Origin of the sequence: Micromonospora sp. NPDC049559, from assembly GCF_040676675.1 — a bacterium.
GTDB lineage: Bacteria > Actinomycetota > Actinomycetes > Mycobacteriales > Micromonosporaceae > JBFAPK01.
The window spans coordinates 1-113,581 of the sequence record NZ_JBFAPK010000003.1 but is presented as its reverse complement, the minus strand read 5'-3'; the positions used below and the strand labels follow the sequence as shown (position 1 = coordinate 113,581).

At 73.4% G+C, this 113,581-nt stretch carries 103 protein-coding genes, 1 tRNA gene and 1 pseudogene (1 of these 105 cut by a window edge); 55 read left to right on the top strand and 50 right to left on the bottom strand.

Going from position 1 to position 113,581, the window contains the following annotated elements; genetic code table 11:
- The 3 genes from AB0J86_RS06195 to AB0J86_RS06185 form a co-directional block, all read left to right on the top strand.
- A protein-coding gene (locus tag AB0J86_RS06195; protein WP_363853325.1) for a WXG100 family type VII secretion target crosses the window boundary here: on the top strand, positions 1-442 show its end. It extends 854 nt beyond the left edge of the window; the window shows 442 of its 1,296 coding nt (coding positions 855-1,296); the start codon falls outside the window, past its left edge; the stop codon is at positions 440-442.
- Between the two features lie 5 nt (positions 443-447).
- Positions 448-678, top strand: coding sequence for a hypothetical protein (locus AB0J86_RS06190; RefSeq protein WP_363853322.1), 231 nt, complete (start codon positions 448-450; stop codon positions 676-678).
- Between the two features lie 271 nt (positions 679-949).
- Positions 950-2,287, top strand: coding sequence for an AAA domain-containing protein (locus AB0J86_RS06185; RefSeq protein WP_363853319.1), 1,338 nt, complete (start codon positions 950-952; stop codon positions 2,285-2,287).
- Between the two features lie 601 nt (positions 2,288-2,888).
- Here the strand turns inward: AB0J86_RS06185 and AB0J86_RS06180 are convergent.
- A complete protein-coding gene (locus AB0J86_RS06180) occupies positions 2,889-3,134 on the bottom strand; it encodes a winged helix-turn-helix domain-containing protein (protein ID WP_363853316.1) in 246 nt (81 codons plus the stop codon).
- Between the two features lie 400 nt (positions 3,135-3,534).
- Between AB0J86_RS06180 and AB0J86_RS06175 the strand changes: the two genes are divergently transcribed.
- The 3 genes from AB0J86_RS06175 to AB0J86_RS06165 are packed head-to-tail and all read left to right on the top strand — an operon-like array spanning position 3,535 to position 4,485.
- Complete coding sequence (locus AB0J86_RS06175) at positions 3,535-3,804, top strand: DivIVA domain-containing protein (protein WP_363853314.1); 270 nt, start codon at positions 3,535-3,537, stop codon at positions 3,802-3,804.
- The gene (locus AB0J86_RS06170) at positions 3,801-4,064 is read left to right on the top strand and encodes a hypothetical protein (RefSeq protein WP_363853311.1); all 264 of its coding nucleotides are present in this window, start codon (positions 3,801-3,803) and stop codon (positions 4,062-4,064) included. The genes AB0J86_RS06175 and AB0J86_RS06170 overlap by 4 nt, the downstream gene beginning before the upstream one ends.
- A 43-nt stretch (positions 4,065-4,107) precedes the next feature.
- The gene (locus AB0J86_RS06165; protein WP_363853308.1) at positions 4,108-4,485 is read left to right on the top strand and encodes a nuclear transport factor 2 family protein; all 378 of its coding nucleotides are present in this window, start codon (positions 4,108-4,110) and stop codon (positions 4,483-4,485) included.
- A gap of 18 nt (positions 4,486-4,503) precedes the next feature.
- On the opposite strand, the gene AB0J86_RS06160 is transcribed toward AB0J86_RS06165, so the two are convergent.
- The 4 genes from AB0J86_RS06160 to AB0J86_RS06145 form a co-directional block, all read right to left on the bottom strand.
- A complete protein-coding gene (locus AB0J86_RS06160) occupies positions 4,504-5,496 on the bottom strand; it encodes a LacI family DNA-binding transcriptional regulator (RefSeq protein ID WP_363853305.1) in 993 nt (330 codons plus the stop codon).
- A gap of 99 nt (positions 5,497-5,595) precedes the next feature.
- Entirely contained in the window at positions 5,596-7,062 is a 1,467-nt protein-coding gene (locus tag AB0J86_RS06155; RefSeq protein ID WP_363853302.1) for a sialidase family protein, read from the bottom strand.
- 44 nt (positions 7,063-7,106) lie between these two features.
- Entirely contained in the window at positions 7,107-7,796 is a 690-nt protein-coding gene (locus AB0J86_RS06150) for a GNAT family N-acetyltransferase (protein ID WP_363853299.1), read from the bottom strand.
- A gap of 59 nt (positions 7,797-7,855) precedes the next feature.
- The gene (locus AB0J86_RS06145) at positions 7,856-9,388 is read right to left on the bottom strand and encodes a methionine--tRNA ligase (protein ID WP_363853297.1); all 1,533 of its coding nucleotides are present in this window, start codon (positions 9,386-9,388) and stop codon (positions 7,856-7,858) included.
- 323 nt (positions 9,389-9,711) lie between these two features.
- Here AB0J86_RS06145 and AB0J86_RS06140 point away from each other — a divergent pair, with 323 nt between their 5' ends.
- Both AB0J86_RS06140 and AB0J86_RS06135 read left to right on the top strand, forming a co-directional pair.
- On the top strand, positions 9,712-10,116 hold the full coding sequence (locus AB0J86_RS06140) for a hypothetical protein (protein ID WP_363853294.1): 405 nt from the start codon (positions 9,712-9,714) through the stop codon (positions 10,114-10,116).
- 362 nt (positions 10,117-10,478) lie between these two features.
- A complete protein-coding gene (locus tag AB0J86_RS06135; RefSeq protein WP_363853291.1) occupies positions 10,479-11,747 on the top strand; it encodes a hypothetical protein in 1,269 nt (422 codons plus the stop codon).
- Positions 11,748-11,786: 39 nt separating this feature from the next.
- On the opposite strand, the gene AB0J86_RS06130 is transcribed toward AB0J86_RS06135, so the two are convergent.
- Entirely contained in the window at positions 11,787-13,259 is a 1,473-nt protein-coding gene (locus AB0J86_RS06130; protein ID WP_363853288.1) for a glycerophosphodiester phosphodiesterase family protein, read from the bottom strand.
- A 311-nt stretch (positions 13,260-13,570) separates the two neighbouring features.
- On the opposite strand from AB0J86_RS06130, the gene AB0J86_RS06125 reads away from it, so the two are divergent.
- From AB0J86_RS06125 to AB0J86_RS06110, 4 genes are all read left to right on the top strand, one after another.
- On the top strand, positions 13,571-14,800 hold the full coding sequence (locus AB0J86_RS06125; protein WP_363853285.1) for a hypothetical protein: 1,230 nt from the start codon (positions 13,571-13,573) through the stop codon (positions 14,798-14,800).
- Between the two features lie 165 nt (positions 14,801-14,965).
- The gene (locus AB0J86_RS06120) at positions 14,966-15,760 is read left to right on the top strand and encodes a maleylpyruvate isomerase family mycothiol-dependent enzyme (RefSeq protein ID WP_363853283.1); all 795 of its coding nucleotides are present in this window, start codon (positions 14,966-14,968) and stop codon (positions 15,758-15,760) included.
- Positions 15,761-16,665: 905 nt separating this feature from the next.
- The gene (locus AB0J86_RS06115) at positions 16,666-17,925 is read left to right on the top strand and encodes a phospholipase D-like domain-containing protein (protein WP_363853280.1); all 1,260 of its coding nucleotides are present in this window, start codon (positions 16,666-16,668) and stop codon (positions 17,923-17,925) included.
- A 135-nt stretch (positions 17,926-18,060) separates the two neighbouring features.
- Positions 18,061-18,525, top strand: coding sequence for a PPOX class F420-dependent oxidoreductase (locus AB0J86_RS06110; protein ID WP_363853277.1), 465 nt, complete (start codon positions 18,061-18,063; stop codon positions 18,523-18,525).
- Between the two features lie 25 nt (positions 18,526-18,550).
- Here AB0J86_RS06110 and AB0J86_RS06105 read toward each other — a convergent pair whose 3' ends face one another.
- The 6 genes from AB0J86_RS06105 to AB0J86_RS06080 all read right to left on the bottom strand — a co-directional run bounded on the left by AB0J86_RS06105 (position 18,551) and on the right by AB0J86_RS06080 (position 26,177).
- A complete protein-coding gene (locus AB0J86_RS06105) occupies positions 18,551-19,783 on the bottom strand; it encodes a serine hydrolase domain-containing protein (protein ID WP_363853274.1) in 1,233 nt (410 codons plus the stop codon).
- A 74-nt stretch (positions 19,784-19,857) separates the two neighbouring features.
- Positions 19,858-20,754: a GNAT family N-acetyltransferase gene (locus AB0J86_RS06100; RefSeq protein WP_363853271.1), complete on the bottom strand. Its 897-nt coding sequence runs from the start codon at positions 20,752-20,754 to the stop codon at positions 19,858-19,860.
- A 72-nt stretch (positions 20,755-20,826) separates the two neighbouring features.
- Positions 20,827-21,381 carry a Uma2 family endonuclease gene (locus tag AB0J86_RS06095; RefSeq protein ID WP_363853268.1) on the bottom strand — a complete coding sequence of 185 codons (555 nt, stop codon included), beginning with the start codon at positions 21,379-21,381 and terminating at the stop codon, positions 20,827-20,829.
- 104 nt (positions 21,382-21,485) lie between these two features.
- Positions 21,486-24,200 (bottom strand): hypothetical protein, encoded by a 2,715-nt coding sequence (locus tag AB0J86_RS06090; RefSeq protein ID WP_363853265.1) that lies wholly within the window; start codon positions 24,198-24,200, stop codon positions 21,486-21,488.
- A 271-nt stretch (positions 24,201-24,471) separates the two neighbouring features.
- Positions 24,472-25,281 carry an ABC transporter permease gene (locus tag AB0J86_RS06085; RefSeq protein ID WP_363853262.1) on the bottom strand — a complete coding sequence of 270 codons (810 nt, stop codon included), beginning with the start codon at positions 25,279-25,281 and terminating at the stop codon, positions 24,472-24,474.
- Positions 25,278-26,177 (bottom strand): ATP-binding cassette domain-containing protein, encoded by a 900-nt coding sequence (locus AB0J86_RS06080; RefSeq protein ID WP_363853259.1) that lies wholly within the window; start codon positions 26,175-26,177, stop codon positions 25,278-25,280. Before AB0J86_RS06080 ends, AB0J86_RS06085 begins: the two co-directional genes overlap by 4 nt.
- Positions 26,178-26,309: 132 nt before the next feature.
- Here AB0J86_RS06080 and AB0J86_RS06075 point away from each other — a divergent pair, with 132 nt between their 5' ends.
- Positions 26,310-27,551: a histidine kinase gene (locus AB0J86_RS06075; protein ID WP_363853256.1), complete on the top strand. Its 1,242-nt coding sequence runs from the start codon at positions 26,310-26,312 to the stop codon at positions 27,549-27,551.
- Positions 27,548-28,231 (top strand): response regulator transcription factor, encoded by a 684-nt coding sequence (locus AB0J86_RS06070; protein ID WP_363853253.1) that lies wholly within the window; start codon positions 27,548-27,550, stop codon positions 28,229-28,231. The genes AB0J86_RS06075 and AB0J86_RS06070 overlap by 4 nt, the downstream gene beginning before the upstream one ends.
- Positions 28,232-28,308: 77 nt before the next feature.
- On the opposite strand, the gene AB0J86_RS06065 is transcribed toward AB0J86_RS06070, so the two are convergent.
- The 7 genes from AB0J86_RS06065 to AB0J86_RS06035 all read right to left on the bottom strand — a co-directional run bounded on the left by AB0J86_RS06065 (position 28,309) and on the right by AB0J86_RS06035 (position 39,997).
- Positions 28,309-30,879, bottom strand: coding sequence for a hypothetical protein (locus AB0J86_RS06065; RefSeq protein ID WP_363853250.1), 2,571 nt, complete (start codon positions 30,877-30,879; stop codon positions 28,309-28,311).
- 306 nt (positions 30,880-31,185) lie between these two features.
- Positions 31,186-33,084 (bottom strand): L-lactate permease, encoded by a 1,899-nt coding sequence (locus AB0J86_RS06060; RefSeq protein ID WP_363853248.1) that lies wholly within the window; start codon positions 33,082-33,084, stop codon positions 31,186-31,188.
- A 43-nt stretch (positions 33,085-33,127) separates the two neighbouring features.
- Positions 33,128-34,465 (bottom strand): heterodisulfide reductase-related iron-sulfur binding cluster, encoded by a 1,338-nt coding sequence (locus AB0J86_RS06055; RefSeq protein WP_363853245.1) that lies wholly within the window; start codon positions 34,463-34,465, stop codon positions 33,128-33,130.
- 5 nt (positions 34,466-34,470) lie between these two features.
- A complete protein-coding gene (locus AB0J86_RS06050; RefSeq protein ID WP_363853242.1) occupies positions 34,471-35,742 on the bottom strand; it encodes an FAD-binding oxidoreductase in 1,272 nt (423 codons plus the stop codon).
- 2 nt (positions 35,743-35,744) lie between these two features.
- Positions 35,745-37,217, bottom strand: a complete 1,473-nt coding sequence (locus AB0J86_RS06045) for an FAD-linked oxidase C-terminal domain-containing protein (RefSeq protein WP_363853240.1) — start codon at positions 37,215-37,217, stop codon at positions 35,745-35,747.
- 111 nt (positions 37,218-37,328) lie between these two features.
- Entirely contained in the window at positions 37,329-38,912 is a 1,584-nt protein-coding gene (aceB, locus tag AB0J86_RS06040; protein WP_363853237.1) for a malate synthase A, read from the bottom strand.
- Between the two features lie 293 nt (positions 38,913-39,205).
- On the bottom strand, positions 39,206-39,997 hold the full coding sequence (locus tag AB0J86_RS06035) for an aquaporin (protein WP_363853235.1): 792 nt from the start codon (positions 39,995-39,997) through the stop codon (positions 39,206-39,208).
- 194 nt (positions 39,998-40,191) lie between these two features.
- Here AB0J86_RS06035 and AB0J86_RS06030 point away from each other — a divergent pair, with 194 nt between their 5' ends.
- From AB0J86_RS06030 to AB0J86_RS06020, 3 genes are all read left to right on the top strand, one after another.
- Entirely contained in the window at positions 40,192-41,001 is an 810-nt protein-coding gene (locus AB0J86_RS06030; protein WP_363853232.1) for a D-Ala-D-Ala carboxypeptidase family metallohydrolase, read from the top strand.
- Positions 41,002-41,129: 128 nt separating this feature from the next.
- Positions 41,130-42,203 carry an NAD(P)-binding domain-containing protein gene (locus tag AB0J86_RS06025; protein ID WP_363853229.1) on the top strand — a complete coding sequence of 358 codons (1,074 nt, stop codon included), beginning with the start codon at positions 41,130-41,132 and terminating at the stop codon, positions 42,201-42,203.
- 203 nt (positions 42,204-42,406) lie between these two features.
- Positions 42,407-42,697 carry an adhesin gene (locus AB0J86_RS06020; RefSeq protein WP_363853227.1) on the top strand — a complete coding sequence of 97 codons (291 nt, stop codon included), beginning with the start codon at positions 42,407-42,409 and terminating at the stop codon, positions 42,695-42,697.
- Between the two features lie 148 nt (positions 42,698-42,845).
- Here the strand turns inward: AB0J86_RS06020 and AB0J86_RS06015 are convergent, their stop codons facing one another.
- The 3 genes from AB0J86_RS06015 to AB0J86_RS06005 form a co-directional block, all read right to left on the bottom strand.
- Entirely contained in the window at positions 42,846-44,300 is a 1,455-nt protein-coding gene (locus tag AB0J86_RS06015; protein ID WP_363853224.1) for an aminotransferase class V-fold PLP-dependent enzyme, read from the bottom strand.
- A complete protein-coding gene (locus AB0J86_RS06010) occupies positions 44,290-46,140 on the bottom strand; it encodes an ATP-binding cassette domain-containing protein (protein ID WP_363853221.1) in 1,851 nt (616 codons plus the stop codon). The genes AB0J86_RS06015 and AB0J86_RS06010 overlap by 11 nt, the downstream gene beginning before the upstream one ends.
- Before the next feature lie 229 nt (positions 46,141-46,369).
- Entirely contained in the window at positions 46,370-47,263 is an 894-nt protein-coding gene (locus tag AB0J86_RS06005; RefSeq protein WP_363853219.1) for a hypothetical protein, read from the bottom strand.
- A gap of 313 nt (positions 47,264-47,576) precedes the next feature.
- Here AB0J86_RS06005 and AB0J86_RS06000 point away from each other — a divergent pair, with 313 nt between their 5' ends.
- The 7 genes from AB0J86_RS06000 (at position 47,577) to AB0J86_RS05970 (ending at position 52,595) form a co-directional block, all read left to right on the top strand.
- Entirely contained in the window at positions 47,577-47,996 is a 420-nt protein-coding gene (locus AB0J86_RS06000; protein ID WP_363853217.1) for a hypothetical protein, read from the top strand.
- Between the two features lie 114 nt (positions 47,997-48,110).
- Positions 48,111-49,019 (top strand): hypothetical protein, encoded by a 909-nt coding sequence (locus tag AB0J86_RS05995; RefSeq protein ID WP_363853214.1) that lies wholly within the window; start codon positions 48,111-48,113, stop codon positions 49,017-49,019.
- Positions 49,020-49,282: 263 nt separating this feature from the next.
- Positions 49,283-49,675 (top strand): cupin domain-containing protein, encoded by a 393-nt coding sequence (locus AB0J86_RS05990; protein WP_363853211.1) that lies wholly within the window; start codon positions 49,283-49,285, stop codon positions 49,673-49,675.
- Between the two features lie 164 nt (positions 49,676-49,839).
- The gene (locus AB0J86_RS05985; RefSeq protein WP_363853210.1) at positions 49,840-50,259 is read left to right on the top strand and encodes a YbaB/EbfC family nucleoid-associated protein; all 420 of its coding nucleotides are present in this window, start codon (positions 49,840-49,842) and stop codon (positions 50,257-50,259) included.
- Positions 50,249-50,578 (top strand): type VII secretion target, encoded by a 330-nt coding sequence (locus AB0J86_RS05980; RefSeq protein ID WP_363853207.1) that lies wholly within the window; start codon positions 50,249-50,251, stop codon positions 50,576-50,578. Before AB0J86_RS05985 ends, AB0J86_RS05980 begins: the two co-directional genes overlap by 11 nt.
- Positions 50,575-51,987, top strand: coding sequence for a WXG100 family type VII secretion target (locus AB0J86_RS05975; protein WP_363853204.1), 1,413 nt, complete (start codon positions 50,575-50,577; stop codon positions 51,985-51,987). Before AB0J86_RS05980 ends, AB0J86_RS05975 begins: the two co-directional genes overlap by 4 nt.
- Complete coding sequence (locus tag AB0J86_RS05970; RefSeq protein WP_363853202.1) at positions 51,987-52,595, top strand: hypothetical protein; 609 nt, start codon at positions 51,987-51,989, stop codon at positions 52,593-52,595. Before AB0J86_RS05975 ends, AB0J86_RS05970 begins: the two co-directional genes overlap by 1 nt.
- A 21-nt stretch (positions 52,596-52,616) precedes the next feature.
- Here the strand turns inward: AB0J86_RS05970 and AB0J86_RS05965 are convergent, their stop codons facing one another.
- The 5 genes from AB0J86_RS05965 to AB0J86_RS05945 form a co-directional block, all read right to left on the bottom strand.
- A complete protein-coding gene (locus AB0J86_RS05965; protein WP_363853199.1) occupies positions 52,617-53,255 on the bottom strand; it encodes a DJ-1/PfpI family protein in 639 nt (212 codons plus the stop codon).
- Positions 53,256-53,257: 2 nt separating this feature from the next.
- Positions 53,258-54,223 carry a GlxA family transcriptional regulator gene (locus tag AB0J86_RS05960; RefSeq protein ID WP_363853196.1) on the bottom strand — a complete coding sequence of 322 codons (966 nt, stop codon included), beginning with the start codon at positions 54,221-54,223 and terminating at the stop codon, positions 53,258-53,260.
- Between the two features lie 127 nt (positions 54,224-54,350).
- Positions 54,351-55,901 carry a hypothetical protein gene (locus tag AB0J86_RS05955; RefSeq protein WP_363853193.1) on the bottom strand — a complete coding sequence of 517 codons (1,551 nt, stop codon included), beginning with the start codon at positions 55,899-55,901 and terminating at the stop codon, positions 54,351-54,353.
- Between the two features lie 76 nt (positions 55,902-55,977).
- Positions 55,978-57,168, bottom strand: coding sequence for a threonine synthase (locus AB0J86_RS05950; protein ID WP_363853191.1), 1,191 nt, complete (start codon positions 57,166-57,168; stop codon positions 55,978-55,980).
- A 107-nt stretch (positions 57,169-57,275) separates the two neighbouring features.
- A complete protein-coding gene (locus tag AB0J86_RS05945) occupies positions 57,276-58,292 on the bottom strand; it encodes a DNA polymerase ligase N-terminal domain-containing protein (RefSeq protein ID WP_363853188.1) in 1,017 nt (338 codons plus the stop codon).
- 78 nt (positions 58,293-58,370) lie between these two features.
- On the opposite strand from AB0J86_RS05945, the gene AB0J86_RS05940 reads away from it, so the two are divergent.
- Positions 58,371-59,153, top strand: coding sequence for an aldo/keto reductase (locus AB0J86_RS05940; protein ID WP_363853185.1), 783 nt, complete (start codon positions 58,371-58,373; stop codon positions 59,151-59,153).
- A 188-nt stretch (positions 59,154-59,341) separates the two neighbouring features.
- On the top strand, positions 59,342-60,313 hold the full coding sequence (locus AB0J86_RS05935) for a hypothetical protein (protein ID WP_363853182.1): 972 nt from the start codon (positions 59,342-59,344) through the stop codon (positions 60,311-60,313).
- A gap of 249 nt (positions 60,314-60,562) precedes the next feature.
- On the opposite strand, the gene AB0J86_RS05930 is transcribed toward AB0J86_RS05935, so the two are convergent.
- Entirely contained in the window at positions 60,563-61,690 is a 1,128-nt protein-coding gene (locus AB0J86_RS05930) for a cellulose binding domain-containing protein (RefSeq protein WP_363853179.1), read from the bottom strand.
- A 207-nt stretch (positions 61,691-61,897) separates the two neighbouring features.
- On the bottom strand, positions 61,898-62,671 hold the full coding sequence (locus AB0J86_RS05925; protein WP_363853177.1) for an IclR family transcriptional regulator: 774 nt from the start codon (positions 62,669-62,671) through the stop codon (positions 61,898-61,900).
- 53 nt (positions 62,672-62,724) lie between these two features.
- On the opposite strand from AB0J86_RS05925, the gene eda reads away from it, so the two are divergent.
- The 4 genes from eda to ctaD all read left to right on the top strand — a co-directional run bounded on the left by eda (position 62,725) and on the right by ctaD (position 67,833).
- On the top strand, positions 62,725-63,402 hold the full coding sequence (gene eda / locus AB0J86_RS05920; RefSeq protein WP_363853175.1) for a bifunctional 4-hydroxy-2-oxoglutarate aldolase/2-dehydro-3-deoxy-phosphogluconate aldolase: 678 nt from the start codon (positions 62,725-62,727) through the stop codon (positions 63,400-63,402).
- 47 nt (positions 63,403-63,449) lie between these two features.
- Complete coding sequence (locus AB0J86_RS05915) at positions 63,450-64,544, top strand: sugar kinase (RefSeq protein WP_363853172.1); 1,095 nt, start codon at positions 63,450-63,452, stop codon at positions 64,542-64,544.
- 187 nt (positions 64,545-64,731) lie between these two features.
- Positions 64,732-65,838: an FAD-dependent monooxygenase gene (locus AB0J86_RS05910; RefSeq protein ID WP_363853170.1), complete on the top strand. Its 1,107-nt coding sequence runs from the start codon at positions 64,732-64,734 to the stop codon at positions 65,836-65,838.
- Positions 65,839-66,072: 234 nt separating this feature from the next.
- A complete protein-coding gene (ctaD, locus tag AB0J86_RS05905; protein WP_363853167.1) occupies positions 66,073-67,833 on the top strand; it encodes a cytochrome c oxidase subunit I in 1,761 nt (586 codons plus the stop codon).
- A gap of 174 nt (positions 67,834-68,007) precedes the next feature.
- Here ctaD and AB0J86_RS05900 read toward each other — a convergent pair whose 3' ends face one another.
- The 4 genes from AB0J86_RS05900 to AB0J86_RS05885 all read right to left on the bottom strand — a co-directional run bounded on the left by AB0J86_RS05900 (position 68,008) and on the right by AB0J86_RS05885 (position 74,234).
- Positions 68,008-69,261, bottom strand: a complete 1,254-nt coding sequence (locus tag AB0J86_RS05900; protein WP_363853887.1) for an MFS transporter — start codon at positions 69,259-69,261, stop codon at positions 68,008-68,010.
- 33 nt (positions 69,262-69,294) lie between these two features.
- Positions 69,295-69,885 carry an isochorismatase family protein gene (locus tag AB0J86_RS05895; RefSeq protein ID WP_363853164.1) on the bottom strand — a complete coding sequence of 197 codons (591 nt, stop codon included), beginning with the start codon at positions 69,883-69,885 and terminating at the stop codon, positions 69,295-69,297.
- A 10-nt stretch (positions 69,886-69,895) separates the two neighbouring features.
- Complete coding sequence (locus tag AB0J86_RS05890; RefSeq protein ID WP_363853162.1) at positions 69,896-71,182, bottom strand: nicotinate phosphoribosyltransferase; 1,287 nt, start codon at positions 71,180-71,182, stop codon at positions 69,896-69,898.
- Between the two features lie 376 nt (positions 71,183-71,558).
- Positions 71,559-74,234, bottom strand: a complete 2,676-nt coding sequence (locus tag AB0J86_RS05885; protein ID WP_363853159.1) for a LuxR C-terminal-related transcriptional regulator — start codon at positions 74,232-74,234, stop codon at positions 71,559-71,561.
- Between the two features lie 200 nt (positions 74,235-74,434).
- Here AB0J86_RS05885 and AB0J86_RS05880 point away from each other — a divergent pair, with 200 nt between their 5' ends.
- From AB0J86_RS05880 to AB0J86_RS05870, 3 genes are all read left to right on the top strand, one after another.
- Positions 74,435-76,099: a hypothetical protein gene (locus AB0J86_RS05880; protein WP_363853156.1), complete on the top strand. Its 1,665-nt coding sequence runs from the start codon at positions 74,435-74,437 to the stop codon at positions 76,097-76,099.
- A 99-nt stretch (positions 76,100-76,198) separates the two neighbouring features.
- Positions 76,199-76,489: an ATP-dependent Clp protease adapter ClpS gene (gene clpS, locus AB0J86_RS05875; protein ID WP_363853153.1), complete on the top strand. Its 291-nt coding sequence runs from the start codon at positions 76,199-76,201 to the stop codon at positions 76,487-76,489.
- Positions 76,486-76,986 (top strand): DUF2017 domain-containing protein, encoded by a 501-nt coding sequence (locus AB0J86_RS05870; protein WP_363853150.1) that lies wholly within the window; start codon positions 76,486-76,488, stop codon positions 76,984-76,986. The genes clpS and AB0J86_RS05870 overlap by 4 nt, the downstream gene beginning before the upstream one ends.
- Positions 76,987-77,187: 201 nt before the next feature.
- Here AB0J86_RS05870 and AB0J86_RS05865 read toward each other — a convergent pair whose 3' ends face one another.
- Positions 77,188-78,048: an aldo/keto reductase gene (locus tag AB0J86_RS05865; RefSeq protein ID WP_363853148.1), complete on the bottom strand. Its 861-nt coding sequence runs from the start codon at positions 78,046-78,048 to the stop codon at positions 77,188-77,190.
- Between the two features lie 90 nt (positions 78,049-78,138).
- Between AB0J86_RS05865 and AB0J86_RS05860 the strand changes: the two genes are divergently transcribed.
- From AB0J86_RS05860 to AB0J86_RS05815, 10 genes are all read left to right on the top strand, one after another.
- A complete protein-coding gene (locus tag AB0J86_RS05860; protein ID WP_363853146.1) occupies positions 78,139-79,059 on the top strand; it encodes a LysR family transcriptional regulator in 921 nt (306 codons plus the stop codon).
- A 10-nt stretch (positions 79,060-79,069) separates the two neighbouring features.
- Complete coding sequence (locus AB0J86_RS05855) at positions 79,070-79,558, top strand: M67 family metallopeptidase (RefSeq protein WP_363853144.1); 489 nt, start codon at positions 79,070-79,072, stop codon at positions 79,556-79,558.
- Between the two features lie 83 nt (positions 79,559-79,641).
- Positions 79,642-79,977, top strand: coding sequence for a MoaD family protein (locus tag AB0J86_RS05850; protein ID WP_363853142.1), 336 nt, complete (start codon positions 79,642-79,644; stop codon positions 79,975-79,977).
- 12 nt (positions 79,978-79,989) lie between these two features.
- Positions 79,990-80,955 (top strand): pyridoxal-phosphate dependent enzyme, encoded by a 966-nt coding sequence (locus AB0J86_RS05845; RefSeq protein WP_363853139.1) that lies wholly within the window; start codon positions 79,990-79,992, stop codon positions 80,953-80,955.
- 320 nt (positions 80,956-81,275) lie between these two features.
- Entirely contained in the window at positions 81,276-82,022 is a 747-nt protein-coding gene (locus tag AB0J86_RS05840; RefSeq protein ID WP_363853136.1) for an MBL fold metallo-hydrolase, read from the top strand.
- 138 nt (positions 82,023-82,160) lie between these two features.
- A complete protein-coding gene (locus AB0J86_RS05835; RefSeq protein ID WP_363853135.1) occupies positions 82,161-83,309 on the top strand; it encodes a glycosyltransferase family 1 protein in 1,149 nt (382 codons plus the stop codon).
- Positions 83,310-83,510: 201 nt separating this feature from the next.
- Entirely contained in the window at positions 83,511-84,674 is a 1,164-nt protein-coding gene (locus AB0J86_RS05830) for a glycosyltransferase (RefSeq protein WP_363853132.1), read from the top strand.
- Between the two features lie 57 nt (positions 84,675-84,731).
- Positions 84,732-85,460 (top strand): ribonuclease PH, encoded by a 729-nt coding sequence (gene rph, locus AB0J86_RS05825; protein WP_363853130.1) that lies wholly within the window; start codon positions 84,732-84,734, stop codon positions 85,458-85,460.
- Between the two features lie 61 nt (positions 85,461-85,521).
- Positions 85,522-86,130, top strand: a complete 609-nt coding sequence (rdgB, locus tag AB0J86_RS05820) for an RdgB/HAM1 family non-canonical purine NTP pyrophosphatase (RefSeq protein ID WP_363853127.1) — start codon at positions 85,522-85,524, stop codon at positions 86,128-86,130.
- A 396-nt stretch (positions 86,131-86,526) separates the two neighbouring features.
- Positions 86,527-86,913, top strand: coding sequence for a hypothetical protein (locus AB0J86_RS05815; RefSeq protein ID WP_363853124.1), 387 nt, complete (start codon positions 86,527-86,529; stop codon positions 86,911-86,913).
- 51 nt (positions 86,914-86,964) lie between these two features.
- Here AB0J86_RS05815 and AB0J86_RS05810 read toward each other — a convergent pair whose 3' ends face one another.
- Complete coding sequence (locus AB0J86_RS05810; RefSeq protein WP_363853122.1) at positions 86,965-87,165, bottom strand: DUF6186 family protein; 201 nt, start codon at positions 87,163-87,165, stop codon at positions 86,965-86,967.
- Positions 87,162-87,590 carry a hypothetical protein gene (locus AB0J86_RS05805; protein ID WP_363853119.1) on the bottom strand — a complete coding sequence of 143 codons (429 nt, stop codon included), beginning with the start codon at positions 87,588-87,590 and terminating at the stop codon, positions 87,162-87,164. The genes AB0J86_RS05810 and AB0J86_RS05805 overlap by 4 nt, the downstream gene beginning before the upstream one ends.
- 174 nt (positions 87,591-87,764) lie before the next feature.
- Between AB0J86_RS05805 and AB0J86_RS05800 the strand changes: the two genes are divergently transcribed.
- A complete protein-coding gene (locus AB0J86_RS05800) occupies positions 87,765-88,247 on the top strand; it encodes a hypothetical protein (protein ID WP_363853116.1) in 483 nt (160 codons plus the stop codon).
- Between the two features lie 2 nt (positions 88,248-88,249).
- Complete coding sequence (locus AB0J86_RS05795) at positions 88,250-91,090, top strand: M56 family metallopeptidase (protein WP_363853113.1); 2,841 nt, start codon at positions 88,250-88,252, stop codon at positions 91,088-91,090.
- Positions 91,091-91,114: 24 nt separating this feature from the next.
- Here AB0J86_RS05795 and hutH read toward each other — a convergent pair whose 3' ends face one another.
- From hutH to AB0J86_RS05765, 6 genes are all read right to left on the bottom strand, one after another.
- Entirely contained in the window at positions 91,115-92,653 is a 1,539-nt protein-coding gene (gene hutH, locus AB0J86_RS05790; RefSeq protein WP_363853110.1) for a histidine ammonia-lyase, read from the bottom strand.
- A complete protein-coding gene (gene hutI / locus AB0J86_RS05785; protein ID WP_363853108.1) occupies positions 92,644-93,816 on the bottom strand; it encodes an imidazolonepropionase in 1,173 nt (390 codons plus the stop codon). Before hutI ends, hutH begins: the two co-directional genes overlap by 10 nt.
- Before the next feature lie 19 nt (positions 93,817-93,835).
- Positions 93,836-95,242, bottom strand: coding sequence for a formimidoylglutamate deiminase (locus AB0J86_RS05780; RefSeq protein ID WP_363853106.1), 1,407 nt, complete (start codon positions 95,240-95,242; stop codon positions 93,836-93,838).
- Entirely contained in the window at positions 95,230-96,447 is a 1,218-nt protein-coding gene (locus AB0J86_RS05775; protein WP_363853884.1) for an allantoate amidohydrolase, read from the bottom strand. Before AB0J86_RS05775 ends, AB0J86_RS05780 begins: the two co-directional genes overlap by 13 nt.
- Before the next feature lie 41 nt (positions 96,448-96,488).
- Positions 96,489-98,165 (bottom strand): urocanate hydratase, encoded by a 1,677-nt coding sequence (hutU, locus tag AB0J86_RS05770; RefSeq protein WP_363853103.1) that lies wholly within the window; start codon positions 98,163-98,165, stop codon positions 96,489-96,491.
- Positions 98,166-98,238: 73 nt separating this feature from the next.
- Positions 98,239-99,108 carry a MurR/RpiR family transcriptional regulator gene (locus tag AB0J86_RS05765; RefSeq protein ID WP_363853100.1) on the bottom strand — a complete coding sequence of 290 codons (870 nt, stop codon included), beginning with the start codon at positions 99,106-99,108 and terminating at the stop codon, positions 98,239-98,241.
- A 69-nt stretch (positions 99,109-99,177) separates the two neighbouring features.
- Between AB0J86_RS05765 and AB0J86_RS05760 the strand changes: the two genes are divergently transcribed.
- Both AB0J86_RS05760 and AB0J86_RS05755 read left to right on the top strand, forming a co-directional pair.
- Entirely contained in the window at positions 99,178-100,011 is an 834-nt protein-coding gene (locus AB0J86_RS05760; protein WP_363853097.1) for a class I SAM-dependent methyltransferase, read from the top strand.
- 429 nt (positions 100,012-100,440) lie between these two features.
- Positions 100,441-101,319 (top strand): expansin EXLX1 family cellulose-binding protein, encoded by an 879-nt coding sequence (locus AB0J86_RS05755; protein WP_363853095.1) that lies wholly within the window; start codon positions 100,441-100,443, stop codon positions 101,317-101,319.
- 81 nt (positions 101,320-101,400) lie between these two features.
- Here AB0J86_RS05755 and AB0J86_RS05750 read toward each other — a convergent pair whose 3' ends face one another.
- On the bottom strand, positions 101,401-101,991 hold the full coding sequence (locus AB0J86_RS05750; protein ID WP_363853092.1) for a CGNR zinc finger domain-containing protein: 591 nt from the start codon (positions 101,989-101,991) through the stop codon (positions 101,401-101,403).
- 73 nt (positions 101,992-102,064) lie between these two features.
- Here AB0J86_RS05750 and AB0J86_RS05745 point away from each other — a divergent pair, with 73 nt between their 5' ends.
- Positions 102,065-102,475 carry a hypothetical protein gene (locus tag AB0J86_RS05745; protein WP_363853089.1) on the top strand — a complete coding sequence of 137 codons (411 nt, stop codon included), beginning with the start codon at positions 102,065-102,067 and terminating at the stop codon, positions 102,473-102,475.
- Positions 102,476-102,830: 355 nt separating this feature from the next.
- On the opposite strand, the gene AB0J86_RS05740 is transcribed toward AB0J86_RS05745, so the two are convergent.
- Complete coding sequence (locus AB0J86_RS05740; protein ID WP_363853087.1) at positions 102,831-103,556, bottom strand: TetR/AcrR family transcriptional regulator C-terminal domain-containing protein; 726 nt, start codon at positions 103,554-103,556, stop codon at positions 102,831-102,833.
- Positions 103,557-103,580: 24 nt separating this feature from the next.
- Between AB0J86_RS05740 and AB0J86_RS05735 the strand changes: the two genes are divergently transcribed.
- On the top strand, positions 103,581-104,711 hold the full coding sequence (locus AB0J86_RS05735) for an FAD-dependent monooxygenase (protein ID WP_363853084.1): 1,131 nt from the start codon (positions 103,581-103,583) through the stop codon (positions 104,709-104,711).
- A gap of 63 nt (positions 104,712-104,774) precedes the next feature.
- Here the strand turns inward: AB0J86_RS05735 and AB0J86_RS05730 are convergent, their stop codons facing one another.
- Positions 104,775-105,416 (bottom strand): GNAT family N-acetyltransferase, encoded by a 642-nt coding sequence (locus AB0J86_RS05730; protein WP_363853081.1) that lies wholly within the window; start codon positions 105,414-105,416, stop codon positions 104,775-104,777.
- Between the two features lie 153 nt (positions 105,417-105,569).
- Between AB0J86_RS05730 and AB0J86_RS05725 the strand changes: the two genes are divergently transcribed.
- Both AB0J86_RS05725 and AB0J86_RS05720 read left to right on the top strand, forming a co-directional pair.
- Complete coding sequence (locus AB0J86_RS05725; protein WP_363853078.1) at positions 105,570-106,565, top strand: aldo/keto reductase; 996 nt, start codon at positions 105,570-105,572, stop codon at positions 106,563-106,565.
- Positions 106,566-106,616: 51 nt separating this feature from the next.
- Positions 106,617-107,165 (top strand): annotated as a pseudogene (locus AB0J86_RS05720) (TetR family transcriptional regulator); the annotation flags it as partial.
- 47 nt (positions 107,166-107,212) lie between these two features.
- Here the strand turns inward: AB0J86_RS05720 and AB0J86_RS05715 are convergent.
- Positions 107,213-107,296 (bottom strand) — tRNA-Leu (locus AB0J86_RS05715).
- Between the two features lie 77 nt (positions 107,297-107,373).
- Positions 107,374-107,850: a thioredoxin-dependent thiol peroxidase gene (gene bcp, locus AB0J86_RS05710; protein ID WP_363853075.1), complete on the bottom strand. Its 477-nt coding sequence runs from the start codon at positions 107,848-107,850 to the stop codon at positions 107,374-107,376.
- Between the two features lie 206 nt (positions 107,851-108,056).
- Here bcp and AB0J86_RS05705 point away from each other — a divergent pair, with 206 nt between their 5' ends.
- Genes AB0J86_RS05705 through AB0J86_RS05690 form a run of 4 tightly spaced genes read left to right on the top strand, consistent with a single transcriptional unit; the run spans position 108,057 to position 110,760 of the window.
- The gene (locus tag AB0J86_RS05705; protein ID WP_363853072.1) at positions 108,057-108,776 is read left to right on the top strand and encodes an energy-coupling factor ABC transporter permease; all 720 of its coding nucleotides are present in this window, start codon (positions 108,057-108,059) and stop codon (positions 108,774-108,776) included.
- Positions 108,773-109,195 (top strand): PDGLE domain-containing protein, encoded by a 423-nt coding sequence (locus AB0J86_RS05700; protein ID WP_363853881.1) that lies wholly within the window; start codon positions 108,773-108,775, stop codon positions 109,193-109,195. Before AB0J86_RS05705 ends, AB0J86_RS05700 begins: the two co-directional genes overlap by 4 nt.
- A 9-nt stretch (positions 109,196-109,204) precedes the next feature.
- Positions 109,205-109,975, top strand: coding sequence for a cobalt ECF transporter T component CbiQ (gene cbiQ / locus AB0J86_RS05695; RefSeq protein WP_363853070.1), 771 nt, complete (start codon positions 109,205-109,207; stop codon positions 109,973-109,975).
- On the top strand, positions 109,972-110,760 hold the full coding sequence (locus AB0J86_RS05690) for an ATP-binding cassette domain-containing protein (protein ID WP_363853067.1): 789 nt from the start codon (positions 109,972-109,974) through the stop codon (positions 110,758-110,760). Before cbiQ ends, AB0J86_RS05690 begins: the two co-directional genes overlap by 4 nt.
- Here AB0J86_RS05690 and AB0J86_RS05685 read toward each other — a convergent pair.
- The 3 genes from AB0J86_RS05685 to AB0J86_RS05675 all read right to left on the bottom strand — a co-directional run bounded on the left by AB0J86_RS05685 (position 110,709) and on the right by AB0J86_RS05675 (position 113,357).
- On the bottom strand, positions 110,709-111,884 hold the full coding sequence (locus AB0J86_RS05685; RefSeq protein ID WP_363853064.1) for a hypothetical protein: 1,176 nt from the start codon (positions 111,882-111,884) through the stop codon (positions 110,709-110,711). The two genes, AB0J86_RS05690 and AB0J86_RS05685, sit on opposite strands and share 52 nt — an antisense overlap.
- Positions 111,885-112,006: 122 nt before the next feature.
- Positions 112,007-112,687: a thioredoxin domain-containing protein gene (locus tag AB0J86_RS05680; RefSeq protein ID WP_363853878.1), complete on the bottom strand. Its 681-nt coding sequence runs from the start codon at positions 112,685-112,687 to the stop codon at positions 112,007-112,009.
- Positions 112,688-112,829: 142 nt separating this feature from the next.
- Positions 112,830-113,357 (bottom strand): MauE/DoxX family redox-associated membrane protein, encoded by a 528-nt coding sequence (locus AB0J86_RS05675; RefSeq protein WP_363853875.1) that lies wholly within the window; start codon positions 113,355-113,357, stop codon positions 112,830-112,832.
- Between the last annotated feature and the right edge of the window lie 224 nt (positions 113,358-113,581).

Below are 113,581 nucleotides of genomic sequence, written 5' to 3'. Positions count from 1 at the left end.
CGACTACGAGCGGGAGGAGCGCTGGGCCGAGGCGGCGTACGACGCCATCCGACAGCACGCGGACGCCGACACCATCGCGGCCAACCTGCGGGACGCGGAGCGCCTCGACGGCTCGCGCGGGTTCTCCCGCGAGGAGATCGAGCAGATCCGTCAGCACGTCTTCTTCGAGGAGCATCCGCTCGCCGACTACGACGGCGGTGTGGTGCACCAGCGGTACGACGCGAGCCCCGACATGGCCGAGGCGTGGCTGCGGCTGCGGCGCGGCCGCCCGTTGCCGGAGGACGTCGCACTGCTGGAGCACGAGCTGGCCGAATCACGCTACTATCGCGACAATCCGGGCGCGACCTATCAGGAGGCCCACCGGGCGGCCAACGGCGTCTCCAACTGGGAGAGGCAGATTCCCGACCCGACGTTCGAGGACTACGCGGAGCCCTGGGGGTAGCGGCGATGGCGATGATGGTGACGGCCCGGAAGGTCGACGAGGGGCCCGGCGAGATCCGCTACGCGTTCGGCCTGGAGACGGCCTTCGACCGCGTCCTCGTCATCGACAAGCGGTCCTGGGAGGCCCGGGTCGAGGACGGCCGCTTCGACGCCGCCGCCAGCGCGATCACGGCGAAGATCAAGAAGCTCTGGCGGGCCGGCGGCGAGTTCCCGCCCGGCGCAACCTTCGCCAGCTGAACCGCCGGTCCCGCCAGCCGTAAGGCTAGCCGGACTGCCCACGCCGGACAGCCGTCGTGGCGGTCATCGGGCGTCAGATCCGCAACAGACGGCGGCGCGGGCGCGGCCGGCCGCCGGGTGATCGACCCAACCGCGCCGGACCGGGCGTAGCGCCCGATCGCCGGAGCGGGCAGGCTGTTGACCCGATCAGACGAAGCAGCGGGGGTCACCGTGACGGTTGGCGAAGAGTAGCGTCTCCGAAACCGTCGGTGGGAGGAGGTAGGACGGTCACGTGGTTACGGACTTGGCACTGCCGCCGGGCGTCGAGGCGGAGAGGGTGGTCTCGGCGGTCCTGGCCGACCTGCGATCGGGCCGGCATCGCGGCGTCGTGGTCGACTCGCCGCCGGGCGCGGGGAAGTCCACCCTCGTGGTACGCGCCGCGATCGAGCTGGCCGCCGCCGGCGAGCCGCTCATCATCATCGCCCAGACCAACGAGCAGGTCGACGACCTGATCGACCGGCTGGCGCAGAAGGCCCCCGAGCTGCGGATCGGCCGGCTCTCGGCGGGCGACTACGTCCCCACCGAGCGGGTCAGACAGCACGACTCAGTCCGGGTCGGCGCGAAGGTCGCGGATCTCGGCGGGCCGGCCGTCATCATCGGTACGGCCGCCAAGTGGGCAATGATCCCCGAGGGCTCGTGGCCGTGGGCGATCGTGGACGAGGCGTACCAGATGCGCTCGGACGCCCTGCTGCGCGTGGCCGGACGGTTCGAGCGGGCCCTGTTCGTGGGCGATCCCGGCCAGCTCGACCCGTTCTCCACCGTCGAGTCGTTCCGCTGGACCGGCCTGACCTGGGACCCGATGCAGTCGGCCGTGGCGGTGCTGCTGCGGCACAACCCCGACCTGCCGGTACACCGGCTGCCGGTGTCGTGGCGGCTGCCCGCCTCGGCGGCGCCCGTGGTGGCGCGGGCCTTCTATCCGTTCACGGGGTTCCGCGCCGGCACCACCGAGGCGGACCGGGCGTTGGCGTTCACGCGGCCCGGACCGGGGGACCGGTTCGACGCGACGGTGGAGCTGGCGGCGCACACGGGCTGGGCGCTCTACCAGCTGCCGGCCCGGCACACCCTGCGTACCGACGGCGAGGCCGCCGCGGCCTGCGCGGAGCTGGCCCGGCGCATCCTGGCGCGCGGCACGGTCGCGGTCTCGGAGCGGTCGCCCGGCGGCGAGCCGGTCGACGCGACCCGGATCGCCATCGGGGCGGCGCACCGCGACCAGGTCGCGGTCATCCGCTCCCTGCTAGGCGAGGCGGCGGCCGGCATCACGGTCGACACCGCCAACCGCCTCCAGGGCCGGGAGTACGACGTCACCATCGTGCTGCACCCGCTCTCCGGCCGGCGCGACGCGACCGCGTTCCACCTGGAGTCCGGGCGGCTCTGCGTGCTCACCTCCCGGCACCGGCACGCCTGCGTCGTGGTGGCCCGCGACGGCATCGCCGAACTGCTCGACGCCCACCCGTCGACCGAGCCGGTCCACCTCAACGTCCCCGTCAAGTTCCCGGACGGCTGGGAGGCCAACCAGTCGATGATTTCCTTCCTGGCCGAGCCGATAGTCCAGGCCATGCCAATTACCTGACTTGGCGCAGGTCAAGCTTTGGGCTGCAACTTAAGAGGTCTCGAAACCTCTACCCTCGGGCCTTTCTGAGGAGTCGTGAAGTTCCTGCTCAGAGTCACGGCTATCTTGCGAATATGTGTTTTATTAGCTCGATTGATAGCAAGGTGCTCGGTGGTAGGGCTCCAAGTGATTATCGCTCCGACGTTGCGGCTGACCCTGATGTCCTGGCTCGTGCTCTCTGTCCTGCGCGTGAGTTGTATGATGACCATTACGCGCGGTTTATTGAGGCCCGAGCGATCCTCCTGGCCGAAGAGGCGCGGAAGCGTATGACTCAGTGAAGAACCTGGTTGTGGCGTTATTTCGATTGTATTTGGTTAAAATTCGTGCTGCTTGGCTCATTCTGTCTGTTGCATGTTTAGTCCGTGCGCTTTCCTGAAGCCGTCCCGCTGAGAGGGCTATCGAACAAGCTGCCGTGAAGGTGAAATTGAGTGTAAAATTTGCGAGTTGGGTGTGTGGCAATAGCTTCATGGTCGGTGCGTGCGCGCCCGGCTCGATTTGACTGACTCGCACTCTCGCAGCGGTCGATCCGGCCGACGGGATCGCAGACGGCGTCGCGCGGAGGCTACTGCTTGTCCACGTCGTCGGCTACGAAGACGCCCAAGCCCTGGTGGCCGTACAGCTCGCCGGTCTCGATCAGGATGGTGATGGCCTGCCGTACCGTCGACTGACTGCCGACCTCGTACATGTCTGCCAGCGCCTTCGTTGACGGCAGCTTGTGGCCCGGCGGCCACTCGCCTGAGGCGATGCGCTGCCTGATGTCGGCGATGATCCGCCGATAGTGCGGCTCGAAGCGGCGTGGTGCGGGCATGTGGATGACTCCCAGCTAGGCCCACACATCTGATCACGAAACGCCTCCCTACTTCAAGAGCAACGTTGACTTTACCGGTATTGTCGGTAAGGTAGCTCGCGCAAGGGATCCCAGCTAGGCACTGGACGGTTCCTGCGGCCGGGACAGCGGCCCTATGACCTGCGGTTGAGGCGGCCGACAGGTTGGTGGTCCTGTCCCGGTACCCAATGACCTGCATGAGAGAGGAGCCGCCTCCGGTGGCTGGCTGAGAGTTGCCAGAGCCGGATTCGCCGGACACCCCAGGCTCCGTGCACTGGCCCCGGGCGGTTGCGGGAGCACGGCCACCGCGTTTCCCCGGTGGTGCCGCCGACCCCGCCCGCCCCGGTGCCGCGCTACCCGTCACTCACGAGGAGAGGCAGCGGTGAACCATCCCAGCGTCGAGAGCTTCACCCCGGGCGGCATCCGCGCCATCACCTTCGGCGTACGCCGGCGCGGCCTCGACCCGGACGAGGTGTACGCGTACCTCGGCGCGCTAGCGGACGAGTTGGAACGCCTGCACCGGGAGCTGATCACCGCTCGGACGCAGAGCGAGCGGATGCGTCAGGGGCTGCGCCAGTGGCAGGCCCGGCACGTCGGCTGCCGCTTCGACGACCCGTACTGGCCGAAGCACGAGGATCGGAGAGCGCGATGAGAGACGATCGCTGGATCATTCATCTGCCCACCATCATCACCTCGAAGGCGCAGGTTTTCGAGTTGGCCGCCGCGTTGGAGCGGTCGCTGGCCCACGTGACCGACATCGACTTCGGTGAGACGACCCTCTCCGAGGAACACCGGCAAAACCTGCGGCACCGGCTCCACTGCGGTCTGTGGGTCGACGGCGACCGGAGCCGCCGCTGTCGGTTGCCCGAGGGACACCCGGGCGGCTGCGACGAGCAATCGCCGAGCGCATAGGCGGCCGGCGAGTTCGTCGGTGGGCGCCGTCAGGATGTGCGGCATGGAAGAGGTCGAGATCATTCACGCGCTGTGGGATCGGATGCAGGCTCGCGACTGGGACGGGCTCGGCCGGCTGCTCGCCGCCGATCTCGTGGTGGAGTGGCCGGTCAGCGCCGAGCGGATCGTCGGTCGGGACAACTACGTGGCTGTCAACGCGGAGTACCCCGAGGGGTGGTCGATCAAGGTGCTGCGGATCGTCGCCGACGGCGAGACCGTCGTCTCCGAGGTGGAGGTGCCGCACGAGACGATGGGCATCCACCGCGCGGTCTCGTTCTGGACGGTCCGGGACGGGCAGGTCGCGGACGGTCGGGAGTACTGGACCCGGCCCGGGGCGGATCCGTCGCCGCGGTGGCGGGCCGCGTACGTGCGACCGCTGTAACCGGCGGGGGCGGCCCGGTCAGCCGACCGAACTCTTCCGGACGACCAGCGGCGTGGGGAAGGCGGCGTGCCACGACAGGTCCTGCCGGCGCTGGAGCAGCTGCCGGGTGGCCGTCGCCGCGACCTCCTCGACCGGGTGGTGCACCGAGGTCAGCGGCGGGTTCGCGGAGACCGCGAGGATGCCGTTGTCGAAGCCGACGAGGGCCACGTCGTCCGGTACCCGGCGGCCCGCCTCCGTCAGGGCCTGCAAGGCGCCGAGGGCGCTCTGGTCGCAGGCGGCGACGATCGCGTCGATCTCCGGTTCGGCTCCGATCAGCCGCCGGGTCGACGCCAGCGCGGTCTCCCGGGTGAAGTCGCCGGCCGCCGAGTACGTCGGCAGTCCGAGCTCCGCCATCGCGTCGAGGTAGCCCAACCGCCGCTCGACCCCGCACGTACCGTTCTGCGGGCCGTGGATGGCGGCGATCCGGCGCCGCCCGAGCGCATAGAGGTGCTGGATCGCCGCGCGTACGCCGTTGGCGTTCTCCGGCTCCGCGTACGGGACGCGGGGTGCGGAGCGCCCCATCGACACGATCCGGTCGCGGTGGCGGGCCAGCTCGGCGGCCAGGTCCGGGGCCACGTTCACCAGCACCGATCCCACCGCCCGGGTACGCGGGGTTTCGGTCACCGCCGCGACGACCCGCGCCTCGTCGGCGACGACCACCCGCATCTGGACGTCGGTCCCGGCGAGCGCGTCGAGCACCCCCGTCATGATCCGCCCGTAGTGCGGGTTGGCGCCGAACGTCCGGTGGTCGCGTTCGATGACGACCAGCTCGACCAGGTCGGCGGCGTGGCCCCTGGCCAGCGCCCGAGCCATCGCGTTGGGCCGGTAGCCCAGCTCCGCGATGAGCCGCCGGACCCGGTCCCGTACCTCGGGGGCGACCCCCGGTTCGTCGTTGAGCACCCGTGACACGGCCGACCGGGAGACCCCGGCTGCCCTGGCCACGTCCATCAGGGTGGGAGCCTCGGTCGTCATGTCCGCGACTCTAACGCCGCCCCCTGACGAGCGACAGCAGGATTCGACCTGCCCAGGCGGGGTTCGGTCGGTCCGAACCCCGCCCGGGACGCGGAACGGTCAGCCGGAGAACGTCGCGCTGTGGATGTCCACCGGGTTGGCCGCGTCCGTGGTGGCCGCGCCGTACACGGCCACGAAGTTCCCACCGGTCGAAACCAGGCCGCTGTAGTCCCCGACCAGGCGGCCGGCGCTCGTCGCGGGAACCCTCCGCGCGTCGAACGGGCCCTCGATGTGCTGCTCGCGCCAGGCTCCGGGCTGCGTGCAGTCCTTCGCGCAGGTGACGGCCCACAGGTCGGTGGGCAGGGTGACCGGGTCGGGCGTGTTGTTGCGGAAGTCGTAGTAGGTGACCGCCACCGTGCCCGTCTGCGACACGGCGACCACCGGCACGGCGGCCGAGCCGCTGGGCGTACGGTCCACGCGCGCCGGACCGGACCAGTTCCGGCCGCCGTCCGTCGAGCGCGAGTAGGCCACGTGGAAGGTGCCGTCGGCGGCCTGGCTCTGCCAGACGGCGTGCACCACCTGGGTGCCCGGCTGGGCGGCCAGCAGCGGCAGGGAGGCGTTGCGCACCGGATCACCCGAGTTGTCGGGGTCCGGGATGGTGACGCCCACCGCGAACGGGGCCGGCACGTTCAACGTCGGCGCCGACCAGGTGCGACCGCCGTCGGTCGAGCGGATGACCTGGGTGGCCGCCTCGGTGTCCGTCTCGTGGTGCATGCCGATCAGCAGCGTCCCGTCCGCGAGCGGCACCAGCTGCGTACCGATGACGCCGCTGTTCCTCGGTACGTCGTACACCTTGCTCGTGGTCCAGGTGCGGCCGTCGTCGGTCGACTTCGCCAGGTAGATCGGCTGTACCCAGTTCTCCTCCGTGTCGGTCGACTGGTTGTCGACGCGGTCCCAGACCGCGTAGACCACGCCGGGACGGTACGGGTCCGCGGTCACCGTCGGGCGGTCGTTGAAGAACCGCGGGTTGTCGTCCCGTTGCAGGGTCACCGGGGCGTCCCAGTGCCGGCCGCCGTCGGCGGAGCGCGCCACCAGGATGGCGGTCACCTCGCCGGTGCGGGAGAGCGAGAACGACGCGGCCACCGCCGCGCCCGACGGGGTGACCGTGACCCAGTGGTCGGTCGTGACGTCGTAGTCTCCGCCGTTGGCGGCCGTGCCACCGTTGCACCGGGAGAAGGCGGGTAGGTTCGCGGACCGCTGCCAGGTCCGTCCGTAGTCGTCCGAGACCGCGGTGACGGCGCCGTTGCTGCCGTACCGGTTCCAGCGGTCCTGCTGGAACACCGTGACGAGGTGCCACGGACGGTTCGGGTCCCGAGCCAGCACGGGTAGGACCTCGGCGTTGGGGTTGAGCGTGTAGCCGTCGCCCGGCGGTAGACCGCAGCCCGCGGGCAGCGGGCTGAGGCCCGAGACGGTCCGTACGGTGGCGGACCCGGCGGGTGCGGCGCCCGCCGCGGCGGCGGGCTGCGCGGCGGCGCAGGCCAACAGGATGGCCGCCGCGGGCAGCGACAATCTGGAGTGTCGGATCACAGAGCATTCCCCCGTCTATGTCGACAATACGTCCACAAGGGACATTAGCGGGTCGTCGGGCGGCGGAGTGCGCTCGGGGTGGCGGGGAGGCGTACGTGCAGGTGGCCGTCGCGGGGGAAGGGCGGCCGGGCGGGCAGGGTGCGCTCGTAGTCGTACCCGGCCTTCTCGGCGACCCGGCAGGAGGCGAGATTGTCGACCTGGTGCAGCAGTTCGAGTCGCGCCAGCCCGAGGGTCTCGAACGCCCAGCGGGTGAGCGCGTCGAGGGCGCGCGGGGCGACGCCGCGCCCTCGGGCCGCCGCGGCCGTCCAGTAGCCGACCTCGGCGGAGTCGCCGTGCGGCGCGGGGCGCTTGAGCACCACGTTGCCGACCAACTCGGCACCGCCGTCGACAACCGGGCGGCCGTCGACAGCCGGGCGGCCGTCGACAGCCGGGCGGCCGTCGACAGCCGGGCGGCCGTCGACAGCCGGGCGGCCGTCGGCAGCCGGGCCGCCGTCGGGTGCCGGCCCGTCCGTCAGTACGGCGAAGCTGAGGCCGGTACCGGTCTCCCAGCCCTGGTGCCGCACCTCCAGCCAGCGGGCCGCGTCCTCCGGCCCGGTCACCGGCATCCGGGTCCACCGCCGCAGCACCGGATCGTGGTACGCCTCGATCAGCGCCCCGGCGTCCCCGTCGCGCCACGGACGCAGCAGCAGCGCGGGGGTGGGCGGCGCGGCGGGCACCCGCAGCAGCACGGTCATCGGCATCCCCTCGGAGATCGTCCGGCGCCTCGGTCGCCGTCATTCGATCATGGCGCTGGTCACCCCCGGCCGTCCGTCCCCGTCACGATCTTCGGGAAGAGCGGTCGCGGCGCGGGCAGCCGCCCGGCCGAGGGCGCGCACTGGGCGGCGATCCGGTCCCCTGCGTCGGGCAGGAAGGGGCCGATCTGCTCGGCGAGCGTCCGGCAGGCGCGGACGAGAACGTCGAGCGTGCCGTCGAGCCGCACCGTGGCGTGGGGATCGCCGTCGCGTTCGGCCCTGAAGAGCTGCCAGGGTCGGACCAGCTCCACGTACCGGTTCGCCTCCTCCACGATGCTCCAGACGGCGGCGGTGGCGGCCCGGAAGTCGAAGTTGTCCAGCGCCGCCGCGACCAGCCCCGGGGCCCGCTCGCAGGCGGTCGCCAGCCGGTACGCGTCGGCGTCCGGCCGCCCGGTGCCGGTCGGCGGTCGGCCGTCGCGGTAGCGGTGCACCAGGTTGACGACCCGATTGACGAGGTTGCCCAGGCGGTCGGCGAGATCGCCGTTCGTGCGGGCGACGAGCCTGTCGACGGTGAAGTCCGCGTCGCCGACGCGGGGCACCTCCCGCAGCAGCCACCAGCGCACCGGATCGGTGCCGAACCGGGCGACGAGTTCGACGGGGTCGACGGCGGTACCGGCGGATTTGCTGATCTTCTTGCCGTCGACCGTGAGGTAGTCGTGCACGAGCAGGTCGGTGGGGAGCGGCTCGCCGGCCGACAGCAGTATCGCCGGCCAGTACACGGCGTGGAAGCGCAGCACGCCCTTGCCGAGCAGGTGGATCCGCCGCGGGCTGTCGACCCACCAGTGCCGGTAGTCGGGGCCCCGGTCGGCGTAGTCGAGGGCGGTGAGGTAGTTGCCCAGGGCGTCCCACCAGACGTAGATGACCTGGTCGGGGTCCTCCGGTACGGGGATGCCCCAGCCCCGCGCGCGGGTGTGCGAGCGGGAGACGCTGAAGTCGCTCAGCCCGGCCGCGATGAAGCCGAGCACCTCGTTGCGGCGTGCCTCCGGTTCGATCCGCAGCCGCCCGCTGCCGACGAGGTCGAGCAGCTGGTCCTGGTACCGGGACAGGCGGAAGAACCAGTTCTCCTCGACGACGAGCTGCGGTGGGGTGCCGTGTTCGGGGCAGCGACCGGCGGGCAGTTCGGCCTCGGCGTAGAACTGCTCGCACCCGACGCAGTACAGCCCCTGGTAGTGCCTGCGGTAGAGGTCACCGGCGGCCGCGCAGGCGCGCCAGAGCCGTTCCACCCCCGGGCGGTGGCGGGGATCCCGGCTGGTGCGGATGAAGTCGTCGAAGGAGAGCGCCAGCGGTTGGCGCAGCGCCTCGAACGCGGCGGCGTTGCGGTCGACGAGTTCCCGCGTCGGCAGGCCCTCGGCCTCGGCGGCCAGCACGTTCTTCAGCGAGTTGTCGTCCGTACCGCTGAGGAGACGTACCTCGTCGCCGCGCTGGCGCCGGTGTCTGGCGAGCGCGTCGGCCTGCACGAGTTCCAGGGCGAACCCGAGGTGGGGGCGGGCGTTGACGTACGGGATGGTCGTGGTCAGGTAGCACCGGCGGGTCATCGGAACCGTCCTCGAAGAATCGGGGCTCCGACCCGTACCCGAATCGAGGCCCGTGTCCAGGGCCTCGGAACGTTCATGCGTCCAGCGTCAGTGGCCCCGGTGGCGGGGCATCATCGGCTGGGACGCGAACGGAAGCACGCGGACACGGTAGCAGCGGCGTGCGGCCGGGCCCACCGAGTTTCCCCCGGCGTCGGCAGCGCACGTCCGGCGTCGGCGGCGCGCGTCCGGGCGAGACCCGGTCTCGGAATTTTGTCATTGACAAGATGGCTGCCGGGCGGCATCTTTACGGTGACAAGTTCGCAGCGACCGAACGGACCACCCCGATGACCACGGAAACCCGGATCACCGCCGCCATCCTTCTGATCACCGTCTCGACCATCGCGTTCGGCGGACTGTCGCTGCTGATGCAGCTCGTCCGCCGCATCCCGGGCTATTTGGACAACCCCGTACGCCGCGGCCTCTGGACCGCCGGTCACGCGCACGCCGGCGTACTGGTGCTCTTCGCGCTCGTCGCGCTGCTCTACCTGGACCGGACCGACTACCCCGGCCCGGTGCTGATGCTGATCCGCGTGCTGATGGCCACCGCGCCGATCCTGATGCCGCTCGGCTTCTTCCTCTCGGTGGTGCGTCCCTCGGACACCCGGCCGAACAGGCTGATCCTGCTGGTACCGGCCGGCGGCGTCGCGCTCACCGCCGGCACGCTGCTCCTCGGCGTCGGCCTGCTCTGACCGCCGGCCAGACGGCGAGCGTCGACCCGGCGGGCGGGCGGCGAGCGTGGACCCGCCGGCCGGACGGCGAGCGTCGACCCGGCTGGTGGGCGTCGACCCGGCGGCCGGACGGCCGACGCCGACCCGCCGGACGGTCGACATCCGATGGGCGGAACTGTCAGTTTTCGGTCACTATCCGAAGTAATCGGCGAGGTCGCGGGTGCGTGCCAGGGTTTTCCCCGGCGCTCGTGACGATTACCGTCACCCGGTGGGCAACGGGCGTCACGACGAGGTTGACGCCCGTCACTGCTGGTCAGGTGTGGCTGACCGGCTCCACGACGTCGAGACCGAGCACGCCGTGCGTTCGGGTGGGGGATCAACACATGGTGACTGGTAGGCCGGCCGCGTCCGGTTCCGGCTGGCGGCAGCGCTGGGCGGTCCGGGAGAACGAGATCCGCAGGCAGGCCAACGAGGCCGCCCTGGAGGCGTGGCGGCGCCAGGACGCCGAGCTGCGGCGGCTGCGCTCCACCGCGACCAGCTTCCAGGGCACCATCGACCCGGGCCTGGCGCCGTGGCTGGACCTGCGCCGCGACGAGGTCGTCTTCTGGGCCGCCCCGGAGGTGCGCGTCGTCGGCGTCCGCAACGCGGGCGAGCTGCCCGCTCCCGACCTGACCCGGTTCCCGTACCTGTTCGAGTCCGCCGCGCCCGGCCAACTGCCGCCGGGCGCCAGCCAGGTAGACACCGGCACGATCGCCGTCACCAGCGAGCGCATCGCGTTCCGCGGCGAGCGGGGTCGGCGCGACTGGACGTACGACGACCTGACCGGCCTGCTGCACGAGACGAGCGCCCCGCTGACCCTGCTGCGGCTCGGCAACCGCGCGGCCGTCTCCGGGGTGCTGCTGCCCGAGGACCGGGCGGCGGAGTTCCGCTTCCAGCTGACCCTGGCGCTCGCCAACGCCACCGGCGCGCGCCCCGCCTTCGTCGCCCTCCTCGACGGGCTGATCGCCGCGCACCAGGGGCTGGCCCCGGCCGCGCCGGTGCTCGTCTCGGGCCAGCAGGCGCCGCTGAGCGCCGCGCTCAACAACCGTACGTTCGCCTGGGCGGCGGGGCTGGTGGCCGTGGTGGTGCTCGGTGGGGGGTTCGCCTTCGCGAGCACCGGCTCGGCCGAGGAGCACCCGATCTTCGCGGGGGGTGGCCGTACCGAGGTGGTGCTGCCGGCCCCGGTCGGAAGCGAGCTGACCAGTCCGTCCGGTGGACCGACGCCCGAGCCGAGCGGTACGCCGTCGGCCGCCACGCCCACGCCGTCGTCGACGCGTACCGTCGCCCCGACGACCGGCGCCCCGCGCACGCCCACGGGACGCCCGGTCCCGCCGCCGGCCGCGCCGACGCGGACGACCGCGGCGCCGACCACCCCGAGCCGCCCCGACCTCTGCGGCGCACCGGAGAACCCGTACGGCTACCACTACTGCGCCACCGGCTCGCGGATCACCGACCCGGCCCGGGACACGTGCCGCTACTTCCCCTGCGTGGACAACTTCAACCGAGGCAACGGCTATCTGGTCCAGTGCAAGGACGGCAAGGTCAGCCGGAGCGGCGGTAGCCCCTACTCCTGCTACTACCACGGCGGGGAGCGGCGCACGGTACGCAAATGACCGCGCGCCGCCCCGACGGTCAGCCCTGCGACCGGGCGGTCAGCCCTGGAGCAGGGCGGCGTTCCAGCCGGCCAGCTCGGCCGGACGGTTGGTGATGATCGCGTCAGCGCCGGCCCGCTCCAACTGCTGCCACTGGCCGGCCGAGTCCATCGTCCACGCCATCACCGCGACGCCCGCCCGGTGCAGGTCGGCGATGACGGACGGGCGGGCGAGCAGCGCGTTGCCGTCCGGGTTGTACGCGGTCAGGCCGAGCTGCCGGGAGATCGCCAACGGGTCGGCGTCGAGGGTGCTGCGTAGCAGCCCCAGCGGCAGCTCCGGCGCCAGCTCGCGGGTGAACTGCAACGCGTCGACCTCGAAGCTCTGTACGAAGACCCGGTCGGTCATCTGCTGCTCCCGGATCACCTGAATGATCTTGGCGACCTCGTCCCGGGTGTGCTTGCCCTTGATCTCCAGCAGCAGGTTGCCGCCCCGCGTCCGCAGGTCGGCCAGCTGCTCGGCGAGGGTGGGGATCCGCGCGCCGGCGTACTGCGGGGCGAACCAGGAGCCGGCGTCCAGCGCCTTGAGCTGGGTCGAGGTGAGGCTCCGGATGGCGCCCGTACCGTTGGTGGTCCGGTCCACGGTGGCGTCGTGCAGGATGAACGGGACGCCGTCCTTGCTGGGCTGCACGTCGTTCTCGATGAAGTCCGCGCCGCCCCGGCGGGCGATCTCCTCCGACACGAGGGTGTTCTCGGGCGCGGCCGACGAGGCGCCCCGGTGCGCCATGACCAGGAACGGGCTGCCGGGCGTGCGGATGTAGGCGTTGCCGGCCAGCTCGGTCACCCGTACGTCGTCGAACGAGACGGTCGCGCCGTTGACCAGCAGGGCCAGCCCGCCGGTGGCGGAGCGCTGGAGGCTGCTGGTGCGCAGCAGCTCCTGCCCGTCGAAGATCCACCGGGCCTGGGCGCCGTGCACCTCGATCGCGACCCGGATGTCCCGGCCGGTGTTGGCCGCGTACGGGGCGGAGCCGGTGTTGGTCACGTTCCAGGCGTTGGCGGTGGTGCGCTGGGCGAACTCCAGCCCGTTGCTGGCGGTGGTGCCGCTGCGCATGGTGGCGATCCACCACGGCACCGAGCCGTCGGCCCCGATGTCCAGGCCGAGCGCGGTCCAGCGGGTCGCCGCCTGGGCCGACTCGAACCGTACGGTCGCCTCGAAGCGGAAGTCGGTCAGGTGCGGGCCGAAGGTGATCTTGTTGTTCGCGCTCGAACTGGTCGAGGTGCCGATCAACCGCCCGTTCTGGACCCTCCACTCGCCATCGACAGCCCGCCATCCGGCGGGTAGCGTCCCGGCGGAGAAGTCCTCCGACACGACGACGTCGTCCGGTTCGGCGGCGGCCGGGGCCGGGACCGAGGCGGTGACGGCCAGGGCGGTGGCGCCGCTGACAACAGATGCGGCGAGCGCGACGGCGATCCGGCCGCGGAGGCCCGGCGTGCCGGCGGCGCGCGCGGATCCTGATCGTGCAGACGAGACAGTCATGAGTAGACACTAGGTGACGAATCGAAAGTGATGATCGACCAGACGCGGCGGGCGGTCGAACGTCAGGCGTCGGAACGGCCGGCGCGGCCCGGGCCGGTGCCGGTGCCACTGGCCGGTTTCCGCGGGCGGGAAGCCGATCGGGGGAGCGCGCGCCGGGTTCGGTAGGGCAGGGTGTCCGGGGTGAGCCGTCGGTGGTCTCCGGTCCCCCGGTCCGGCCCGGGCGAACCGGCCAAGGATGATCATCGCAACACGACCGACCGGGCGGCGTACCGAAGCGGTCCCGGGGCGTGCCGCTTCGCGTGGGAGAGGGTATGGCAGGGGAAGGTCCGGCCGGTTCCGGCTGGCGTGAGCGGTGGGCCGAGCAGGAGAACGCGGCCCGCCGGCGTCCGTACGCCGAGCGCCTGGAGATCTGGCGGCGGCGCGACGCCGACCTGCGGCGGATGTGGGCCGCCGCGGCGGCGTTCGACGGGACCACCGATCCGGCCGTCGCGCCGTGGCTCAACCTCCGGCCCGGTGAGGTCATCACCGCCGAGCTTCCCGGGGTACGCCTGGTCGAGGCCCCCCGCAGCCCCGGCGAGCTGCCCCCACCCGACCTGACCCGGTTCCCGTTCCTGCTCGAAACCACGAACCCGGTCATCCTGCCGCCCGGCGTCGAGCCGGTCGCGAACGGTACCGCCGTCGTCACCAGCCAGCGCGTGGTCTTCCGCGGCGGCGACCGGGACGAGCGCGAGTGGGCCTACGAGCGGCTGGTCGGCGTGCACCACGACCCCTCCGCGCCGTTCAGCCTGCTCGGGGTCGCCGACCGCGGGTCGGTCTCCGGGCTGCTGCTCACCGAGGAGCAGGCCGGCGTCTTCCGCTTCGAGCTGACCCTGGCCGTGGCGAACGCGAGCGGGCAGCGCGCGGCGTTCGTGGCGCTGCTGGAGGGGCTGGTCGCCGCGCACCAGGGGCTCGAACCGGTCGCGCCGGAGTTCGTCTCGGCGCAGGACGCGCCGCTCACCGCCCTGCTGCCCCGGGGCCGGGTCGCGCTGGTGCTCGGCGCGGTCGTGGTGCTGCTCGTCGGGGCGGGCGCGGTGGCCGTGGCCGGGGTGACGGGGGGCGCGCCGGAGGCCGGTAGCGACGCCGCCTCGCCCGGACTGTCGCGGATCGACGTCGTACCGCTGCCCGAGCCGTCCGGATCGTCCGCGCCGCCGGTCACGCCGAGCCGGTCGGCGAGCCCGACGACGCTCGCGCCGAGCAGCCCCACGCCCAGGCCGAGCGGCTCCAGGTCCGCGAGCCCCACGCCGCGCCGGAGCGCCTCCGCCTCCGCCAAACCCGCCGACCTCTGCGGGGCGCCGCCGAACCCGTACGGCTACAACCACTGCCACGGCTCGATGGTCCAGAACCCGCCGGCGGACGTCTGCACCTACTTCGGCTGCGTGAGCAACTTCTTCGAGGGGCGGGGCTACATGGTCCGCTGCGGGGACGGCCAGTACAGCCTGACCGGCGGCCGGGCCGGTTCGTGCGCCGGGCACGGCAATCCCGACCGCCCGGTCTACCGTTGACCGGTAACGGGTGCCGGCGGGCCCGAACGCGGCCGTGACGGGCGCGTTCCGCCACCTCCGGCACCTCCGCCGGCACCGGTCCGGCACCGTCCCGGCACCGGGCACCCGACAACCCGACAGCCGGCACAGCCACGAAGCGGCGACAGCCACGAACACAGGAGAGTCATGACCACTCCCGCCGATGAGATCATCGCCGCGCTCCGCTCGGGGCACGAGGAACTCGCCGCGCTCGTCCGGGACCTCGGCCCCGACGACCTGGTACGCCCCTCGGGCGCGAGCGAGTGGCAGGTCTCCCAGGTGCTGAGCCACCTCGGCAGCGGTGCCGAGATCAACCTGGCCACGCTCACGGCCGCCCGCAGCGGTGCCCCGGCGCCCGAGGGCGACTTCAACCGCGGCGTCTGGGCCCGCTGGGACGCGATGCCGCCGGCCGAGCACGCCAGCGGCTTCCTCGCCGCCAACCAGCGGCTCGTCGAGGCGTACGAGGCGCTCGACGCGACCGCCCGGGAGGAGTTGCGGATCAACCTCGGCTTCCTGCCCGCGCCCGTCGACGTCGCCGCCGCCGCGCGGATGCGGCTCAGCGAGTTCGCCCTGCACCAGTGGGACGTCGAGGTCGCCTTCAATCCGTTCGCGACGGTGACGCCCGTGGCGGTACCGCTGTTGCTCGTACAGATCGCCCACATGTTCGCCTGGGTCGCCAAGCCGGCGGCGCTCGGCGGGCGCGAGGCCACCCTGACCCTGCGGCTGACCGATCCCGAGGGGACGTACGCGCTGCGGCTGGGCGACAAGATCGAGCTGACCGAGGGGGCGCCCGAGCGGGCCGACGGCGAGCTGATCCTGCCCGGCGAGGCGTGGCTGCGGCTGGCCACCGGCCGCCTCGGGCCGGAGCACACCCCCGGGACGGTCCGGGTGACCGGACCGATCACTCTGGACGACCTGCGCCGCCTCTTCCCCGGCTTCTGACGGCCCGCCGACGTGTCCGTTGGGGGCCTGTTGTCGCGCTGCGTCAGGGGACGGGGATCTTCCTAACTTCCTAGGCTGACCGCGCCAGTGTGACCAGCGCTACCCGTCGCGGCGCCCCCGGACGAGAACCCGTCCGGCCGAACGAACGTGGTTCTGGGTAGGGACGGGGCGCGTGGCGCGGCCGTTGGGGGACCGGCCGCCGGGGGGAACGCACCCCGTCCCTGAGGGGGTGGTCCGCCCGCGGTCCATCCGGACCCGTCCGCTCCCGGCCGGTCGCGGCACCGCCCGGTCGGGAGCGGCGAGTCGGGGATGACGGGCGGGCCCGGAACGGACGTCGAACGCGAATAGCGACCGGCCGGTCGGGACGCGCGGGCGCGATTTCGACGAGCGCGTCGATCGACCCATCGCGACTATTCCGGAACGGTACGTTACGTCGCCCGCACCATTTCGCACGCCGTGCCAAATACCGGTTTGCAATCACAAGATCGACCGAGGTTGCATCACGCCGCCGGTGCTATACCGTGACCCGGTGAGAGTCGAACGACACTGGTGGAACGGCGATCGGGGAGTGCGAGCCCGTCGGGACGTGTACGTCCGAACCGACGGCGAACTCTGGGAAGTAGAAGCGCGTGTGGGCGGCGACGGTGGCCGGTCGAAGGTGCAGCAGTGCCCCGGCGAGGCCTCGGCCCTCATCCTCGCCGACGCGTGGCTCGGTGGCCGTCCCGAATGGCGAGAGGTCGTACGTTAACCCCCCTGCCATCGCCGTGCCGGCAATGGGCCGGCGGTGGTACGTACCCTAGGTGATCGCCCCGCCTCGGCGCGGACCTGGACCCGGTGTCCGTACCGGTGTGGGGCGATCCGGGCGACGGGCAGCGAAAGATCGACATCCCTGCTACCTTCCGCCGATGCGGAAAGTGATCTCAACTGTGGCGCTGAGTGCCTGCCTGGCGGCGGCCACCGCCACGCTCGGCGGCTCCCCGGCGCTCGCGGCCCCGACCACCGGAGCGGTCTTCAACAATCCCCTCGGTACGACGGAGCAGAAGCAGGCGACCCAGAATCGGATCGTCCAGCTGATCGGCGATGCGCCGGCCGGGTCGCGGATCCGGATGGCGATGTACTACGCGGACGACCCCACGATCCCGAACGCGCTGCTGGCGGCGAAGAACCGGGGCGTCGACGTGCAGGTCGTCTTCAACAACGGCGATCCGAAGACCGCGACGTACGCGCCGCTGGTCAGCGGGCTCGGTACGAACCTGAGCGCCGGATCGTGGATCCTCTTCTGCCCGGCCAACCGTGGGTGTATCGGCAATCGGACGATCAACGACGTCACGTCGATCAACCACAACAAGTTCTTCCTCTTCTCCAGCACCGGAGGCGCGGCCAACGTGGTGGTCCAGTCGACCGCCAACCTGCACGACGGCCGGGACGGGCTGCGCGGCTGGAACGCCGCCCTGGTGCTGGTCGGCAACACGGCCATCTACAACGCCTACAGCGGCTACTTCGACGATCTGAAGGCGCAGAAGGTCAACAACAACTACTACGACACCGGCCGGCCGGCGGTGACCTCGGGCAACGCGAAGATCCACTTTTACCCGCGCCAGGAGAGCAACGGGCAGCCGTACGGCGATCCGGCCGAGGACACCATCGAGACCGTGCTCGACAACGTGAAGTGCTTCGGCAACTCGCGCGTCGGCACCCAGGACGGCACGTACCGCACCATCATCCGGGTCAACACCACCAGCTTCAGCCGTGGCTACCTCGCCGCGAAGCTGTGGGAGCTGGACAACGCGGGCTGCTACGTCCAGGTGGTCGAGAACTACAACCCGGGCTCCGGTGCCGAGACGACCGCCATCAAGAACCTGCTCCGCGCCACCAGCAGCCCGTACGGTGGCCCGATCGTCAGGTACTACTGCGGCGATGACAGCACGTGGACCCACCAGAAGGTCCTCCAGGTGGAGGGGAACTACTACGGCGGCGCGGACCGGACCATCACCTGGGTCGGCAGCCACAACCTGAGCTACAACTCGCTGCGCCAATCCGACGAGACGCTTCTGCAGCTGGAGGACACCGCGGTGTTCAACGCCTTCCGGAGCAACTTCAGCACCGTGCGGGACGCGCCCGGCATCCGTTCCGCCGCGAACGGCGGTACCCCGAGCTGCGGGTAGCCGCGCCCGTCGAGGCCCCTCGGGCTCGGGACGCGGCGCGCGCCGGGCCGGGGCGTAGGGTCGTGCTGAGGAGATCCACACAGACCGAACGCCCCGGCCCGCCCGTACCGGTGGGGCGGAACCAGGAGACAAGACATGCCGCGCACCATCGCGACCAACACCCGCGTCGACCGCGCCGGGCTGCTCGACTTCCTCGCCCAGCGCCACCGGGCCGTCCTGTTGACCACCCGCCCCGACGGGCGGCCGCAGTCGTCCCCGGTGACCTGCGGCGTCGACCCGGCCGGCCGGATCGTGGTCTCGACGTACCCGGAACGGGCCAAGGTCACCAACATCCGGCGCGACCCCAGGGTCTCGGCCTGCGTCCTGTCGGACGAGTGGAACGGGCCGTGGGTGCAGGTCGACGGTACGGCCGAGGTGCTCGACCTGCCGGAGGCGCTGGAGCCGCTCGTCGAGTACTTCCGCGGCATCTCCGGGGAGCACCCGGACTGGGACGAGTACCGGCAGGCCATGGTCCGCCAGGGCAAGTGCCTGATCCGGCTCAGCATCGAGAGCTGGGGCCCGATCGCCACGGGCGGGTTCCCGGCGCGGCTCGCCGACTGATCCCCGCCCCGGCCAAGTCCACGGCCTAGTCCACGATCGCGGAGTAGACGAGCTGGCGCAGCTGGGAGCGGAGCGGGTACGTGCTCGACGGCGCGAGCTGGGTGAAGAAGAGCGCGGTGATCTCCTCGACCGGGTCGACCCAGAAGCTGGTGCTGGCCAGCCCGCCCCAGTAGTACTCGCCGACGCTGCTCGGCACCCGGCCCGGTACCGGGTCCAGCACCACCGCGAACCCGAGTCCGAAGCCGATCCCGTCGAAGATGCTCTCCGCGAACCCGCCCACCGAGAGCTGCCCGAGGTCCCTGCCCCCGGGCAGGTGGTTACGGGTCATGAAGCGCACCGTGCGGGGGCCGAGCAGGCGTACCCCGTCCAGCTCGCCGCCGCGCAGCAGCATCTGCGTGAAGCGGTGGTAGTCGGCGGCCGTGGAGATCAGGCCGCCCCCGCCGGCGTGCAGGTCCGGCTTCTGCCGGGCCGGCGCGCCGAGCGCGTCGAGCCGTACGGCCTGCCCGGTCTTCGGGTGCGGCGCGTAGAGGGCGGCCAGTCGCGGCGCGTCCGCGTCCTCCACCCACCAGCGGGTGTCGGTCATGCCGAGCGGGTCGAGGATGCGCTCGCTGAAGAACGTGTCCAGCGGCTGCCCGGAGATCACTTCGATCAGGCGGCCGAGCACGTCGGTGGCGACGCTGTAGCCCCAGGCGGTCCCGGGCTGGAAGAGCAGCGGCAGCCGGGCGATCCGGGCGCTGGCGCCCGCGAGGTCCAGCCCCGCGGCCGGGTACACGTCGAAGCCGGCGGACCGGTAGATGGCGTCGACCACGTGCGTCTGCATGAACCCGTACGTCAGACCGGCGGTGTGGGTGAGCAGGTGCCAGACCCGGATCGGCTCGACCGCCGGCACCGTGTACGGCTTCAGCGCCGACCCCCGGTCGTAGACGCGTACGTCGGCGAACTCGGGCAGCCAGCGGCTGATCTCGTCGGTCAGCTCGAACCGGCCCTCCTCCCAGAGCATCATGGCGGCGACCGAGGTGAGCGGCTTAGTCATCGAGTAGATCCGCCACAGGGTGTCCGACCCCACCGGCGTACCCGCCTCGCGGTCCCGCAGCCCGTACGTCGAGGCGTGCGCCACCTCGCCCCGGCGGGTGACCACGACCTGCCAGCCGGCGAGCTGGCCGTCGTCGACGTAGCGGGCGAAGTGCGAGTCGATCCGGGCGAGGCGGGTCGGGTCGAAACCGACCTGGTCTGGGTCAACACTGCGTTGCAAGGTCACCCGTCGAAACCTACCCCCAGGTCACGACCCGGGCGAGGGCCGGTCCGCGCCGACGGGCGGCGCGGTTGCCCGGCTCACCCGACGCTGGCCAGGCAGGACCACTGCGCGGCGATCGGGCGGTAGCCGAGCCGGGCGTTGACCGCCAGCATGGGCGCGTTCGCCTCGTCGTTGGAGGTGTACGCGACCGTGACCCCGCGTTCGGCGGCCCGGTGCAGGGCGCCCCGCTTCGCCAACCGGGCCAGCCCCCGGCCGCGGTACTCGGGCCGGGTCGCGGTCATGTCCGACCACATCCGCTCGCCGTCCCGCTTCACCAGGGAGAAGGCGACCACCTCGCCGTCAACGAGCACGGCGACGCTGGCGTCCCGGTCCAGCCCGATGTTGTCCCAGACGTCGTACCGCCAGCTCTCGAAGGGGATGGCGTCCTGCGGCGCGTCCTCGGGCTCGTCGGAGGCGGCGGCGACCTCGGCGGCGTACATCAGCTCCGGGGTGAGGTCGGTGAGCGGGGCCAGTTCGACGCCGGCCGGGACCGTCGGCGCGGGCGGCGCCGGCCGCAGCGCGAGCGACGAGTAGCGCAGCTCGCGGCCCGGCTCGAAGCCGTGCCGGCGGGCGAAGCCGAGGGATTCCGCCTGGGCCCAGGCCCGGATCCGGCGCGCGTCGAGCCGCAGCACGTGCTCCCTCGCCAGGGTCAGCAGCGCCGTGCCGGTGCCCCGGCCCCGATGCTCCGGGTGCACGTGCAACAGGGAGATCTCGCCGAAACCGGGCTCGGCGGTCCTGGCGTTGACGTAGGCCGACACCCAGCCGACCACCCGCCCAGCGTGCTCGGCGACGAACGCCACCCACTCCTCGCCCGGCGGCGGATTGGCGATCATCTGTCGGGTCGACTCGACCCCCCGCACCAGGTACGGGTAGACCAGTGCGCGCAACGCCACCACGGCCGGGGCGTCGTCGGGTACCGCTGGGCGGATCTGCACGAAACGTTCCTCACCTCGACCGCCCTATGAAACGCGGCCTAGCGCTCGATGCCGTCCGCCGGATGCTACGGGTCAGCCGGGCCCGGGGGCGATCAGATTATCGACCGCCAGCTCGGTGTTGGCGTACGGGACAGGAATGCGCTCTCCCAGCCGATATTCGACCCGCTTGCGGTAGCCGGTCGAGCTGGGCTCGGTGTGCTCGTAGATCGCTTCCTGGGTCACCACCCAGTAGACCGGGTAACCGGCCTGCCCGTAGAGCTTGGCTTTGACGTTGAGGTCCTGGATCGTGGTCTCGTCCGCGACCTCGACCACGAGCAGCACGTCGCGCGCGTCCCAGATGGACAGCCTCGATCCGATGGTGCCCCGGGGATCCGCGTCGGCTTGGCGTACCCAACAGTCGGGGTCCGGAAGCGACTGCCCGGTCGGCAGCGTCGCGGTCGTCACCCGTACTCCGGACCGCGGCAGCCGCGCCAGGATCTCGCCGACCGTGTCACCGTGCCACGATCCGATCACCACGGGCCAGATCTCCCCTTCGACAAGCTCCACCGGGTGGTCGAAGGCTCCCGCCTCCCAGGCGCGCACGAACTCGCTCTGGCTCCATCGGTACGCGAGCACGGGCCGGTCCACGGTCCGAGCCTACCAAGCGGGCCGGTCCGCCAGCTCGATCATGACCGGTCAGCGGGCCGGCGCCGAGGCGTCGTCGGTGGTGGGCCGGGAGGGCTCGGCACCGTTCAGGGGCGCCGTCCCGCGTCCGGCGTGTCGTCGGTGGTGTAGACGGCGATGCCGGCCTCGTCCATGTGCCCGGCGACCCGCTGCCAGGCGGCCGCGTGCCGGCGGCAGACCTCGCGCGCCTGCTCCCGGTCCAGGCGCTCGCCCCGCAGGTCCATCCCGACCAGCATGGCCCGGTCCAGCAGGCTCTCGTCGCCCCCTCGCTTGGCCAGCGTCCCCGCGAGCGCGCTGATCTTCTTGTCGACCAGGTCGATGCGCTGCTGGGCCAGCCGCTCCACCGGCTCCGGGGAGCGCAGGTCGTCCCAGTCGAACTCCTCCGAGCCGGCCATCACCACGTCGTCGAAGCCGGGTACGGCCGGCGGGAAGGACGCCTCGGCGACCAGTACCGGATCGGCCGCCTCCTTGACCAGGTGGATGAACTCGGCCCGGTCGCGCCAGTACCGGGCCCGGTCGCGCGAGATGCGGGTCAGGGCCTCCCAGATCCGGGCGTCCAGTTCCAGCCAGTTCATCAGCCGGTGCAGGTCCGCCGCGGGCGCCGGCAGGGCGCGTCGGTGCCAGGTCTGCTCCAGCAGGCCGGCGCCCTCGCAGAGCAGTTCCTTCGCGTACGCCGACATCCGGACGTTGATGACCTTGTCGGGTCGGGGGAAGAAGAGCTTCAGGCTGGGGTACTCGTCGCGTTCGAAGTGCCGGAACTCGGGCTGGTGCCGTAGCGGGGCCAGGTCCGGGTCGCTGCTGACGATCCAGACCCGCAGCCGGGCCGCCACGCCGCTGTCGGTACAGGCCAGTGAGGCGCGCAGCTGCTCCACCGCCTGGTAGGCGAGCCGCTTGACCTGCTGCTCGTCCTGTTCCGTGGCGCGGGTGCCCGCCTCGCCGCCGGCGGCGCGCGGGTAGCCGTACAGGGCGAACCCGTAGGTGCAGGCCGCGTTGTAGTAGTCGTACGAGCTCAGGTGCGGCCAGCGCAGCCAGCGGCGCTGCGCCCGGGAGATGGCCCGGTCCAGCAGGTCCACCGGCGGCGGCCAGCTCTCCATCACCGCCCGCGCCCGCCGCCGCGGTACCCGGCGCCACCAGGGCCGCAGGCAGCCGCCCCGGGCGAACGGCGGGGTCGGTACGCCGTCGGAGTTCAACCGGGCCGGGTACCAGCCCTCCCCCTGCCACTCGTGCAGCGCCTTGGCCAGCCGCAGCGGCGCCCAGACGTCCCGGGCCAGCCGCAGCACCGGGCGGGTCGCCACCGAGCGGGCGCCGGGCACCAGCCGGGCCAGCAGCAGGTCCTCGCGGAGCCGGTACAGCTCCTGGGCGGCGGCGAGCTGGAAGACCACCTTCGTGGCGGTGGGATGCTCGCCGAGCACCCGGCGCAGCCACTGCTTGGCGGTCGCCTCGTCCGGCCGTTCGGCGAAGGCCACCACCACCGGCCAGTACCGGTCGACGAAGGCCGCCTGGAGGCTCTCCTTGATCTGCCGGATCACCTTCCCGCGCTCGCCCACCGCGTCGTCGACGAACCACTGCTCGACGGTGCGTTCGGAGTAGGCGAGCGTGCAGGCGTACTGGTAGCGCAGTTTGATCGACTCGCGGCGGCGGAGCACGTAGCGCAACGGTTCCCAGAGGTGGCGTACCGGGTGCCGGACCCGCCGCCACCGGGTGGTCCAGACGTGGTCGGCGTACCAGCCGCTCTGCTCGCCGAGCGCGAGCGCGCCCTGGTACGTGTCGAGCGCGTCCAGGAAGAGCCCCAGGTCCTCCTGGACGCTGGCCACCATGAGGCGCAGCTCGGCGTTGAACGGGTCGTGCCGCAGCGCCTTGCCGTACCACCAGAGCGCCTCGTCGAGCTTGCGGCTGTCCTGGCGCTTCTTGCCCTCGTTGTACGCCTCGAACAGGTCGGGCGGCAGCTCGCGCCCCTGCCACTTGCGCCACGGCGCCGTCCTCGCGAGCCGGGTCACCGGCAGGATCGTGGCCAGCACCCAGTACGCGGTCTTGCAGGTCGCGTCGTCCCAGCTGCGTCCCCACTGGGTGGTCATGGCGCTGCGCCCGCCGCCCAGGAAGGAGGTGACCGTGGCGGAGATGCCGTACCGAGGTTCCTGCGGGCGCATCTGCAACGCCCCCGTGACCAGGTAGCCGGTCTTCGGCCAAAGGCTCGGCAGCGCCTGGATGATCATCCCGATCGGACTGGAGGTCTTCGGGTCGATCTCGCCGGCCACGTCGAGGAAGCTCTCCGGCGGCGGATCGGCCGGGCCGGCGTACGGGGGGTAGATCTGGGTCTCCGAGAGGTGCCGGCAGAACTGGCTCTTCACGTCGTCCACCGGCGCCTGCCGGTCGGAGGTGGCGTTGGTGAACTCGTGCACGTCGACGGGGCCGGGCAGGTAGGCGAGCTTGGCCATTCGCCAGTGCCGCCAGGAGACGAAACAGGCGATGGCGAGCGCCAGGAAGCCGAGGCGTTTCCAGGCGGGGAGACCGCCGACGAGGGCGGCGCTCAGACCGTCGAAGATCGGTACCACCCAGGAGCCGGGCCACCAGCGCCACTCGGCGGGGTTGCCGCCCTGCCCGTGCAGCGCGAGCAGCAGGGCGGCGACCGTGATCGTGGTGAGCAGCCGCCAGGACCGGATCCGTGGGACGGGCAGGGGAGAGGGGGAGGTGCGGGACTCCTTCCTGATCCGGTGCGGAGTGCGTTCCTCCCACTGCTTCGAGCGTTCGATCCGGCGGGTGGTGCTTCTGGCCTCGTTCGACATCCCGGGCCACCGATCGTTCCGATGTGCTTGCCCAAAGGGGCTTTGACCTGCACTTTTAACGGTAGGCAGTGGCTCGGTCGGCTGCTGGCGGACGGGATTCCCCAATGGTCACTCTGGTTTACTTCCGTCGCTTCCGTCCCTTCCGTACCGGGAAAACGCGAAACATCGGCGGATCTAGATCATCTGCTGGCCGGACCGGCGGTCCGGGCCGTGCGCGCCCGGTGTTGTCGCGGACGCGCACGGCGGTGCCGAACCCCGGTTTCCGCCCCGGTCAGGAGACCTCCTGCCGGACGATCCGTACCGTGCCGGCGACGAGCGGGGCGAGCACCCAGACCGCGGCCGAGACGGCGATCCGGGCCCACTGTCCGGCGGTGACGTCCGGGGTGGTCAACTGCCCCATGGTGACGCTGAGGTCGAGCCAGGCGGCGACGTCGTGCAGCGACCGGATCATCTCGCCGAGGATCGACCAGACCGTCGGTAGCACCAGGTACACCACGATCGCCAGCGGGGTGTTGAGCAGCAGCATGCCGAAGCCGATCCCCATCAGCACGTTGATCACCTGGAACAGGGCGGCGTAGCCGACCAATCGGGCCTCCAACGACCAGTCGCCGCTTCCGCCGGTGGCGCGGGCGAGCAGCGTACCGATCGTGGCCACCGCGAGGCTGGCCAGCACCGAGACCAGCGAGGCGACCACGCCGGCGGCCAGCTTCGCGACGACCACCCGGTGCCGGACCGGTACCAGCACGAACGTGGTCAGCGCGGTGCGCTGCGACCACTCGCTGGTGACCAGCAGGATGCCGAGCACCGGCAGCAGGACGCCGACCGGGAGCAGCGACGGTACGAAGAAGTTGACGAAGGTCTGCTCGGCGTCCTCGGTGACGAAGAGCTGTACCGCGACGATCGCGGCGGCGGCCAGGGCGATCACGATCAGCAGCCAGTAGCCGGACCGGGTGTCGGTGAGCTTGCGCAGCTCCACCGCGGTCAGCCGGGCCAGCGACGGCCGGACCGAGGCGGCGGCCGGGTCGGGCCGCCCGGCGGGGACGCCGGCGGTGGTACGGGAGGTGGTCGTACCGGCGCTCATTTGACGGCCTCCTTGACCGATTCGCCGGCGGTGAGGGCGAGGAACATCTGCTCGAGCCCGCCGCTGCCGGCGGGGCGCAGCTCGACCAGTACGACTCCGGCGGTCGCGGCGGCCTGCCCGACCGCCTCCGCCTCGGCCTGGACCAGCAGCCCGCCGTCCGTGCTGGCGGTCGCGGCGAGGCCGGCGGCGTCCAGTGCCGCCCGCAGCGCCCGTGGGTCGCGGGCGCGGACCAGCGTGCCGGCGGCGGAGAGCAGCTCGTCCCGGCCGCCCTGGGCGACGATCCGGCCACCCCCGATGACCACCAGCCGGTCCGCCACCGCCTCCACCTCCCGCAGCAGGTGTGAGGAGAGCAGGACCGTGCCGCCCCGATCGGCGAAGTCGCGCAGCAGGCCGCGCATCCAGTAGATGCCCTCCGGGTCCAGCCCGTTGGCCGGCTCGTCCAGGATCAGCACCCGTGGGTCGCCCAGCAGCGCCTGCGCGATGCCGAGCCGCTGCCGCATGCCGAGCGAGTACGCCCGGACGCGGCGCCGGGCCGCCACCGCGTTGAGCCCCACCAGGTCGAGCTTCTCGGCGACCCGGCCCTGGTCGACGCCGATCGTCCGGGCGACGAGCGTCAACGCCTCCCGCCCGGTACGCCCGGCGTGCTGCGCCGAGGCGTCCAGCAGGATCCCGATCTGCCGGCCGGGATTCGGCAACCGGTGGTACGGCACGCCGTTGACGGTGGCGGTGCCGGCGGTCGGCGGGGTGAGCCCGCAGATCATCCGCATGGTGGTGGACTTGCCCGCCCCGTTCGGCCCGAGGAAGCCGGTGACGGTGCCGGGCTCGCAGGCGAACGAGATGTCGTCGACGGCCGCGTGCCGGCCGTACCGTTTGCTGAGGTTCCTGACGGCGATCATGCGGTTCAGCGTGCCGTCGCCGGCCGGTCACGCGCTGCGGCCGGCGGTCGCGACCCCCGCGACCTTCGGCTATCGCCCATCGTCGACTTTCGTCGCTGGTCGGGGGATCGTCACCCTTCGTAGCATGACGGGATGACCGCGAGGGTGGCTCCGGAGTACCCCTGGTTGTTGCCGTCCGCCCTGACGGCGGACCCGGCGGCCGGCCATCCGCGCCGGACGACCCGGGACTGGGTCGTGGACACGATCGTGTTCCTGCTCGCGCTCGGCTACGTCTGGGTCGCGCGTTGGGACGCGCGCCAGCCGGAGCCGTACCTGGTGGGGGAGTTGCTCGGACCGCGCTGGCTGCTCCCGCTGGATGTCGTGCTCAGCCTGGTCTTCTGCGGCGCGCTCTGGGTGCGTCGCCGCTGGCCGGTCGCGCTGGCGGTCGCCTCCCTGCCGCTGAGCCTCTTCTCCGTCGTCGGGGTGGTCGTATTGGTGATCGTCGTCTTCACCGTCACGGTGCACCGCCGGTTCCTGGTGGCGGCGGCGGTGGTCGTGGGCCACTCGCTCACCAATTTGGTCTACGTGCTGCTGCGCCCCGACTCGTCCATGAGCTACTGGGAGACCGTGCTCTTCGGCGAGTGCTTCATCGCCGCGGTCTTCGCCTGGGGGATGTTCGTACGCGCCCGGCGGCAGCTCGTGGTCTCCTTCCGGGACCGGGCGCACCGGGCCGAGACGGAGCAGCGGCTGCGGGTGGCCCAGGCCCGGCAGCTGGAACGCACCCGGATCGCCCGGGAGATGCACGACGTGCTGGCGCACCGGATCTCGCTGCTGAGCCTGCACGCCGGGGCGCTGGAGTTCCGCCCGGACGCCCCGCCGGAGGAGGTCGCCCGCGCCGCCGGCGTGATCCGGGCCAGCGCGCACCAGGCCCTGGAGGACCTGCGCGAGGTGATCGGCGTGCTGCGCGAGGAGGCCCCCGACGCCCCGCCGGAACGCCCACAGCCGACACTGCGGGACCTGTCCGCGCTGGTGGCCGAGTCCCGCGACGCCGGGATGCGGGTCACGCTCTGCTCGGGGGTGGTCGAACCGGAGTCGGCGCCGCCGGGAATCGCCCGCAGCACGTACCGGATCGTGCAGGAGGGGCTGACCAACGCGCGCAAGCACGCGCCGGGGGCCGCCGTGACGGTGACGGTGACCGGCGGTCCGGGCGCCGGCGTCCGTACGGAGATCGTCAACCGGGAGTCGGTGAGCGCCCCGGCCACCCCGATCCCCGGTACCGGCACCGGGCTCGTCGGCCTGGCCGAGCGGGCCAGCCTCGCGGGCGGCCGGCTGGCGCACGGGCGGACCGACTCCGGCGACTACCGGCTGGAGGCGTGGCTACCGTGGTCGGCGTGAGCAGCGACCCGAAGGTCGTCCGGATTCTCATCGCCGACGACGACGCGCTGGTGCGGGCCGGCCTGTCGATGATCCTCGGCGGGGTCGCCGACCTGCGGGTGGTGGCCGAGGTGGCGGACGGCAGCGAGGTGGCGGCGGCGGTCGCCGTCCACGTCCCCGACCTGGTGCTGATGGACATCCGGATGCCCCGGATGGACGGGCTCGCCGCGACCGAGGCGCTGCGGCGTGCCCCGGACCCGCCCGAGGTGCTGGTGCTGACCACCTTCGACGCCGACGAGTACGTGCTGCGGGCGCTGCGCGCGGGCGCCGGCGGGTTCCTGCTCAAGGACACCCCGCCGGCCGAGATCGTGCAGGCGGTGCGCCGCGTCGCCGCGGGCGAGGCGACCCTCTCCCCGGCCGTGACCCGCCGGTTGATCGCCCAGGTCACCGGCCAGGCCGCCGGCTCGCGCGGCGGCGACGGGCGCCGGGAGCAGGCCCGGCGGCTGTTGGCCGGGCTCAGCGAGCGGGAACGCGAGGTGGCCGTCGCGCTCGGCCGGGGCCGCTCCAACGCGGAGATCTCCGCCGAGCTGTTCATGAGCGTCGCCACGGTGAAGGCGTACGTCTCGCGGCTGCTGGCCAAGCTGGACCTGAACAACCGGGTCCAGGTCGCGCTGCTGGTGCACGACGCCGAACTGGTCTGACCCGGGCGGCGCGGGACGGCGCGGCGCGGGACGGCGCGGCGCGGAATGGTGCGGCGCGGCGCGGCGCGGGGCCGGGCTCAGCCGGTGAGCTGGGCGGGGCCGGTGCGGGGCGGCGGCGGGACGGTGGCCACCTCGGCGGCCAGCCGCTCCACCTCCCGCCAGACCGCCGGGTCGGACCAGTAGCCCGAGTGCCGTGCCGCGGCCGGCTGCGGCTGGCCGTAGATGTACCAACTGGTGGCCGGGTCGGGCAGCTCCACGTCCACCCCGGTCGGCTCGGCGCCGGGCAGCCCACTCCCGGTCGGCCCGGTGCCGGGCTGTGGTGGTGCGGCCACGGCCCGGCCCGACCCGGGCGGCGGCGCGGCGGGCAGCACCGGCCCGCCGATGTAGTCGGTCCGGTAGTGGAAGTTCCGCCAGGCGTGCAGGCCGGCGGCGAGCTCGCGGAGCTGGGCCTCGCCGAAGTAGGCCGGGAACGCCCAACCGTAGAGGGTGCGCAGCGGCGAGCCGAAGGTGACCAGCGCGACGACGTCGTCGTCCGGCCGGCTGTCGCGCTGCAGCAGCGCCGCCGCGGCCAGCACCGTGCCCTGGCTGTGCGCGGCGAGCACCACCCGGCCGCCGCTGTCGTGGACCCGCCACAGCCGCCGCTGGAGCTCGGGAACGGCCCGCTCGGCGTACGAGGGCGGCGCCAGCGGATGGTACGCGCGCGGCCAGAACGTGGTCACGTCCCAGAGCACCCCGATCCGCCGCCGGCTGCTCAGGTTGCTCCAGCCCCGGCGCAGTACCACGATCACGGCGAGCGGCACGCCGGCGGCGAGGTAGCTGCCGAGGGTGAGCGTCCACTGGGTGCCCCAGGGCAGCTTGTGGAAGACCCAGTAGCGGACCTGGATGGCCACCAGCAGCACCGTCCCGGCGGCGGCGAGCGCGGTGAGCAGCTTGTCCACGTCGTGCGGCATCCGCGCGAAGCGCCGGGCCCGCGCCACCCGGGCGACCCAGCCGGTACCGGAGGTCGGGCCGCCGAGCCAGGCGGCGGCGGGCGGCGGGGCCGGGTCGCCGGCGAGCGCGCTCTGCTGCCAGGCCGGCTCGGTCTCCGGGCGCGGCGAGTGTCGCCGGTACCAGTCCCGGATCTCCGCGAGCGTCTCCGGCCGGGTGCCGGCCCGCGCGTAGCTGACCAGTTCGTAGAGGCAGAAGAGCAGGATCATCGCGAGTGGGAGCACCGTGAGGTACTGGAGGATCTTGCCGCTCATCGGGGCGAGGTACAGCTCGTGCCGGCTCGGCGGGGTCCGCGGCAGGGTCGCCCGGGCCGACACCCGCCCGAGCAGGTCACCGACGCGGGTCATCGCCCCGAGCAGGACCACGTTGAGCGAGAGCACGCTGAGCGTGAGCGCCACGAACGGGCCGAAGGCCACGAACTGCCCCCGGCTCCAGCCGCCGAGCAGGGCGGCGGGCAGCACCAGCAGCAGGGCGGCGATCACCACGGCGAGGGTGAGCGCGGCGGCGGTACGCATCCCCGGCAGGTAACCGAAGGGCTGCCCGTACGCGGGCTGCGCGGCGGCGAAGCAGGCGGCGCCGACGGTCGCGGTCGCACCGGCGACCAGCACCGCTCCCGGCAGCCGGTCCGGGCAGCCGTCGGCGGCCAGGAGCAGCAGCGCGCCGAGCAGGGCGGCCCCGCCGAGGGCCAGCGTGGCGGCCCAGAGCGGCTCCAGCGCGACCGGGGCGCCCGCGGCGCGGGTGGCGGCCCGCACGGTGTACCCGAGGACCAGCGCGACGAAGGCGAGACCCGCGCCGATGTGCAGGCGGCCGAGGTCCAGGGCGCCGCGTTGGCCGTCCCAGAAGGACTGGTCGGCGAGCCCCACACCGGGCTGCGCCGCGCTGGCCGCCCGGCGCCGCCGACCCGCCGCCGGTCCGCCGTTGGCCGCCGGTCCGCCGTTGGCCGTCGGTCCGCCGTTGGCTCCGGGTCCGCCGTCGGACGACGCGAGCCCGTCGGCTCCGGGGCGGGGGGTGGGCGCGGCGGTGACGCGGACCGGCGGGCGCGCCGACTCGTACCGGTTGATGGTGCGCAGGGCGAGCAGCGCCAGCAGCCCCAGCACGGCGACCGGGAGCAGCGCCCCGGCCAGGACCCGCCGGCCGGGATGGTCGGCGAGCAGCGGGTGCCGCAGCGGTTGCAGCAGCCACGAGCCGTCCGCGCAGGCCGGGTGCCCGCCGCACTGGTACCCCATCAGGTCCAACCCGGTGGTACAGAGGACGAGCAGCAGGTTCACGGTGATCCCGAGCGCCGCCCAGCGGACCGTCGTACGGTGCGACCGGAACCCACGGGCCGAGCCGTGGATGCGCGGCGTGCACATCCAGCCGGCGACGTTGGCCAGCGCGAACGGGAAGAGCAGCAACCACAGCACCCGCGAGCCGCTGCGCGAGGTCAGCCCGCCCCACGAGTACGCCTCGACGTGCCGGCCCGCGACGTCGGCGGTGCGGTAGAACCCGGCGATCCGGTCGCCGGAGACCTGTTGGGGTGCCTCGTCGCCGAGCAGGTCCTGCGGCGTGGTGCCGCCCACCCCGTGCAGGCGCAGTTCCGTGACGCCGCTGAGGTCGGCGACCGGTGGTACGAGTCCCGGCGGGCGCGGAACCGGTCGGGTGTCGAACCGTGGCAGGGGCATGCGGACCACCTGGGACGAGCCGGGTCGGCCGCCGGAATCACCGCAAGCGGCCCTATCCGGACAGTCTGCTCCTACCGTCGGCCGTGACCTGGGCAAACGCAATCGGATCTCGGACAGTGGCCGGCGCGCGGCCGATGGTCCCGGTCGCCTCCGGGACCTTGGTCCCGTGGGGAGGGGCGCTCGGACCCGGGCGCGGAGGCGCCCCTGCACCGGTGCTGTTGCCCGGGGCCGCATCGCCTCCCACGGAAACGTCCCGGAACAGTTCGGCGGACCGTCCCCCACGGTCCGCCGAACCGCGTCGTCCGGTCAGGGGACCATCCAGCCGAGCACCGGGGTGCCCTGGAGCGTGACGAGTACGCACATGAAGAACAGCAGCAGGAGGCTCCAGACCAGGACCTTGCGGAAGATCTCCCCCTCCCGGCCGGCCATGCCGACCGCACCGGCGGCGATCGCCAGGTTCTGCGGGCTGATCATCTTGCCCATCACGCCGCCGGAGGAGTTCGCGGCGGCGAGCAGCACCGGGTCGAGCCCGGCGCGGGCCGCCGTCTGCACCTGCAGCGCGCCGAAGAGGGCGTTCGCGGAGGTGTCCGAGCCGGTCACCGCCACCCCGATCCAGCCGAGGATCGACGAGAGGAAGACGAAGGCGCCACCGGCGGCGGCGAGGAACGCGCCGAGGGTGCCGGTCTGACCGGACTGGTTCAGCACGTACGCCAGCGCCAGCACCGCCATCACGGTGACGATCGCGTAGCGCAGCTCGACGTAGGTGCGCCCGTACGCCCGTACCGCCCGGGCCGGCGGGATGCGCAGCACCAGCGCGGTGAGGATGCCGGCGAGGATCATGAGCGTACCGGCGGCGGGGAGCCAGTTGAGGGTGAAGGTCGTCGACGAGACGGCCGAGCCGTCCGGGTTGACGATGTCCAGTCCGGGCCAGCCGAACTTGACCGTCCACGGCTCGCCCGCGAGTGCGTCCTTGACCGGGCCGAGGTTCGCCAGCGAGAAGATCGCGATGATGATCAGGTACGGCGCGTACGCCTTCGCGATCTCGCCCGCGCCGTCCGGTGCCCGGACCGCGCCCCCGCCCCCGGGCGTCGTCGCGCCGCCCTCCGGTGTCCGGCCCGTCCGCCCGCCGGGACCGGTCGCGTCGCCGGCACCGGCACCGGCACCGGCGACGCGACCGGCACCGCCGTCGACCGGGCCGGCCGCGACCCGCTCGGTGCCGGCCCGCTCGGCGGCGGCCGGGACGCGGGCGGCGGGTACCGCGGACGCGCCGGCCTCGACGGCCCCGGCCGGGCCGCCGGCCGCGCCGGGCCCGGACCCGGACGCCGCCCCGACCGGCGCGCCGTCCGGCCCGACCGGAGCCGTGGCCGGGCGCCAGACCCGCACCAGCAGCACCACCGCGGCGGCCGAGACCAGCGCCGCGATGATGTCGGTCAGCGGTACCGAGACGTAGTTGGCCGCCACGAACTGCGCGGCGCCGAAGGTGAAACCGGCGACCAGCGCCGCCGGCCAGGTCTGCCGTACGCCCCGCCGCCCGTCGACCACGGCCACCAGCACCAGCGGTACGAGCACCGCCAGGATCGGGGTCTGCCGGCCCACCATCGCGCCGAGCGTGTCGACGTTCAGGCGCGGGTCGTCGCTGGCGCCGCTGGTGACCGTGCCGAGGGTGACGATCGGGGTGGCCAGGGCGCCGAACGCCACCGGCGCGGTGTTGGCGATCAGGGCGACCGCCGCGGCGTTGATCGGGCGGAAGCCGAGCGCCATCAGCATCACCACCGTGATCGCGACCGGCGTGCCGAAGCCGGCCAGCGCCTCGAGCAGCGCGCCGAAGCAGAAGGCGATGATGATCGCCTGGATCCGCATGTCCGGGCTGACCCGCTCGAACGACCGGCGCAGCACGTCGAAGTGCCCGCTCGCGACGGTGAGGTTGTAGACCCAGATGGCGTTGACGACGATCCAGAGGATCGGGAAGAAGCCGAACGCCGCCCCCTCGGTCGCCGAGAGCAGCGCCTGCCCGACCGGCATCGAGTAGATCGCGATCGCCACCAGCAGCGAGACCGTCAGTGAGATCACCCCGGCCAGCCACGCCTTCATGCGCAGCACGCCGAGCAGGACGAAGAGGGTGAGCAGCGGAAGCACGGCGAAGATCGCGGAGAGCGCGACCGAGTCGCCGACCGGGTCGGTGATGATCGTGAACTGGTCGAACATGCAATCACCTCGACACCTCGCGGGACCGACGGCGGCCCCTCGGCTACGGAACGTGGCGAGAAACGGTCCTTCCTCCCAGCAGCCGCTCGGCGGGCAGGCCGCGCAGGGACGCGTCGAGCAGTTGGGCGGTGTGGGCCAGGGCGACGCCGCCGCCGACGCGCGGCAGCGCCGCGGCCACCTGCATGAGGCAGCCCGGATTCGCGGTGACCAGCAGTTGCGCCCCGGTGGCGAGGACGTCGCGCGCCTTGCGCTCGCCGAGCTGCGCGGCCGGACCGGGGTTGAGCACGTTCCAGATGCCGGCCGAGCCGCAGCAGAGCTCCGGATCGGCGATCTCGCGCAGTTCCAGGCCCGGGATGCCGCGCAGCAGTGCCCGGGGCTGGGCCCGGACCCCCTGCGCGTGGGCGAGGTGGCACGCGTCGTGGTACGCGACCGTCAGCGGCAACGGGTGCCGGGGCGCCACCGGTCCGATCTCGACCAGCAGCTCCGCGAGGTCGCGGACCTTCGCCGCGAAGGCGGTCGCGCGGTCCGCGTACTCGGGGTCGTCGCGCAGCAGCTCGCCGTACTCCTTCAGGGCCGAACCGCAGCCGGCGGCGTTGACCACGAAGTAGTCGATGCCGGCGTCCGGTCCGCCGAACGCGTCGATCAGGTCGCGGGCGAAGCGGCGCGCCTCCTCCTCGCGCCCGCTGTGGCCGCTGAGCGCGCCGCAGCAGCCCTGCCGCTCCGGTACGACCACCACCTCGCAGCCCTCGGCCGCCAGCACCCGGGCGGTGGCGGCGTTGACCTCGGGGAAGAAGGCCCGCTGCACGCAGCCGGCGAGCATGCCGACGGTGGCCCGCCGCCGCCCGAGCGGGGCGATCCGGTCCGGCAGCGGTACGTCGCGGCCCAGCCGGGGCGCCAGCGACTCCAGCGTGGCCAGCGTCGGGGCCAGCCGGGCGAGCAGCCCGGTGCGGGCGACGAGCCGCCGCAGCCCGCTGGCCTGGTACGCGCGCAGCGGTCCGCGCAGCAGCCGCAGCCGCCTCGGGTACGGGAAGAGCGCGAAGATCGCCGAGCGCAGCGCCCGCTCCCGCCGGGTACGGGGGTGCCGGCGCTCGACCTGCGCCCGGGTGTCGGCGATCAGCCGGTCGTACCGGACCCCGGAGGGGCAGGCGGTGACGCAGGCCATGCAGCCCAGGCAGGCGTCGAAGTGGCCGGCCATGGCGGGAGAGAGCGGCTCGCCGTCCAGCCCCTGCTTCATCAGGTGGATCCGCCCACGCGGGGAGTCCATCTCCTCGCCCCACAGCGTGTACGTGGGGCAGGTCGGCAGGCAGAAGCCGCAGTGCACGCAGTCGGAGATGAGGTCGGCCCGGGGCGGGTGGTGCTCGTCGAAGGCGGGCTGGGTCATCGCGTTCAGATCCCTCCCACGAAACGGCCGGGCGCGAGCCGCGCGTCCGGGTCGAACTGCGCCTTGATCCGGCGCATCAGCGCGAGTCCGGGCACCGGGCCCCAGAGGTCGACCAGCTCGCGGACCGGCGGTGGCGCGGTCAGCACCACCGCGTGCCCGCCGGCCCGGGCCGTCGCCTCCCGCAGCTCGTCCAGCAGCGCCGCGACGACCGGCGGTTCGGTCGCCGCGGGCAGGCCGGCGTGCAGGACGCCGGTGCCGGCCGAGCCGCGTACCGCCAGGGGCGCGCGGTACCGCCCGGCCGCCGCGCGGGCCGTGGCGAGCAGCCCCGGTACGCCCGAGAGCGCGGCGGTCAGCTTCAGCCCCACCCCGCCGGGCTCCCACGGGTACGCGCCCCAGCCGGGCGGCGCCTCCGCCGAGACGTCGGCGCCCGCGCCGAGCAGGGCGGCGGTGCTCGCCGCCCGGGCCGCCACCCCGGCCGGGGTCCCCTCCAGCAGCACCGTCACCTCGACGCCGTCGCCGGGCGGGGCGTCCACCTCGACCGCGCTCGGCACCACCTGCGCGCCGAGCACGGCCGCGACGAGCGGGCCGGCCGCCTCCGGCCCGTCCACCCACCGGCGCACGTACGCGGTCGCGGCGGGGAGCGGGTGCAGCCGGAACACGGCCTCGGTGACCAGCCCGAGCGTGCCGTACGCCCCGGTGACCAGCTTGCCGAGGTCGTAGCCGGCGACGTTCTTGACCACCCGGCCGCCGGCGCGCGCGACCACGCCGTCGGCGCGTACCACGGTGACGCCGATGAGCAGGTCGCGGACGGTTCCGTAGCGCATCCGGCGGGGACCGCTCGGGTTGGCCGAGATGGCGCCGCCGACGGTGCCGCCGGCCAGCGGCACGTCCAGGGCGAGCTGCTGCCCGGCCGGGGCGAGCCGGTCGGCCAGCTCGTCGAGGCGGGTGCCGGCGCGGACGGCCACGATCAGGTCCCCGGCGGCGTGCTCGACCACGCCGGTGAGCCGCGCGGTCTCCACCACCAGGTCGAGCCGCTCCGGCGGGGCGGCCCAGTCCTGCCGGGTGCCGCCGCCCCGGGCCACCACCGTGAGGCCGTGCCCGGCGGCCGTACGCAGCACGGCGGCGACCTGCGCGGTGCTGGCGGGCGCGGCGACGTAGCGCGGCCGGCGCCCGGCGAGCAGGTCCCCCTCCCCGGCCGGGCGGACCAGGCCGCCGCCGTCGGGGTCGCCGGCGCTGTCGAGCGCCGCGCGGAGCGCGTCGAGGGTCGGGTCGGACATGCTCAGAACACCTCCGCGAGACCGGCCTCCTGGAGTGGATGGGGGCCCTTGCGCCGGCCCGGTACCTCGCCGCAGAGCCGCGGGGTGGGGAAGATCTTGCCGGGGTTCGCCAGCCCGTGCGGGTCGAAGGCGCAGCGCAGCAGCTGCATCGTGTCGAGGTCGTCGTCGGTGTACATGCGGGGCAGGTACTTCGCCTTGTCCATGCCGACGCCGTGCTCGCCGGTGATCGACCCGCCGTACTCGACGCAGAGTTCGAGGATCGCGCCGGAGACCTCCTCGGCCCGCTCGGCCTGCCCCTCGACGCCGTCGTCGAAGAGCACGAGCGGGTGCAGGTTGCCGTCCCCGGCGTGGAAGACGTTGGCGACCCGGATGCCGCGTGCCGCCGAGAGGTCGGCGATCCGGCGCAGCACCTCGGGCAGGGCGGTACGCGGGATCACCCCGTCCTGGACGATGTAGTCGGGGCTGATCCGGCCCACCGCCGCGAAGGCCGACTTGCGGCCCCGCCAGAACAGCGCCCGCTCGCCCTCGTCCGCGGCGATCCGGATCTCGAACGCGCCGGCGTCCCGGCACAGGCGCTCGACCTGGGTGAACTGGTCGGCGACCTCGGGTTCGGGGCCGTCCAGCTCGACGATGAGCACGGCGCCCGCGCCGGCCGGGTAGCCGCAGTGCACGGCGGCCTCGGCCGCCTCGATGGCGAGCGCGTCCATCATCTCCACGGCCGCCGGCACCACGCCGGCCGCGATGATCGCTGAGGTCGCGGCGCCCGCGGCGTCCGTACCGGGGAAGGCGGCGAGCAGCGTACGCACCGACTCGGGGAGCCGGACCAGCCGTACCGTCACCTCGGTGGCGATGCCGAGCGTCCCCTCCGAGCCGACGAAGGCGCCGACGAGGTCGTACCCGGGCGGGTCCGGCGTCCGCCCGCCGAGCCGGACCAGCTCGCCGTCGGGAGTGACGATCTCCAGCCCGAGTACGTGGTTCGTGGTGAAGCCGTACTTCAGGCAGTGCGCCCCGCCCGAGTTCTCCGCGACGTTGCCGCCGATGGAGCAGATCTGCTGGCTCGACGGATCCGGCGCGTAGTAGTAGCCGTACGGGCTGGCGGCCCGGGTGACGTGCAGGTTGATCACGCCGGGCTGGACCACCGCCCGCTCGTCGGCCGGGGCGACCTCGACGATGTCGCGCAGCTGGGAGGTGACCACGAGGACCCCGTCGGCGTGCGGCAGCGCCCCGCCGGAGAGCCCGGTGCCGGAGCCGCGCGCCACGTACGGCACCCGCGCCTCGACGCAGGCCCGGACCACGGCGGCGCACTGCTCGGCGGTGCGGGGGAGGACCACCAGCGCCGGGATCACCCGGTACTGCGCCAGCCCGTCGCACTCGTACGTCCGCCGCCGCTGCCGGTCGGTGATCACCTGCTCGTCCCCGAGCACCGCTCGCAGGCTGGCCGCCAGGACGTCGATCCGGGTGTCGTTCGTGCTCATCGCGGGGGCTCCCGTCCGATCAGCTGCTGCGGAACGCGGTACGTGGGGTCGTGGGTTACGTCCGATCTGCGTGCGGGTGCGGTTCGTGGGCGGCCGCGGGGCCGGGTCGGGTCAGGGCATCCGTTCGTACGCGGGCAGGGTGAGGAAGTCGACGAAGTCGTCGGCGACCGCGACCTCGACGAAGAGGTCCCGGGCGGCGGCGTAGTCGGCCGGCTCGCCGGGCAGCTTGGCGATCTCCTCGTCGGCGATGCGCTCGACCAGTTCGCGGGTCACCGGGGCGCCCGAGTCGTCGAGGGTGACGCCGTTGTGCAGCCACTGCCAGACCTGCGAGCGGGAGATCTCGGCGGTCGCCGCGTCCTCCATCAGGTTGAAGATCGCCACCGCGCCGGTGCCGTCCAGCCAGGCCGCCAGGTACTGGATGCCGACGCTGATCGCGTTGCGCAGCCCGGTCTCGCTGCGCTGTCCCGGGGTGTCCCGGACGGCGAGCAGGTCGCCCGCGGTGACACGTACCTCCTCGCGGCCCCGGTCGAGCTGGTTCGGCCGGTCGCCGAGGACGCCGTCGAAGACCTCGCGGCAGACCGGTACCAGGTCCGGGTGCGCCACCCAGGAGCCGTCGAAGCCGTCGGTGGCCTCGCGAGTCTTGTCCTCGCGTACCTTGGCCAGCGCCACCTCGTTGACCCGCGGGTCGCGCCGGCTCGGGATGAACGCGGCCATGCCGCCGATGGCGTGCGCCCCGCGCCGGTGGCAGGTACGCACCAGCAGCTCGGTGTACGCGCGCATGAACGGCACGGTCATCGTCACCGCGTTGCGGTCCGGCAGTAGGAAGTCCGCGCCCCGGGTACGGAAGTTCTTGATCATGCTGAACATGTAGTCCCAGCGGCCGGCGTTCAGCCCGGCCGAGTGGTCGCGCAGCTCGTAGAGGATCTCGTCCATCTCGAACGCGGCCGGGAACGTCTCGATCAGCACGGTGGCCCGGATCGTGCCGCGGGGCAGGCCGAGCCGCTCCTGGGCGAGGACGAAGACGTCGTTCCAGAGGCGCGCCTCCAGGTGGCTCTCCAGCTTCGGCAGGTAGAAGTACGGGCCGGAGCCGCGTTCGAGCAGTGCGCGGGCATTGTGGAAGAGGTAGAGCCCGAAGTCGACCAGGCTGCCGGAGGTGCGCTCGCCGTCGACCAGGATGTGCTTCTCGCCGAGGTGCCAGCCGCGCGGGCGCATCACGATGGTGGCGAGTTCGCCCTCGTCGAGCCGGTACCGCCGGCCCTCGGCGGTGGTGAGGGAGAGCTCCCGCCGGATCGCGTCGCGCAGGTTGAGCTGCCCGGTGACCACGTTCTCCCAGCGCGGGGTGTTCGCGTCCTCCAGGTCGGCCAGCCAGACCCGGGCGCCCGAGTTGAGCGCGTTGATGGTCATCTTCGCGTCGGTGGGGCCGGTGATCTCGACCCGCCGGTCGACCAGCCCCGGCGCGGGGTCGGCCACCCGCCACTCGGCCTCGCGGACGTCCTTGGTCTCGGGCAGGAAGTCCAGGGTGCCGCCCGCGGCGAGCGCCGCCTGGCGTTCGGTACGCCGGGCGAGCAGTTCGCGACGGCGCCCGTCGAACGCCCGGTGCAGGTCGGCGAGGAAACCGAGCGCCTCGGGGCTGAGGATCTCCTGGTGACGATCGTCGATGGCGCCGGTGATCTCGACACCGTCGGGCAGACTCATGGCACGCTCCTCACCCTGGTCCGGTCGGACGGTCGCACGGCGCCCCGGCCGGACAGCGAACGGAGTCGATCAATCGATGCCCAGACTCTAGTTGCCGGGCGTACCGGCCGCGACCGAGCGGCATCGCCGACGGCCGAGCGGTCGTACGCGTGCGACGGGCGGCACGATACCGGCGTCGGGCGGTCGGACCGGGACCGGCCCCTTTTCCGGCCGATCATGGAGTTGTGGCTGGCGTTGTGATGCTGTTGCCCGCTTTTGTCCCCGCCACGGCTCCTTGATCGACGAGAAGGGCTTCAGGCCTCGGGCGGGGTGAGCGGCCCACCGGGCGGCGGCGTGGGGCCGGGCGGGGGCGGCGGACCGGGCGGGAGCGGCGGCTCCGGGGCCGTGGGCCAGCCGGTCGCGGTGGGCGGTCCCTCCTCCTCGGCCACGAAGAACGGCAGGACGAAGGCGGCCAGCACGGCGCCGATCAGCGGGCCGACGATGAAGACCCAGAGCTGGGTCAGCGCCGTACCGCCGGAGAAGAGCGCCGGGCCGAGCGAGCGGGCCGGGTTCACCGACCCGCCGTCGACGTTGACCGAGACCAGCATGCAGGCGCCGAGTGTGGCGCCGATCGCCAGCGCGGCGCGGCCCAGCCGCCGTACCCGGGCGGTGGCCAGCAGCACCACCAGCACCAGCAGGAAGCTCAGCAGGATCTCCAGCAGGAAGGCGCCGCCCCGGTTGATGTTCGCGCCGTAGCCGTTGCTGCCGAGCGCGCCGGTCTGGTCCACCATGTCGCCCCACTCGCGCAGGGCGAAGAGGAAGAGGGCGCCGATGATGGCGCCGACGAACTGGGCGATCCAGTACCCGATCGCGGTGGCGGTGGAGACCCGCCGGCTGAGCAGCATGCCGAGCGTGACCGCGGGGTTCACGTGGCACCCGGAGATCGGCGCCAGCACGTAGACCAGGGCGGTCAGCACCAGCCAGAAGGTGAGCCCGACGACCACCACGCCGCCCTCGACCCGGGAGGTGAGGGCGCTGCCGACGCCGAGCAGCACCAGCAGGAGCGTGCCGAGGAACTCCGCGCCGTACCGTTTCGGGTTCTCCATGTCGTCAGGATAGGTGCGTATTCGATGCGCTTTCGCCCGAATTAGCCGATCGATCCTGGCGGTTTCTTACGACCGAACTGCAACAGGCCGTAGAAAGTGACCAATTGATATTGACCGATGAGTCAGGGAGTCCGAGAGTCTCCGCCCGGGACCATCTCCATTGGGAGGGGTCAATGCCGAATCGGGAGGATTCGATGGCCGTACCACGACTGTCGCGCGCCGCGCTGGCGCTGCTGACGATGCTGGCCGCGACCGTGCTGGCCGCCGTCGTCCAGGCGCCGGCCGCGCACGCGGACGGCTGCTACACCTGGGGTCGGACGCTGGGCCAGGGTACGTCCGGCGAGGACGTCCGGCAGCTGCAGATCCGGGTGGCCGGCTGGCCGGGCTACCGCAACTACGTGCTCGTCGACGGGATCTACGGGCCCGGCACCGCCGCCGCCGTGCAGCGCTTCCAGGCCGCGTACGGGCTGGCCGCGGACGGCGTCGCCGGCCCGCAGACCTTCACCAAGATCTACGAGCTGCAGGACGACGACTGCACCCCGATCCACTTCGACTACACCGAGCTCGACGACGACTGCGTGGGCGGCTGGAGCGGCGGCGCGATCTCGGCCACGGCGACCAAGGCCAACGCGCTGCGGGTGATGTGGAAGCTCGAAGCGCTCAGACGCGCCCTCGGCGACCAGCCGCTCGTCGTCACCACCGCCTTCCGCAACACCTCCTGCAACGCCAGCGTCGGCGGCGCCTCGAACAGCCAGCACCTCTACGGCACGGCGGCCGACCTGGTCTCCAGCTCGGCGACGCTCTGCCGCATCGCCCAGGAGGCCCGCTACCACGGCTTCAGCGGGCTCTACGGACCCGGCTACCCCGACCACGACGACCACGTCCACGTGGACAGCCGGATCGAGAACGACGCCGACGGGATCACCAACTCCTGGAGCTGGTCGGCGCCGAACTGCGGCGTCGCGGCCAGCGGCGCCCTCTCGGTGCGGACCGAGACGGTCTGACGGGACTCCGCACCCCGGCAGCGGCACCCGCCGCGCGCCGGCCCGGGGCGACCGGGCCGGCGCGCGGTGTGAGCCGGACGACGCCCGGCGCGGGTACGGATCGCCGTCCGTGCCGGGTTGCACCGGGCATGGCGTGGCGTGACGAACTCGACGTGGTGGTCATCGGGGCGGGGCAGGCGGGTCTGTCGGCCGGGTACTTCCTGCGTCGTGCCGGCTTCGCGGCCGAGCGCGAGTACGTGCTGCTGGACGCGGACGAGGGGCCGGGCGGCGCGTGGCGGCACCGCTGGCCGACGATGCGACTCGACAGCGTGCACAACATCCACGACCTGCCCGACGCGCCGTTCCGCCCGACCGACCCGGATCGCCCGGCGGCGGAGGTGGTGTCGGAGTACTTCGCGGCGTACGAGCGCCGGTTCGAGCTGCCGGTGCACCGCCCGGTCCGGGTCGGCGAGGTACGCGACACCGGCGACGGGCGGCTGGCCGTACGCACCGACGCCGGGACCTGGGTCACCCGTACGTTGATCAACGCGACCGGTACCTGGACCCGCCCGTTCTGGCCGTACTACCCCGGGCGGGAGACGTTCCGGGGACGGCAGCTGCACACGGCCGACTACCGGGGACCGGCGGAGCTCGCCGGGCGCCGGGTGGTGGTCGTCGGCGGGGGCACCTCGGCGATCCAACTGCTCGGCGAGATCTCCCAGGTGGCCGAGGTGGTCTGGGTGACCCGCCGTCCGCCGGTCTTCCAGGACCGCCCGTTCAGCCACGAGTGGGGTCGGGCGGCGGTGGCCCTGGTCGACGAGGCGGTACGCGCCGGCCGCCCGCCGGGCAGCGTGGTGGGGGTGACCGGCCTCGCGCTGACCCCGCTCGTACGCGAGCTGCGCGACCGCGGCGTGCTGGACCGGCTGCCGATGTTCGACCGGATCACGCCCGACGGGGTGGCCTGGGACGACGGGCGCCGGATCGAGGCCGACGTGATCCTCTGGTGCACCGGGTTCCGGGCCGCCCTGGACCACCTCGCTCCGCTCGGGCTGCGCGCGCCCGGCGGCGGGATCGTCATGGACGGCACCCGGGTGGTCGCCGACGAGCGGGTGCATCTGGTCGGTTACGGACCGTCGGCCAGTACGGTCGGCGCCACCCGCGCCGGCCGCGCCGCCGTACGGGAAATTCGACGCCTGCTGTCGCCGGTCGCGGCCGGTAAGTGACGCTGGTCGATTTGACGTATCCGCCCAGAAGGGGCAACGTAGCCCCCGGACGGCCGTTGACCTGCTCGTTTCGCCAGGAGAGGAAACCTCTCGCCGTGCCCATGCGCGCCGCATCGTGCGCGCCACCACCTCCCACGTGTGCTCGAAATCGGGCTTGACCAGCCTGTGCCGGGTGACCGCAACGAGAATCCACGAGGAGTTCCATGCTTACCCTGACCAACAATGCCGTGCTCGTGATCCGCGATCTGACCGCGCAGCAGCAGGTGCCGGACGGGGCCGGCCTGCGCATCGCCACCGACCCGTCGGCGGGCTCGCTGACGCTCGCCCTGGTCGAGCAGCCGGCCCAGGGCGACGAGGTCGTCAACAGCGAGGGCGCCCGCGTCTTCCTGGACGCCGGTGCCGCCGAACTGCTCGACGACAAGGCGCTCGACGCCGCCGTGGACGCGCAGGGCGCGGTGCAGTTCGGCATCGCGGAGCAGCCGGCGTCCGCCTGACGGGTGCGGAGCGCGGCGCCCGCCTGACGGGTACGTCTGCCATTCCTTCCGCGCCGACGGCGCCGCCCGTCGTCGGTTCGTCCCATCCGCTCTCCGCGGGCTCGGCCCCCCACCTTCCCGGGCGGCCGGGCCCGCCGGGGTCGGGCGGTCAGCAGCGCAGGCGCGGGGCGAGGGCGCGCTCGTCCGGCTCGCGGTCACGGTACGTCGACTCGGCGAAGGCGACGAAGCGTTCGACATCCGCCGCGTTCGAGACGAGGCCGAGAGAGACGCGTACCGCCCCGCCGGTCGGCAGGTCCAGCGCGTCCAGGTACTCGTCGATCGTCCGGAGCGCGCCGCCGCGGGCCAGCACCCCGCGCAGGGTCGGACCCGGGATGTCGAACGCACCCTCGCCCGCCCCCGGATTGCAGAAACACCCGGTACGCAGCGAGAAGCCGGCCTCGGAACTTTCCACCGCGACCAGCCGCTCGTCCACCAGCGTGCCGTCCGGGTGCAGGAAGTTGAAGGACACGGTGCCGCCGCGCCGCTCCGGGCCGGTCGGGCCGTAGACCCGCACCAGCGGCCGGCCGTTGCTGTGCCGCAGCGCGGTCAGCCGGTCGAGCAGCCAGCCGGTGAGCGCGGTGACCCGGGCGTGGACCAGGTCGACGCCGATCGACGAGATCCAGTCGAGCCCGAACTCGACGTCCGGGATGCTCAGGAAGTTCAGCGTGCCGTCCTCGAACGCCGACTCGTCGTCCATCGCCTCGTGCCAGTCGCCCTCGACGCTGACCGCGCGGATCGTGCCGCCGGCGAACCACGGCCGGCGCAACCGGGCCAGCGCCTCCCACCGGGCGACGAGACAGCCGATCCCGGTCGGGTAGCCGAACATCTTGTACCAGCTCAGGCAGACGAAGTCGGGTCGTACCGCGCGCAGGTCCAGCCGGTTGGTCGGCACGTACGCGGCCGCGTCGAGCAGCACGTCGTAGCCCCGGCGCTGGGCCAGCTCGACCCAGTCCAGCGGGTGCTGCACGCCGGTGAAGTTGCTCTGCGCCGGGTACGCGAGCAGCCCGCGCCGCTCCGGCGGGTCGTGGCGGCGGGGCCGGGGCACCACCGGTGCCATCGCGGCGAGCACATCGGACTCGGCGACCCGCAGCTCCGGGGCGCGCAGCGGTACGTAGCGGGTGGCGGTGCCGGCGCGGCGGGCGTACTCGCGCAGCCCGTTGACCGAGTTGTGGTTGTCGGCCGTGAGCACCAGCGGAACGTCGCGGTCGAACCGGTACGCCTCGCCGACGAGCCGGCACGCGCCGGTCGCGTTCGCCGTGAAGATGACCGCGTACTCGAACGGATCGGCGTTGAAGAAGGAGAGCACGGCCCGCCGGGCCGACTCCACCAGCGCCCCGGCCGCCTGCGAGGTGGGGTTCTCCGAGTGCGGGTTGCTGAAGAGACCCTCGGTCAGCCGCCGGTGGTGCGCCTCGTACTGCGACCGGGCGGCCACGCCCGCGCCGGCGTAGTCGAGGTAGACGTGCCCGTCACGGTCCAGGTGGGCGTACTCGGTGGCGCGCAGCTCGTCGATCCGGCGCGTGCCGGCGTACGCCGGGTGGGCCTCGACGGGGCGGTCAGCGCGCACCGGACGATTCCTTGCGGGCCAGCACCGCCGCCGTGGCGGCGAGGAAGAGCAGGGTGAAGCCGGCGAGGATCACCCAGTTCTGCCAGACCGGCCGGGCGAAGGTGTCCTCGTACGTGGCGAGCAGCGGCGGTCCGAGCGGCGACCCGCCGTTCCGCCAGATCCGCTCGACGCCGGCCGTGTGGCCGAGCGCCTCGAAGGCCCAGCGGTTGGACATCGCGTAGCTGAGCCACTGCCCGCCCGCCGCCATCGCCGGTACCGGCAGGATCGCCCCGACGAAGAGGACCTGCGGGAAGCAGAGCATCGGCAGCATCAGCGTGGCCTGCGCGGAGTCGGAGACCGCGGCCGAGCAGAGCAGTCCGAGCGCCAGCGCGGCGGCCGAGGAGATCAGCAGCGTGGTGTAGAGGGCGGCGAAGTCGGCCGCCCCGATCGCGGGGAGCCGGTCGATCGCCCGCAGCACCCCGAGCAGCGCCAGGTCGACCAGGGCGAGCAGCGGTAGCAGCACCGCGACCTTCGCCAGCAGGTACGGCCCGACCCGCAGACCGGCCAGGCGTTCCCGGCGCAGGATGGCGAACTCGGTGCAGATCTGGAGCAGCCCGTAGGTCAGGCCGAAGAAGAAACCGCCGAAGGCGATCCAGAACAGGACCATCACCATGACGTTCGGGCTCGGGTGGGCCAGGTCGAAGGCGCCCGGCCGGAACAGCAGCGCGAACATGCCCAGCACCATCAGCGGCGAGCCGAGCAGGATCGCCAGGGTGAGCCGGTTGCGGGCGACGATGTCCACGTTCCGGGCGGTGAGCACGGCCAACTGCCGGGGGCGGCCCGCGGGCCGGGGCGGCGCGGCGGTTGCCGCCGCGTCGTCGCCGGCCGGCGAGGCCTCCGGCCGACCGGGCACGCCCCGCGCCGGCCCGGCGGCCGGGTCGGGTTCGGGCTCGTCGCCGGGCGCCACCGCGCCCGCTCCGGCAGCGTCGGCGGCAACCGGCCCGGCGGCTACCGGTCCGGCAGCGTCGGCGGGTACCGGCCCGGCGGCGGCGAGCAGCTCGCCGAACCGGGTCGGCCAGCCGGCCGGATCGGGGTCGGCGTCGAGCAGCAGGTAGACCTCGGCAAGGGTACGGACGCCGAAGAACTCCCGCGCGGCGGCCGGCGTACCGGCGAAGGCGAGGGCGCCCTGGCGGGTGAGCACCACCACCCGGTCGCAGAACTCCACGTCGGTGACCTGGTGCGTGGTGAGCACCACCGTCGCGGCGCCGTCGACGAGATCGCGCAGCGAGCGCAGCAGCTCCACGGCGATCGCCGGGTCCAGCCCGGAGGTGGGCTCGTCGAGGAAGAAGACCCGGGGCCGGGTCAGCAGCTCGACCGCGATGCTGGCCCGCTTGCGCTCGCCACCGCTGAGCCGTCCGACCGGTACGGCTGCCCGGTCGGCGAGCCCGAGTTCGGCCAGTACCTCGGTGACCCGCCGCCGGACCTCGGCCGGCGCGGCGGACCGGCCGAGACGCAGCCGGGCCGCGTACCGCAGGGTCCGGGCCAGCGGAAGTTCCCGGTGGATGATGTCGTCCTGGGGCACGTAGCCGATCCGGCCGCCCCGGTCGAGGCCGGCCCGTCCGTCGATCCCGTCGTAGCGCACCGTGCCAGCCGTCGGTGGGCGTACCCCGGCCAGCGTCTCCAGCAGCGTGGTCTTGCCGGCGCCGCTGGCGCCGATGATGCCGACCAGCTCGCCGGGTTCGATCGTCAACGAGACGTCCCGGAGCGTCTGCCGGCCACGACCCACCGTCTGGGTCAGGCCGTGCGCCGTGATCCGTGCTCCGGCACTGACGGTCGGCGTCACGCCGGGCGCGGTTGCCACGACTGTTCATCCTTCGCGCGGTTGAGGGGACCGGAACATGGCACGAGCCTCACGTTACGCCGTCGTGTCAAAGTCTTCGATGTCTTCGCCGGTTCATTCCCGGCCACCCCGCCGGTTCACGCGCCGCCCGTTCGCCGTCGGGTCCGTCCGGTCCATCTGCCCCGTCCGGTCCGTCCGCGGTTCGGTCCGTCCGGCGCGGGGGCCCTTCGCCGTTCGTGGCCCGGGGCGGTCAGTCCGCTTCCGGGCCCAGGTCCTCGTCCGGATAGCGGGCGAGTTCGGCGGCGGTGGCCGGGCGGACCGTGATCAGGGGGAGCAGCGCCTCGACCCGGCCCCCGTCGGGCCGGGGGAACAGCGAGAGCACGGCCTCACCGCCCGGCAGGCAGACGAGGGCCGGCCGATGGTCCTGGTCCGGTCGCTCCAGGAAGGGCTGCCCGATCGGGCGTCCCTGACAGGGGCCAGGATCGGCCGTCGGCGAGGTCCGCTCGACGATGGCGAGCAGGTACCGGCCGCCCGGCGGGAACTCCGTCCGCGCCTCCAGCCGCAGCCGGACGCTGTACCGCCCCGCGTACGTTCCGGTCAGCTCGTAGCCCGGGAGTTCGGGCACGACGAGCGGTACGCCGACCGCGCGGAAGTCGGCGGCCCGCCAGCGCGGCTGGCTCGCCCGCCCGAGGAGGACGCCCGCCCCGACGAGCCCGACCAGGACGACGGCGACGAGCGCTGCCCGCGCCGACGCCTGGCGCCAGTTGCCCCGTCGACGCCAGCCCGCGCCGAGGACCAGGTGTGCCAGCAGCGTGACCAGCGCCCACGTGACGGTGGTCCCGACCGGGTCGGTGGCCCGTCCGCTGGCGTTCACGCCCACCAGGATGACGATCGCCAGCGGGAGCGGCAGCAGTACGTGCGGGGCGACCCCGTCCGGCGGGCGGGTACGCAGGAGCAGCAGCCGGTGCACCGCGAGCGCGGCCATGGTCGCCAGCACCGCCAGCCACAGGAGCGGGACCAGCAGGTCCGCCCGCCTGGGCGAATTGCCGGCGAGGGTGAGCGCGCCGACGGTGCCGACGGCCGTCGCGCTGACCAGTCCCGGAATTCCGTCCCGCAGCATCGGGCCCGTCCACCGTCTGCCCACGTCTCCAACGGTGACACGCGGGTGGGACGCCGCCGCTCCCGGGCCCGCGCCTGTTCCTCCCCTGTGGAAATTCGTGCCGCACCAGGGTCGGGGCTTTCCAGGGCATTGCCGAGGAAAGGCGAAAAGTTTCCATTTATCGTTCGTGTCCATGATTGTACAGGTGTACGACTTGGGGTCATGGAGTGCCGCGGCCTAGCCTTGGGATAAATGAGCATTGATCGGAATCGAGAAGAATTGCTCGCTGATCAGTGCTTATGTGCCAATCCCTCGTTCGCGGGCCGCCGTACCGGCCCGAGCCGCAAGGAGTGTCACCATGTCCGAATCCGCCAGTTCAGAGCAGGCCCGGAGCGCCGATCAGCCACAGGCCAGCGAGGCCGACGTCGCCGCCGCCTCGGCGGGGGCCGAGGTCGTACCGGCCACCGGCGCCGGCCTGCCCCCCACCGCCCAGACCTTCTTCGCGGTCGTCGCCGCCAACGGCGCCCTCGTCCGTGGGTTCGGCGTCATCTCGTCGGCCCGCCTGGCCGTCGGCCAGTACCAGGTCGTCTTCGCGCACGACGTCACCGGCTCCGCCTACGTCGGTACCACCGGTCTCACCGGCAACGTCGGCGTGGCGCCCTCGGGTCAGATCGCGGTCGTCGGCCGGGCCGGCATCGCGAACGGCGTCTTCGTCGAGACGTTCAGCGGGGCCGGCGCCGCCGCCGACCGCGCCTTCCACCTGGCCGTGCACTCCTGACGGTCGACGTGCCGGTCCCCGTGACGAGCCGTCACGGGGACCGGTCGTCTTCCCGCCCATCCCGGCCGGTGGTAGGTGGAGAGCCGGGGTCGGGCGGCATGGCAGCATCGCGGCATGCGGATGCGCCGATCACTGCTCGCCGGCTTCGCCGTACTGTCCATCGTGCACGGTGCCGGGGTGCTCTTCGGCTCACCGCTGCTGCCGTCCGCGGCCGTACTGGCCTGGGCGGTGCTGCTCGGCTACGCACTGCTGCCGGCTCCCGCCCCGGCGCCGGCCGCCGACGCGGTACGCCCCGCACCTGGCGACGGGGCACGCCCCGCACCTGCCGACGGGGCACGCCCCGCAGCGCCCGCCGGGCGGATCCGCCTGGCGCTGCTCGCCGGCCCGCTCGCGTTCGGCGCCCTGGCGCTGCTGGACGTCCTCGCCCCCGGCGACCCGTGGACCGGAACGGAGGGGGCCAGCTTCCAGTACCTCTCCATCGAGGAAGTGGCCGCTTCCTGGTTCGATCGGTACGTCCGGGAGGCGGTCGCGCTGCTGGTCGGGTACGGCGCGCTGGCGTACGCGGTGCTCGCCGCGCCCGCCCGCGGTTCCGCCCGGCGCGCGGCGGTGGGCGCGGCGATCGGGGGCGGCGGTGCGCTCGGGTACCTGCTGCTCGACCTCGCCGCCCGGGGGTGGGAACCGCGCTGGAACCTGCCCCTGGTGCTGGGCCTGCCGGTGCTGGTCGGCTCGTTCGCGGTGGCCGGGGCCGCCCTGGCCCGGCGCGGCGGCGTGCTGCCGGCCGCCGGCGCGGTGCTGCTCGCGCTGACCACGCTGCCCTGGCTGGACCGACTGCTGGCCTGGTCGGCGCTGTACGCGCCGCACCCGTCGGAGCCCGGCGCGTACCTCTCGGCCGTGGTCCTGGCGGCGCCCGGGCCCGCCGTCTCGCTCGGCGAATGCGTCGCCGTGTTGGCGCGGCTCGCCGGGGCGGCGGCCGTGGTGGTGGGCGCGTCGCGGGCCGCCGGCCGCCCCTGGGTGCGGACGTGAGCGCGCGGCGCCGCCGGACCCCGGGGTCGCAGCGTCGCCGCGCTCTGGCCGTCTCCCGCCACCGCAGCCAATCCGGCGGTACGTCAGCGGGGACCTGGCTCGACCGGTCCGGTACCGCGGGCCGATCTGCTGTCACGGTGCCCACATCCGGCTCCGGCAAACCTCTCGCGGGCGGAGAATCGCGCCGATCCGGGGATGTCGTTTTCCGCACGCCCGCCGGCTCGGGGGGAGTTGTCCGGTGTGCGACCGGGTAACCGGTCGGCATGGAGCACTTCACTATCGCCACCGTGGCCGAGCAGAGCGCGGACTTCCGACGGGTGCTGTGGACCGGTAGGCACAGTCAGCTGGTGATCATGACTATTCCGCCGGGCGGTGAGATCGGTGAGGAGGTGCACGAGGACACCGACCAGATCCTCACCTTCGTGAGCGGTACCGGTGAGGCGCGGCTTGCCGGCGAGACGCGGGCGGTGCAGTCGGGCGACCTGGTCGCGGTACCGGCGGGGACCAAGCACAACTTCGTCAACACCGGCCCCAACCCGCTGGTGCTCTACACCGTGTACGGGCCGCCGGAGCACGCCGACGGGGCGGTGCACCGGACGAAGGAGGAGGCCGACGCGCTGGAGGAGGCGGGCAAGGACGAGCCGCCCCAGTCCTGACCCCCGCGATCTAGGGCAAATCCGCGTTAGTTGATCTCCAATCGCGTGGATTTGCCCTAGATCGACGACGAGGTCGGGGCGGACCCGCGCTGACACCGTTGCGGCGACATGGTCAAATGGTCGGCGTTCCTGGGGGAGGAACAGGCGCCGATGGAGGTTGTGACGTGTTTGGTGCGGATCCCGACGACGCCGAGGCGTGGATCCGGTCCTGGACCGCGCAGGTGTCGGCGCGGGCCAGCGCGGCGGCCGAGCTGGCCGACCGGGTGGCAATGATCAAGGCGACCGCGTCCGGCGCCGACGGCGCGATCCGGGTGACCGTCGACGGTTCGGGAGTCCCCAGCGAGCTGCGGCTGGACGACCGGGTCCAGCGGATGCGCGGCGAGGAGCTGGCCGGCGAGATCATGCGGGTGCTGCGCAAGGCGCAGGCGTCGCTCGCCGACGAGGTCGGCTCGGTGGTGCACGCGACCGTCGGCAGCGACTCGGAGACCGGGCGCGCCGTGATCGACAGCTTCGAGCGCCGCTTCCCGGCCCCACTCCCCGATGACGACGACCGGTGGGGAGGGGAGTCGCGCGATGGGCGATGAGACGGTACGAATGCCGTTCGACGACGTGCGCAAGCACGCCGGCTCGGTGGACCACGCGTCGAGCGGAGCCGACCTGGCCCGCTCCGCCGCGGCGCAGGTGCAGCTGGGCAACGAGGCGTACGGGCTGCTCTGCCAGTTCGTACCTGCCCTGATCGACGCGGTGGCCAACTCCGCGGTGAACGCGTTCTCGGCCTCCGCCGCCGCGCTCACGGAGACCGCGGGCAAGCTGCGTACGGCGGCCGGCGGCCACGAGGCGACCGACCACGGCGCGGGTACCCGGGTCAGCGGCACCGGCCGGCACCTCAAGCTGCCGCTGTGAGCACCGACAACCCGCTCGTCGCCCAGCGGCAGGACAGCACCCAGGGCGTCACCGGGTTCGGCATCGCCGAGGACATCTCCGACCTCGTCTCCGGCCTGAGTTCCGGCAGCTGGATCGACGCCACCATCGGCGGCGTCTCCACCGGCCTCGACGCGCTCGGCATGGTGCTGGACCCGCTCGGCTCCCTGGTGAGCTGGGGCGTCGCCTGGCTGATGGAGCACGTCAAGCCGCTCTCCGAGGCGCTGGACAAGCTCGCCGGCGACCCGGACCAGATCGCCGCGTACGCGCAGACCTGGCGCAACGCCGCCAAACACCTGATCGAGGTCGCGGGCGACCTGCGTACCTCGGTCTGGCAGGACATCGCCGGGTGGGCCGGACCGGCCGCCGACGCGTACCGGTCGCACGCCGCCCAGCACCTCGAGGCGTTGCAGTCCATGTCGCACGCCTCGGACGGGATCGGCGCCGTCGTCGAGGGCGCCGGGCTGCTGGTCGCCCTGGTACGCGAGATGGTGCGCGACCTGATCGCCGACTTCGTCTCGGTGCTGGCGGTACGGCTGCCGCAGTGGCTCGCCGAGGTCGGCCTGACCCTCGGCATCGGTACGCCATGGGTGATCTCGCAGGTCAGCACGCTGGTCGGCAAGTGGGTCGCGCGGATCTCGAAGCTGCTGATGGCCCTGGTGAACAGCTTCCGCAAGCTCAAGCCGCTGCTCGGCAAGCTCGGCGGGCTCGTCGACGAGCTGGGCGCGCTGCTGCGCAAGCTCGGCGGGCACGACCCGCTGGACCCGCACAACCCGCGGGCGCACGACGCCGACGGCGACGGCACCCCGGACCAGCTCGACCCGGACGGCAACAACGACGGCAAGCTCGACGACTTCGACGGCGACGGGCGGCCGGACGTACCGCCGCCGAACGCCGGCGGTCCGCCGCTGCCGACCACGCCCATGAACCAGATCCACGTGGGCGAGCAGTACCCGGGCCACGGGCTGCTCCCCGGCAATGGCGTGCACTACATGGACGACGCCGAGCGGGAGGCGCACCGGGTCTTCGTCGGGCCGGACGGGCTGCTGCACCGCAGCGACGGGACGCTGTTCGACACCTCCGAGGGCGGCGCGATCCACACCGACGGCGTCGGCGGGCGGGCCATCTTCGTCATGGACGACCAGGGGAACATCTACGCCTCCACCAACCAGGAGGTCGGGGTCACCCACCACTCCAGCTTCCTCGGCGGCCAGCCGGTGGCCGGCGCCGGCGAGTTGCAGGTGACCCAGGGCCGGCTCGACATGGTCACCGACCACAGCGGCCACTACCGGCCGGGCCGCACGTACACCAACCAGGTCGTCGACACCCTGCGCAACGGCGGGGTGCGTAATGATTTCCACGTTGACTACTGGGCGCCGGAGGGCACCTGATGAGCGATCCGGCATCGGGCTGGCGTCCCCAGCTCAACGCGATTCTCTACACCCTGACCTACGCGCCGTCGCTGGACGCGGCGACGGTGCGGGCCACGGCCGACAACATCGTCGGGCGCGGGTCGCTGCGGGCCGGCCCGCAGACGTACCACGACGCGCTGACCGCGGCGCTCGCCTCGGGCGAACAGCTCACCCGCGACCTGGGCGGCGAGCACGGCGAGGCCGGGGTGCGCGACTTCGTCACCCGGCTGCTGCACCGCCTCGACGAGCTGCGGCCCTGGCCCGAGCCGGCGTACGAGCGGCAGCCGATCGACCAGTGGCCGACGTTCGACCACGGCCGGCCGGTCGCCCGGGTCGGCCAGTCGCTGATGAACGTGCAGGACCGGCTCCGCGAGCGGTTCGAGAAGCTGCCGATCGGCGACGGTTCGCTGCTCGGGCTGATCCTGCGGCTGAACACCGGCGAGACGGTGGCCCTGCTCGGCTCGTACGAGAAGGGGAACCGGCCCACGCTGTTGCAGCGTGAGCCGGGCGACCCCCGGGCGACCATCGACGCGTTCCGCGCCGCCACCGGGCTGGACGAGAACGCGGTCGTACCGCTGACCGACTGAGCCTCGACTCCGGCCGGAGCGTCAGCGGCTGGTCTCCATGCCGATGAGGCGCAGGGCCGGTGCGCGGAGCTCCGCCGGGGCGGTCTCCGGGGAGCCGGTGTCGAAGGGCGGCTGCGGGGCGTACTCGATCGCGAGCTGGACGATCTGCGCCGTCGTCACGTCGCTCGCCCGGGCGAGCAGGCTGATCGCCATGTCGATGCCGGACGAGACGCCCGCCGAGGTCACGATCCGGCCCTCGACCACGACGCGGTCGCCGACCGGCTCGGCGCCGAAGCCCGCGAGGCGTTCGCGCCAGCCCCAGTGGCTGGTCGCCTTGATCCCGTCGAGCAGCCCGGCCGCGCCGAGCACGAACGATCCGCTGCACACCGAGGTGGTCCAGGTGCTGTGCTGGTGGCCCTGCCGGATCCAGCCGAGCAGGTCCGGATCCCGCATCGCCTCGGTGGTGCCCGGACCGCCCGGGACGATGATCACGTCAGGGCGCGGCACGTCCTCGTACGACGCGGTGGCGGCGATGGAGAGGCTGCCCCGGTCGTCGAGGACCGGCCCCGGTTCGGCGGCAACGAAGGTGACCGTCCAGCCGGGGGCGAAGGCCAGCACCGTGTACGGGCCGACGGCGTCGAGCGCGGTGAACCGGGGATAGAGCGGGATGGCGGCGTGCATGGTCAGTTTCCCTTCGTACGGAACCGGCGGCGGTAGTCGCCGGGTGAGATCCGCCAGTGCCGGTGGAAGACGCGGTAGAGGGTCTCGGCGACCCCGAGCCCGGACTGCCTGGCCACCGTGTCCAGCGGGTGGTCGGTGCTCTCCAGCAGCCGCCGGGCGGTGTCCGCGCGGCTGCGCTCGACGTACCGCCCGGGGGAGAGGCCCGTCTCCTCGGTGAAGACGCGGGAGAAGTGGCGCTCGCTCATCCCCGCGCGCCGGGCCAGGGCGGGCACGCTGAGGTCCTCGGCCGGGTTGGCGTCGATGAACGTCTGCAGCTGCCGCAGCGGCTGGCTGCGCGGGACGTACGCGTGCATCGCCGTGCTGAACTGGCTCTGCCCGCCGGGTCGGTGCAGGTACATCACGAGGCCGCAGGCGACGTCGCGGGCGAGCGCGTGCCCGTGGTCGTCGGCGACGAGGGCGAGCGCCAGGTCTATGCCGGCGGTGACGCCGGCCGAGGTCCAGACGTTCCCGTCCTTGACGTAGATCGGATCGGCGTCGACCGCGACGTCCGGGTACCGCTCGGCGAGCTCGCGGGCCATCAGCCAGTGCGTGGTCGCGCGCCGGCCGGCGAGCAGCCCCGCCTCGGCGAGCAGGAAGGCTCCGGTGCAGACCGAGGCGATCCGCCGGGCGGACGGGGCCAGCCGGGCGATCCCCTCGACCAGGGGACGGTTGTCGACCTGCTCCCGGACGGCCAGTCCGCCCACCACCAGCAGGGTGTCGAGCGGGCCGGAGACCTCCGCGAGCGGGGTTCCCGCCGTGGTCGTGAGGCCGTTGCGCGCCGGTACGGGGCCGGCGGTCACGGCGGTCACCTCAAGGTGGTAGCCGGACTCGGGCGACAGCAGACCGGCGGTGCCGAAGACGTCGGCCGGACCGGCGAGGTCGAGGAGTTGGAAGCCGTCGAAGACCACGAGAACAACGCGTCGGTGCACGCCGTTCATGCTCGTCAGCGCGCCGCCGTGGCGTCAACGACACAGATATTGCAGATCAGGACACGACCTCGCGGACGCGCCGGTCCCGGCCGGCCGGCGACGTCACGGGCGGCTGGTGGAGCGGGGGTCAGCGCTCGGCGAGCAGGTCGAGGGTGAGGGCGGCGGTCCAGCTGAACGCCGGCGCGCCGATCCCCTGGCCGGTGTCGGCGTGGAAGTACTCGTAGCAGCCGGAGCGGCGGACCAGGTCGAGCAGGGCGGTGCGCAGCGTCGCGGCGAGGTCGTCCCGGCCGTGCGTACGCAGCCCGCGCCAGAGCAGCCAGTTCATGTTCGTCCAGACCGGTCCGCGCCAGTAGCGCAGCGGGTCGAAGTCGGCCGCCGCACGGTCGTAGCTCGGTACCGGCATCCGCTCGGTCAACCCGAAGCACGCCGACGTCGCGACCTCCACCAGCGCCGCCGCCCGCGCGGCCGGCAGGCCCGGCAGGAGCAGCGGCAGCAGCCCGTTGACGCAGCGGGCGGGGCTGAGCCGGCCGGTGCGTACGTCGAGCGCGTGGAACATCCCGGTGCCCGGGTCGTGCAGCCGGTCGACGACGGCCGCGGTGATCGCCGCAGCCCGGGCCCGGTGCGGCGCCGGGTCCGCGCCGACCACCGTGGCGATCTCGGCCAGCGCCAGCTCCGCCGCGGCGCGCAGCGTGTTGAAGGCGGGGCACTCGACCAGGAACGGATGCCGCCCGGCGAGGTCGGCGTCCCGGTAACCCCCGTCCCGGTACGCGGCCGCGATGCCCAGGTAGCGCGCGTAGTCCTCGTCGGTGGGCCGGTGTACGGCGGCCACCACGCCGACGTCGCGGCGACGGTACCGGTGCAGCAGCTCCATCGTGACCGGCACCGCGGCCAGCGCCGCGTCCCACGACGGGCTGTTGTCCAGCCCCGACTCCCACGGGTGCACGATGCTGCTCAGCCCCGCGCCGCCGACGTCGCGGGGCCCGGCGAGGTAGTCCTGCTGGGCCACGAGCCGGGGGTAGAGCCAGCGCAGCTCCGCCACCCCGGCGGCGACCGCCTCCGGATCGCGGGCGTGGCGGTACAGGGCCCAGGCGCCGAGCGCGTGGATGGGCGGCTGGACGATGCCGGTGGTGCCGGCCCGGGCGGCGGGCGCGACCGGCGCGGCGTGCACCGCCGGCGGGGCGGGTGCGGTCGGCGCGGCTGGTGCGGTCGGCACGGTGTGCACCGCCGGGGTGGCCGGCGCGGTCTGCGTGGCGTCCATGGCCGGGGCCGCCCAGAAGGTGGGGCCCGGGAAGTAGTCCCGCTCGGTCACCTCGGGGTCGAAGACGATGTGCGGCACCCGCCCGTCGGGCCACTGGGCCGAGAAGAGGCTGCGCAGGTCGCGCCAGCCCCGCTCGGGTGCCACGTGGGCCAGGCCGACGGCGATGAAGCCGGCGTCCCAGCTCCACTGGTGCGGGTACAGGGTGCGGGAGGGGACCGTGTGGTCGCGCGACCAGTTGGTCTCCAGCACCTCGGCGACCGTACGCCACAGCTCCCGGTCGGCCGGGTCGAGCCCGTCCGGTGGCTCGACCGGAAGGGTGCGCGTGGCCGGGCCCGCCGCCCGGCCCGCGCCCGGGGCGGGGCCCGCGCCCGGACTGCGGCCCGCATCTGGACTGCGGCCCGTTCCTGGACTGTGGCCCATGCCTGGACTAACGGGCCGGCGGTCGGCCGGCGACGGCACCGCGCCGGGCGGCCCGGGTAGGGTACGGGTCACCGGGTCAGCCCACCACCGGCAGCCGGTCCACGTCGACCGTGTCCGGATACTTCAGGCCCGCGCCGGTGTTGAGCACCACCACCCGCTCGTCGGCCCCGATCCAGCCCCCGGTCCGCAGCTGCCGGGCCGCGGTGAGGCAGGCGGCGCCCTCCGGGCAGAGCAGCAGCCCCTCGCGGGAGCCGAAGTCGTGCAGGTCGGCGAGGAGGTCCTCGTCGCTGACCGCGAGGGCGGTACCGGCGGTGTCGCGCAGCGCGCGCAGCATCAGCTCGTCCCCGAGCGGCGTCGGTACGTTGATCCCGAACGCGACCGTACGGGCGTCCCGCCAGGGCTCGGCCCGCTGCTCTCCCGCCGCGAAGGCCCGTACGATCGGCGCGCAGCCGGTCGACTGCACCGCCACCAGGCGCGGCAACCGGTCGCCGATCCAGCCGAGCTCCCGCATCTCCAGCAGCGCCTTGTGGATGCCGATCAGGCCCACCCCGCCGCCCGTCGGGTAGAGGATCACGTCGGGCACCTGCCAGCCCAGCTGCTCGACGATCTCGTACCCCATGGTCTTCTTCCCCTCCAGCCGGTACGGCTCCTTGAGGGTGCTCGCGTCGAAGATCTCCCCGCCCGACTCGGCGATCAGGCCGGCGATGTACCGGCCGGCGTCGCTGATCAGGCCGTCGATCAGGCGCAGGTCGGCGCCGGCGGCGACGCACTCGCGGCGGGTGATGGTCGGCGCGCCGAGCGGCATGGCGACGGTGGCGCGCAGCCCGGCGCGAGCCGCGTAGGTGGCCCACGCGGCGCCCGCGTTGCCGTTGGTCGGCATCGCCACGTGCCGGATTCCCAGCTCGCGGGCGCGGGAGACGCCGACCGCGGCGCCTCGGGCCTTGAACGAGCCGGTCGGCACCAGGCCCTCGTCCTTGACCAGTAACCCGGGGATGCCGATGTGCGCGCCGTACCGGGGCGCCGGCAGCAGCGGCGTCCAGCCCTCGCCCAGGGTCACGATGTGCTCGGCGTCGCCGACGGGCAGCAGTTCCCGGTACCGCCACAGGTCGGCGGAGCGGCCGGCGAACTCCTCCCGCTTGACCGCGCGGCCGACCGCGGCCAGGTCGTAGCGGGCCAGCAGGGGCGACCCGCAGGAGCAGAGGTTGCGCGGCTGGTTGGCCTCGTACGTGGTGCCACAGCGAGGGCACTCCAGATGCGTCAGGTACACGTCACCATGATCCTCGCCCCGGCGGCCGGAGCACAGTCCGTCCCGCCCCGGATTCGGCGGGCGGCTGTCCCCGCGCGGATCGGCGGGCGGATCTCCGGTGCCCGGGATCAGCGGGCGGCGATGGCGAGCCAGTCGCGGCTGGCCCGCCCCGGGCGGTACGGCGAGTCGAGCCGCTTCGCGACGACCCCGGCGAGCCCCTGCTCGCGGCTGGTCCGCAGCGCGTACCGGCCACCCCCGGTGAAGTGCGGCGGCGTCTGCCAGTACGGCCCCGCCAGCGCCAGCCCGTCGAGCAGCTCCCGGCGCTCGGCGTACGGCAGGCCGGTGCTGTCGGCGCCCTCCAGCCAGAGCAGGTCGAAGATCAGGTACTGCGGGGTGCCGCCGAGCGTGACGAGCACGCCGTCGAGCACCGCCTCGGTCGGCGCGAGCGACTCGGCGAGCGCGCGCGAGCCGGGGAAGTCGCGGGTCAGCTCCGCGTCGTCGGCATCCCCGGCGTCGTCGGCGCCGTCGGCGCCGGAGAGCAGCCGCAGCCGGCCGCCCGAGACGTACCCGATCGCCCGGGTGCCGGTCCAGCACAGCTCGTACGCCCAGGCGTCGTCGTCGGCCGGCAGCCGGGCCGCGCGTACCGGCCGCATCGGGTGGACCAGCTCCGGCATGCCCGTCCAGCCCGCCGGCGGCGGGTCCATTCGCCGTACCATCCAGTCCTTGCCCCGGGTCTGGAAGAGCACGTACCGTCCCGAGACCCGCTTGCCGCGCAGCGTGACCTGCACCTCGTCCTCGCGCCACTTCTCGCAGTGGTAGCGGCCCCGGTCGAAGATCTTCATCTGGCCGGCGCCGTACTCGCCGGACGGGATCTCGCCCGCGAACGTCAGGTACTCCAGCGGATGGTCCTCGGTGTGCACGGCGAGGTGGTTGCGGCCCTGGTCGCGCGGGAGGCCGCGGGGCACCGCCCAGGAGACCAGCACGCCGTCGCGCTCCAGCCGCAGGTCCCAGTGCAGCCGCCGGGCGTGGTGCTGCTGGATGACGAAGCGGTCGTCCCGCCCCCGCCGGGGCGCGCGCTCCGGCACCGGTTCCGGGGTACGGGCGGCGTCTCGTTTGCGCCGGTAGTCGTCCAGGCGATCGCCCATGAGCCGATTGTCCGGCACCCCGTACCCGCCCGCAGCGGGCATTGCATGGACGGGGCCGTCCGGGGTAGGACGAGTGCCATGAGTCCAACCGAACAACCCACGGTCCCCCTGCCCGGCGAGACCACCATCCCGCTGGTCGGTTTCGGCACGTGGCAGGCGACCGGCAACGAGGGGTACGAGTCCGTCCGGCACGCGCTGGAGGTCGGGTACCGCCACCTCGACACCGCCACCGCGTACGGCAACGAGCAGGAGGTCGGCCGGGCGATCCGCGACAGCGGCGTACCCCGTGAGGAAATCTTCATCACCACCAAGCTGCCGCCCAACCGGGCCGGCAACGAACGACCGACGCTGGAGGCGAGCCTCTCCGCGCTCGGCACGGACTACCTCGACCTCTGGCTGATCCACTGGCCGCCGTCCGACGGGCTCGGCCTCGACACCTGGCGCGAGTTCATCGGGCTGCGCAACCAGGGTCTGGTCCGGTCGATCGGGGTGAGCAACTACGAGACCGACCAGTTGGACGCGCTGATCCAGGCCACCGAGGAGGCGCCGGCGGTCAACCAGATCCGGTGGAGCCCCTCGCTGTACGACGCGAAGATCGTCGCCGACCACCGCGACCGCGGGGTGGTGCTGGAGGGGTACAGCCCCTTCAAGACCAGCGACCTGAACGATCCGGTGCTGACGCGCATCGCCGAGGCGCACGGCGTCGGGCCGGCGCAGGTGATCGTGCGCTGGCACGTGGACCACGGCTTCGTGGTGATCCCGAAGTCGGTCACGCCCGAGCGGATCGAGCGCAACTTCGACGTCTTCGGTTTCTCCCTGAGCGCCGAGGAGCTGAGCGAGATCGACGCCCTCGCCCGCTGACCGCGCGGTGGCGTCGGTCGCCCGCGCCGATGCTCGATCCATCGCTGGGCGTGTGGCTCGCGTTACGCCGCGCGCTGCCGGGAAATCCGGAACCGGTACCGCCGCAACGGCGGGGGTACTGGCTGCTGCTTCTTTGGCCCCGGGCCGCTACGGTGACTGTCTGTAGAGGCCTGGGGAGGAGCACGGAGATGGACGAGTACGGCTTTCACGCCGGCGACACAGTGCCGGGATGGTTGGACGACGCCGGGCTGGAGCCCGACTACGCGAGCTGTCTGATCTATCTGGACTGCGGCGATGACCTTTCGACGAGCGCGCCGCTGCTGCGCTACTGGTACCGGGAGGCGTGCCGCCTGCTCCTGCCGTTCGTCGCTCCGGCGGGTCAGACGGAGCCGATGATGTCACTCTCCGCACATGAGCAGACCATCGAGGGTCGCCCCCGGCGGCGCCGGCCGCGGGACTGGGACGAGGGGCTGACCGAGGACCTGTACCAGCTCTCCGCGCACTGGTTCGACGTACCGACCACCGCCATCGCCTCCGAACTCGACCTGTACGTCTTCCGCTTCGCCGACCGCCGGCACGTCAAGCTGCAGGTCTCGGTCGGGTTCAAGGAGCGGTCCGGGCGGCTGCCGTACGTGGTGCCGGCGCTGGTGGAGCTGGCCCGGCTCGTCGGCGACGTGGCGGACCCGGCGTACGGGGAGATCATCGTCAACGCCGAGATCATGGCGCCGACCACGATGCTGGACGGCGCGCTGTACCGGGGCAACGAGGAGTCGGCCCGGGCCAGCCGCAGCTACCTGCGCGGGTACGAGTGGGTGACGATCTGCCCGAGGGAGCTGACCGGGCGCCTCGGCGGGGCGGAGGCGCTGCGGCGTACCGGGGCGTTCGCCGAGGTGGTGCCGCTGGCCCAGGGCGGTGCGCTGCTGCGGGCGACCCCGACCCCGGAGGAGTACCGGGCCGACCGGATCCGTTCGGTGTTCCAGGCGCTGGCTCCGGTACTGCCGCCGGGGCAGCCCTGTGACCTGCCCGGGCACGACCTGAGCCGGGTCGTCTTCGCCGACGCGCGGTACCCGGTCGGGAGCCTCGACCTCGGTCCGCGTCCGCCGGCCCGGGGGCCTGCGGGCGGCCCGCCGCGCGGCTCGTTCGACCTCGAATCGGCCTGACGTCGCGGGGGCGGTCGTGGTGGGTGGGCGGTCGTGGTGGCTGGGCGGTCGTGGTGGGAGGGCGGTCGTGGTGGCTGGGGGGCCGCGTTGCCCACTCTGGGCGGTCAGGCTTGATCCCGTCGTGGGCAACGCGGCTCCCCACCCCTTGACCTGGGCGCGGTGAGCTGGTCCCGCCTCGGGTTGGGTTCCGCCGAGCGCGGTGCCGGCCCCCGACCCGCTGTCAGGCGGGTCGGGGGCCGGCGGCGGGCGTCAGGCGCGGGTGCAGGAATTGCCGTTGAGGGAGAAGGCGGTGGGCGAGGAGTAGCTGCCGCTGAGCGTGCCCTGGTAGCCGAAGGAGGCGCTGGCGCCGGGGGCGAGGGTGCCGTTCCAGCTGATGTTCCGCGCGGTCACCGCCGACCCGCTCTGGGTCACGGTGGCGTTCCAGGAGCTGGTCACCTGCTGCCCGGCGGGCAGGTTGTAGGTGAGGGTCCAGCCGTTGATCGTGCTGGATCCGGTGTTGGTGACGCTGACGTCGGCGGTGAACCCGCCGCCCCACGAGTTCGCGGTGTAGGCGACCCGGCAGCCGGCTCCGCCGCCCGGCGGCGGGGTGGTCGGGGGAGCGGTCGTGGGCGGCGCGCCGCCGCCGTTGACGGTGGCGGAGAACGAGTTCACCGCGAGCCCGGTGCCGCCCTGCCACGGCTCGAACCCGGCCTGGATGCTGGTCAGGTACCAGGAGTTGGTGATCGCGCCGCGGTTGCGGGTGTCGTTGATGAAGTCCAGCACGCTGAAGCTCCAGCTGGTGATCGGCGACGGCGCGACGTACGAGATGACGTTGTTCGAGCCGTTGCTGCCGCGCCAGACCTCCCAGCTGCGACCGCCGATGGTGGCGTTGCCGACGACCGAGCCGATGGGCTGGATCGGGCCCTGTCGGTTGAACCAGATCATGATTTCCATCTGGTTGACGCCGTCGCGCTTGGGGGTCGGGTCCAGCCAGATGTCGTACGCGGCGTCGTAGGTCGCGCCGCTCACGTACGTGTAGTTGATGCTGCTGGTGGCGCTGCTGATCTGGCTCACCTGGATCGGCAGGTTGGTGCCGGGGGAGCAGTTCGTGTAGTGGCAGCCCAGGTAGACCGCCGGGTACGAGACCGGGGCGCCGCTGGTGTTGCCCTGGCCGTCCTGCCGGGTGATGGCGAAGCCGGTGTTGGTGACGTTGATGCACTGCTGGGCGGTGGTGCCCCAACGGTTGTTCATGACGACGTAGCGGCCCTGGATGGTGGTCGAGCCGTACTGTTCGCAGATCTGCACGTCGGCCTGGGCGGGGCCGGCGGCGACGATGGCGACGAGCGAGCCCGCGGCGAGCAGGCAGGCCCCCGCGATGGCGCGGATCGGGCGTCTCATGATGCTCCTTGGCTGGCGGTGGTGTCCGTGGCGGCGCGGGGCGCGCGGGTCCGGCCTTACCAGCGCCGGGAGCGCTCCCACAATGACATGGACACATTTACATGTCTGAAATCGCTTCGCAACCGTCGGACCGGCGCGCCGCGGCGATTCACCCGGCCGTGGAACCCGCGCCGTTCGGTGGCCTGAACGCCGTACCGGGGCGCCGTGTCAGGGGGCGGTGAGCAGGGTGCGCGCGGACCGTACCTGCTCCACGGCCTCGCGCAGCGCCGCCACGATCCGCTCCTCGCTCTCCGGCCCGAGCCGCGCCGCCGGTACCGACAGGCTGATCGCGTCGACCGACGGCGACCGCAGCGGTACGGCCATCGCGAAGCAGACGATGCCCTCGCTGTTCTCCTCGTGGTCGACCGCGTAGCCCCGTTCCCGGATCGCCGCCAGCTCGGCGTGCAGCCGCTCGGGCTCGGTGATCGTGTGCCGGGTCAGCCGCGCCAGCGGCCAGTTGAGCAGCCGGTCGACCGTCTCGTCGGTGCGCTGCGCCAGCAGCACCTTTCCGAGCGCGGTGGCGTGCGCCGGCAGTTGTCGGCCGATCGCGCTGTAGAGCCGCAACGGGTGCACCGACTCGCGTTTGGCGAGGTAGACCACGTGCCGCCCGTCCAGCCGGCCGAGGTGGACCGTCTCGCCGAACCGGCCGGCCAGGTCGTCGAGCACGCGGGCCAGCAACCCGGTGGCGTCGTCGCTCTCCAGGTACGCGGCGCCCACCTGCAACGCCCGTAGCCCCAGCCGGAACCGGGTGCCGGTCGGGTCCGCCGTCACCCAGCCGCGCTGCGTCATGGTGCGCAGGATCCCGTGCAGGCTGCTCTTGGGAATGGCCAGGTCGCGGGCGAGGTCGACCAGCGACCGGCCGGGCGAGTCGGCCAGTGCCTCCAGCACGTCCAGCGTCCGGCCGGCGGACTTCACCGGCTGGAAATCCTCGCCCGTCGTCATGCCGGCAACTCTAGGCGGTTGACACCCTCCACGCCCTCGGTAGGGTCAGCCACGTGACCAACGTTCACGATTCTGAACAGAAATCCGTACCGGCGGATGCCGCCGGAGACGTCCACGCCGCGATCTCCGCGGGCCGGATCCTGCCGGTCGTCGTGCTGGAGGACGCCCGCGCCGCCGAGCCGCTCGCCGAGGCCCTGACCGCGGGCGGGCTCCGCAGCGTCGAGGTGACCTTCCGTACGGACGCCGCGGCCGACGCGATCCGGGCCATGTCCGCCCGCGCCGACCTGCTGGTCGGCGCCGGGACCGTGCTCACCCCGGCCCAGGTCGACGACGCCGTCGAGGCGGGAGCGCGGTTCGTGGTCAGCCCGGGCTTCAGTCCCCGGGTCGTCGCCCACTGCCAGGAGCTGGGCGTCCCGGTCTTCCCGGGCGCCGCGACCGCCACCGAGATCCAGTTCGCCCTCGACGCCGGGCTCGACACGGTCAAGTTCTTCCCGGCCGAGCAGCTCGGCGGCCTCGCCATGATCAAGGCGCTGGCCGCGCCGTTCCGCTCGGTCCGCTTCATCCCGACCGGCGGGGTCAACACCGGCAACCTCGCCGACTACCTCGCCCACCCGGCGGTCTTCGCCGTCGGCGGGACCTGGATGGTCGCGCCGGACCTGCTCGCCGCCGGCCGGTGGGACGAGGTCACCCGGCGGACCGCCGCCGCCCTCGCCGCCGCCCGCGCCGTCTAGCCCGCCCCCGTCCCCGCTCCGACCGAGCCGTCCCCTGGGAGTTCCCGATGCTCGACCTCCGCCCCGCCGACCAGTGCCGCTACGACCTCGTGTCGCTCGGCGAGATCATGTTGCGGCTCGACCCCGGTGAGGGTCGGGTCCGGACCACCCGCAACTTCCGGGTCTGGGAGGGCGGCGGGGAGTACAACGTGGCCCGCGGGCTGCGCCGCTGCTTCGGACTGCGGACGGCCGTGGTCACCGCCTTCGCCGACAACGAGGTGGGCCGCCTGCTGGAGGACCTGGTGCTCCAGGGCGGCGTGGACAGCTCGTTCATCCGCTGGCTGCCGTACGACGGGATCGGCCGGGAGGTCCGCAACGGGCTCAACTTCACCGAGCGCGGCTTCGGCGTACGCGGCGCCGTCGGCACCTCCGACCGGGGCCACACGGCCGCGAGCCAACTGCGCCCGGAGGACGTCGACTGGGATCACCTCTTCGGCACGCTCGGGGTGCGCTGGCTGCACACCGGCGGGATCTACGCGGCCCTCTCCGAGGTCACCCCGGAGACCATCGAGGCCGCCATGGCCGCGGCGCGCCGGCACGGCACCGTCATCTCGTACGACCTGAACTACCGGCCCAGCCTCTGGAAGGCGGTCGGCGGCAAGGCACGCGCCCAGGACGTGAACCGGCGGCTGGCCCGGTACGTCGACGTGATGATCGGCAACGAGGAGGACTTCACCGCCTCGCTCGGGTTCGAGGTGCCGGACACCGACGAGAACCTGGCCGAGCTGGACGTGGCCAACTTCCGTCGCATGATCGAGGCGGTGACCAAGGAGTACGACAACTTCAAGGTGGTCGCCACCACCCTGCGTACCGTCCGCAGCGCCAGCGTCAACGACTGGGGTGCGGTGGCCTGGTCGGCCGGGAGCGGCTTCGTCGAGGCCACCCAGCGGCGGCTGGAGATCCTGGACCGGGTGGGCGGCGGCGACAGCTTCGCCTCGGGCCTCATCTTCGGGCTGCTGGAGTTCGGTGACCTCGCCACCGCGGTCGAGTACGGCGCGGCGCACGGTGCCCTCGCCATGACCACTCCGGGTGACACCTCGATGGCCACTCGCAGGGAGGTCGCGGCGCTCGTCGCCGGGGCGGGAGCCCGCGTGCAGCGCTAGCGGTGACGTTTCCGGTCGGATCGTCGCTGTTCAATGGGGCTAGTCAACTTCCCGCTCACCGGGACGGTGGCTCCGGCCGCCCCCCGGTGGACCGGCACCTGCCGGAAGGGATCTACCGCCGCGCGATTGCGGGGAGTAGTGTCTTGCCTTCAACGCGTGCCGAATCCCCTCCGGAGGCGCCAGCACCATGCCCGCATCCAACCTGCGCATCCTCGTCGTCGGCGCGGGCATCGCCGGTCTGGCCGTGGCGCGGGCCCTGCGGCTGGCGGGCTACCGGCCGGAGGTGACCGAGAAGGCGCCCGCCGCCCGGTTCGTCGACACCGGCATCTACCTGCCCGGCAACGCGGCCCGCGCCCTGCGGGAACTGAACCTCGACGGTCCGGTCCGGCCGTTGGGACAGGCGATCCACCGGCAGCGTTTCCTCGACGCGGCCGGCGGCCTGCTCTGCGAGGTCGACCTGGTCCGGCTCTGGGCCGGGGTCGGGGAGTGCCGCGCCCTGCCCCGGTCCGAACTGCACCGGGTGCTGCTCACCGGGGCCGGCGGCGAGGTGCGCCACGGCGTCGAGGTACGCACGCTGCAACTGGAGCAGCGGGCCGTCACGGTGACCTTCAGCGACGGCCGGATCGCCGAGTACGACCTGGTCATCGGCGCCGACGGGCGCCGCTCGGCGATCCGGGCCCTGGCCGCCCTGGGCGGTTCGGCCCGCCCGGCCGGCCAGATCGTCTACCGCAGCGTCGTCACCGGCGGCCCGCGGATCAGCGACTGGACCGCCCTGCTCGGGCAGCGCACCGGTTTCCTGGTGATGCCGATGGGTACCAGCCGGCTCTACTGCTACGCCGACGAGGCCGGTACGGCGCCGCCGCGGGACCCGATGGCCCGGCTGCACGAGGTGTTCCGCGGGTACGGCGGTCCGGTGCCCGCGGTGCTCGCCGCGTTGCAGTCGGTGCAGGTGGAGGTGACCGACGAGGTGGACCTGGGACGTTGGTCACGCGGTCGGGTGGTGCTGATCGGTGATGCCGCCCACGCCACCGCGCCGACCCTGTCCCAGGGCGCGGCGATGGCGATCGAGGACGCCGTGGTGCTGGCCGAGACGCTGGGGCGCGCGGACGACCCGTGCGAGGCGCTGATCGCGTACGAGAACCGCCGACGACCCCGGGTGAAGTGGGTGCTGGACCGGACCCGCGACCGGGACCGGACCCGCGACGTGCCGCCCGCGCTGCGCGACCCGCTGCTGCGCGGGCGCGGCGGGCGCATCTTCCAGGAGCACTACCGCCTGCTGCTCGACCCGGCCTGAGCCGCCCGGACGCTCCGTCGCGCCTCCGCGCGCCGATCGGGTCCGACCCGAGCGCCGATCCGACCCGACCCGCGCGCCGGCTCCGGCCGGGTGCGGGCGGCGACCGGCACCCCGCGCCGGGCCCCGGCGCAGATGGGGACTATTCTGCCTGCGAGGTACGGCCCAACAGTGAATCAACAGCGTGCGGATCACTCGTGTGGGCGCAGTGGGACTAACGAGAACCGGAGGCCACTCGTGACCACCGTCGCACCTAAGCCGATCGTGACCCGGCCATGGCCGGTCCGGCAGCCCGTCCGGGGCTCGGCCATCGCGCGGTTGCTCCGTACGACGGACGCGAAGCAGATCGGGATCATGTACATGGTCACCGCGTTCGCGTTCTTCATGATCGGTGGCTTCATGGCGCTGCTGATGCGCGCCGAGCTGGCCCGGCCCGGGCTGCAGTTCCTGTCGCCCGAGCAGTACAACCAGCTGTTCACCATGCACGGCACGATCATGCTGCTCTTCTTCGCGACGCCGATCGTGTTCGCGTTCGCGAACTACGTGGTGCCGCTGCAGATCGGCGCGCCGGACGTGTCGTTCCCGCGGCTGAACAGCTTCGCCTACTGGCTCTACCTGTTCGGCGGCTCGCTCGCGGTGGCCGGCTTCTTCACCCCCGGCGGCGCCGCCGACTTCGGCTGGTTCGCCTACACGCCGCTGAGCAACATCGAGCACTCGCCCGGCCCGGGCGCGAACATGTGGATCGTCGGCCTGGCCATCTCCGGTCTGGGTACGATCCTCGGCGCGGTCAACATGATCACCACCGTGCTGACGCTGCGGGCGCCCGGCATGACGATGTTCCGGATGCCGATCTTCACGTGGAACATCCTGGTCACCAGCCTGCTCGTGATCATGGTCTTCCCGCTGCTGGCGGCGGCGCTCTTCGCGCTCGCGGCGGACCGCATCCTCGGGGCGCACGTCTTCGACGCGGAGACCGGCGGCCCCATGCTCTGGCAGCACCTCTTCTGGTTCTTCGGCCACCCCGAGGTCTACGTCGTCGCGCTGCCCTTCTTCGGCATCATCAGCGAGGTCATCCCGGTCTTCTCCCGCAAGCCGATCTTCGGCTACAAGGGGCTGGTCGGCGCCACCCTCGCCATCGCCGCGCTCTCGATGAGCGTCTGGGCGCACCACATGTTCGCCACCGGCCAGGTGCTGCTGCCGTTCTTCTCGTTCCTGAGCTTCCTGATCGCCGTACCGACCGGCATGAAGTTCTTCAACTGGATCGGCACCATGTGGCGGGGCCAGATCAGCTTCGAGTCGCCCATGCTCTGGGCGGTCGGCTTCCTGGTGACGTTCCTCTTCGGTGGTCTGACCGGCGTGCTGCTGGCCAGCCCGCCGGTGGACTTCCACGTCTCGGACACCTACTTCGTGGTGGCCCACTTCCACTACGTGCTCTTCGGCACGATCGTGTTCGCGGTCTACTCCGGCATCTACTTCTGGTTCCCGAAGATGTTCGGCCGGATGCTCGACGAGCGGCTCGGCAAGGTGCACTTCTGGCTGACCTTCATCGGCTTCCACACCACCTTCCTCGTGCAGCACTGGCTCGGCGCCGAAGGCATGCCCCGGCGGTACGCCGACTACCAGGCCCACGACGGCTTCACCACGCTGAACACCATCTCCACCATCGGCGCGTTCATCACCGGTATCTCGACCCTGCCGTTCATCTACAACGTCTGGAAGTCGTACAAGGCCGGTCCGGTGGTCGAGGTGGACGACCCGTGGGGCCACGGCAACTCGCTGGAGTGGGCGACCAGCTGCCCGCCGCCGCTGCGCAACTTCGACCGGATGCCGCGGATCCGCTCCGAGCGGCCCGCCTTCGACGCCAAGTTCCCGGAGCTGGCCGCCGGCGGCCAGTCCCTGGCCGGCCCGCCCGAGGGGGGCGCCAAGCCGCTGACCAGCGAGTCGGACGGCGGCGCGAGCTACGCCGAGGACACCGTGAGCAACGTCGACCGGAGCTGATCCGGCCGTAGCACCGCCGAAGGGCGCCGCACTCCCGACCGGGGAGTCCGGCGCCCTTCGTCGTACCCGCCCGCCGCTACCCACCCGTCATATCCCCGTCGATCTAGGGCAAATCCCTGTTAGTTGACCTCTAATCACCACGATTTGCCCTAGATCGACGGGGAGGGGCAGGGGTCAGCGGGTCAGGACGGTGTCGTCGATGCCACGCTCGGCGGTCGCCGTCTCGTCCGGGACGAGGCGGATCCGCCGGCGCCGCTCGCCGAGCAGCGTGGCGAGCGCCACCAGGGCGCCGACCAGGCCGATCGCGACGAACCCGTACGCCGGCGCCGACGCGTCGATCACCGCGCCGGCCAGCGGCGCGCCGAGCGCCAGCCCGACGGTGATGGCCGAGCCGTGCAGCCCCATCGCCTCGCCCCGTACGCCCGCCGGCACCAGCCGGCTGACCGCGTCGGCCGTCGCGGCCAGGGTCGGGGCGCAGAGGGCACCGGCGGGGAGCAGGACGAGGGCGAGCAGCCACCAGTGACCACCGCCGAGCCCGACCAGCATGGTGCCGAGGCTGAGCAGGGTCAGCAGCCACCGTACCGACGGCGGCCGGGCGACCGCGCCGTAGGCGAAGCCGCCCACCAGCGAGTAGACCGCCCACATCGCCATCACCGCGCCGGTCCAGTCCACCTCGCCGGCCTCCCGCAGCACCGCCACCACCGAGACGTCGGTGCCGCCCAGCACCAGCGTGCTGGCCGAGCCGATCGCCAGGATCCCGACCAGCCGGGAGGTCAACCAGTCGCGGCGCGGGATCGGCCGGGCCGGACCGGCGGGTTCGTCGTCGGCCCTGATCGGCGGGTTGAGCAGGATGAAGGCCACTCCCGCGAGGACCACGCCGACACCGACGGCGAGCATGGTGACGCGCGGGGAGACGGTGGTGGCGAGCAGCACCGCGAGCGCCGGTCCGATCATGAACGACAGCTCGACCGACATGGAGTCCAGCGCGTACGCCTGGCGGCGGCGGTCCTCCGGCACGATCGCGGCGATCGACTGGCGCACCGTCGAGAAGACGGGCAGCGCGAGCAGCCCGCCCAGGAATGCGGCGCCGAGCAGGGCCGGATAGGGCAGCGCCTGCGCGGTCGACCAGAAGACCGCTTCCGTGGCCGTGGCCAGCAGCAGCACCGGACGCAGCCCGCGCCGGTCGATCAGCCGGCCCAGCAGCGGGGAGCCCAGCGCGTTGCCCACCGTCGTCGCCGTGCCGACCAGCCCCGCGGCCGCGTAGCCGTGGTCCAGCGCGAGCACGACGTAGAGCGTGAGCGTCACGCCGGTGGCGGTCAGCGGTATCCGGGCCAGGATCGACACCGCCAGCAGCGACCGCAGACCGGGCACCGAGAGCGCCCGCCAGTAAGGCTTCAAGTCCATCAGAGTCCGTACCTCCCGCACCATCCTGAGCACGGGGTAGGACCTTCTCGCGAGCGATTAACGGGATTCGGTGACCTCCATCACCGGTTCGCCCCGCAGTTGGATCCCGGCGTCGGCGAGCTGCCGCAGGGCCGCCCGGGTGGTCGGCTCGGCGACCCCGGCGGTCAGGTCGAGCAGCACGGTGGTGGCGAAGCCCGCCCGCGCCGCGTCCAGGGCGGTGGCGCGTACGCAGTGGTCCGTGGCGATTCCCACCACGTCCACCGCGTCGACGTCGTGCTGCCGCAGCCAGTCGGCCAGGCCGGCCCCGCCGGGCTCCAGCCCCTCGAAGCCCGAGTACGCCGCCGCGTGCAGGCCCTTGTGGAAGATCGCCTCCACCCGGTCGGTACGCAGGTCGGGGTGGAAGTCGGCGCCGGAGGTGCCGGCCACGCAGTGCGTCGGCCAGGAGTCGACGTAGTCCGGCTGGTCGCTGAAGTGGGCGCCCGGGTCGACGTGGTAGTCCTTGGTCGCCACCACGTGCTGCCAGTCGCCGGTGTCGTCGGCCAGCCGGCGGGAGATCTCCCCCGCCACGGCCGCGCCGCCCGCGACCGCGAGCGAGCCGCCCTCGCAGAAGTCCCGCTGCACGTCGACGATGATCAGTGCTCGGCTCATCTTCGCCCTCTCAGGTGGTCGGTACGACGGTGACGGGGAGGGCCGGATCGCCGGCCGAGAGCTTGAGCCCCTCCCAGGGGATCGAGATCAGGCACTGCCGGAGGTGGTCGCGGGACTCCTCGAGCGTGGGCAGCGGCGCCGGTTCGCCCCCGACCACGTACGAGCGCTGCAACAGCCGGTCGTTCGGCTGCCGGTCCGGCACGCCCTGCGAGACGACGATCTCCTCGGTCGCGGTACCGGTCGGCTTGTGCCGGCGTACCGCGGTCTTGCGCCCGCCGACGGTGGCCTTGTTCTCGGAGCGCTTCACCACCGGGCGCCCGTCGACCTCGACCAGCTTGTAGACCAGGTTGGCGGTGGGTGCCCCGGAGCCGGTGACGACGGCGGTACCGGCGCCGTACATGTCGACGGGCTCGGCCGCGAGCGCGGCGATGGCGTACTCGTCCAGGTCGCCCGAGACGATGATCTTCGTCTCGGTGGCACCCAGCGAGTCGAGCAGCTGCCGGGACTGGTGCGCCAGCACCGAGAGGTCGCCCGAGTCGATCCGGATCGCCCGCAGGTCCGGACCGGCCACCGAGATGGCGTTGCGGATGCCCTCGCTGATGTCGTACGTGTCGACCAGCAGCGTGGTGCTCTTGCCCTGCGCCGCGATCTGCGACTGGAACGCGGCCGGCTCGTCGTCGTGCAGCAGGGTGTACGCGTGCGCGGCGGTACCGGCGGTCGGGATCCCGTACCGCGCTCCGGCGGCCAGGTTCGAGGTGTAGCCGAAGCCGGCCAGGTACGCCGCCCGGGCCGCCGCCACCGCCGCCTCCTCGTGGGCGCGCCGGCTGCCCATCTCGATCAGGGTCCGGCCCCGCGCGGCGGTCACCATCCGGGCCGCCGCCGCGGCGATCGCGCTGTCGTGGTTGAGCACCGACAGCACCAGGGTCTCCAGCAGCACGCACTCGGCGAAGGTGCCGGAGACGGTCAGGATCGGCGAGCCGGGGAAGAAGAGTTCCCCCTCGGCGTAGCCGTCGACGTCGCCGGTGAAGCGGTAGTCGGTCAGCCAGTCGGCCGTCCGGTCGTCGACCACCCCGCTCTCGCGGAGGAAGGTCACCTCGTCGGGGTGGAACCGGAAATCGCGGATCAGCTCGACCAGGCGGCCGGTGCCGGCGACCACCCCGTACCGACGGCCTGACGGCAGGCGGCGCGCGAAGACCTCGAAGACACAGTGCCGGTGGGCGCTGCCGTCCCGCAGGCCGGCGCTGACCATCGTCAGCTCGTAATGGTCGGTCAGCAGCGCGGGGTGATGGATGCTCACCGCTCCAGCCTAGAGACTCGCATACCGGCCCCGTCGAGCCCGACCCACCCGCGAGGCGCCCGCCGCCCGCAGGCGCCACCAAGCGGAAGGAGCGTGCGAGCCGCGCCGCCGCCCGCAGGCGCCACCAAGCGGAAGGAGCGCAGCGACTGGAGCGACTGGCGCCTACAGGGCGGCTTTTCGGGCGCGCGAGCCGCGCCGGCGGAGCCGGCGCCAGCAACTCTGCGACTGGAGCGACTGGCGCCTACAGGGCGGCTTTCCGGGCGCGCGAGCCGCGCCGGCGGAGCCGGCGACAGCAACTCAGCGACTGGAGCGACTGGCGCCTACAGGGCGGCTTTTCGGGCGCGCGAGCCGCGCCGGCGGAGCCGGCGCCAGCAACTCAGCCCTCCTGCTCCGGGATGGCGCGCAGGGCGGGCAGCAGCTCGCTGCGGCCGGCCACGCCGAGCTTGCTGTAGACCCGCTGGAGGTGGTTCTCGACGGTACGCGGCGAGATGTAGAGCTGTTCGGCGATGTGCCGGCTCGGGATCCCCTTCGCCGCGAGCCGGGCAATCTGCCGCTCCCGCTCGGTCAGGCTCGGGGTACGGATCCAGAGCGCCGGGCTGCGTACCACGTCGCAGAGCGCGAGCAGGTCGCCGAGGCGTACGTTCGCCTCGTGTGCCCCGGCGGCCCGGGCCTCCCGGAGTCGGGCCACGGCCATCGCGGCGGCCTCGGCGGCGAAGACGTTCAGGTCGAGTTCGGCGAAGCCGTCCGAGACGGCCAGCAGCTCCGGCGGGGAGCCGGCCGAGGCGGCCCGCGCGTGCCGGGCCGCCAGCGGCGGGATCGGGCCGTCCACGATCTCGGTCAGCGCGGTGAGCCGCTGCGCGACGGTCTGCCGCTGGCCGGCGCCGCGCGCGCCGCCGATCTCCGCGTCGGCCCGACCGAGTCGGACCAGGTCGTGCAGGGCGAAGACCTCGTGCCCGGCGAACCCGTCGCCGCGCAGCCGGTGGGCCAGCGCCTCCAGCCGGGTGACCGCGCCCGTGAGGTCACCGGAGCTGGCCAGTACCGCCGCGCGGGCCTGCTCCCGCCACGGGTAGAGCACCTCCATCCCGGCGAAGTGCAGGCGGTCGGACTCGGCCATCGCCTCGGCGGCCAGCTCGGTGTCGCCGCGGAGGGCGGCCGCCTGCGCCCGCTCCGCGTGTGCGAGCGCCGCGTAGACCGGGCTGGCGCCGAGCACCGCGCAGGCCCGCAGGCTGAACTTGAGCGCGTCACCGGTCTGGCCGCGCAGCCGGGCGGCCTGCGCGCGCAGGATCGAGAGGTACCCGGAGCCGAGCCGGAAGTCGCCCGCGTCGGCCAGGTCGGCGAACTCGTCGGCCACGATCGCGTCGATGCCGGCGAGGTCTCCGGAGAGGGCGAGCCGGGTGCCGCGCGCCAGCTCCAGCGAGAGCTGGAGGTACGGCATGTCGGTCCGCCACTGCGCCGCGTCCGCCTCGACCCCGCTGATGGCCCGGCCGCTGCGCGCCAGCTCGCCCTTGGCGGCCTGCAGGTGGGCGATGGCGCAGCGGGCGACGCCCCGGGCAGCTGGGGTGGCGGCGGGGCGGTCCAGCACCGCGCGGCTCAGCCGCAGCGCCTCGGCGAGGTCGAGCCGGTGCAGCCGCATGATCGCCTCGAAGGCTCGGACTCGGGCCCGGTCGGCCGAGTCCTCGATCCGCGTGGCGCCGGTCGCCAGCTCCTCGACGGTGGACTCCTCGCGCAGTCCCCAGTACGAGATCATCCCGCGTGCCGTCAGCCACCGGCTGCGCCGCTGGTCGGAGGCGAGCTGGTCGGCGACCGCGTCGAGCACCTCCCGCGCCTTGACGGGCTCGTCCTCGAACATCTTGACGGTGGCGAGCGTCTCCGCGGCGTCGAAGCCGCCGCCGAGGTTCAGGGCCGCCCGGGCCAGCTTGCCGGCGAGCGTCACGTCGTAGCGCCCGAACGCCTGGATGGCCGCCTCCAGCAGTTGGCCGGGGTCGCGGGCGGTGTCCGACTCGACCCGCCAGACGGCCGTACGCAGCAGGTCGTCCCGGCGCCGGTTGCCGACCGCCTCCAGCAGATCGGCGAGCTCGGCCTTGAGCCTGCGGGTACGCGTCACCGGGCAGCGCCGGCGCAGGATCTCGCCGTAGAGCGGGTGGGCCAGGCGGACGTTCATCCGCCGGTCCTCCTGGATGACCCGGATCAGCCCGCGCTCCTCGGCGGTTTCCACGTCGGTGGCGTCGGTGGCCTGGATCAGCAGCACGGAGCCGATCGGCTCGCCCATCGCGACCAGCTCGACGACGGCCCGTACGCCCGGGGTGAGCTGGCCGATCCGGGTGTCGATGAGGTGGTCGAGGTTGGGCGAGAGCCGTGGTTCCTGTCCGCCGGTCCACTGCCACACCCCGTACGAGTCGCTCAGTTCGTGGCTGTCGCGGGCGGCGAAGACCAGTTCGCGCAGGAGCAGCGGGTTGCCGGAGGACATCCGCCACATGCGGTCGGCGGAGGTGGGGCTGACGGGCCCGCCGAGGATCGCGCTGAGCAGGTCGCTCGTGTCCGGCAGGCTCATCGGCTGCAACTCGGCGTGGTCGACGAGGTCGTCGGTCCAGAGCGCCCGGATCGGCACCGGCACCTGCTCGTCGGTGCGCAGGGTGCCGAGCACGGTGGCGTTGTCGGAGCGGGCGATCAGGTAGACCAGGGCCGCCGACGACTCGTCGAGCAGGTGGATGTCGTCGATGGCGAGGACGATCGGCCGGCCGGCGGCCTGCTGGTGCAGGGCGTCGACCGCCCAGCGCAGGATGCCGGCGGGGGAGAGGCCGGGCGGCTGGTTGGTCGGGAGCACCTGGGCCAGCCCGCCGAAGGGGAGCCCCGCGATCGCGATGTTCGCCGAGGCCAGCCAGACCGCGTACCGCTCGGTGGGTAGATCGGAGACGCACTGCCGGAGCAGCCGGCTCTTGCCGACGCCGGCCGTACCGCTGAGGATCAGGCCCCGGCCGTTCGCGCTCGTCGCCGCCGCGAGAAGGCGGTCGAGTTCGTCCGTACGGCCGACAAAGTTCCACGACTGGCCCACCGGGGCAGCATATAGAGGGAAATCCCTCCGCGTGCACCCCGTAACGGAGTGAAGTTGAGTAGCGATACCGTTACTCCTAAGTACCGGAGGTGGTCGTTGGCTGCGTGCTTTGGCACGTAGCGTTCCGACATCCGGCTAAAAGGCTGGAATTTCCACGGCCCGACTCGCCCGGCCGGGCTGCTCAGGAGAGAGGCCGCCGAATGGAGTCCGAACCGCTCCATGCTGTCGCCGCTTACCGCCGTCCCGAGGTCGCGCAGGTCTCCGCGTCGCCGCGGCGTGACGCGCGGGACGACGAGGGCTTCGGACCGCTCGGCGAGCCGGCGGTGGAGGAGCCGCTGGCGGTGATCGCCACCGGTCCGGGCGGGGCCGGCCGCGAGGCGGTTCTCGCCGCGCTGCTCGGCACCGGTACGGAGGCCCTGCGGGTGCCGGCCGGCAGCTTTCTCGTGGTGGGCTACGACCAGCTCGCCGGCGGCCTGGCGTTCCTGCCGGGCTACCGCCACCCGCACGAGTACCGCAGCGAGCCGGTCGGCGCCAGCCCCGCCCTGGCCCGCCCGCCGCGCCGGGTGGAGCTGACCCTGGACGAGCCCCTGCTGCGGCACTTCACGCTGGTCGACGCGCCCGACAGCGGGACGCTCGGTCGCGCCGGCACCCACGTCCTGCTCGACGCGGCACACCGGGGCGGCGCCCTGCTCTTCGTCATCTCCGCCGAGCAGGCGCTCGCGGCGGCCGACCTGGACCTGCTGGCCCTGGCCGGGGCGAACCAGGTGCGGGTCTTCTTCGTGGTCACGCCCGGCCCCGCCGGCGGCTGGTCCGCCGTCACGCAGGCCGAGCGGGACCCGGGCGCGGCGGGCGCGGCGACCCCGGACGGCTCGCCCGCGCCCTCGGACGGCTCGCCCGCCGCGCCGGGCGCCGGGCCGGCCGGGCCCGGGTCGCCGACCGCCGAGCAGGTCGGGCCGCCGGAGCCGGTCGCCGAGCCCGTCGACGGGGTCCGGGTGACCGTCGACGCCCACCGGGCGGCGCTGCTGGCCGCCGTGCCGTCGCTGACCCGGGCGCCCTGGTTCGCGCTCGACCCCACCACCGGGGACACGGCGTACCTGCGACAGGCGTTGAAGGACTGGGCCGCCGACGAGGGACTCCGGCGGGCGAGCGCCAGCCCGCCGGTCCCGCCGGGCACGACCCGTACCGTCCGCGTCCGGGCCGACGCCGCCGAGTCCGGCTGGGAGGACCGGCTCGAACGGCAGGTCCGGGAGTACGCCCACCGGGCCCGTCAGGACCTCGCGCTCGAACTGGCCAACATCCACCTGCGCTGCGTACAGGAGATCGTCTTCGGCGCCGGCTGCCCCGGCCTGCCCGGCGCGCTGGACCGCGAGGTCCACGGGCTGTCGCTGCGCGCCCTGCGCGCCGACGACGCGGCGGCGCTGCGGATCCTGGCGGAGACCGCGGAGCTGGTCTTCGGGGAGGTGCCCGAGGAGGGGGTGCGCCGGCGGTTGGTCGCCGCCGTCCGCGCGGGCTTCGCCGATCACCGCCGGGCGCGCGACCTGGCCCGCGTGCTGTTGGTCACCCGTACCGGTGGTGTGGCCGTGGTGCTCGGCGAGGGCGCGGTCGACGCGCTGGCCGCGTACCGGGGCGCGCGGCGGCGGGCCGTCCTGCCCGGCCTCGGGATCGGCCTCTCCGGCGGCTGCTACCAGCACTGGTGCAATCCCGCGAACGCGGACCGGGCGAAGGCGCGCTCGTGGCTCCAGCGGGCGCTGCGCGAGATCGAGTTGGAGCTGGCCCGCGAGGTCGGACGGCGGTTCGAGGCGGTCCAGCTCTCGCTGAGCGCGGTCGTCACCGACGCGATCGACCATGGCATCCTGCTCGCCTAGCGAGCGGCTCCGACGGGATCGGCGATTCGACGGCCTGGTTACGGACATCCAGTGTGTTCCGGTTCATCAGATTCCGGCTCCCGGTGGCACGATGGGGACGTGACCGCTCCCCAGGTTGCTCCGGTCGAGGCACCGGAGACCGAAGAGATCCCGGCCTCGGACCGGCTGTGGGTGACCATCGTCTGGGACGACCCCGTGAACCTGATGTCCTACGTCACATGGGTCTTCCAGAAGTGCTTCGGATACAGCCGAGAGAAGGCCGAGAAGTTGATGCTCGACGTGCACCACAAGGGCCGCGCGGTGGTCTCCAGCGGCGCCCGGGAACGGATGGAGCACGACGCCTCGCAGCTGCACGGCTACGGCTTGTGGGCGACGGTGGACCGGGCATGACGATGTTCCGCCGTTCGGGCGAGCACTGCGTGGCGACGCTCGCCGCCGACGAGGTCCGGGTGCTGCGCAAGGTCGCCTCGGAGGTGGTGGGGCTGCTCACCGAGGGGTTCGACCACACCGACCCGGTGGTGGGGCGCCTCTTCCCCGACGTCTACCCCGAGAACCCGGCCGATTCCGCCGAGTACCGCCGCTACACCGAAGGTGACCTGAAGACCGCCAAGATCGATCAGGCGGGTGCGATCCTGGCCGCGCTCCCCGACACTCCGGGCGGGGAGATCCGCCTGGACGCCGAGGCCGCCGAGGCGTGGCTGCGGGCGCTCAACGACGCCCGGCTGGCGATGGGGGTACGCCTGGAGGTGCGCGACGACACCGACCTCGGGGAGGAGTTGGACGAGGCGATGCGCGCCGATCCGGACTCCAGTCGGGTGTTCCAGCTCTCCGTCTACGCCTACCTCGGGTACCTGCAGGAGTCGCTGCTCAACGCGCTGGTCGACTGACGCCTCGCGTGGCCGTGGTTGCGGTGGGGCCCTGGGCCGTGGTTGCGGTGGGGGCCCTGGGCCGTGGTTGCGGTGGGGGTGGGGCCCGCCGTACCCCGCGAAGCCCGTCAGGCTTGATGTCTTCGCGTGGCACGGCGGGCCCCACCGACCGTCGGTCGCGCAACGACCACCGGATGCCGTCCGGCGGGTACGACCTGCCGGCTAGGCGTCGAGCGCGGCGAACTGCTCGGGGGTGAGGGTGAGGTCACCCGCCTGGGCCGAATCCTTGATCGACTCGGGTCGGCTCGCGCCCGGGATCGGGATGACGACCGGGGACTTCGCCAGCATCCAGGCCAGGGTGACCCGCTGCGGGCTCACCCCCAGTTCCTCGGCGACCCGGGCGAAGGCGACGAACCGGGTACCCAGCTCGGCGGCATTGCTGATCCCGCCCAGCGGCGACCAGGGCAGGAACGCGATGCCCAGCTCGTCGCAGAGCTCCAGCTCCGGCTCTGAGCTGCGGAACGCCGGCGAGAACTGGTTCTGCACCGAGACCAGGCGCCCGCCCAGGATCTCGTTGGCCTGCCGGATCTGGGCCGGGTTGGCGTTCGAGATGCCGGCCATACGGATCTTGCCAGCGTCCAGGAGGTCGCGGATCGCGCCGATCGACTCGTCGTACGGCACCTTCGGGTCGGGCCGGTGGAACTGGTACAGCCCGATCGCGTCGACGCCGAGACGCTTGATCGACGCGTCGCAGGCGGCCTTGATGTGCTCCGGCGACCCGTCGACGGTCCAGCTGCCGTCGCCGGGGCGCAGGTGCCCGCCCTTCGTGGCGACCAGCACGCCGGAGGTGTCCCCGCCGTAGCTCTGCAGGGCCTTCGCGATCAGCGACTCGTTGTGGCCGACCTCGTCCGCGTGGATGTGGTACGCGTCCGCGGTGTCGATCAAGGTGACGCCGGCGTCGAGCGCCGCGTGGATGGTGCGGATGGACCGGTTCTCGTCGTCGGGGCGGCCCTCGATGGACATCGGCATGCCGCCGAGCCCGACCTCGCCCACCCCGACAGTGCCAATCTTGCGGCTCTTCATGAAAACCTCCTTCGACGCCAGCCTGCCCACTTCAGGAGCGGGCGTCCAACAGGAGAAGCTGCTCGAATTAAGCACGTAGACTGCTGAGTCGTGGAATTGCGACATTTAGAATACTTCGTCGCGGTAGCCGAGGAGCGACACTTCACCCGCGCGGCGGAGCGGCTGCGGCTGGCGCAGTCCGGCCTCTCCGCCTCCATCCGGGCACTGGAGCGGGAGCTGGGCGGGCCGCTCTTCGTACGCAGCACGCGGCGGGTCGAGCTGACCGAGGCCGGGCGGGTGCTGCTGGCCGAGGCCCGCCGCACGCTGGCCAGCGCCAGCGCCGCCCGGCAGGCCGTCGCCGCCGTACAGGGGCTGCTGCGGGGCACCCTGGCGATCGGGGCCGAGCAGTGCCTCGGCCGGCTGAACCTGCCCCGGCTGCTGGCCGACTTCCGGCTGGCGCACCCCGGCGTCGAGATCGCGCTCCGGCAGGGCGGTTCCACCGAGATCGCCGCCGAGCTGCGCGCCGGCCGCCTCGACCTGGCGTTCGTCGCCCTGACCGGCGCGGCGTCCGAGCAGCTCGACCTGATCCCGCAGTACGTCGAACCGATGATGCTGCTCTGCCGGCCGGACCACTGGCTCGCCGAGGCCGGCGCGGTGGGCTGGACCGAGCTGCGCGACGAGGTCTTCGTCGACTTCCACCGGGGCTTCGGGGCCCGGGAGGTGACCGAGGACGCCCTCGCGGCGGTCGGGCACCAGCGCCGGGTGGTGGTGGAGGTCAACGACGTGCACAGCCTGCTGGACTTCGTGGGCGCCGGGCTGGGCGTGGCGCTGGTGCCGGGGCCGATCGCGCGGAAGCGGCCCGACCAGCTGCGCGCCGTACCGCTGACCCGCGGCTGCGCGTACAACTGGGCCGTGTCGGTGGCGCTGCCCGCCGGTCGCCCGCCGAGCCCGTTCGCGGCGGCGCTGCTGCGGCAGGCCGGTCCGGACGTGATGCTCGCCCCGGAGGGGGCGATTGCGGGCTCAGGTCGGTAACATGGGCGCCGTGCTGAGCATCGACCGGTCGATCATCGACGCGATCGTCGCGCACGCGCGCCGCGACCACCCCGACGAGGCGTGCGGTGTGGTCGCGGGACCGGCCGGCAGCGACACCCCGGTCCGGCTCATCCCGATGGACAACGCCGCCCGGTCGATGACCTTCTACGAGTTCGACTCGATGGAGCAGCTCCGGGTGTGGCGGGAGATGGACGACCGGGACGAGGAACCGGTGGTCATCTACCACTCGCACACCGCCACCGAGGCGTACCCGTCGCGCACCGACATCTCGTTCGCCGGCGAGCCCGGCGCGCACTACCTGCTCGTCTCGACCCGCGATCCCGAGACCGCCGAGATCCGCTCGTACCGCATCGTGGACGGTGCGGTGACCGAGGAAGAGGTCCGGATCGTCGATGCCGGCGTGGACCAGCACGCCGTCCAGTCCTACATGTTCGGGCAGAGCCCGACGACGGTCGACTACGAGTGTTCCGGCCGCTGACTCCGCTCCGGCTCAGCGTCGCGCCCGGTCCCACCCGTAGTTCCCTTCCTCGTTCACCGTCGTATCCACAGGAGTAAGGCATCATGGCCATCGAGGTTCGTATCCCCACCATCCTGCGCAACTACACCGGCGGCGCCAAGGTCGTCGAGGGCGCTGGCGACACGCTCAGCGATCTGCTCTCCGACCTGGACGGCAAGTACTCCGGCCTGCGCGGTCGCCTGGTCACCGACGAGGGCGGCCTGCACCGGTTCGTCAATGTCTACGTCAACGACGAGGACGTGCGCTTCCTCGGTTCGCTGAACGCCAAGGTCTCCGACGGCGACACCGTCACGATCCTGCCGGCCGTGGCCGGCGGCGCGTTCGGCTTCGCCGCGGCGGCCGCGATCAGCTCGCACGCCGCCACCGTCGCCGTCCGCTGAGGGGAGCCCGCCGTGGCGCGGTACGAGAGCCTGCTCGACGCCTGCGGCGGGACGCCGCTGGTCGGTCTGCCCCGGCTGTCGCCGGCGGTGCCCGAGGGGGCGCCGCCGGTGCGGCTCTGGGCGAAGCTGGAGGATCGCAACCCGACGGGCAGCATCAAGGACCGCCCGGCCATGTTCATGGTCCGCGAGGCCGAACGGGCCGGACGGCTCCGCCCGGGGGACACCATCCTCGAACCGACCAGCGGCAACACCGGAATCTCCCTGGCCATGGTGGCGAAGCTGCGCGGCTACCGGCTGGTCTGCGTCATGCCGGAGAACGTCTCCACCGAGCGGGTGCAGCTGCTTCGGATGTACGGCGCCGAGATCATCTTCTCGCCCGCCGCCGGCGGCTCGAACCAGGCCGTGGCGACCGCCAAGCAGATCGCCGCGGAGCACCCCGACTGGGTGACGCTCTTCCAGTACGGCAATCCGGACAACGCCCGGGCGCACTACGAGACGACCGGACCGGAGCTGCTGCACGACCTGCCCACGATCACCCACTTCGTGGCCGGGCTCGGCACCACCGGCACCCTGATGGGCACCGGGCGGTACCTGCGCGAGAAGGTCGAGGGCATCGAGATCATCGCCGCCGAGCCGCGCTACGGCGAGCTGGTCTACGGGCTGCGCAACATCGACGAGGGCTACGTGCCCGAGCTGTACGACGCGACCGTGCTGACCCGGCGCTTCTCCGTCGGTACCCGGGATGCGGTGCTGCGTACCCGGCAGCTCGTCGAGGTGGAGGGGATCTTCGCGGGCTTCTCGACCGGGGCGATCCTGCACGCCGCCCTGGCCGTCGCGCACCAGGCGGTACGGGACGGCCGCCGCGCCGACGTCGCGTTCGTGGTCGCCGACGGCGGCTGGAAGTACCTCTCGACCGGAGCGTACGGCGGCACCCTCGCCGACGCCGAGGACGCGCTCGAAGGCCAGCTCTGGGCCTAGGGTGTGCGCAGGTGCGGGCCGGGTCGTACGGAAGTGGCTTGCCTGGAGAACCGGCTGAGGTCTACGCTGCGCAACGGGCGGATATGGGCTGCGTAACGCCGGATTCGACGGCATCGTCCGCAGCACGGCGGATCCGGGGCAGTACGGCTGTCACGTTAGCGACAACTCCGTCTAGATCTTCCGTGCCTTCGCACGACGCGGCGTAGGCTGCGCACCGTGGCAGACGCGCCGGCAATGATCTCCGACCCGGTGGTCCGGGAGGTCTCCGACCCAGCGGTTCGCGCGCTGTCCTCGACCATGAATGAGTACGGGACAGCCGGATGCGATTGACCGTTCTTGGATGTGCGGGGAGCTTCCCCGGTCCTGAGTCGGCCTGCTCGGCATACCTGGTGGAAGCGGACGGATTTCGGCTCCTGATCGACTTCGGTTCCGGTGCCATCTCGGCGTTGCAGCGCTACGCGACCCTGAACTCCGTCGACGCGATGCTCCTCACCCACCTGCACTGCGACCACATGCTCGACGCCGTCACGTACGTGGTGGTGCGCCGGTACGCGCCGGACGGGCCGTACCCGCCGCTGCCGGTGTACGCGCCGGTCGGGGCGCCGGAGCGGATCGCGCGCGCCTACAGCCAGGACGAGGCCTCGGTCGAGGACGTCTACACCTTCTACGGGCTCCAGCCGGGCAGCTTTCCCCTCGGCCCGTTCACGGTCACCGTCGACCGGGTCAACCACCCCGTGGAGACCTACGGGGTACGCCTGGAGTGGAACGGCCGGGTGCTCTGCTACTCCTCCGACACCGCGCCCTGCGAGGCGCTGCTGCGGCTGGCGCACGGCGCCGACCTGTTCCTCTGCGAGGCGGCGTACCTCGACGGGGTGGACAACCCGCCGGACCTGCACCTGACCGGCCGGGAGGCGGGCGAGATCGCCACCAAGGCCGAGGTGGGACGGCTCCTGCTCACCCACCTGGTCGCGGCCTGGGGCAACGAGGCCGACACCTTCGAGGCCGCCTCCGGCGCCTTCGCCGGCCCGGTCGAGGTGGTCCGCCCCGGATCCCGGTACACCGTCTGACCCGCGGCCCGCGGCGCGCGGCGGACCCGGCGCTACGCCGGGGCGCGGCGGCGGGCAACAACATCTTGTGCCGCAGTGTTCGCCCCACGGTCAACCGCGCGTCGCTCGATGCACCGCAGCCACCCGCACGGTGAGCCCATGCGTATCGCGATCGTCACGGAGTCCTTTCCACCGGACGTCAACGGCGTGGCGCACTCCGTCGTGCGGGTCGCCGAACACCTGGTCCAGCGGGGTCACACCCCGGTGGTCATCGCACCGGCGCCGAGCCTGGCCACCCGCCGCATCGCCGGGGCCCACCCGTACGAGGTGGTCCGGGTGCCGAGCGTGGCCGTACCGCGCTACCGCAGTTTTCGGCTCGGCCTGCCGACGCCCCGGCTCGCCGAGGCGCTGATCTCGCACGCGCCCGACGTGGTGCACCTGGCCAGCCCGTTCGTGCTCGGGGCCCGGGCGGTCGCCCTCGCCGAACAGCTCCGGCTCCCCACCGTGGCGGTCTACCAGACCGACGTCGCCTCGTACGCCCGCGCCTACCGGCTCGGCTGGGGAGAGGCGGCCGCCTGGCGCTGGATCCGCAACATCCACAACTCCGCCGGCCGCACCCTGGCCCCGTCCAGCTCCGCCGCGTCCGACCTGGTCGCGCACGGTGTGCAGCGGGTACGGCGCTGGGGGCGGGGCGTGGACGCCGTCCGCTTCGACCCCGCCAAGCGGCACGAGTTGGTCCGCCGGGCGCTCGCCCCGGCCGGGGAGGTGCTGGTCGGCTACGTCGGCCGGCTCGCCGCCGAGAAGCGCGTCGACCTGCTCGCCGAGACGTGCCGCATTCCCGGCGTACGGGTCGTGGTGATCGGCGACGGCCCGGCCCGGCGGGACCTGGAGAAGGCCCTGCCCGACGCGCTCTTCCTCGGCGCCCGGCACGGCGACCAGCTCGCCCGGATCTACGCGAGCCTCGACATCTTCGCGCACACCGGCCCGTTCGAGACGTTCGGCCAGGCCGTGCAGGAGGCGCTCGCCAGCGGCCTGCCCGTGGTGGCCCCGGCCGCCGGCGGCCCCGTCGACCTGGTCCGGCCCGGCGTGACCGGCACGCTGGTGCCGCCGGAGGACGGTCCCGCCCTCGCCGAGGCGGTCGCCGCCCTCGCCGCCGACACGCAGCTGCGCCGGTCGTACGGCGCGGCGGCGCGGGCGGGCATCGCCGCGCGGAGCTGGACCGCCGTCGGCGACGAGTTGATCGGCCACTACCGGTCGGTGCTGACCGAGGGCGTGGCGACGCCCGCGCCGGTACGGCTCGCCGCGTGAGCGGACGCCATCCCGGCGCACCGGCGCGTACCCGTCCCCGCACCCGCCCCGCACGCTCGCGGTACGGACATCGACGTGAGCAGTCGCTTTGACGGGGACGCGGGCTTCGGACAAGATCGGTGCTCGCGGTCCGCGCCGGGACCGCCGCGCCGCGACCAGAGGCGGTCGTCGCCTGACCATCGGGATCCTGGGGGTAGCGGGTTGCGCATCGTCCGGCTGGCCAACTTCGTCACGCCCCGCTCCGGCGGCCTGCGGACGGCGCTACGCAACCTCGGGGAGGGCTACCACGCGGCCGGACACGAGCCGGTGCTGGTGGTGCCGGGCGCCGAGGCCGGCGACCGGATGGAGGGCTCCGACCGGGTGATCACCCTCCCGGGACCGGTGGTGCCGAAGACCGGCGGGTACCGGGTGCTCACCGGCCGGCGCCGGCTCACCCGCCTGCTCGACGAACTCGCCCCGGACCGGCTGGAGGTCAACGACCGCTCGACGCTGCGCTGGACCGGCCGGTGGGCGCGGGCGAACGGCGTACCGTCGGTCATGGTCTCGCACGAGAGCCTCGCCGGTCTGCTGCGGGTCTGGGGCGCCCCGGGCGGCCTCGGCGACCGGCTCGCGGACCGGCTCAACGCCCGTACCGCCGAGGTGTACGACCGGGTCGTCTGCACCACCGACTGGGCCGCGGCCGAGTTCCGCCGGCTCGGCACCCCGAACCTGCACCAGGTGCCGCTCGGCGTCGACCTGGTCACCTTCGACCCGTCCCGGCGCAAGCCGGAGGTGCGGGCCCGCTACGCCCGCGACGACGAGGTGCTGCTCGTGCACTGCAGCCGGCTCTCGCCCGAGAAGCGGCCCGAGCTGGCGGTGGACGCGCTCGCGGCGCTGCGCGCGGCCGGCGTACCGGCGGTCCTGGTGGTGGTCGGGGACGGCCCGCGCCGCCCCGCGCTGGCGTACCGCGCCGCCCGGCTGCCGGTGCACTTCGCCGGCTTCCTCTCCGGCCGGGAGGCGGTGGCGGAGATCCTCGCCAGCGCCGACGTGGTGATCGCGCCCGGGCCGGTGGAGACCTTCGGCCTCGCCGGGCTGGAGGCGCTGGCCTGCGGTACCCCGGTGGTGGTCAACGCCGCGAGCGCACTGCCCGAGGTGGTGGGCGCGGCCGGGGCCGCCGCCGCCGGCACGGGCGAGGCGTTCGCCGAGGCGGTCCAGGAGGTGCTGGCGCGGCCCGAGGAGGGGCGCCGCGCGGCGGCCCGCGCCCGGGCCGAGGAGTTCGGCTGGCCGGCCGCGGTCGACGGGTTCCTGCGCGCGCACGGCGCCGCGCCGAGCCCCGCCGACGTCGCCGCGGGTCCGGCCGCACTGGAGCGCGTCGCCGGTCGTTGATCGGTTTTGCCGAGGGGCGTCGACACGCCGCCGCGCCGTGGACATAGGGTGGCGGGCATGGCTCGACCTGATGGGCGGCGGCCCGACCAACTGCGACCGGTGACGCTGAGCCGGAGCTGGAGCATGCATCCGGAGGGCTCGGTCCTCGTCGAGTTCGGCGACACCCGGGTGCTCTGTACCGCGAGCGTCACCGAGGGCGTGCCCCGCTGGCGCAAGGGCTCCGGTCTGGGCTGGGTCACCGCCGAGTACTCGATGCTGCCCCGGGCCACCACCACCCGCTCCGATCGGGAGAGCGTGAAGGGCCGCCTCGGCGGCCGTACCCACGAGATCTCCCGCCTGATCGGGCGCAGCCTGCGTGCCTGCATCGACCTGAAGGCGCTCGGCGAGAACTCGATCGTGCTGGACTGCGACGTGCTCCAGGCCGACGGCGGGACCCGTACCGCCGCGATCACCGGGGCGTACGTGGCGCTGCACGACGCGGTGACCTGGCTGGCCGGGCGCAAGGCGCTGGCCGGCAAGCCGGAGAAGGTGATGCACCGCTCGGTCGCGGCGGTCAGCGTCGGCATCATCGAGGGGGAGCCCCGGCTCGACCTCAACTACGCCGAGGACGTGACGGCCGAGGTGGACATGAACATCGTCTGTACCGGTACCGGCGACTTCGTCGAGGTGCAGGGCACCGGCGAGGCGGGCGTCTTCGCCCGGGACCAGCTCGACACGCTGCTCGACCTCGGTGTGATCGGCTGCGCCGAACTCTCCGAGGCCCAGCGCAAGGCGCTCGCGTCGTGACCGCGCCGGGAGCGGCCGTGACCCCGCCGGGAGGACCCGTGACCACACCTGAGGAGCAGGCATGACCCGGGTGCTGTTGGCGACCCGCAACAAGAAGAAGCTGGCCGAGCTCCAGCGCATCCTGGACGGCGCGCTGGGGGCGAACCGGATCGAGCTGGTCGGGCTCGACGACGTACCGGAGTACCCCGAGCTGCCCGAGACGGGACTGACCTTCGGCGAGAACGCGCTGATCAAGGCGCGGGAGGGGTGCCGGCGTACCAACCTGCCCACGGTCGCCGACGACTCCGGGCTGGCCGTTGACGCGCTCAACGGCATGCCGGGGGTGTTCAGCGCCCGCTGGTCCGGCCGGCACGGCGACGACCGGGCCAACCTCGACCTGGTACTGGCCCAGATCGGCGACGTACCGGACGAGCACCGGGGCGCCGCGTTCGTCTGCGCGGTGGCGCTGGTGCTGCCCGGCGGCAAGGAGCACCTGGTCGACGGCCGGCAGACCGGGCGCCTGCTGCGCGCCCCGCGCGGCGAGGGCGGCTTCGGCTACGACCCGATCTTCCTGGGTGACGGGCAGATCCGGACCAACGCGGAGCTGTCGCCGCAGGAGAAGGACGCGATCAGCCACCGGGGCAAGGCGCTGCGTGCCCTGGCCAAGGTGATCGACAAGGTGCTGCCGTAGGGCGGGCCGCCGGGCCGCAGGGTGGCCAGCGAGCGCTGGTACGGCCTGCCGGGAAGCCTGCGGCACCGCGACTGATCACGCGCAGGGACCACGGCCTGTAGTCGGTCAAGAAGTAAGTTGCTCCTTTCGCTCCACATCAAATTTGATGTGGCCACACCGAATTTGATGTGGAGCGAGAAGAGCGACCTACTTTCACCCGGGCCACCCACGGCAATCGTCGCGTCCGGCGAACGACGGTGACCGCCTGGTGCGTGTTGGCAGGTTGGCCAAGCCGGCGCCGGAGCCGCCGCGCCGGCGGCTGGGCCCGCGGCGCCCGGGGGACGTCCCTGCCACCCGCGGCTGACACGACCATCTGAACAGTCACGCGGCCTCGTTGGTGGGAGGGAGAGGTCACCGGTGGCGTTCGTGCGGGAATACGACCTGATGGTGGGATTTCTGGATCAGGAGCAACCGTTCGAACGTTTCGCCGAGGTGGTTTCGAATGCCGCGGGGCAGTCCTGGCAGAGAATTCTCGAGGGTGAGCGACGGGCTCTTGGTGTCAGCACCTCCGGGCGCTTTGAGATCTATTACGAGCCATCCGACTTCGAGCCGTTCTCAACCCACCCGTACAGGATCGGGTTGAGCTTGTACGACCTATCGGGAGAGTTGGAGCTGGCAAACCGGATTTACGATGCGCTCGCGGCATCGGGCGCCTACCGGGTCATCTTGCTGGGAGATGACGACTTCGTAAGGGGAACGCACTACACCGAAGGCGAGTGGGAAGAGCCGATTCCCCCACTATGACGGGGTGTAGGTCTACCTGGCCTACCGGGCCAGGCTGTAGGTCTACCTGGCCTACCGGGCCAGGAAGTGCCACCCGAGCCAGAGCCAGACGCCGAGGACGAGTACTCGGCCGGCGCCGCCGCGCATCGCCGCCACCAGGGCGGTACCGAGCGGGCCGACCCTCCGGTCGGGCCGGCGTCCGGCCAGGTCCACGGCGACCATGAGCGCGATGATCGCGGCGAAGCCGACGATCATGATGGTCCGTGCGGTCACCGGCTCACCAGCCAGGCGCCGGTGCTCAGCCACAGCAGGTAGCCGGCGACCCGGCCCGGATAGGTGTCCAGGGCCGGGTCGGCCAGGATGCTGAAGGTCGGGTGCGCCGGATCGTTGCCGGTGCAGAGCGCGACCACCTCCCAGGCGCAGAAGAGCAGGCCGAGCCCGAGCCAGGTGACAGCGGTGGCGCGTCCGGCGTCGACCACGCGGAGCGGTACCCGCCGGGCACCCCACCAGAGCAGGGCGATCCCCGGTGCGAGCACGGTGAAGACCGACGGCAGGGTCAGCGGGCGGGCCAACGCGGCGAGCAGCGCGTAGGCGGCGATCCCGGCGTAGGCGAGCCACGCCGCCCGGAGGCGTCCCGCGGCGAGCTGGCCCGGGGCGACGGACGCGCCGTCCGTCGCCGCCGGAGGTGGCAGATCCATGCCACCCAGTGTGCGCGCGGCGCTGATCAGGCAATACCCGCCGCGCCGGTGATCTCGCCCGCACCACCCGGCCGGGTCAACCCGCCCGGCCGGTGTACCGACCGCCGTGCCGCGTTGCCAGGGTGGCCTTTACTGAAAGGCCACGGGTGCGGACGGAGGGTTACCTTGGTTGCGGTGCGGGACGTTGCGGTGCGGGATGTCGTGCGGGACGTGGTGGCGGAGGTGGCGCCGCAGGAACTGCCGTTGGTCGACGGACTGGCGGGCTACGACCACGAGACCGTGGTACGCCGGCTGAGCCGTGCCGGAGCACGGCGCGAGCCGCTCGGGTTCGGTTGGGGTGAGATCATCGGGCTGGTCACGCCGGTGCTGTGGTTGGTGCTCGACCAGGTGGCGCAGCGATTCGCGGACGCGGCGGTCGACCGTACGACCAGTGGGGTCAGGGGAGTGCTGGGTAGGCTCCGGCGCGGCCGGCGCCCGCCCGCGACGATCCCGGAGCTGACCGAGGACGAGCGCGCCGAGCTGCGTCGGGACGTGCTCGATCTCTTTCTCCGGAGGGGCCTGGACGCGGAAACCGCGGCCCCGCTCGCGGACGCGGTCCTGCGCAGGTTGGCACCGGGGTTCGCGGCGGACCGCGGCGCGTCGAACCCGGCGGAGTAGCCGTGGCGGGTACGTCGCGGGTCGACGAGCGGGCGCTCGGTGCGGGTACGAGCGTGCGGTTCGTCCTACTGGTCACGCTGCTGGTCGCGAGCAGCACCCTGATGGTGCTCTACATCGGCCTCGCCGTGTTCGCCTACGACGGTTTCAGCTGCGGTCTCGCCGCCGGGGTGGATCCGGAGCGGGATCCGGCGGTCAACGTGATGGCCAAGCGCATCGTGCAGTGGGAAGCGTACCGTTCGTGCAGCGACCGTTACTCGGCTCCACCGCCGGGATGGTGGCTGGTCGGCTACTGGGCGTTGCTGGTGGCCTGCGTCGCCGTGCTGTTCTGGGTACTGCCCCGGTGGAAGGCGCGCCGCGGCCGGGTGGTGCCGCTGACGACCGTCGACCGGGACGGCGAGATGGGGCGCGCGGTGGCCGAGTTGTCCACCACCGCCGGTCTCGCCCGGCCGCCGCGCGTGGTGGTCGACCCGACCGCGATGGTCACCGACGGGGCGGTCGTCTTCGGCCGGACCGGCCGGGCGACGATGCGCCTGGACGGCGGCCTGCTCGTCACCCGGACCACCGACCCGCCGCGGTTCCGGGCGGTGCTGCTGCACGAACTCGCCCACATCGCCAACCGGGACGTGACGATCACCTACCTCACCGTCGCGATGTGGCGGGTGTACGTGGCCGTGGCCCTCCCGCCGTTCCTGGCGTGGTGCGCGTGGAGGTTCCACACCACGTCGGGGTCGACGCTCTGGTCCGCCGAGGCTCCCATCGTCACCCGCAGCCTGCTGATCACCTGTCTGCTCGCCGTGCTGGTCTACCTCGCCCGCAACGACGTGCTGCACAGCCGCGAGGTCTACGCCGACCTGGCCGCCGTACGCTGGGGCGCCGACCCCCGGGGCTGGTCCACGCCGGTGGTGGACCCGGTCGACGGGCGGGCACGGCGGGCCGTGCGCGCGTTCGCGCAACTGTGGCACCCGCACCCGCGCTGGGACGTCCGGCGGGCCGCGCTGGCCGACCCCGCCGTGCTCTTCGGCGTCCGCGCGCTCCCGCTGGCGCTGACCGGCGTGGCCGCGGCCGTCATGCACACGCACATCGCCTACGCGATCACCCAGTACTACCTGGTGACCACCTGGATGCAGCACGCGGTGGCGCTGCTGGCCGCCGCGCTGGTCGCGGGCGTGGTCGGCACCGCGCTGTGGCGCGCCGTGGTGTACGCGGTGCTCACCGGTCAACCGGCCCCGTCCAGCGTACGGGCGGGACTCTGGCTCGGGCTCGGACTGGCGGCCGGCGGCGCGGCCGCGGGCCAGGGCACGGTCAACGAGTGGCTGCCCGCGCGGCCCTGGACGCTCGTGCTCGTCGTCGTGGCCGCCACCGCGTTCACCTGGTGGCTGTCGCAGTGCGCGCGGCTCTGGGTGGCCGCCTGGCGGGGCCGGTCACTGCGCGGGGTGGCCCTGCTGAACGTCTCCACCGCCGCCCTGGCGCTGTCGCTCTGGTTCCTCTGGTGGCAGAGCATGGGGGTCGGCTTCGCCGCCGGATGGTCGTTCGACGTCGCCGGGCTCCGGGACTACCAGCTGACCTACTTCGTCGGCCGGGAACTGGACCATCCACCGGCCTCGGCGCTCGACCACGCGTACGTGCTGACCATGGTCATGGGGTCCGTCATGGCCAACCCGCCGCTGGCCGTGCTGGCGATCGTCGGCCTGTGGGTGACCCCGCTGCTGGCGTGGCTACCGCGCGCCGGCACCGAGGCACCCCGCTGGATGCGCCGTGCCGTAGGCGACAGCGACCCGGTTCCGCCGTGGCAGCCCCTGCCGGGTCTGCGTCGGGTGCTCGTCCCCGCCCTGGTCGGCGGGGCCGCGGGGGGCCTGGCCGCGGTCGCGCTCTCGGCCTGGCTGCACGCCGACGCACGGACCGGACCCTCGGCCACCGCCGCCATGGTGACGTTCCTGGCCGGAAACATCCTGGTATTACTCGTCGCGGCGGCCGTGGCCGCCGTCGCCGCCCGGCTGGCCGTGCCCGCGTACCGGCTCCCCGCCGCCCTGATCGCCGGGGGCACCGCGACGCTGTTCGCCTTCGCCGCCGTGGTCGTGCTCCGCGCCTCCGACGGCTGCGTGCCCGCGCTGACCCTCGGGGAGGGACCGTGCGACTGGAACCTCGCCGTGACACAGCGGCTGCTCACCCTCACCCTGCTGCCGGCGCTCCCACTCGCCGTGCTCGTGGCGGGCGTGGTGGCGCTGCCCCGCTCGCGCGCCACGCCGCGCCCCGGCCGTCCCCGGTCGATGGCGTTGGCGCGTACCTGCGCGCTCGCCCTCGTGGCGACCGGGCTCGCGGTGGCCGGCGTGCACGCCGTGCAGCGGGCGCCCTACGCGGCTCGCCTGCCCGAGGCCCGAGAGGCCCAACGCTTCGGCCAGCAGAGCGGGTACAAGGTCGTCGACGCGCCGGTGTCGGCCCGGTCGCTGGCGATGCAGGTCGACGCGTGGCGCGACCTCGGCGGCGACGAACTGATGGACCGCTTCTACCACGGCCGCCGCGACCTGTTCGCCGCCGTCACCACGGCGGTGCGGGCGGGCCGAACCCTCGACCAGATGGACGACGTCCGCCCGCTCTGCGTCGAGATCAGCGACTTCGCCCGCGCCGCCGTCCGCTACTTCCGGGTCCCGGACGCCGAGGCCCAGAAACTGTGGGAGAAGTTCGTCGTGCTCGCCTGGCAGGGGAGCCAGAACTGCCAGAAGGCGCTCGACGCCGACCAGGCCGACCAGTTCAACACCGCCATGCGTACCCTCGCCACCGCACAGGACACCAGCCACGCCATCGACGACCGCATCGACGCCCTGCTCGACCAGGGCGGCCTGTGATCCGCCGGCGGGCCCGGTCCCGGCTCAACCCAGCGGGCCGACCTCCGCCTCGATCGCGCTCCGCAGCTTCCGCCCGGAGATCGCGGCGCGGGCGGACTCCATCGCCGGGGCGAGGAAGATGTCCGGCCCCGGGTCGCCGGCGAACTCCCGTACGGCGGCGACCGCGGCGCGCCCGGCCGGGGAGGCGGTCAGCGGGGCCCGCAGCTGGAGCCCCCGTACCGCCGCGAGCAGCTCCACCGCGAGCAGGCTGGTCAGGTTGTCGAGGACGGTACGCAGCTTCTTGGTCGCCGCCCAGCCCATCGAGACGTGGTCCTCCTGCATCCCGCTGGTCGGCAGCGAGTCGACCGAGGCGGGCGCGGCGAGCCGGCGGTTCTCCGCGACGATCCCGGCCGCCGTGTACTGGGCGATCATCAGCCCGGAGTTGACGCCCGGGTCCGGGGTCAGGAACGCCGGCAGTTCGCGGGAGCGGGTGACGTCGAGCAGCCGGTCCACCCGCCGCTCGGCGATCGCCCCGACCTCGGCGGCGGCGATGGCGAGGAAGTCGGCGGCGAAGCCGAGCGGCGCCCCGTGGAAGTTGCCGGTCGACTCGACCCGCCCATCCGGGAGCACCACCGGGTTGTCCACGACCGAGCGCAGCTCCCGCGCGGCGACGCCCTCGACGAAGCCGAGGGTGTCCCGGGCGGCGCCGGCGACCTGCGGCGCGCAGCGCATCGAGTACGCGTCCTGGACCGCGTGCGCCAGGTCGTTCCGGTGCGAGTCCATGATCGCCGAGTGCTGGAGCAGCCGGTGGATGTTGGCGGCCGAGACGGCCTGCCCGGGGTGCGGCCGGATGGCGTGCAGCTCGGGCTGGAACGGACGGTCGGTACCGAGCATCGCCTCGATCGCCAGCGCCGCCGTGACGTCGGCCATCGTGAACAGGTGCGCGGCGTCGGAGCTGGCGAGCAGCAGCATGCCGAGCATGCCGTCGGTACCGTTGATCAGCGCGAGCCCTTCCTTGGCGGCCAGCTCGATCGGGGCGAGCCCGGCCGCCCGCAGCGCCGCCGCCGCCTCCTGCCGGGTGCCGTCCGGCCCGACGGTCCAGCCCTCGCCGAGCAGGACCAGCGCGCAGTGCGCCAGCGGGGCCAGGTCGCCGGAGGCGCCGAGCGAGCCGTGCTCCGGTACCCATGGGGTGACGTCGTGGTTGAGCAGGTCGACGAGGGCCTGCGCGACCAGCGGGCGTACCCCGGAGTGCCCGAGCGCCAGGGACCGGATCCGCAGCAGCATCATCGCCCGGACCACCTCGCGCGGCATCGGCGCCCCGACCCCGGCGGCGTGCGAGCGGATCAGCGCGTGTTGCAGCTCGGCCCGGCGCTGCGGGGCGATCGAGGTGTTGGCCAGCGCGCCGAAGCCGGTCGAGACGCCGTACACGGGCCGTCCGTCCCGCTCGATGCGGTCCACGATCTCGCGGCTGGTCGACATCGCCGTCACGGTGGCGGGGTCGAGCGCCACGGTGGCGCCGGACCGGGCCACCGCCAGGACGTCGGCGGGGGAAACCCCGGTGGGCTGGACTGTCACTACTGCCATTGCGGTACTCCGTTGTGCAGGACCTGGGCGATCAGTGGTACTCCCGGCCGGTAGGCCAGGTGCAGGTGGGACGGGGCGTCGAGGACGATCAGGTCGGCCCGCGCGCCGGGGCGCAGCACCCCGATGTCGTCGCGGCGCAGCGCCCGCGCGCCGCCGGCGGTCGCCGCCCAGACGGCCTCCGCGGGGGTCATGCCCATCTCGCGTACGGCGAGCGCGACGCAGAACGGCATCGACGAGGTGTACGACGAGCCGGGGTTGCAGTCCGTGGCGAGCGCCACCGTGGCGCCCGCGTCGAGCAGGCGGCGCGCGTCCGGGTACGGCGACCGGGTCGAGAACTCGGCCCCGGGCAGCAGCGTCGCCACCGTCTCCGAGCCGGCGAGCGCCTCGACGTCGGCCTCCGACAGGTGGGTGCAGTGGTCCGCGCTGGCCGCGCCGAGCTCCACCGCGAGGCGTACCCCGGGACCGGGACCGAGCTGGTTGGCGTGCAGCCGTACGCCGAGCCCGGCGGCCTGGCCGACGGTGAGGATCGCGCGGGCGTGGTCGGCGTCGAAGGCGCCCCCCTCGCAGAAGACGTCGATCCAGCGGGCGTACGGCGTCGCGGCGCGCAACATCGGCCCGCAGACCAGGCCGACGTAGTCGTCCGGGCGGTCGGCGTACTCGGGCGGGACCACGTGCGCGCCGAGGAAGGTGGTCTCGGCGGTGAACTCGGCGGCGATCCGCAGCGAGCGGGCCTCGTCGGCGACGCTGAGGCCGTACCCGCTCTTGATCTCGATGGTGGTGGTGCCCTGCCGTAGCGCCTCGTCGCGCAGGCGCCGGACGTTGTCGCGCAGCTCCGCGTCGCCGGCCGCGCGGGTGGCGGCGACCGTGGTGCGGATGCCGCCGCCGGTGTAGGGCTCGCCGGCCATCCGGGCGGCGAACTCGGCGGCCCGGTCGCCCGCGAAGACCAGGTGGGCGTGGCTGTCGACGAAGCCGGGCAGCACCGCCCCGCCGGCCGCGTCGAGCCGGCGGTCGGCGGCGGGGGCGTACCGGGAGGGGCCGATCCAGGCGATCCGGCCCTCCTCGACCAGCACGGCGGCGTGCCGGCGCAGCCCGAGGGGCCCGCCGCTCCCGGTGCCGGCCACGTTGGTGACCAGCTCGCCGATGTTCTCCACCAGGAGCCTCATCCGGCCGTCCTCCCGCTGCTCATGGGCCCACCACGGCGGCGATGGCCCGGGCCAGCTCGGCCGGCACGTCCAGGGTGAGGTGCCGGCCGTCGCGCACGACCGTCCGGCCGTCCACCATCACATGGTCGACGTCGGCGGCCGTGGCCGCGAAGACCGCGCCGATCGGCGGCACGCCGGCGGTGCGTACCCGGTCCAGCCGGACGGTGACCAGGTCGGCGCGGGCGCCCGGGGCGATCCGCCCGGCGTCGGGCCAGCCCAGCGCCGCGTGCCCGGCCGGTCCGGCGGCGCGCAGCAGCTCGCCGGGGGTGAAGTGCCCGCGCTCCTCGGTGCGCAGCCGCTCGTCCAGCTCCACCGCCCGGGCCTCCTCGAAGAGGTCGATCAGCGCGTGGCTGTCGGTACCGAGGCTGAGCGGGCTGCCCGCGTCGGCCAGGGCCCGCGCCGGCCCGATCCCGTCGGCGAGGTCCCGCTCGGTGGTGGGGCAGAGGCAGACCCCGGCGCCGTGCCCGCCGAGCGCGCGCCGGTCGGCCGCGGTCAGGTGGGTGGCGTGCACGGCGGTGGTACGCGGACCGAGCGCGCCCGCGTCGGCGAGCAGCGCGGTCGGCGTCCGCCGGTGGTACGCCAGGCACGCCTCGTTCTCGGCGCGCTGCTCGGAGAGGTGCACGTGCAGCGGCGCGCCCGCGGCCTCGGCCCAGCGCGCCACCTCGGGCAGCTGCTCGGCCGGTACGGCGCGGACCGAGTGGATGGCGGCGCCGAGGCGGGCGTGGTCGGCGGGGGTGGGGAACGCGGCGACCCGCTCCGCCCAGCGTGCCGCGTCGCCGTCGCCGAAGCGCCGCTGCGGCCCGGTCAGCGGTTCGCCCGCCACCGACGCGGTCAGGTACGCCGTGTCGAGCAGCGTGATCCGGATGCCGGCCTCGGCGGCGGCCCGTACCAGCGCGGTCCCCATCTCGTTCGGGTCCGCGTACCGGCCGCCGTCCGGCGCGTGGTGCAGGTAGTGGAACTCCCCGACGCAGGTGACGCCGGCCAGCGCCATCTCGGCGTACGTGGCCCGGGCCAGCGCCAGGTAGCTCTCCGGGTCGAGCCGGGCGGCGACCTCGTACATCCGGTCCCGCCAGCTCCAGAAGGTGCCGCGCCCCCGGTGGGTGCGCCCGCGCAGCGCCCGGTGGAAGGCGTGCGAGTGGGCGTTGGCGAGCCCGGGCAGGGTGAGTCCGGTCAGCCGGAGTGCGTCGGCCGGCGCGGGGCGTACCCCGGCCGTGACGGCGGCGATCCGCCCGGCGACGACCTCGATCAGGACGTCCTCGGCGATCCGGTCCAGGCCGCCGGGCCCGTCGCCGCCGGGCGCGTTGTCGTCGGGCCGGTTTGAGTCGTGGCCCAGCCAGGCGTGTTCGGCGTGCAGCCGCGCGTCCGTCAGGGCGGTCAGGGGCGGCATGCCAGCTCCGCCAGCACGTCGGCGAGGGCCGCCACGCCGGCCGCGCAGTCCGCGTCGGTCGCCGCCTCGGCCGGCGAGTGCGAGACGCCGGTCGGGTTGCGGACGAAGAGCATCGCCGTCGGTACGTGCGCCGAGAGCACCCCGGCGTCGTGGCCGGCCGCGGTCGGCAGCACCGGTACCCCGCCGCCGAGGAGCCGCCCGAGCTCCCCGGCCAGCCCGCCGTCGAACGCCACGGGCGGGGTCACCGACTCCGCCGTCCAGGCCACCGCGGTACCGTCCCGGGCCGCCCGTTCGTCGACCCGCCGCCGTACCGCGTCGACCAGGCCGTCGAGGGTGGCGGCGTCGGCCGCCCGGGCGTCCAGCCAGCCGCGTACCAGGGCCGGGATGGCGTTGGTGGCGTTCGGCTCGACCAGTACCCGGCCGACCGTGGCGTGCGCGTCGCGCAGCCGCGCCTCCTTGTTCGCCGCCAGCACCGCGAACGCGAAGGTGAGCATCGGGTCGTGCCGGTCGGCCATCCGGGTCGTACCGGCGTGGTTGGCCTCGCCGGTCACGTCCAGCCGCCAGCGGCCGTGCGGCCAGATCCCGCTCGCCACCCCGACCGGCGCGCCCAGGTCGACCAGGGCGCGCCCCTGCTCGATGTGCAGCTCGACGAAGGCGCCGACGCGGGCGAGCAGCTCGGGCCGGGCCCCCGCCGGCCGGCCGCCCATCGCCTCGGCCAGGGTGACGCCGTCGCGGTCGGTCAGCGCCGCCGCCCGCTCGGCGTCGAGCGCGCCGGTGAGCAGGCGGGAACCGAGGCAGGGTACGCCGAAGCGGGAGCCCTCCTCCTCGGCGAAGGCGGCCACCCCGACCGGGCGGCGCGGGTCCAGCCCTCGGGCGCGTACCTCGTCGAGGGCGAGCAGGGCGCTGACGATTCCGAGCGGGCCGTCGTAGCCGCCGCCGTGCGGTACCGAGTCGAAGTGCGACCCGAGCAGCACGGCGGGACCGTCCGCGCCCGCCGGGGCGTACCAGGCGAAGAGGTTGCCGTTGCCGTCGGACTCGACCGGCAGCCCCCGCAGCGCGGCCTGCCGCCGGAACCACTCGCGCAGCCGCAGCTCCGGCTCGGTCCAGGCGTACCGCAGGTAGCCGCCGCTGCCCGGGTCCCGGCCGATCGGGGCGATCTCGTCCCAGCTGGCCCGGAACCGCTCGACCAGCGGCGCGTCCGCCACGGGCTGCGACGACGCGGGCTGTGACGACACCGGATCCTCCCTCATCGCTCGGCGGTCGGGACGCGCAGGCCGGTGGCCTCGGCGACGGTACGGGCCTCGGGGTAGCCGGCGTCGACGTGCCGGAGCACGCCCATCGCCGGGTCGTTGCTGAGCACCCGTTCGATCTTCTGCCCGGCCAGCGCGGTGCCGTCGGCGACGCAGACCTGGCCGGCGTGGATGGAGCGGCCGATGCCGACCCCGCCGCCGTGGTGGATGGAGACCCAGGAGGCGCCGCTGGCGGTGTTGACCAGGGCGTTGAGCAGCGGCCAGTCGGCGATGGCGTCGGAGCCGTCGGCCATCGCCTCGGTCTCCCGGTACGGGGAGGCGACCGAGCCGGCGTCCAGGTGGTCGCGGCCGATCACGACCGGGGCGGAGAGCTCGCCGGAGGCGACCATCTCGTTGAAGCGGACCCCGGCGACGTCCCGTTCGCCGTAGCCGAGCCAGCAGATCCGGGCGGGCAGCCCCTGGAAGGCGACCCGCTCGCCAGCGAGCCGGATCCACCGGGCCAGCGCGTCGTTCTCGCCGAAGAGGTCGAGCACCGCCCGGTCGGTGGCGGCGATGTCGGCCGGGTCGCCGGAGAGCGCGGCCCAGCGGAACGGCCCCTTGCCGGCGCAGAAGAGCGGCCGGATGTACGCCGGTACGAAGCCGGGGAAGTCGAAGGCCCGCTCGTACCCGCCGAGTTGCGCCTCGCCGCGGATCGAGTTGCCGTAGTCGAAGACCTCGGCGCCGGCGTCGAGGAAGCCGACCATCGCCGCCACGTGCTTCGCCATCGAGGCGCGGGCCCGCTCGGTGAACTCGGCCGGCTTGGCGGCCGCGTACGCCGCCGCGTCGGCCAGCTCGACCCCCTCCGGCAGGTACGACAGCGGGTCGTGGGCGCTGGTCTGGTCGGTGACGATGTCGATCTCGACGCCCCGGCGCAGCAGTTCGGGGAAGACGGTCGCGGCGTTGCCGACCACGCCGACCGAGAGGGCGCGCCGCTTCCGCTTGGCCGCCACCGCCAGCGCCACCGCCTCGTCCAGCGAGTCCGCGACCACGTCGAGGTAGCGGGTCTGCACCCGGCGCGCCAGCCGGCTCGGGTCCACGTCGACGACGATCACGGCCCCGCCGTTCATGGTGACCGCGAGCGGCTGCGCCCCGCCCATGCCGCCGCAGCCGGCGGTGAGGGTCAGCGTCCCGGCCAGGCTGCCGGTGCCGGGTTCGGGCGTGCCGCCGGCCGCGGCGAGCTTCGCGGCGACGGCGGCGAACGTCTCGTACGTGCCCTGGAGGATGCCCTGGGTGCCGATGTAGATCCACGATCCGGCGGTCATCTGGCCGTACATGGTCAGGCCGAGCTGCTCCAGCCGGCGGAACTCCGGCCAGGTGGCCCAGTCGCCGACGAGGTTGGAGTTGGCCAGCAGCACCCGGGGCGCCCACTCGTGCGTGCGCAGCACCCCGACGGGCCGGCCGGACTGCACCAGCATCGTCTCGTCGTCGGCGAGTTCCCGCAGCGTACGGACCAGCGCGTGGTACGACGGCCAGTCCCGGGCGGCCCGCCCGGTGCCGCCGTAGACCACCAGGTCCTCGGGGCGCTCGGCGACGTCCGGGTCGAGGTTGTTCATCAGCATCCGCAGGGCGGCCTCCTGCGGCCAGCCCTTGGCGGTGAGAGCGGTACCGCGCGGCGCGCGGATCGGCTCGGGCATCGCTTTCCTCCTGACGGCTCCCGGCCCGCCCGCGTCGAGGAGCCTCGGCGCGGGCGGGTTCCGGCGGTTACGGTCAACCGACGAACAACTGGCGTTGGGCGGCGGAGCGTTCGAACTCCTCCAGTCGGCGCTGGGTCTCGGCGGGGGCGGCGTCGCAGATCGCCTGGAGCACCACCATGGACAACGCCATCGGGGCGGTGTGCAGGTCGAAGACGAGCTGCGCGCCGACGGCCGCGTCGAGCGTGACGTCGGCGTACTCGGCCGCGGGGCTGACCGCCGAGTCGGTGATCACCACGACGGCCAGTCCCGCCGCCCGCGCCGCGTGCAGGGCGTCCAGCGACTCGCGCGGGTAGCGCGGCAGCACGATGGCCAGCAGGGCGGTCGCCCCGGCGGCCCGGGCCTGCTCCAGCCGGTCGGTCAGCAGGCTGCCTCCCGAGTCCAGTACCCGGACGTCCGGATGGACCTTGGCGGCGAAGTAGGCGAAGTAGGCGGCCAGCGGCGCGGCGGCGCGCAGGCCGAGGACCGGCAGGGGTCGGGTGGCGGCGAGCAGCGAGCCCGCGGCGGTGATCCGGTCCCGGTCGGCGAGCTGGTCGGCCAGCCGGTGCAGGTTGCCCGCCTCGGCGCGGATGGCGCGTTGCATCTCGTTGTCGCCGGGCGAGGCGCCGGTCGGCGGGACGGATCCCGTACCAGTGATCTCGCGCAGCCGCCGGCGCAGTGCCGGATAGCCGTCGTAGCCGAGCGCCATCGCGAAGCGGGTCACCGAGGGCTGACTCACCCGGGCCAGCTCGGCGACCTCGGCGGCCGACAGGTACGCGGCGGAGGTGGCGTGCTGCACCAGGCTGTGCGCGATGCGCCGCTGGGTCGGGGTCAGCCGGATGCCCTGGAACAGGTCGAGGACCCGGTCCGTGGGCGGGGCGGTTCCGATGGCAGCACCGTCATTCACGAGCTGACTCTATGCATAAAATCATTCACGGCACAATGACCTGGCCCGCGGGATGATAAAACCATCGTCATGGATGGGACGACGCTCCGCCGGGCGGTAGCCCGGACCCGGCTCGCGCCGGTCGCCGCCTTCCCCAAGCGACTCGCCCGGGTCGCCCGACACGACGCGCGGCTGCTCGGCGTCTCGGCCCGGTGGCTGCTGACCTCGCGCGAACACCACAACTACACCTACGACCTGACCCGCCTGAGCCGGGAGCACCTCGCCTGGTTCGTCAGTACCGTCTGCGACGCCCCGGTGGCGCGGGTACGCGGGTACCTCTCCGAGATCGAATCCGACGAGCGCCTGCGGGCGCACATCGAGCACGTCACCGCCAACGCGGCCCGACGCGGGCTCGCCGACCGCCGGGTCCGCTACGCCCGCCGGATCGGCTGGTACGCGATCCTGCGGGTGGTCCGCCCCGGCCACGTCGTGGAGACCGGCGTGGACAAGGGGCTCGGCAGTTGCGTACTCGCGGCGGCGCTGCTGCGCAACGCGCGGGAGGGCCACCCCGGCCGGCTCACCGCGCTCGACATCAACCCGGAGGCGGGGTACCTGGCCGCCACCGAGCCCTGGTCGGAGGTGGTCGACCTGGTCATCGGCGACTCGATCGCCTCGATCGAGCGGCTCGACCGCCCGGTCGACGTCTTCCTGCACGACAGCGACCACAGCGCCGCCCACGAGCGGCGCGAGTTCACCGCGGTCGAGCCGAAGCTGGCCCGCGGCGCGCTGCTGCTCACCGACAACGTCACCGCCACCAACGTCCTCGCCGAGCACGCCGAGCAGACCGGCCGCCGGTTCCTCGCCTACCGGGAGACCCCGGCCGGGCACTGGTACCCGGGCGACGGCATCGGCGCCGTCTGGTGAGGCACCCGTGGTGCGGGCCGGGTGGCGAGCGGCGCGCGGTGAGGGTCATGCGGTGAGCGGCGCGCGGTGCGGGTCGCGTGGTGCGGGTCGCGTGGTGCGGGTCGTGCGGTGCGACCGGGGCGCTTCCCGAGACCGCCCCGGTCGGACCCGGACCGGGCCGACCATCGCCGTCGGCGACGCGGTGGAGCCGCCGCCGAAGTATTAGATCTCCCTTAGGTCGGTTGCGCGGTACCGGCCGGCTCGGGCAGCATGCCCGGGGTGACGGACATGATCGAATCCGCAGCTACCGGCCCCGATGCGGATCCGACCCCCGATCAGCCGCCGGCTAACGACCGGCCCGCCGACCCGACTCCGGCGGCCGACGCCGCCCCGGTGACTGCCGGCGCGGGAGTTGCCGGCCCGGGAACTGCCGATTCGGGAGTTGCCGGCGTGGGGACTGTCGATCCGGGACGCCGGCCGCGTCGGCTGCGGCGCTGGCTGGTCGGCGGCGGCGCGGTCGTGCTCGCCGCCGTCGTGGGGATCGCGCTCGCCGTGCGCTCGGGCGCCGCGCCGGCCTGCGCCGCCCCGCCGAGCGGTACCGCCGTCCGTTCCGTCGAGGCCAGCTACTACGACGCCCGGGGCAGCGGCGGCACCTGCTCGTACCCGGGTCCGCCGGCCGACCGGCTCTACGTCGCGCTCGGCCGGCCCGGGTTCTCCGGCGGGGCGGCCTGCGGCAGCTACCTCGACGTGACCGGGCCGAAGGGCACGGTCCGGGTGCTGGTCATGGACGAGTGCGCCGGCTGCGCCAACAGCAAGATCGACCTGTCCCGGCAGGCGTTCGCGCGGATCGCCGACCCGGCGAAGGGGATCGTCCGGGTCTCGTACCGGGCCGCCGTCGACCCGCCGTTGCCCGGCCCGCTGACCTTCCGGATGAAGGGCGGCACCTCGAGGTACTGGTTCGCGGTACAGGTCGGCGCACACGGCAACCCGCTGCGGTCGGTCGAGGCGATGGCGGCCGGCGGCGGCTGGCGCGCCGCGAAACGGGAACCGGACAACTACTGGACGATCGCCAGCGGGCTCGGCCCCGGGCCGTACTCGATCCGCGTCACCGACGTGTACGGCAACCAGGCGGTCGCCACCGGCATCCGGCTCGCGCCGAAGCAGTTGCAACGCAGCGGCGTACGCCTCTACGGCGATCCGGCCGCCGGCTCGCCGAGCCCGACGCCGAGCGGGACGGCGCCGTCGCCGAGCGCCTCGGCCGTACCGTCCACGCCGCCGCCGAGCGCGCCGGCGGTGGGTGCCTCCGCCTCCCCGCCAGCCTGCGGGTAGCCGCCGCACCGGTCCACTCGCCGGCTCCGGCTGCGCACCGGCCGGCTTCCGCGCCTGCCCCCGGCTGGCGCGCCCGCCGGGTTACGTGCCGGCCGAGGCGCGCGCCCGGGCCGCGCGGAGGTTCACCAGATTCCCGCATCGCTTCGTGTCGTGCCACATCCGCGAGACGGTGGGGGAGCGGTCGACGAACGGGAAGCCGCACGGCGGGTACGCGCAGGTCTTGAGCCGACCGAGCGTGCCCGCCGCCTCGGCGCGGAGCAGTTCGACGGCGACGAGCCCGGCGACCGCCCGCCACCCCTCGCCGGTCGGCCGGTACCGTACGCCCTCGCCCGGGCTCCAGCGCAGCTCGACGGCGAAGTCGTCGGGCCCCGCCGGTGCGGACCGTCGCGGGGCGTCGGCCCGCAGCGCCTCGCGCAGACTCTCCCGGAAGGTGGCCAGTGGCGCGAGGTCCTCGCGCCGGAGCCCGACCGACGGGCGCGCGAGCCGCGACCGCGGCGCGAACCCGGCCAGCGCCCCGCGCAACCATCGCCGCGCGCGGGTCAGGCCGGCCAGCTCGTCCCGCTCCGGATCTCCGGCGAGGGCGGCGGGCGCGGTGGCCAGGAACGCCTCGACGAAGCGGAGGCCGGCCTCGTCGGCGGCCTGCTGGGCGCGGGGCAGGGCGGTACGCGACACGACGCAAGCATATGTCCTTGGGCTCTGTCGCTCATTGGCTGTCGGACAGAAGCAAAGAGGCTATGGTTCTGTCATGACCTACCTTGGAAGCGGCGACCCGGCCCGGCGCCGGACGGACTACAACCCGCCCTGGATCGGCGAGCTGGCCGACGACGTCACGATGGAGGGCTCCACGGTCAACGGCACGGTCCGCGGCGCCGAGGCGGTCCGGACGCTGCTGGCGTACGCCCGGACGCTCTACGAGTACCAGGACTTCGTCTTCGTCGGGGAGTACGGCGACAACGGCTACGTCGAGGACTACTCGTCCCAGGTGCAGGGCCAACCTATCGCCAACATCGCCGTGATCTACCGGAACGACCAGGGCAAGGTCCAGCACCTGGTGATGAACCACCGGCCGCTGCCGGCTGTGCTGCTCTTCGCCCGCCTCATGGGCGAGCACTTCAAGGGCACCCCGTACGCCGAGTTCTTCACCATTCCCGGATGACGCAAGGAGTACCCGACGCCCGGTAACGCGCCGCTGCGCTACGACGTACTCGTCTCCGGCCTCGCGCCGGTCCGGGACGGGGTTGCCCGACGGCCGCACTGGTCCCGCTGGCACACACGCTGGTCCACGGCGCCCGCGAGGCCGTGATCGTGGACCCGCCCATCACCGGAGCATGCCGGACGGCAAGCCGGGCGCCCCCTGGAACTTCCCGCTGGTCGAGCGCTACCCCGACGGCGTCAACCCGTACGCGATCTGGCTGTCGACCCGGCGCCTGGTGGCCGCCTAGGCCCCGGGACCAGCCGGCGACGGGCGCCGCCACCTCCCCGGCCGCCGGCGGTCAGGCCGGGTCCCGCGGTCACGGGTGGGAACGGGCGGTGATGCCGTCCAGGACGGTGACCAGGTTGTGGTGGAAGGTTTCCTCGGCGTCGAGGTGGGCACCGTCGATGACGAGCCGGGCGATGGTGGGGTAGCGGCCGGTTTCGAGCATGCGGGTCAGGTAGGGCCCGAGGGCGGCCTGCCAGGCGGACACGTCGGTGCCGGTTGACCGGGCGGTCCGCCGCTCGGTGACCTCCCTGCGGAGCGCTCCGACGATGAACGCGTTGAGGGCGCCCAGGGCCCGCTGGAGTTCGTCGACGCCGCGCAGGCCGGGGGCCTGGCTGAGCGCCGCCGCGGTCGATTCGCCCACGGCGAGCGCGTGCGGTCCCAGGTGCGGCCGGGCGCCGAGCAGGTCGACGAACCACTCATGATCGAGAGCGGCGTCCCGGGTCCGGTGGACGATGGCCAGTACCGTGGCGCGCCAATCGGAGTGCCGATCGGCCTGGGCGATCTGGGCGTACACCGCGTCGACCATCAGGTCGAGCAGTTCGGACCGGTTGGTCACGTAGTCGTAGAGCCGCATCGGACCGACACCGAGCTCTTTGGCGATCTTGCGTACCGACAGCCCGTCGAGGCCGTGCGCGTCGGCGAGTCGGATCGCCGTGGCGGCGATCTTCGCGCGGCTCAGCGGCACCGGCGCCGCTCGCGGCTGCGGCTCGGGCCGTTCCCAGACGGGCAGCGGTACGCTACCGTACGGTGTATCCATGAGGTACAGCGTACGGTAACGGAGATGATGATGCGAATCGCGATCGCCGGTGGCGGCCTCGGCGGCCTGACGCTGGCCCGAATCCTGCACCGGCACGGCATCGACGCGGTGGTGTACGAACGCGAGGCGAGCCGATCCGCGCGATCGCAGGGCGGAATGCTCGACCTGCACCCGGAGTCCGGGCAGCGGGCGTTGGCCGACGCCGGCCTCACCGGCCGATTCCGGTCCGAGGCGCGGCCGGAGGGCGAGGAACATCGCATCCTCGACCCGGCCGGCCGTACCCTCGTGCACCACCGGCCACGACCCGGCTCGTTCTCCGGACGCCCGGAGATCGACCGCGGCGTACTGCGTGACCTTCTGCTCGATTCGCTCCCGGGCGAAGCGGTGGCCTGGCGGCACCGGCTCGTCGCGGTGACGCCACGACCTGACGGAGGCTTCGAACTGGCGTTCGACGGCGGCCACCGCGCCGACTGCGACGTCCTCGTCGGCGCGGACGGCGCACGCTCGGTCGTCCGGTCGCTGCTCACCGACGTGCGGCTGTCCCCGGTCGCCACCTTGGTCGAGCTGAGCATCGGCGACGCCGACCGGCGCCACCCGGATCTTGCCGAACTCGTCGGCCCCGGAAACCTCTGGTGCGTGGGCGCGAGCCAGATCCTGGCCGCGCAACGCCTCGGCGACGGCGGCATCCGAGTCGGGATCTCCCTACCCGCCGACGGTCGCCACCTGGACACCTACCGCAGCAAGCGCGCTCTGCTGGAGATGTTCGACGGCTGGGACTCCCGCCTCACCGCACTCATCGAAGCCGGCGACGGCCCGCCGACCCCGCGCGGGATCGAGGCGATGCCCACCGGTACCCGCTGGCCCCACCGACCGGGCATCACCCTCGTCGGCGACGCCGCGCACCTCATGCCGCCGGTCGGCGAGGGCGCGAACCAGGCCATGCTCGACGCCGCCGAACTCGCCGCCGAACTGGCCGGCGACCCCGCCGACCCCGACTCGGCGATCCGGGCGTACGAGGAGGCGATGTTCGTCAGGATCCGCCCGATCGCCGAGATGTCCGCACGGGTCCAGGCGATGATGCTGTCGCCCACCGCGGCCGACGACATCGTCCGCTTCTTCACGCCGCGGTCCAGCGGGCCGGCAGCCGCGGACTGACCCGCGCGACGCGGCCGGCCTCGCCCTGGTGGACGCTCCTGCCCGGAAGGTCCGGACGTCCGCTCAGGGCGAGGTCCGGTGACCCGACCGCGCCGCAACCGGTGACCCGCCCTGTGCCGCGACCTCCGGTGACCCACCCTGTAACGCGACCTCCTGTGCCGCGACCTCCTGTGCCGCGACCTGTGGTGCGCGCAGCGGGAGCCACATCAGCACCTCGTCGCGGTCGTCGCCGGGCGCCAACCGCAGCGCGCCCGGCAGACGGCCGACCTCGCGGTAGCCGCACCGCTGGTAGAACCGTTCCAGGCCGAGCCCGCCGCGCAGCGTCACGTGCAGCGCGTCCCAGCCGGCCTGCCGCCCGAGCCGCTCGGCCTCCCGCATGATCGCCTCGCCGTAGCCGGAGCGCTGGCGGCCGGGGTGCACCATCACGCGCTTGAGCGTGCACCAGTGCGCCTTCAGCGCGAACCGGTTGCTTGCGAAGATCAGGAAGGCCACCGGCCGCATCCCCTCGTACCCGACCAGCAGCCGGTCGTGGCCGTCGTCGATGCCGGCGAAGGCCGCGTCGGCGGTGGGGCGTACCTGCTCCTCGGTGACCGGGGCCACGAAGCCGACCGCCCCGCCGGCGTTGGTCACCTCGGTCCAGAGCGTGACGAGCTGCCGCCGCAGCTCGGTGGTCAGCTCCGGATCGGGTACGAAGCGGATGTCCATGCCGGCAATCCTCGCCGGTTCCCGGCCCGCCACGGCAGCCAGCGGTCGATCATGGTGATGGGCGTTACAGAAGCCGTTGACTGACAAAATTTGAAATCTGTCAGCTGTTCGCTGATACTCGATACGGAACGGTGGTCCAGACGGGAGTTCACAATGCAGACGCGCACACTTGGCCGGACCGGTCCGCGGGTCTCCGCGATCGGGCTCGGCGCGATGGGGATGTCCGACCTCTACGGCCCGGCCGACGAGGCCGAGAGCGTCGCCACGATCCACGCCGCCCTCGACGCCGGGATCAGCCTGATCGACACCGGCGACTTCTACGGCATGGGACACAACGAGATGCTGATCGGCCGGGCGCTGCGCGAGCGCGACCGCGACCAGGTCACGATCAGCGTGAAGTTCGGCGCGCTGCGCGACCCGGACGGCGGTTGGCACGGCACGGACGGCCGACCCCAGGCCGTCGCCAACTTCCTCGCGTACACCCTGCGGCGGCTCGGCACCGACCACGTCGACATCTACCGGCTGAGCCGGCTCGACCACACCGTGCCGGTCGAGGAGACCATCGGCGCCATCGCCGAGCAGGTGACGGCGGGTCGGGTACGCCACATCGGCCTCTCCGAGGTCAGCGCCGAGACCATCCGCCGGGCCAACGCGGTGCACCCGATCAGCGACCTGCAGATCGAGTACTCGCTGCTCTCCCGCGGCATCGAGGCGGAGATCCTGCCGACCGCGCGGGAGCTGGGCATCGGGGTGACCGCGTACGGGGTGCTCTCCCGAGGGCTGCTCAGCGGCCGATGGAGCGCCGACCGCGCGCTCACCCCGGGCGACTTCCGCGGCTTCAGTCCGCGCTTCCAGGGCGACAACCTGCTGGCGAACCTCGGCCTCGTCGAGGCGCTGCGGACCATCGCCGACGCGCGGGGCGCCACGGTCGCGCAGGTCGCCATCGCCTGGGTGCTCAGCCGCGGCGAGGAGATCGTCCCGCTGGTCGGCGCGCGCCGCCCGGACCGGCTGGCCGAGTCGCTGGGCGCGCTCGACCTCACGCTGACCGAGGACGACCTGGCCGCCATCGAGCTGGCGGTACCGGCCGGCGCCGCCGCCGGGGAGCGGTACGCCGCCCCCGCGATGGCGGAGCTGGACAGCGAGCGCTGAGGGGGCGCGGCCGGTGACGGCCGGCGGTGCCGCTCCCGACGGCGCGGCAAGATGGTGCCCATGACCGACTCGGCACTGACCCCCGGGCAGATCCTCGAAGCGGCGGAGGAGGTCCTCCGCCGCTTCGGCCCGGGCAAGGCGACGGTGGTCGACGTCGCCCGGGCGCTGCACGTGAGCCACGGCAGCGTCTACCGCCACTTCGCCAGCAAGACGGCGCTGCGCGAGGCGGTGGCGGAGCGCTGGCTGGAGCGGTCGCACGCCGGCCTGGCCGAGCTGGCCGGCGCGTCCACGCCGCCGCCGCGTCGGCTGCTCGACTGGCTGCGGGCGCTCTTCGAGACCAAGCGCCGCAAGGCGCTGGACGATCCGGAGCTCTTCGCGACCTACTCGGTGCTGGTGAACGAGAGCAGCGCCGTGGTCGCCGCCCACCTGGAGTCGCTGGTCGGGCAGCTCGCCCTGATCGTCGCCGACGGGGTCGCCAGCGGCGACTTCCGGGTGCCGGACGTCGCGGTGGCGGCCCGGGCGGTCTTCGACGCGACCGTACGCTTCCACGACCCCGCGTACGCCTCGGCGTGGGCCGCCCCGGGGATCGAGGCCGAACACGAGGCCGTCTGCGCACTGCTCCTGGCCGGCCTGCGCGGCGGCTCAGCTGGTGCGGGAGAGGGGAGTCGAACCCCTACGCCCGAAGGCACAGGAACCTAAATCCTGCGTGGCTGCCATTACACCACTCCCGCTGGTACCACCAGCAGTCTAGTGCGGCCCGCTCGCCGGTGGGTGCCCCGGCCTCGGCCGCCCGCAGACCGCCGGCGGTTCAGTCGAGACCGAGTTCCCGGCGCAGCTTGGCCACGTGCCCGGTGGCCTTCACGTTGTAGAGCGCGCGCTCGATCCGACCCGCTGCGTCGATCACGAAGGTCGAGCGGATCACGCCGGTGACGGTACGGCCGTAGGACTGCTTCTCGCCGTACGCCCCGTACGCGCTCAGCACCTCGTGGTCGGGGTCCGAGACGAGCGGGAACGTGATGGCGTCCCGCTCGCGGAACTTGGCGAGCGTCTCCGGCCTGTCGGGGGAGATCCCGACGACCTCGTAGCCGGCGGCCTGGAGCGAGGCGAGCGAGTCGCGGAAGTCGCACGCCTGCTTGGTGCAGCCCGGCGTCATCGCCCTGGGGTAGGCGTAGAGGACCACCTTGCGTCCGCGCAGCTCCTTCAGCGAGAGCGGCTCGCCGCGGTCGGTGGTGAGGGTGAACTCCGGCGCGGAGTCGCCGGGCGTGAGCTTGCTGGGCGCGGTCATGGCTGTGACCCTACCGCCGCGCCCGCCGGCACCGGCTGAGGCGGCGTGCCGGGCCGGCGGCCGGGGACGTGGCGTGCCGGGCCGGCGGCCGGGGACGTGGCGTGCCGGCCGCCGGGGACCGCATTGTTGCAAGGTATTGGCAACAACCCGGGACGGCCAATAGTCTGATCCCGGCGGAAGCTGGACCGGCGACCCTGGGAGGCGGCGTGAAGACGCTGGCGATGCACATCAGCAACGGGATCATCGACGGTCCCGTGGCCGCGGTCTTCGCGGCGTTCGCGCTGGCCGCGCTCACCCTCTGCGTGCTGCGCGGCCGGCGCGACCTGGACGACCGGCTGGCGCCGATGGCGGGCCTGGTGGCCGCCTTCATCTTCGCCGTGCAGATGCTCAACTTCCCGATCTTCATGGGCGCGGTCAGTGGCCACCTGCTCGGCGGCGCGCTCGCCGCGATCCTGGTCGGCCCCTGGGTCGGCGCGCTCTGCGTGGCGGTGGTGCTGATCGTCCAGTCGCTGGTCTTCGGCGACGGCGGGGTGGCGATGCTCGGCCTCAACATCACCAACATGGCGATCATCGGTACCGCCGCCGGCTACCTCCTGGTCGCGCTGCTGCTGCGGGTGCTGCCGCGCACCCCGACCGGGCTGGCCGTCACGGGCTTCGTCGCCTCGGTGGTCAGCGTCGTGGCCGCCTCCCAGGGCTTCATCCTGCAGTACTGGCTCGGTGGCGCCACCGACGTCGGCACCAGCGGTCTCGGCGCGCTGGCCGGGACGATGGCCGGCGTGCACCTGCTCATCGGCGTCGGCGAGGGCCTGATCACGGCCACCACCGTGGTGACCGTCGCCAAGGTGCGGCCCGACCTGGTCTACGCGCTGCGCGGCCTGCGACCCGCGCCGGCGTTCCCGGTACCGACGACGGCGGAGGCGCACTGATGCGACGCTCTCGGATGTTCCTGCTCGGCGGGCTCCTGGTCGCCCTGGTCCTGGCCGGGGTGGTCAGCAACTTCGCCTCCTCCCATCCGGACGGCCTGGACTCCTCGCTCCGCGCCGGCTGCACCTTCGACGCCGACGACAACATCACCGGCGGCAGCTGCCCGGCGCTGCGCGAGCAGGCGCACGAGTTGGAGACCGGCCCGCTGGCCGGGTACGGCGTCAGGGGCATCGACAACCCGTACCTGTCGACCGGGCTTTCCGGGGTGATCGGGGTGCTGCTCACCTTCGCGGTCGGCGGCGGCGTCTTCTGGCTCGCCCGCCGGCGTACCCGTAACGGCGCGGACGCGACCGCCGCCCCGACCGGCACGACCGCGACCACCGACCCGACCGGCGCGACCGCGACCGCCGCGCGGGACTAGGGGTACGACATGGGCGCCGGCCACGCACACGTCCTCTACCGTCCTGGAACCTCCCCGGTGCACCGGCTCCCGCCCGAGGTCAAGATCGTCGCGATGGTCGCGTTCACCCTCGCCGTGGTGGCCACCCCGCGCACCGCGTTCTGGGCCTTCGGCGGGTACGCCCTGCTCGTCGCGGCGGTCGCGCTGCTCGCCCGGATCGAGGCCCGCTGGCTGCTCACCCGTTCCCTGATCGAGCTGCCCTTCGTGCTCTTCGCGTTCGCGCTGCCGTTCCTCGGGCGTGGCGAACGGGTCGACTGGCTCGGGCTGAGCCTCTCGGTCGACGGGCTGCACGGCGGCTGGAACATCCTGGCCAAGGGCACCCTCGGCGTGCTCGCCTCGCTGCTGCTCGCCGGCACCACCACGATGCGCGACCTGATCATCGGGCTGGACCGGCTGCGCTGCCCGCAGATCCTCACCCAGATCGCCACGTTCATGCTGCGCTACCTCGACGTGCTGGCCGGCGAGGCCCGCCGGATGCGGATCGCCCGCGTCTCGCGCGGCGACGACCCCCGGTTCCTGTGGCAGCTGCGCGGCTTCGCCGCCGGGGTGGGCGCGCTCTTCCTGCGCGCCTTCGAGCGCGGCGAGCGGGTCTACCTGGCGATGCTCTCGCGCGGCTACGAGGGGCGGATGCCGGCCGCCTGGCAGGCCGGCGGTGCGGCCAGCGCCAGGCAGTGGCTCGCCGGCTCGTCGGTACCGGCCGGCGCGCTCGGGATCGCCGCGACGGCGATGATGCTCACATGACCGAGCCCGGAACAACCGCCGCCGCCTCCCTCGACGTGCGGGGCGTGCGCTACGCCTACCCGGACGGGCACGTCGCCCTCGACGGGGTGGACCTGACCGTGCCCCGGGGCGGGCGGGTGGCGCTGCTGGGCCCCAACGGGGCCGGCAAGACGACGCTGGTGCTGCACCTCAACGGGATCCTCACCCCGGCCGCCGGTACGGTCACCGTCGGCGGCCTCACCGTCGACCGCGACCGGGCCACCCTCGCCGAGATCCGGCGCCGGGTCGGCATCGTCTTCCAGGACCCCGACGACCAGCTCTTCCTCCCCACCGTCGCCGAGGACGTCGCGTTCGGGCCGGCGAACCTCGGGCTGCGCGGCGCCGAGCTGGCCGCCCGCGTGGACGAGGCGCTGGCCGCCGTCGGCATGTCCGAGCACCGCGACCGGGCCCCGCACCACCTCTCCTTCGGGCAGCGGCGCCGGGTGGCCGTGGCGACCGTACTGGCGATGCACCCGGAGATCCTGGTGCTCGACGAGCCCTCGTCGAACCTCGATCCGGCGGCCCGCCGCGAGCTGGCCGAGATCCTGCGCGGGCTGCCGGTCACCCTGCTGATGGTCACCCACGACCTGCCGTACGCGCTGGAGCTCTGCGACCGGTCCGTCGTCCTCGACGCCGGCCGGATCGTCGCCGACGGCGGTACGGCCGACCTGCTCGCCGACGGGGAGCTGCTCGCCCGGCACCGGCTGGAGCTGCCCTACGGCTTCGACCCCAGCTCGGTCGCGCCGCGGCTTCCCGCCGGCGCCTGACCCGCGGTCGGCGCGCCCCGGTCCGGCTTCGCCGGGCTCGGCCCGGTCGCCGACGCCTCGGTCGCCGCCGGGCCGGTCACCGGCGCCTCGGTCGCGGCCCGGCCGGCGGCGCGCATCAGCAGCATCCCGACGAGCGCGAGCCCGGCCCCGGTGGCCAGCACCACGGCGACCGCGAACCGCGCCCAGCCGCCGGACCAGGGCACCGGCGGCACCGAGCGGGCGAAGAACGACGCGTTCGCGATCCCGGCGAAGAGCGCCAGGCAACCGCCGCCCAGGGTGAGCACGAAGTCGGCCGCCGGGCGGCGGGCCAGCGCGTACGCCCCGGCCGCGACGGCGGCCAGCCCGGTGAGCAGCGGCCAGGTCTGCCCGGTCGGCAGCCCCGCGAGCGCCCCGGCGAGCCCGTCGGCGCCCGCGTCGAGCTGCCGCCCGGTGGCGAGCGCGATGGCGGTGGCGCCGCCGGCGGCGCCGAACGCGGCCAGCGCCACGGTCGCGAACCGGCCGGCGAGCAGCCCTGCGGCGACCACCACGAGGACGCCCAGCGCGGTGCCGAGCCACCAGCCCACGGGCGCGGGCGGCGGCACCCAGTCGAGCGTGCCGCCGATCCGCCCGGGGGTCACGTTGTCGCGCAGCGGGACGGTCCACTCGCGGATCCGGTGCGGTCGGCGCGGGTCGGCCCGTACCTCGGGCGGCAGCTGCTCCGCCAGCCAGCGGGTGCGCTGGTCGTGCCAGCGCACCACCGGTTCGGTGGCCACGCGCTGCCAGCGCGGCGGCAGGGTCGGGTCCGCGTCCGCGGGCGGCTGGGTCTCGCCGTCGAGGGTCCGGTTCAGGTACGTCGCGGGGGAGTTGAGGTTCTGGTACACCCCGTCCGGGCCGACCTGGAGGTACGGCTCGTTCCGGTAGCCGAGTACCTCGATGGCGCGGCCGGTGTGGTTGGTCAGCTCCAGCCGGGCGCCCGACTCGACCACCCGTACCGTCAGCCCCGGCAGCGCCGGGGTCACCGAGGTCACCACGGTGCGGTAGTCGGTGCCGTCCGGGGCGTCGGCGCCGTGCGCCCAGGCAGGGCCGGCGAGCGCCAGCGCCCCGGCCAGGCCGGCGGCGAGCAGCCCGGCGACGCGGGCGGCCACGAGTCGGGCCGGCCCGCCGCGCCGCTTCCGGTCCCCGGCTGCGGCTCCTCGGTCGGCCCGGGCGGCGCCGCGGCGGGGGAGGCCGGGGTGCGTCACCGGAGGGCGGCCCTGGTGCAGGTGCGTCACTTCGGGGCGGCGGCCACGGCCGCGGTCAGCGCGTCCGGCGTCGGCGAGGGCACCTGCTTGCCGGCGACCAGGACCGTCGGCGTGCCGGTGATGTTCGCCTTGCTGGCCTCGTCGGTGACGTGCTGGGTCCACGACTTGAACGTCCCGTTCCGTACGCAGGAGCCGAAGCTGTTCTGGTCCAGCCCGACGCCGGCACCGATGCTGATCAGCTGGTCGTCGGGGAGGCCGGCGCTCCCCTCCGGCGGCTGGTGCTGGAAGAGCGCCTTGGCGTACTCACGATACTTGCCGGCGTCGGCCGCGCAGCCGGACGCGGCGGACGACCGGGACGAGTAGCGGGTGGTCGAGGCCCGGTCCAGGTAGGCGACCGGGTGGAAGATCACCCGTACCTTGCCCTGCGCGACCAGCTGGTCCACCGTGGCGCCGCTCTGCTGCTCGAACTGGTTGCAGACCGGGCAGATGAAGTCCTCGTAGACGTCCATGGTCACCGGCCCGGTGCCGACCACGACGCCGTTGCCGTCGCTCGTGGTGTTGCGCGGCGCCGTGAAGTCGCCCGAGCGCTGGCTGGCGTAGACGCCCCAGCCGATCAGGCCGGCGATGACCAGCACCGCGACCGCGACGACCGAGGTCCAGAGGGTACGCCGGCGGCGCCGTTCTCGGGCGATCTGCGCGCGCACCATGCGGTTCGCCGCCTGCCGGCCCTGCCCCTTCCGCGCCTGCCCCGCCTGCCCCGGGCGGCCCTGGCCGGGCTGCGGCTGCCGGCCCTGCCCCTTCCGGCCGCCCTGCCCCGGGCGGCCCTGCCCCTTGCTCGGCCGGTTCTGGCTACTCATCGTCGTCGTCCTCCACGCGGTTGTCGCCCGCCAGCCACCGGTCCAGTGACAGCGGGGTACGGGGCCAGACCAGCAGGAAGCCGGCCAGCACCAGGAACCCGACGTCGCGCAGGATCTCCGGGCCGTAGCTGGGGGTCTGGCCGGCGGCCAGGTCGCCGCCGTTGCTGAAGCACCCGCAGTCGATGGCCAGACCGCGCGCCCAGGCCGAGCTGATGCCCGCGATGAAGATCACGAGCAGGACCGCCGAGATGCCGGCGGCGAGCCGGGTGGCGAGGCCGAGCAGGAGCAGTACGCCGAGGGCCAGCTCCACGAAGGGCTGGGCGGAACCGACCGCCACCGCCACGTCGTACGGCAGGAGCCGGTACGCCACGACCGCCCGCCCGGAGGCGGCCAGGTCGCCCACCTTCGTACCGCCGGCGACCAGCCAGACCGCGGCGAGGCCCAGCCGGGCCAGGATCCCCGCCCAGGGCCGGACGAGCTGCCAACGGGTCCGCCAACCGTTGCCCACCGCGACGGTCATCCACGCTCCCTTGCCGAGTTCCCCGGTGCCGGCAGCCGCCACCGGCCCGCCTGCCGATCCGGTCATTAGTCGTTCCCTTCCCGATCAAAGTTCCGCCCCCGGCGGGCGCCCCTCCCGTCGATCTAGGGCAAATCGTCGTGATTCGGCGTGGATGATGCGTACGCAATCGTCGTGGTCGGGGTTGCCGACAGCCTGGAACATCATGGTCCCGAGGCAGTAGGCGC

Bases quoted from the DNA above. Each gene is read 5' to 3' on its own strand.
- AB0J86_RS05935 (WP_363853182.1), top strand. From the start codon at position 59,342: ATGGACGAGTACGGCTTTCACGCCGGCGACACAGTGCCGGGATGGTTG.
- AB0J86_RS05780 (WP_363853106.1), bottom strand. From the start codon at position 95,242: ATGCCGCCCCTGACCGCCCTGACGGACGCGCGGCTGCACGCCGAACAC.
- bcp (WP_363853075.1), bottom strand. From the start codon at position 107,850: ATGACCGCGCCCAGCAAGCTCACGCCCGGCGACTCCGCGCCGGAGTTC.
- AB0J86_RS06135 (WP_363853291.1), top strand. From the start codon at position 10,479: ATGGTGACTGGTAGGCCGGCCGCGTCCGGTTCCGGCTGGCGGCAGCGC.
- AB0J86_RS05895 (WP_363853164.1), bottom strand. From the start codon at position 69,885: ATGAGCCGAGCACTGATCATCGTCGACGTGCAGCGGGACTTCTGCGAG.
- AB0J86_RS05940 (WP_363853185.1), top strand. From the start codon at position 58,371: ATGAGTCCAACCGAACAACCCACGGTCCCCCTGCCCGGCGAGACCACC.
- AB0J86_RS05680 (WP_363853878.1), bottom strand. From the start codon at position 112,687: ATGGTGCGCGCGCAGATCGCCCGAGAACGGCGCCGCCGGCGTACCCTC.
- AB0J86_RS05805 (WP_363853119.1), bottom strand. From the start codon at position 87,590: ATGGATCTGCCACCTCCGGCGGCGACGGACGGCGCGTCCGTCGCCCCG.
- AB0J86_RS05995 (WP_363853214.1), top strand. From the start codon at position 48,111: ATGCGGATGCGCCGATCACTGCTCGCCGGCTTCGCCGTACTGTCCATC.
- AB0J86_RS05865 (WP_363853148.1), bottom strand. From the start codon at position 78,048: ATGAAGAGCCGCAAGATTGGCACTGTCGGGGTGGGCGAGGTCGGGCTC.
- AB0J86_RS06170 (WP_363853311.1), top strand. From the start codon at position 3,801: ATGAGAGACGATCGCTGGATCATTCATCTGCCCACCATCATCACCTCG.
- AB0J86_RS06085 (WP_363853262.1), bottom strand. From the start codon at position 25,281: ATGAGCGCCGGTACGACCACCTCCCGTACCACCGCCGGCGTCCCCGCC.
- AB0J86_RS06020 (WP_363853227.1), top strand. From the start codon at position 42,407: ATGCTTACCCTGACCAACAATGCCGTGCTCGTGATCCGCGATCTGACC.
- AB0J86_RS06030 (WP_363853232.1), top strand. From the start codon at position 40,192: ATGGCCGTACCACGACTGTCGCGCGCCGCGCTGGCGCTGCTGACGATG.
- AB0J86_RS05965 (WP_363853199.1), bottom strand. From the start codon at position 53,255: ATGCACGCCGCCATCCCGCTCTATCCCCGGTTCACCGCGCTCGACGCC.
- AB0J86_RS06130 (WP_363853288.1), bottom strand. From the start codon at position 13,259: ATGACTGTCTCGTCTGCACGATCAGGATCCGCGCGCGCCGCCGGCACG.
- AB0J86_RS06025 (WP_363853229.1), top strand. From the start codon at position 41,130: ATGGCGTGGCGTGACGAACTCGACGTGGTGGTCATCGGGGCGGGGCAG.
- AB0J86_RS06065 (WP_363853250.1), bottom strand. From the start codon at position 30,879: ATGCCCCTGCCACGGTTCGACACCCGACCGGTTCCGCGCCCGCCGGGA.
- AB0J86_RS06045 (WP_363853240.1), bottom strand. From the start codon at position 37,217: ATGAGCACGAACGACACCCGGATCGACGTCCTGGCGGCCAGCCTGCGA.
- rph (WP_363853130.1), top strand. From the start codon at position 84,732: ATGGCTCGACCTGATGGGCGGCGGCCCGACCAACTGCGACCGGTGACG.
- AB0J86_RS05870 (WP_363853150.1), top strand. From the start codon at position 76,486: ATGACGATGTTCCGCCGTTCGGGCGAGCACTGCGTGGCGACGCTCGCC.
- AB0J86_RS06125 (WP_363853285.1), top strand. From the start codon at position 13,571: ATGGCAGGGGAAGGTCCGGCCGGTTCCGGCTGGCGTGAGCGGTGGGCC.
- AB0J86_RS05835 (WP_363853135.1), top strand. From the start codon at position 82,161: ATGCGTATCGCGATCGTCACGGAGTCCTTTCCACCGGACGTCAACGGC.
- hutH (WP_363853110.1), bottom strand. From the start codon at position 92,653: ATGGCAGTAGTGACAGTCCAGCCCACCGGGGTTTCCCCCGCCGACGTC.
- AB0J86_RS05850 (WP_363853142.1), top strand. From the start codon at position 79,642: ATGGCCATCGAGGTTCGTATCCCCACCATCCTGCGCAACTACACCGGC.
- AB0J86_RS06050 (WP_363853242.1), bottom strand. From the start codon at position 35,742: ATGTCCGACCCGACCCTCGACGCGCTCCGCGCGGCGCTCGACAGCGCC.
- AB0J86_RS06160 (WP_363853305.1), bottom strand. From the start codon at position 5,496: ATGACGACCGAGGCTCCCACCCTGATGGACGTGGCCAGGGCAGCCGGG.
- rdgB (WP_363853127.1), top strand. From the start codon at position 85,522: ATGACCCGGGTGCTGTTGGCGACCCGCAACAAGAAGAAGCTGGCCGAG.
- AB0J86_RS06035 (WP_363853235.1), bottom strand. From the start codon at position 39,997: ATGGAGAACCCGAAACGGTACGGCGCGGAGTTCCTCGGCACGCTCCTG.
- AB0J86_RS05740 (WP_363853087.1), bottom strand. From the start codon at position 103,556: ATGGATACACCGTACGGTAGCGTACCGCTGCCCGTCTGGGAACGGCCC.
- AB0J86_RS05880 (WP_363853156.1), top strand. From the start codon at position 74,435: ATGGAGTCCGAACCGCTCCATGCTGTCGCCGCTTACCGCCGTCCCGAG.
- hutU (WP_363853103.1), bottom strand. From the start codon at position 98,165: ATGCCCGAGCCGATCCGCGCGCCGCGCGGTACCGCTCTCACCGCCAAG.
- AB0J86_RS05990 (WP_363853211.1), top strand. From the start codon at position 49,283: ATGGAGCACTTCACTATCGCCACCGTGGCCGAGCAGAGCGCGGACTTC.
- AB0J86_RS05745 (WP_363853089.1), top strand. From the start codon at position 102,065: ATGACCTACCTTGGAAGCGGCGACCCGGCCCGGCGCCGGACGGACTAC.
- cbiQ (WP_363853070.1), top strand. From the start codon at position 109,205: ATGGGCGCCGGCCACGCACACGTCCTCTACCGTCCTGGAACCTCCCCG.
- AB0J86_RS05735 (WP_363853084.1), top strand. From the start codon at position 103,581: ATGATGATGCGAATCGCGATCGCCGGTGGCGGCCTCGGCGGCCTGACG.
- AB0J86_RS05900 (WP_363853887.1), bottom strand. From the start codon at position 69,261: ATGGTGCGGGAGGTACGGACTCTGATGGACTTGAAGCCTTACTGGCGG.
- AB0J86_RS05980 (WP_363853207.1), top strand. From the start codon at position 50,249: ATGGGCGATGAGACGGTACGAATGCCGTTCGACGACGTGCGCAAGCAC.
- AB0J86_RS05675 (WP_363853875.1), bottom strand. From the start codon at position 113,357: ATGACCGTCGCGGTGGGCAACGGTTGGCGGACCCGTTGGCAGCTCGTC.
- AB0J86_RS05915 (WP_363853172.1), top strand. From the start codon at position 63,450: ATGCTCGACCTCCGCCCCGCCGACCAGTGCCGCTACGACCTCGTGTCG.
- AB0J86_RS06060 (WP_363853248.1), bottom strand. From the start codon at position 33,084: ATGTTCGACCAGTTCACGATCATCACCGACCCGGTCGGCGACTCGGTC.
- AB0J86_RS05945 (WP_363853188.1), bottom strand. From the start codon at position 58,292: ATGGGCGATCGCCTGGACGACTACCGGCGCAAACGAGACGCCGCCCGT.
- AB0J86_RS06180 (WP_363853316.1), bottom strand. From the start codon at position 3,134: ATGCCCGCACCACGCCGCTTCGAGCCGCACTATCGGCGGATCATCGCC.
- AB0J86_RS06080 (WP_363853259.1), bottom strand. From the start codon at position 26,177: ATGATCGCCGTCAGGAACCTCAGCAAACGGTACGGCCGGCACGCGGCC.
- AB0J86_RS06000 (WP_363853217.1), top strand. From the start codon at position 47,577: ATGTCCGAATCCGCCAGTTCAGAGCAGGCCCGGAGCGCCGATCAGCCA.
- AB0J86_RS05930 (WP_363853179.1), bottom strand. From the start codon at position 61,690: ATGAGACGCCCGATCCGCGCCATCGCGGGGGCCTGCCTGCTCGCCGCG.
- AB0J86_RS06055 (WP_363853245.1), bottom strand. From the start codon at position 34,465: ATGACCCAGCCCGCCTTCGACGAGCACCACCCGCCCCGGGCCGACCTC.
- hutI (WP_363853108.1), bottom strand. From the start codon at position 93,816: ATGAGGCTCCTGGTGGAGAACATCGGCGAGCTGGTCACCAACGTGGCC.
- AB0J86_RS05955 (WP_363853193.1), bottom strand. From the start codon at position 55,901: ATGGGCCACAGTCCAGGAACGGGCCGCAGTCCAGATGCGGGCCGCAGT.
- AB0J86_RS05725 (WP_363853078.1), top strand. From the start codon at position 105,570: ATGCAGACGCGCACACTTGGCCGGACCGGTCCGCGGGTCTCCGCGATC.
- AB0J86_RS06075 (WP_363853256.1), top strand. From the start codon at position 26,310: ATGACCGCGAGGGTGGCTCCGGAGTACCCCTGGTTGTTGCCGTCCGCC.
- aceB (WP_363853237.1), bottom strand. From the start codon at position 38,912: ATGAGTCTGCCCGACGGTGTCGAGATCACCGGCGCCATCGACGATCGT.
- AB0J86_RS06165 (WP_363853308.1), top strand. From the start codon at position 4,108: ATGGAAGAGGTCGAGATCATTCACGCGCTGTGGGATCGGATGCAGGCT.
- AB0J86_RS06145 (WP_363853297.1), bottom strand. From the start codon at position 9,388: ATGACCCGCCGGTGCTACCTGACCACGACCATCCCGTACGTCAACGCC.
- AB0J86_RS05730 (WP_363853081.1), bottom strand. From the start codon at position 105,416: ATGGACATCCGCTTCGTACCCGATCCGGAGCTGACCACCGAGCTGCGG.
- AB0J86_RS06115 (WP_363853280.1), top strand. From the start codon at position 16,666: ATGCGGAAAGTGATCTCAACTGTGGCGCTGAGTGCCTGCCTGGCGGCG.
- AB0J86_RS05840 (WP_363853136.1), top strand. From the start codon at position 81,276: ATGCGATTGACCGTTCTTGGATGTGCGGGGAGCTTCCCCGGTCCTGAG.
- AB0J86_RS06150 (WP_363853299.1), bottom strand. From the start codon at position 7,796: ATGACCGTGCTGCTGCGGGTGCCCGCCGCGCCGCCCACCCCCGCGCTG.
- AB0J86_RS05910 (WP_363853170.1), top strand. From the start codon at position 64,732: ATGCCCGCATCCAACCTGCGCATCCTCGTCGTCGGCGCGGGCATCGCC.
- AB0J86_RS06190 (WP_363853322.1), top strand. From the start codon at position 448: ATGGCGATGATGGTGACGGCCCGGAAGGTCGACGAGGGGCCCGGCGAG.
- AB0J86_RS06110 (WP_363853277.1), top strand. From the start codon at position 18,061: ATGCCGCGCACCATCGCGACCAACACCCGCGTCGACCGCGCCGGGCTG.
- AB0J86_RS06140 (WP_363853294.1), top strand. From the start codon at position 9,712: ATGACCACGGAAACCCGGATCACCGCCGCCATCCTTCTGATCACCGTC.
- AB0J86_RS06090 (WP_363853265.1), bottom strand. From the start codon at position 24,200: ATGTCGAACGAGGCCAGAAGCACCACCCGCCGGATCGAACGCTCGAAG.
- AB0J86_RS05690 (WP_363853067.1), top strand. From the start codon at position 109,972: ATGACCGAGCCCGGAACAACCGCCGCCGCCTCCCTCGACGTGCGGGGC.
- AB0J86_RS06120 (WP_363853283.1), top strand. From the start codon at position 14,966: ATGACCACTCCCGCCGATGAGATCATCGCCGCGCTCCGCTCGGGGCAC.
- AB0J86_RS05760 (WP_363853097.1), top strand. From the start codon at position 99,178: ATGGATGGGACGACGCTCCGCCGGGCGGTAGCCCGGACCCGGCTCGCG.
- AB0J86_RS05925 (WP_363853177.1), bottom strand. From the start codon at position 62,671: ATGACGACGGGCGAGGATTTCCAGCCGGTGAAGTCCGCCGGCCGGACG.
- AB0J86_RS05970 (WP_363853202.1), top strand. From the start codon at position 51,987: ATGAGCGATCCGGCATCGGGCTGGCGTCCCCAGCTCAACGCGATTCTC.